This is a genomic window from Actinoplanes sp. NPDC051343 (assembly GCF_044455125.1).
Taxonomy (GTDB): Bacteria; Actinomycetota; Actinomycetes; order Mycobacteriales; family Micromonosporaceae; genus Actinoplanes.
This window is the reverse complement of sequence record NZ_JBITEL010000008.1, coordinates 169,963-276,515: the sequence shown is the minus strand read 5'-3', so window position 1 is coordinate 276,515 and position 106,553 is coordinate 169,963. Positions and strand designations below refer to the sequence as shown.

114 protein-coding genes and 4 pseudogenes (1 of these 118 running past the window's edge) are annotated in these 106,553 nt (G+C 69.8%); 42 read left to right on the top strand and 76 right to left on the bottom strand.

From position 1 onward, the window contains the following. Positions 1-355: pseudogene (locus tag ACIA5C_RS26950) on the bottom strand (hypothetical protein); the annotation flags it as partial. Between the two features lie 346 nt (positions 356-701). On the opposite strand from ACIA5C_RS26950, the gene ACIA5C_RS26945 reads away from it, so the two are divergent. Together ACIA5C_RS26945 and ACIA5C_RS26940 are read left to right on the top strand one after the other, a co-directional pair. Continuing rightward, positions 702-1,535: a lytic transglycosylase domain-containing protein gene (locus ACIA5C_RS26945; RefSeq protein ID WP_396059294.1), complete on the top strand. Its 834-nt coding sequence runs from the start codon at positions 702-704 to the stop codon at positions 1,533-1,535. A gap of 88 nt (positions 1,536-1,623) precedes the next feature. Further along, positions 1,624-2,640 carry a GNAT family N-acetyltransferase gene (locus ACIA5C_RS26940; protein WP_396059292.1) on the top strand — a complete coding sequence of 339 codons (1,017 nt, stop codon included), beginning with the start codon at positions 1,624-1,626 and terminating at the stop codon, positions 2,638-2,640. Here the strand turns inward: ACIA5C_RS26940 and hemB are convergent. The 8 genes from hemB to ACIA5C_RS26900 form a co-directional block, all read right to left on the bottom strand. Then, positions 2,637-3,620 carry a porphobilinogen synthase gene (hemB, locus tag ACIA5C_RS26935; protein WP_396059290.1) on the bottom strand — a complete coding sequence of 328 codons (984 nt, stop codon included), beginning with the start codon at positions 3,618-3,620 and terminating at the stop codon, positions 2,637-2,639. The genes ACIA5C_RS26940 and hemB overlap by 4 nt on opposite strands. 10 nt (positions 3,621-3,630) lie before the next feature. Beyond that, entirely contained in the window at positions 3,631-5,217 is a 1,587-nt protein-coding gene (locus ACIA5C_RS26930) for a uroporphyrinogen-III synthase (protein ID WP_396059288.1), read from the bottom strand. Further along, entirely contained in the window at positions 5,214-6,143 is a 930-nt protein-coding gene (hemC, locus tag ACIA5C_RS26925) for a hydroxymethylbilane synthase (protein WP_396059286.1), read from the bottom strand. Before hemC ends, ACIA5C_RS26930 begins: the two co-directional genes overlap by 4 nt. Continuing rightward, positions 6,140-7,429, bottom strand: coding sequence for a glutamyl-tRNA reductase (locus ACIA5C_RS26920; RefSeq protein ID WP_396059284.1), 1,290 nt, complete (start codon positions 7,427-7,429; stop codon positions 6,140-6,142). Before ACIA5C_RS26920 ends, hemC begins: the two co-directional genes overlap by 4 nt. Then, positions 7,426-8,163 carry a redox-sensing transcriptional repressor Rex gene (locus ACIA5C_RS26915; protein ID WP_396059282.1) on the bottom strand — a complete coding sequence of 246 codons (738 nt, stop codon included), beginning with the start codon at positions 8,161-8,163 and terminating at the stop codon, positions 7,426-7,428. The genes ACIA5C_RS26920 and ACIA5C_RS26915 overlap by 4 nt, the downstream gene beginning before the upstream one ends. Positions 8,164-8,364: 201 nt before the next feature. Continuing rightward, positions 8,365-9,006 carry an HAD family hydrolase gene (locus ACIA5C_RS26910; RefSeq protein ID WP_396059280.1) on the bottom strand — a complete coding sequence of 214 codons (642 nt, stop codon included), beginning with the start codon at positions 9,004-9,006 and terminating at the stop codon, positions 8,365-8,367. A gap of 10 nt (positions 9,007-9,016) precedes the next feature. Continuing rightward, a complete protein-coding gene (locus tag ACIA5C_RS26905) occupies positions 9,017-9,268 on the bottom strand; it encodes a glutaredoxin family protein (protein ID WP_396059278.1) in 252 nt (83 codons plus the stop codon). Next, positions 9,265-10,764: an AMP-binding protein gene (locus ACIA5C_RS26900; RefSeq protein WP_396059276.1), complete on the bottom strand. Its 1,500-nt coding sequence runs from the start codon at positions 10,762-10,764 to the stop codon at positions 9,265-9,267. The genes ACIA5C_RS26905 and ACIA5C_RS26900 overlap by 4 nt, the downstream gene beginning before the upstream one ends. Positions 10,765-11,143: 379 nt before the next feature. Between ACIA5C_RS26900 and ACIA5C_RS26895 the strand changes: the two genes are divergently transcribed. Both ACIA5C_RS26895 and ACIA5C_RS26890 read left to right on the top strand, forming a co-directional pair. Then, a complete protein-coding gene (locus ACIA5C_RS26895) occupies positions 11,144-12,073 on the top strand; it encodes an ECF subfamily RNA polymerase sigma factor, BldN family (protein WP_396059274.1) in 930 nt (309 codons plus the stop codon). 181 nt (positions 12,074-12,254) lie between these two features. After that, a complete protein-coding gene (locus ACIA5C_RS26890) occupies positions 12,255-13,532 on the top strand; it encodes a DUF5667 domain-containing protein (protein ID WP_396059273.1) in 1,278 nt (425 codons plus the stop codon). 66 nt (positions 13,533-13,598) lie between these two features. On the opposite strand, the gene ACIA5C_RS26885 is transcribed toward ACIA5C_RS26890, so the two are convergent. The 5 genes from ACIA5C_RS26885 to ACIA5C_RS26865 all read right to left on the bottom strand — a co-directional run bounded on the left by ACIA5C_RS26885 (position 13,599) and on the right by ACIA5C_RS26865 (position 17,437). Then, a complete protein-coding gene (locus tag ACIA5C_RS26885; RefSeq protein ID WP_396059272.1) occupies positions 13,599-14,621 on the bottom strand; it encodes a lysophospholipid acyltransferase family protein in 1,023 nt (340 codons plus the stop codon). Continuing rightward, positions 14,618-15,715, bottom strand: coding sequence for an NAD-dependent epimerase/dehydratase family protein (locus tag ACIA5C_RS26880; RefSeq protein ID WP_396059270.1), 1,098 nt, complete (start codon positions 15,713-15,715; stop codon positions 14,618-14,620). Before ACIA5C_RS26880 ends, ACIA5C_RS26885 begins: the two co-directional genes overlap by 4 nt. Before the next feature lie 96 nt (positions 15,716-15,811). Then, entirely contained in the window at positions 15,812-15,913 is a 102-nt protein-coding gene (locus ACIA5C_RS26875; protein ID WP_007465623.1) for a 30S ribosomal protein bS22, read from the bottom strand. Positions 15,914-16,121: 208 nt separating this feature from the next. Next, a complete protein-coding gene (locus ACIA5C_RS26870) occupies positions 16,122-16,331 on the bottom strand; it encodes a helix-turn-helix domain-containing protein (protein WP_364097062.1) in 210 nt (69 codons plus the stop codon). 185 nt (positions 16,332-16,516) lie between these two features. Then, positions 16,517-17,437 (bottom strand): proline dehydrogenase family protein, encoded by a 921-nt coding sequence (locus tag ACIA5C_RS26865; RefSeq protein ID WP_396059267.1) that lies wholly within the window; start codon positions 17,435-17,437, stop codon positions 16,517-16,519. Positions 17,438-17,549: 112 nt separating this feature from the next. Between ACIA5C_RS26865 and ACIA5C_RS26860 the strand changes: the two genes are divergently transcribed. Further along, positions 17,550-18,080, top strand: a complete 531-nt coding sequence (locus ACIA5C_RS26860; protein ID WP_396059265.1) for a CGNR zinc finger domain-containing protein — start codon at positions 17,550-17,552, stop codon at positions 18,078-18,080. Between the two features lie 222 nt (positions 18,081-18,302). Here the strand turns inward: ACIA5C_RS26860 and ACIA5C_RS26855 are convergent, their stop codons facing one another. After that, positions 18,303-19,124: a sugar phosphate isomerase/epimerase family protein gene (locus ACIA5C_RS26855; RefSeq protein WP_396059263.1), complete on the bottom strand. Its 822-nt coding sequence runs from the start codon at positions 19,122-19,124 to the stop codon at positions 18,303-18,305. A 111-nt stretch (positions 19,125-19,235) separates the two neighbouring features. On the opposite strand from ACIA5C_RS26855, the gene ACIA5C_RS26850 reads away from it, so the two are divergent. Both ACIA5C_RS26850 and ACIA5C_RS26845 read left to right on the top strand, forming a co-directional pair. Then, positions 19,236-20,123, top strand: a complete 888-nt coding sequence (locus ACIA5C_RS26850; protein WP_396059261.1) for a hypothetical protein — start codon at positions 19,236-19,238, stop codon at positions 20,121-20,123. A 47-nt stretch (positions 20,124-20,170) separates the two neighbouring features. Next, on the top strand, positions 20,171-20,449 hold the full coding sequence (locus ACIA5C_RS26845; RefSeq protein WP_396059259.1) for a hypothetical protein: 279 nt from the start codon (positions 20,171-20,173) through the stop codon (positions 20,447-20,449). 8 nt (positions 20,450-20,457) lie between these two features. On the opposite strand, the gene ACIA5C_RS26840 is transcribed toward ACIA5C_RS26845, so the two are convergent. After that, positions 20,458-21,141, bottom strand: coding sequence for a response regulator (locus tag ACIA5C_RS26840; protein WP_396059662.1), 684 nt, complete (start codon positions 21,139-21,141; stop codon positions 20,458-20,460). Between the two features lie 32 nt (positions 21,142-21,173). Beyond that, on the bottom strand, positions 21,174-22,481 hold the full coding sequence (locus ACIA5C_RS26835; RefSeq protein WP_396059257.1) for a sensor histidine kinase: 1,308 nt from the start codon (positions 22,479-22,481) through the stop codon (positions 21,174-21,176). 198 nt (positions 22,482-22,679) lie between these two features. Here ACIA5C_RS26835 and phoU point away from each other — a divergent pair, with 198 nt between their 5' ends. Continuing rightward, positions 22,680-23,333 (top strand): phosphate signaling complex protein PhoU, encoded by a 654-nt coding sequence (gene phoU, locus ACIA5C_RS26830; RefSeq protein WP_396059255.1) that lies wholly within the window; start codon positions 22,680-22,682, stop codon positions 23,331-23,333. An 85-nt stretch (positions 23,334-23,418) separates the two neighbouring features. Here phoU and ACIA5C_RS26825 read toward each other — a convergent pair whose 3' ends face one another. After that, the gene (locus ACIA5C_RS26825) at positions 23,419-24,165 is read right to left on the bottom strand and encodes a phosphoglyceromutase (protein WP_396059253.1); all 747 of its coding nucleotides are present in this window, start codon (positions 24,163-24,165) and stop codon (positions 23,419-23,421) included. A gap of 141 nt (positions 24,166-24,306) precedes the next feature. On the opposite strand from ACIA5C_RS26825, the gene ACIA5C_RS26820 reads away from it, so the two are divergent. Continuing rightward, entirely contained in the window at positions 24,307-25,593 is a 1,287-nt protein-coding gene (locus ACIA5C_RS26820; RefSeq protein WP_396059251.1) for an MDR family MFS transporter, read from the top strand. A 1-nt stretch (position 25,594) separates the two neighbouring features. Continuing rightward, on the top strand, positions 25,595-26,839 hold the full coding sequence (locus ACIA5C_RS26815; RefSeq protein WP_396059249.1) for an MDR family MFS transporter: 1,245 nt from the start codon (positions 25,595-25,597) through the stop codon (positions 26,837-26,839). Between the two features lie 689 nt (positions 26,840-27,528). Here the strand turns inward: ACIA5C_RS26815 and ACIA5C_RS26810 are convergent. Together ACIA5C_RS26810 and mshA are read right to left on the bottom strand one after the other, a co-directional pair. Then, on the bottom strand, positions 27,529-28,014 hold the full coding sequence (locus tag ACIA5C_RS26810; protein ID WP_396059247.1) for a YbjN domain-containing protein: 486 nt from the start codon (positions 28,012-28,014) through the stop codon (positions 27,529-27,531). Beyond that, entirely contained in the window at positions 28,008-29,327 is a 1,320-nt protein-coding gene (gene mshA, locus ACIA5C_RS26805) for a D-inositol-3-phosphate glycosyltransferase (protein WP_396059245.1), read from the bottom strand. The genes ACIA5C_RS26810 and mshA overlap by 7 nt, the downstream gene beginning before the upstream one ends. Positions 29,328-29,422: 95 nt before the next feature. On the opposite strand from mshA, the gene ACIA5C_RS26800 reads away from it, so the two are divergent. Further along, the gene (locus tag ACIA5C_RS26800; RefSeq protein ID WP_396059243.1) at positions 29,423-30,178 is read left to right on the top strand and encodes an SDR family oxidoreductase; all 756 of its coding nucleotides are present in this window, start codon (positions 29,423-29,425) and stop codon (positions 30,176-30,178) included. 14 nt (positions 30,179-30,192) lie between these two features. Then, positions 30,193-30,945 carry a class I SAM-dependent methyltransferase gene (locus tag ACIA5C_RS26795; protein ID WP_396059241.1) on the top strand — a complete coding sequence of 251 codons (753 nt, stop codon included), beginning with the start codon at positions 30,193-30,195 and terminating at the stop codon, positions 30,943-30,945. 59 nt (positions 30,946-31,004) lie between these two features. Here ACIA5C_RS26795 and ACIA5C_RS26790 read toward each other — a convergent pair whose 3' ends face one another. From ACIA5C_RS26790 to ACIA5C_RS26780, 3 genes are all read right to left on the bottom strand, one after another. Then, on the bottom strand, positions 31,005-32,597 hold the full coding sequence (locus tag ACIA5C_RS26790) for a DNRLRE domain-containing protein (protein WP_396059239.1): 1,593 nt from the start codon (positions 32,595-32,597) through the stop codon (positions 31,005-31,007). A 328-nt stretch (positions 32,598-32,925) separates the two neighbouring features. After that, positions 32,926-33,312: a response regulator gene (locus ACIA5C_RS26785; RefSeq protein WP_396059237.1), complete on the bottom strand. Its 387-nt coding sequence runs from the start codon at positions 33,310-33,312 to the stop codon at positions 32,926-32,928. Positions 33,313-33,350: 38 nt separating this feature from the next. Further along, positions 33,351-34,559 carry a S8 family serine peptidase gene (locus ACIA5C_RS26780; RefSeq protein ID WP_396059235.1) on the bottom strand — a complete coding sequence of 403 codons (1,209 nt, stop codon included), beginning with the start codon at positions 34,557-34,559 and terminating at the stop codon, positions 33,351-33,353. 252 nt (positions 34,560-34,811) lie between these two features. Between ACIA5C_RS26780 and ACIA5C_RS26775 the strand changes: the two genes are divergently transcribed. Further along, positions 34,812-35,024 (top strand): hypothetical protein, encoded by a 213-nt coding sequence (locus tag ACIA5C_RS26775; protein ID WP_396059233.1) that lies wholly within the window; start codon positions 34,812-34,814, stop codon positions 35,022-35,024. Between the two features lie 39 nt (positions 35,025-35,063). Further along, positions 35,064-36,221, top strand: a complete 1,158-nt coding sequence (locus tag ACIA5C_RS26770) for an ATP-binding protein (RefSeq protein ID WP_396059231.1) — start codon at positions 35,064-35,066, stop codon at positions 36,219-36,221. A gap of 30 nt (positions 36,222-36,251) precedes the next feature. On the opposite strand, the gene ACIA5C_RS26765 is transcribed toward ACIA5C_RS26770, so the two are convergent. The 7 genes and pseudogenes from ACIA5C_RS26765 to ACIA5C_RS26735 form a co-directional block, all read right to left on the bottom strand. Continuing rightward, entirely contained in the window at positions 36,252-37,046 is a 795-nt protein-coding gene (locus ACIA5C_RS26765) for an SRPBCC family protein (RefSeq protein WP_396059660.1), read from the bottom strand. 96 nt (positions 37,047-37,142) lie between these two features. Next, positions 37,143-37,895 carry a hydrolase gene (locus ACIA5C_RS26760; RefSeq protein WP_396059229.1) on the bottom strand — a complete coding sequence of 251 codons (753 nt, stop codon included), beginning with the start codon at positions 37,893-37,895 and terminating at the stop codon, positions 37,143-37,145. A 243-nt stretch (positions 37,896-38,138) separates the two neighbouring features. Beyond that, positions 38,139-38,318: pseudogene (gene csrA, locus ACIA5C_RS26755) on the bottom strand (carbon storage regulator CsrA); the annotation flags it as partial. A gap of 75 nt (positions 38,319-38,393) precedes the next feature. Further along, positions 38,394-38,831: a flagellar assembly protein FliW gene (gene fliW, locus ACIA5C_RS26750; RefSeq protein WP_396059227.1), complete on the bottom strand. Its 438-nt coding sequence runs from the start codon at positions 38,829-38,831 to the stop codon at positions 38,394-38,396. 2 nt (positions 38,832-38,833) lie between these two features. Continuing rightward, positions 38,834-39,694: a flagellin gene (locus ACIA5C_RS26745; RefSeq protein ID WP_396059658.1), complete on the bottom strand. Its 861-nt coding sequence runs from the start codon at positions 39,692-39,694 to the stop codon at positions 38,834-38,836. Positions 39,695-39,746: 52 nt separating this feature from the next. After that, positions 39,747-41,174 carry a flagellar hook-associated protein FlgK gene (flgK, locus tag ACIA5C_RS26740; RefSeq protein WP_396059225.1) on the bottom strand — a complete coding sequence of 476 codons (1,428 nt, stop codon included), beginning with the start codon at positions 41,172-41,174 and terminating at the stop codon, positions 39,747-39,749. Further along, positions 41,174-41,659: a flagellar protein FlgN gene (locus ACIA5C_RS26735; RefSeq protein WP_396059223.1), complete on the bottom strand. Its 486-nt coding sequence runs from the start codon at positions 41,657-41,659 to the stop codon at positions 41,174-41,176. Before ACIA5C_RS26735 ends, flgK begins: the two co-directional genes overlap by 1 nt. Positions 41,660-41,925: 266 nt before the next feature. Between ACIA5C_RS26735 and ACIA5C_RS26730 the strand changes: the two genes are divergently transcribed. From ACIA5C_RS26730 to ACIA5C_RS26665, 14 genes are all read left to right on the top strand, one after another. Next, a complete protein-coding gene (locus ACIA5C_RS26730) occupies positions 41,926-43,194 on the top strand; it encodes a flagellin (RefSeq protein ID WP_396059221.1) in 1,269 nt (422 codons plus the stop codon). Positions 43,195-43,330: 136 nt separating this feature from the next. After that, positions 43,331-44,764, top strand: coding sequence for a flagellar filament capping protein FliD (fliD, locus tag ACIA5C_RS26725; protein ID WP_396059219.1), 1,434 nt, complete (start codon positions 43,331-43,333; stop codon positions 44,762-44,764). Positions 44,765-44,861: 97 nt separating this feature from the next. Then, on the top strand, positions 44,862-45,245 hold the full coding sequence (fliS, locus tag ACIA5C_RS26720) for a flagellar export chaperone FliS (RefSeq protein WP_396059217.1): 384 nt from the start codon (positions 44,862-44,864) through the stop codon (positions 45,243-45,245). 11 nt (positions 45,246-45,256) lie between these two features. Continuing rightward, positions 45,257-45,577, top strand: coding sequence for a hypothetical protein (locus ACIA5C_RS26715; RefSeq protein WP_396059215.1), 321 nt, complete (start codon positions 45,257-45,259; stop codon positions 45,575-45,577). 187 nt (positions 45,578-45,764) lie between these two features. Then, positions 45,765-46,112: a flagellar basal body rod protein FlgB gene (locus ACIA5C_RS26710; protein WP_396059213.1), complete on the top strand. Its 348-nt coding sequence runs from the start codon at positions 45,765-45,767 to the stop codon at positions 46,110-46,112. A 5-nt stretch (positions 46,113-46,117) separates the two neighbouring features. Next, entirely contained in the window at positions 46,118-46,510 is a 393-nt protein-coding gene (locus tag ACIA5C_RS26705; protein WP_396059211.1) for a flagellar basal body rod protein FlgC, read from the top strand. A gap of 8 nt (positions 46,511-46,518) precedes the next feature. Next, on the top strand, positions 46,519-46,881 hold the full coding sequence (gene fliE, locus ACIA5C_RS26700) for a flagellar hook-basal body complex protein FliE (RefSeq protein ID WP_396059209.1): 363 nt from the start codon (positions 46,519-46,521) through the stop codon (positions 46,879-46,881). A 1-nt stretch (position 46,882) separates the two neighbouring features. Next, positions 46,883-48,505: a flagellar basal-body MS-ring/collar protein FliF gene (gene fliF / locus ACIA5C_RS26695; protein WP_396059207.1), complete on the top strand. Its 1,623-nt coding sequence runs from the start codon at positions 46,883-46,885 to the stop codon at positions 48,503-48,505. Between the two features lie 50 nt (positions 48,506-48,555). Next, positions 48,556-49,584 carry a flagellar motor switch protein FliG gene (gene fliG, locus ACIA5C_RS26690; RefSeq protein WP_396059205.1) on the top strand — a complete coding sequence of 343 codons (1,029 nt, stop codon included), beginning with the start codon at positions 48,556-48,558 and terminating at the stop codon, positions 49,582-49,584. Beyond that, positions 49,568-50,260, top strand: coding sequence for a FliH/SctL family protein (locus ACIA5C_RS26685; RefSeq protein ID WP_396059203.1), 693 nt, complete (start codon positions 49,568-49,570; stop codon positions 50,258-50,260). Before fliG ends, ACIA5C_RS26685 begins: the two co-directional genes overlap by 17 nt. Positions 50,261-50,275: 15 nt before the next feature. Next, a complete protein-coding gene (locus ACIA5C_RS26680; protein WP_396059201.1) occupies positions 50,276-51,583 on the top strand; it encodes a FliI/YscN family ATPase in 1,308 nt (435 codons plus the stop codon). A gap of 145 nt (positions 51,584-51,728) precedes the next feature. Further along, entirely contained in the window at positions 51,729-52,184 is a 456-nt protein-coding gene (locus ACIA5C_RS26675; RefSeq protein ID WP_396059199.1) for a flagellar export protein FliJ, read from the top strand. Beyond that, on the top strand, positions 52,181-53,176 hold the full coding sequence (locus tag ACIA5C_RS26670; protein ID WP_396059197.1) for a transglycosylase SLT domain-containing protein: 996 nt from the start codon (positions 52,181-52,183) through the stop codon (positions 53,174-53,176). Before ACIA5C_RS26675 ends, ACIA5C_RS26670 begins: the two co-directional genes overlap by 4 nt. Before the next feature lie 31 nt (positions 53,177-53,207). Beyond that, positions 53,208-55,688: a flagellar hook-length control protein FliK gene (locus ACIA5C_RS26665; protein WP_396059195.1), complete on the top strand. Its 2,481-nt coding sequence runs from the start codon at positions 53,208-53,210 to the stop codon at positions 55,686-55,688. Here ACIA5C_RS26665 and ACIA5C_RS26660 read toward each other — a convergent pair. The 26 genes from ACIA5C_RS26660 to ACIA5C_RS26535 all read right to left on the bottom strand — a co-directional run bounded on the left by ACIA5C_RS26660 (position 55,679) and on the right by ACIA5C_RS26535 (position 78,922). Then, positions 55,679-56,764, bottom strand: coding sequence for an AI-2E family transporter (locus ACIA5C_RS26660; protein WP_396059193.1), 1,086 nt, complete (start codon positions 56,762-56,764; stop codon positions 55,679-55,681). The genes ACIA5C_RS26665 and ACIA5C_RS26660 overlap by 10 nt on opposite strands. Before the next feature lie 53 nt (positions 56,765-56,817). Continuing rightward, positions 56,818-57,072, bottom strand: a complete 255-nt coding sequence (locus ACIA5C_RS26655) for a hypothetical protein (RefSeq protein WP_396059191.1) — start codon at positions 57,070-57,072, stop codon at positions 56,818-56,820. Then, entirely contained in the window at positions 57,069-58,784 is a 1,716-nt protein-coding gene (locus ACIA5C_RS26650; RefSeq protein ID WP_396059189.1) for a hypothetical protein, read from the bottom strand. The genes ACIA5C_RS26655 and ACIA5C_RS26650 overlap by 4 nt, the downstream gene beginning before the upstream one ends. Next, positions 58,762-60,804 carry a flagellar biosynthesis protein FlhA gene (flhA, locus tag ACIA5C_RS26645; protein ID WP_396059187.1) on the bottom strand — a complete coding sequence of 681 codons (2,043 nt, stop codon included), beginning with the start codon at positions 60,802-60,804 and terminating at the stop codon, positions 58,762-58,764. The genes ACIA5C_RS26650 and flhA overlap by 23 nt, the downstream gene beginning before the upstream one ends. A gap of 99 nt (positions 60,805-60,903) precedes the next feature. Beyond that, complete coding sequence (locus ACIA5C_RS26640; protein WP_396059185.1) at positions 60,904-61,989, bottom strand: flagellar biosynthesis protein FlhB; 1,086 nt, start codon at positions 61,987-61,989, stop codon at positions 60,904-60,906. 1 nt (position 61,990) lies between these two features. Further along, entirely contained in the window at positions 61,991-62,755 is a 765-nt protein-coding gene (locus ACIA5C_RS26635) for a flagellar biosynthetic protein FliR (RefSeq protein ID WP_396059183.1), read from the bottom strand. After that, positions 62,752-63,570 (bottom strand): flagellar type III secretion system pore protein FliP, encoded by an 819-nt coding sequence (fliP, locus tag ACIA5C_RS26630; protein ID WP_396059181.1) that lies wholly within the window; start codon positions 63,568-63,570, stop codon positions 62,752-62,754. Before fliP ends, ACIA5C_RS26635 begins: the two co-directional genes overlap by 4 nt. Before the next feature lie 4 nt (positions 63,571-63,574). Then, the gene (gene fliO, locus ACIA5C_RS26625; protein WP_396059179.1) at positions 63,575-63,997 is read right to left on the bottom strand and encodes a flagellar biosynthetic protein FliO; all 423 of its coding nucleotides are present in this window, start codon (positions 63,995-63,997) and stop codon (positions 63,575-63,577) included. Between the two features lie 3 nt (positions 63,998-64,000). After that, positions 64,001-64,759: a flagellar motor switch protein FliN gene (gene fliN / locus ACIA5C_RS26620; protein WP_396059177.1), complete on the bottom strand. Its 759-nt coding sequence runs from the start codon at positions 64,757-64,759 to the stop codon at positions 64,001-64,003. Beyond that, a complete protein-coding gene (locus tag ACIA5C_RS26615) occupies positions 64,756-65,724 on the bottom strand; it encodes a flagellar motor switch protein FliM (RefSeq protein WP_396059175.1) in 969 nt (322 codons plus the stop codon). The genes fliN and ACIA5C_RS26615 overlap by 4 nt, the downstream gene beginning before the upstream one ends. A 112-nt stretch (positions 65,725-65,836) precedes the next feature. Then, entirely contained in the window at positions 65,837-66,286 is a 450-nt protein-coding gene (locus tag ACIA5C_RS26610) for a flagellar basal body-associated FliL family protein (RefSeq protein ID WP_396059173.1), read from the bottom strand. Between the two features lie 17 nt (positions 66,287-66,303). After that, positions 66,304-67,365 carry a flagellar motor protein MotB gene (locus ACIA5C_RS26605; protein WP_396059171.1) on the bottom strand — a complete coding sequence of 354 codons (1,062 nt, stop codon included), beginning with the start codon at positions 67,363-67,365 and terminating at the stop codon, positions 66,304-66,306. A 2-nt stretch (positions 67,366-67,367) separates the two neighbouring features. After that, positions 67,368-68,156 carry a motility protein A gene (locus tag ACIA5C_RS26600; protein WP_396059169.1) on the bottom strand — a complete coding sequence of 263 codons (789 nt, stop codon included), beginning with the start codon at positions 68,154-68,156 and terminating at the stop codon, positions 67,368-67,370. Then, positions 68,156-68,440 carry a flagellar FlbD family protein gene (locus ACIA5C_RS26595; protein WP_396059167.1) on the bottom strand — a complete coding sequence of 95 codons (285 nt, stop codon included), beginning with the start codon at positions 68,438-68,440 and terminating at the stop codon, positions 68,156-68,158. The genes ACIA5C_RS26600 and ACIA5C_RS26595 overlap by 1 nt, the downstream gene beginning before the upstream one ends. A gap of 202 nt (positions 68,441-68,642) precedes the next feature. Continuing rightward, positions 68,643-69,935, bottom strand: coding sequence for a flagellar hook protein FlgE (locus ACIA5C_RS26590; RefSeq protein ID WP_396059165.1), 1,293 nt, complete (start codon positions 69,933-69,935; stop codon positions 68,643-68,645). 19 nt (positions 69,936-69,954) lie between these two features. After that, positions 69,955-70,485, bottom strand: a complete 531-nt coding sequence (locus ACIA5C_RS26585) for a flagellar hook assembly protein FlgD (RefSeq protein WP_396059163.1) — start codon at positions 70,483-70,485, stop codon at positions 69,955-69,957. 135 nt (positions 70,486-70,620) lie between these two features. Beyond that, the gene (locus tag ACIA5C_RS26580; protein ID WP_364113763.1) at positions 70,621-71,109 is read right to left on the bottom strand and encodes a hypothetical protein; all 489 of its coding nucleotides are present in this window, start codon (positions 71,107-71,109) and stop codon (positions 70,621-70,623) included. Between the two features lie 7 nt (positions 71,110-71,116). Further along, the gene (locus ACIA5C_RS26575; RefSeq protein ID WP_396059161.1) at positions 71,117-71,479 is read right to left on the bottom strand and encodes a response regulator; all 363 of its coding nucleotides are present in this window, start codon (positions 71,477-71,479) and stop codon (positions 71,117-71,119) included. Continuing rightward, positions 71,476-71,961, bottom strand: coding sequence for a chemotaxis protein CheX (locus tag ACIA5C_RS26570; RefSeq protein ID WP_396059159.1), 486 nt, complete (start codon positions 71,959-71,961; stop codon positions 71,476-71,478). The genes ACIA5C_RS26575 and ACIA5C_RS26570 overlap by 4 nt, the downstream gene beginning before the upstream one ends. Next, positions 71,958-72,344, bottom strand: coding sequence for a response regulator (locus ACIA5C_RS26565; protein ID WP_396059157.1), 387 nt, complete (start codon positions 72,342-72,344; stop codon positions 71,958-71,960). The genes ACIA5C_RS26570 and ACIA5C_RS26565 overlap by 4 nt, the downstream gene beginning before the upstream one ends. 7 nt (positions 72,345-72,351) lie before the next feature. Continuing rightward, the gene (locus ACIA5C_RS26560) at positions 72,352-73,197 is read right to left on the bottom strand and encodes a CheR family methyltransferase (protein WP_396059155.1); all 846 of its coding nucleotides are present in this window, start codon (positions 73,195-73,197) and stop codon (positions 72,352-72,354) included. Further along, entirely contained in the window at positions 73,194-74,381 is a 1,188-nt protein-coding gene (locus ACIA5C_RS26555; RefSeq protein ID WP_396059153.1) for a chemotaxis response regulator protein-glutamate methylesterase, read from the bottom strand. The genes ACIA5C_RS26560 and ACIA5C_RS26555 overlap by 4 nt, the downstream gene beginning before the upstream one ends. A 36-nt stretch (positions 74,382-74,417) precedes the next feature. Beyond that, a complete protein-coding gene (locus ACIA5C_RS26550; protein WP_396059151.1) occupies positions 74,418-75,290 on the bottom strand; it encodes a hypothetical protein in 873 nt (290 codons plus the stop codon). Continuing rightward, the gene (locus ACIA5C_RS26545) at positions 75,290-75,727 is read right to left on the bottom strand and encodes a chemotaxis protein CheW (RefSeq protein ID WP_396059149.1); all 438 of its coding nucleotides are present in this window, start codon (positions 75,725-75,727) and stop codon (positions 75,290-75,292) included. Before ACIA5C_RS26545 ends, ACIA5C_RS26550 begins: the two co-directional genes overlap by 1 nt. Position 75,728: 1 nt before the next feature. Then, positions 75,729-78,080, bottom strand: a complete 2,352-nt coding sequence (locus tag ACIA5C_RS26540; RefSeq protein WP_396059147.1) for a chemotaxis protein CheW — start codon at positions 78,078-78,080, stop codon at positions 75,729-75,731. Positions 78,081-78,223: 143 nt separating this feature from the next. Beyond that, a complete protein-coding gene (locus ACIA5C_RS26535; protein ID WP_396059145.1) occupies positions 78,224-78,922 on the bottom strand; it encodes a response regulator transcription factor in 699 nt (232 codons plus the stop codon). A gap of 376 nt (positions 78,923-79,298) precedes the next feature. Between ACIA5C_RS26535 and ACIA5C_RS26530 the strand changes: the two genes are divergently transcribed. Then, the gene (locus tag ACIA5C_RS26530) at positions 79,299-79,826 is read left to right on the top strand and encodes a CAP domain-containing protein (protein WP_396059143.1); all 528 of its coding nucleotides are present in this window, start codon (positions 79,299-79,301) and stop codon (positions 79,824-79,826) included. Positions 79,827-79,903: 77 nt separating this feature from the next. After that, complete coding sequence (locus ACIA5C_RS26525) at positions 79,904-81,235, top strand: carbohydrate-binding protein (protein ID WP_396059141.1); 1,332 nt, start codon at positions 79,904-79,906, stop codon at positions 81,233-81,235. Positions 81,236-81,238: 3 nt separating this feature from the next. Here ACIA5C_RS26525 and ACIA5C_RS26520 read toward each other — a convergent pair whose 3' ends face one another. Then, positions 81,239-82,306: a UDP-N-acetylmuramate dehydrogenase gene (locus ACIA5C_RS26520; RefSeq protein ID WP_396059139.1), complete on the bottom strand. Its 1,068-nt coding sequence runs from the start codon at positions 82,304-82,306 to the stop codon at positions 81,239-81,241. A 59-nt stretch (positions 82,307-82,365) separates the two neighbouring features. Between ACIA5C_RS26520 and ACIA5C_RS26515 the strand changes: the two genes are divergently transcribed. The 3 genes from ACIA5C_RS26515 (at position 82,366) to ACIA5C_RS26505 (ending at position 85,687) form a co-directional block, all read left to right on the top strand. Next, positions 82,366-83,127, top strand: coding sequence for a maleylpyruvate isomerase family mycothiol-dependent enzyme (locus tag ACIA5C_RS26515; RefSeq protein ID WP_396059137.1), 762 nt, complete (start codon positions 82,366-82,368; stop codon positions 83,125-83,127). A gap of 138 nt (positions 83,128-83,265) precedes the next feature. Then, positions 83,266-84,672 (top strand): GH1 family beta-glucosidase, encoded by a 1,407-nt coding sequence (locus ACIA5C_RS26510; protein WP_396059135.1) that lies wholly within the window; start codon positions 83,266-83,268, stop codon positions 84,670-84,672. A 4-nt stretch (positions 84,673-84,676) separates the two neighbouring features. Continuing rightward, positions 84,677-85,687: a LacI family DNA-binding transcriptional regulator gene (locus tag ACIA5C_RS26505; protein WP_396059133.1), complete on the top strand. Its 1,011-nt coding sequence runs from the start codon at positions 84,677-84,679 to the stop codon at positions 85,685-85,687. Between the two features lie 39 nt (positions 85,688-85,726). Here the strand turns inward: ACIA5C_RS26505 and ACIA5C_RS26500 are convergent, their stop codons facing one another. Together ACIA5C_RS26500 and ACIA5C_RS26495 are read right to left on the bottom strand one after the other, a co-directional pair. Beyond that, a complete protein-coding gene (locus tag ACIA5C_RS26500; RefSeq protein WP_396059131.1) occupies positions 85,727-86,056 on the bottom strand; it encodes a hypothetical protein in 330 nt (109 codons plus the stop codon). A 12-nt stretch (positions 86,057-86,068) separates the two neighbouring features. Next, positions 86,069-86,869, bottom strand: a complete 801-nt coding sequence (locus tag ACIA5C_RS26495; RefSeq protein ID WP_396059129.1) for an EI24 domain-containing protein — start codon at positions 86,867-86,869, stop codon at positions 86,069-86,071. Between the two features lie 53 nt (positions 86,870-86,922). Between ACIA5C_RS26495 and ACIA5C_RS26490 the strand changes: the two are divergent. Next, a pseudogene (locus ACIA5C_RS26490) lies at positions 86,923-87,514 on the top strand (inositol monophosphatase family protein). 8 nt (positions 87,515-87,522) lie between these two features. On the opposite strand, the gene ACIA5C_RS26485 reads toward ACIA5C_RS26490, so the two are convergent. The 9 genes and pseudogenes from ACIA5C_RS26485 to ACIA5C_RS26445 all read right to left on the bottom strand — a co-directional run bounded on the left by ACIA5C_RS26485 (position 87,523) and on the right by ACIA5C_RS26445 (position 93,371). Next, positions 87,523-87,945 carry a hypothetical protein gene (locus ACIA5C_RS26485; RefSeq protein ID WP_396059127.1) on the bottom strand — a complete coding sequence of 141 codons (423 nt, stop codon included), beginning with the start codon at positions 87,943-87,945 and terminating at the stop codon, positions 87,523-87,525. 109 nt (positions 87,946-88,054) lie between these two features. Continuing rightward, on the bottom strand, positions 88,055-88,849 hold the full coding sequence (locus ACIA5C_RS26480; RefSeq protein ID WP_396059125.1) for an alpha/beta fold hydrolase: 795 nt from the start codon (positions 88,847-88,849) through the stop codon (positions 88,055-88,057). Continuing rightward, entirely contained in the window at positions 88,846-89,163 is a 318-nt protein-coding gene (locus tag ACIA5C_RS26475; RefSeq protein WP_396059123.1) for a DUF2516 family protein, read from the bottom strand. The genes ACIA5C_RS26480 and ACIA5C_RS26475 overlap by 4 nt, the downstream gene beginning before the upstream one ends. Positions 89,164-89,239: 76 nt before the next feature. Next, on the bottom strand, positions 89,240-89,686 hold the full coding sequence (locus ACIA5C_RS26470; RefSeq protein ID WP_396059121.1) for a hypothetical protein: 447 nt from the start codon (positions 89,684-89,686) through the stop codon (positions 89,240-89,242). Positions 89,687-89,706: 20 nt separating this feature from the next. Beyond that, positions 89,707-90,096: pseudogene (locus tag ACIA5C_RS26465) on the bottom strand (helix-turn-helix domain-containing protein); the annotation flags it as partial. Between the two features lie 90 nt (positions 90,097-90,186). Beyond that, positions 90,187-91,089, bottom strand: coding sequence for an asparaginase (locus tag ACIA5C_RS26460; protein WP_396059119.1), 903 nt, complete (start codon positions 91,087-91,089; stop codon positions 90,187-90,189). Next, on the bottom strand, positions 91,086-91,919 hold the full coding sequence (locus ACIA5C_RS26455) for a 3-keto-5-aminohexanoate cleavage protein (protein WP_396059117.1): 834 nt from the start codon (positions 91,917-91,919) through the stop codon (positions 91,086-91,088). The genes ACIA5C_RS26460 and ACIA5C_RS26455 overlap by 4 nt, the downstream gene beginning before the upstream one ends. A 15-nt stretch (positions 91,920-91,934) precedes the next feature. Further along, positions 91,935-92,975, bottom strand: coding sequence for a YgfZ/GcvT domain-containing protein (locus ACIA5C_RS26450; RefSeq protein WP_396059115.1), 1,041 nt, complete (start codon positions 92,973-92,975; stop codon positions 91,935-91,937). Further along, positions 92,976-93,371 (bottom strand): Fur family transcriptional regulator, encoded by a 396-nt coding sequence (locus ACIA5C_RS26445; RefSeq protein ID WP_396059656.1) that lies wholly within the window; start codon positions 93,369-93,371, stop codon positions 92,976-92,978. Positions 93,372-93,417: 46 nt separating this feature from the next. Here ACIA5C_RS26445 and ACIA5C_RS26440 point away from each other — a divergent pair, with 46 nt between their 5' ends. Continuing rightward, positions 93,418-94,152, top strand: coding sequence for an aminotransferase class IV (locus ACIA5C_RS26440; protein ID WP_396059113.1), 735 nt, complete (start codon positions 93,418-93,420; stop codon positions 94,150-94,152). On the opposite strand, the gene ACIA5C_RS26435 is transcribed toward ACIA5C_RS26440, so the two are convergent. Together ACIA5C_RS26435 and mtfM are read right to left on the bottom strand one after the other, a co-directional pair. Beyond that, positions 94,149-94,748, bottom strand: coding sequence for an FABP family protein (locus ACIA5C_RS26435; protein ID WP_396059111.1), 600 nt, complete (start codon positions 94,746-94,748; stop codon positions 94,149-94,151). The two genes, ACIA5C_RS26440 and ACIA5C_RS26435, sit on opposite strands and share 4 nt — an antisense overlap. Continuing rightward, complete coding sequence (gene mtfM / locus ACIA5C_RS26430; protein WP_396059109.1) at positions 94,745-94,849, bottom strand: small membrane protein MtfM; 105 nt, start codon at positions 94,847-94,849, stop codon at positions 94,745-94,747. Before mtfM ends, ACIA5C_RS26435 begins: the two co-directional genes overlap by 4 nt. 14 nt (positions 94,850-94,863) lie before the next feature. On the opposite strand from mtfM, the gene ACIA5C_RS26425 reads away from it, so the two are divergent. Continuing rightward, complete coding sequence (locus tag ACIA5C_RS26425) at positions 94,864-95,238, top strand: DsrE family protein (RefSeq protein ID WP_396059106.1); 375 nt, start codon at positions 94,864-94,866, stop codon at positions 95,236-95,238. Here the strand turns inward: ACIA5C_RS26425 and ACIA5C_RS26420 are convergent. Then, a complete protein-coding gene (locus ACIA5C_RS26420; RefSeq protein ID WP_396059104.1) occupies positions 95,232-95,927 on the bottom strand; it encodes a fibronectin type III domain-containing protein in 696 nt (231 codons plus the stop codon). The two genes, ACIA5C_RS26425 and ACIA5C_RS26420, sit on opposite strands and share 7 nt — an antisense overlap. A gap of 55 nt (positions 95,928-95,982) precedes the next feature. Between ACIA5C_RS26420 and ACIA5C_RS26415 the strand changes: the two genes are divergently transcribed. After that, positions 95,983-96,486 (top strand): hypothetical protein, encoded by a 504-nt coding sequence (locus tag ACIA5C_RS26415; RefSeq protein ID WP_396059102.1) that lies wholly within the window; start codon positions 95,983-95,985, stop codon positions 96,484-96,486. Positions 96,487-96,741: 255 nt separating this feature from the next. Here the strand turns inward: ACIA5C_RS26415 and ACIA5C_RS26410 are convergent, their stop codons facing one another. Both ACIA5C_RS26410 and ACIA5C_RS26405 read right to left on the bottom strand, forming a co-directional pair. Further along, positions 96,742-99,150, bottom strand: a complete 2,409-nt coding sequence (locus tag ACIA5C_RS26410) for an RICIN domain-containing protein (protein WP_396059100.1) — start codon at positions 99,148-99,150, stop codon at positions 96,742-96,744. Between the two features lie 133 nt (positions 99,151-99,283). Beyond that, positions 99,284-100,123: a hypothetical protein gene (locus tag ACIA5C_RS26405; protein ID WP_396059098.1), complete on the bottom strand. Its 840-nt coding sequence runs from the start codon at positions 100,121-100,123 to the stop codon at positions 99,284-99,286. A gap of 124 nt (positions 100,124-100,247) precedes the next feature. Here ACIA5C_RS26405 and ACIA5C_RS26400 point away from each other — a divergent pair, with 124 nt between their 5' ends. Further along, positions 100,248-100,580 carry a helix-turn-helix domain-containing protein gene (locus ACIA5C_RS26400; RefSeq protein ID WP_396059096.1) on the top strand — a complete coding sequence of 111 codons (333 nt, stop codon included), beginning with the start codon at positions 100,248-100,250 and terminating at the stop codon, positions 100,578-100,580. Here the strand turns inward: ACIA5C_RS26400 and ACIA5C_RS26395 are convergent. Further along, complete coding sequence (locus tag ACIA5C_RS26395) at positions 100,567-100,992, bottom strand: NUDIX domain-containing protein (RefSeq protein ID WP_396059094.1); 426 nt, start codon at positions 100,990-100,992, stop codon at positions 100,567-100,569. The two genes, ACIA5C_RS26400 and ACIA5C_RS26395, sit on opposite strands and share 14 nt — an antisense overlap. Before the next feature lie 7 nt (positions 100,993-100,999). Then, on the bottom strand, positions 101,000-102,958 hold the full coding sequence (locus ACIA5C_RS26390; protein ID WP_396059654.1) for an ATP-dependent DNA helicase: 1,959 nt from the start codon (positions 102,956-102,958) through the stop codon (positions 101,000-101,002). Between the two features lie 154 nt (positions 102,959-103,112). Between ACIA5C_RS26390 and ACIA5C_RS26385 the strand changes: the two genes are divergently transcribed. Beyond that, entirely contained in the window at positions 103,113-103,619 is a 507-nt protein-coding gene (locus tag ACIA5C_RS26385) for a DUF402 domain-containing protein (RefSeq protein WP_396059092.1), read from the top strand. On the opposite strand, the gene sigJ is transcribed toward ACIA5C_RS26385, so the two are convergent. After that, a complete protein-coding gene (sigJ, locus tag ACIA5C_RS26380; protein WP_396059090.1) occupies positions 103,599-104,489 on the bottom strand; it encodes an RNA polymerase sigma factor SigJ in 891 nt (296 codons plus the stop codon). The genes ACIA5C_RS26385 and sigJ overlap by 21 nt on opposite strands. An 88-nt stretch (positions 104,490-104,577) precedes the next feature. Here sigJ and ACIA5C_RS26375 point away from each other — a divergent pair, with 88 nt between their 5' ends. From ACIA5C_RS26375 to ACIA5C_RS26365, 3 genes are all read left to right on the top strand, one after another. Beyond that, on the top strand, positions 104,578-105,531 hold the full coding sequence (locus tag ACIA5C_RS26375) for a hypothetical protein (RefSeq protein ID WP_396059088.1): 954 nt from the start codon (positions 104,578-104,580) through the stop codon (positions 105,529-105,531). 78 nt (positions 105,532-105,609) lie between these two features. Next, entirely contained in the window at positions 105,610-106,236 is a 627-nt protein-coding gene (locus ACIA5C_RS26370; RefSeq protein WP_396059086.1) for a DUF47 domain-containing protein, read from the top strand. 3 nt (positions 106,237-106,239) lie between these two features. Next, positions 106,240-106,553: the beginning of an anion permease gene (locus ACIA5C_RS26365; protein WP_396059084.1), read on the top strand. 691 nt of this gene lie beyond the right edge of the window; the window shows 314 of its 1,005 coding nt (coding positions 1-314); the start codon lies at positions 106,240-106,242; its stop codon lies off the right edge, out of view.

Genomic DNA, 106,553 nt, shown 5'->3' with positions numbered 1-106,553 from the left:
CCAGCACTTCCCAACCGCCCAGCACTTCCCAACCGCCCAGCGCGAGCGAAGCACCCAGCGCGACTGCGGCGCCCACTGCGGGCGGAACACCCACCGCAGTGCCTAGCGCGAGCGGAACACTCGCCGCGGCCACAGCATCCGCCGCGACCGCAGAGTCCACCGCGACCGGAACGCCCACCGCAACCACAGCGCCCACCGCCGGCGGAACAGCCGGCGCAACCACAGCGCCCACCGGGGGCGAAATGCCCAGCGCGGGTGGTGCCATGCCCAGCCCGACTGGAGCCACGGAAATATCGGGTGCACCGAGCCCGACGGCCGTGACGGGAATTGCCAGCGGCTCGGCGAATCCGGCCACAACAGCCACCTCCGCTACCGGCGTAATCGGGGCGGGAGGAACGGCTGCCAGTTCTGCGGGAGGAACGGCCACCGCCGCAGGGGGACCGACTGCTGCCGCGGGAGGAACGACTGCTGCCGCAGCGGGTACGACTCTTGCCGCGGGAGGAACGACTCTTGCCGCAGGGGGAACGGCTGGTGCCGCTGACGGAGCGGCCACTGCTGCTGCCGCTGCGGCTGGCGGCTCGGGGCCGAAGAAGCGGCGGCGGAACCCGGTCGCGGCGACCGGGCGGGGGATCGCGCGCGGTGCGCGGGCGACCGCGGCCTGGACCCGGCGGCCCTCGGGGCGGCTCATCATCCCCGCCGTCGTGGTGCTGGTGCTGGTGGGTGGGGCGATCGCGGCCGGGGCCTACTACGTACCCAAGAAGCTCAAGGTGTCGCCCACCGCGAGCGCCACGCCGACCTTCGGGGCCGGCGCCGCGGCACCGGTGCCGTCGGCGAGCCAGCCCGGCGTTCCTCCGGGCGACCCGCTCGCCACCGGAGGCGGCCAGGTGACCCAGACCCAGACCCAGCCCGCGGCCGGCGGCATCACCACGACGCAACCGCCGCTCGGTGGCGGTGGCACCGGCCGGCCGGCCGACGTGCTGGCCGGCTGGGCGCAGCAGACCGGCACCCGGGTCGGCATCCCGGTGGTGGCGACGCAGGCGTACGGCTATGCCGAACTGGTGCTCGCGCGCACCATGCCCGGCTGTCACCTGAGCTGGACGACGCTGGCGGCGATCGCCTACGTCGAGTCGGACCACGGGCATTTCCAGAACTCGGTGCTCGGTGCTGACGGCACCGTGTCGCCGCCGATCTACGGTCTGCCGCTCAACGGGCAGGGTGGGCGGCAGATGATCGCGGACACCGATCACGGGGCGCTCGACGGTGACCCGACCTATGACCGGGCGGTCGGTCCGCTGCAGTTCATCCCCTCGACGTGGCAGAAATACAAGGTGGACGCCGACAACAGCGGCGCGGCCGATCCGCAGAACATCAACGATGCGTCACTGACGGCCGGGATCTATTTGTGTCAGGGCGGACGCGACCTGTCCAAGCCGGACGCCTGGCACACCGCGATTTTCTCGTACAACGCGGTTCAGCCGTACGCCGACAAGGTGTTCCAGACCGCTAATGAATATGGTCAGAAGAGCCGGGCGTAGATCCGAACCCACCACTGAACGTGACTGCCCCCACACATTTACGTTGGGGGCACTTCCCTGAAAGTAGTTCTACCGGCAAGCTGTACGGGTGAGGGTGCGTGAATGGGATCCCCGGGCAGCGTCGGCGGGGGAGATCCGATCGCTCGTGGAGACCGTTAACACGGTCCTGGCTGCCGACCTCCCCGACGATCCACGATGGCAGGACGTGCAGGTCAGGGAATACCTGGCCGAGACCGTCCCGGGTGAGCGCCGCATCTGCTGGGTGGCCGAGGACGACCGCCTCCCCGAGGGGGAGAGCGAGATCTTCGCCCATGTCAGCGTCCTGCTGCTCGGCGACATCGGTGTGCTCGAGGTGCTGGTGCGCCCCGATCTGCGCCGCCGCGGGCTGGGCCGGCAGCTGGTCGCGGTCGCGGCCCGCCGGGCCTATCTGGAGGGTTTCTCGACGATCGGTGTGGAGGCGATCGGCGGCACCCCGGCGATCGGCTTCTACGAGGCTCTCGGCTTCGAACGGGAGTACGTCGAGACCCGCAGCGTGCTGACGCTGTCCGGGGTGGACTGGAATTCCCTGCAGGAGATGGGCGAGGGCATCGCACCCGGCTACCGCATCGAATACCTTCCGGGCGGGCCGCCCGACGAGATGCTCGAGGCCTACGCCCAGGCCAAGCTCGAGGCCGAAGACGACGAAGATCTCGATCTGGCGCCGCGCTCGTCCGACCCGCAGCGGCTTCGTGACTCGCTCGACACGTTGCACAAGCGCGGCCTCAAGCCGTACATCGTGCTGGCCACGCACGAGTCGACCGGCGTGGTGGCCGGGCTGACCGAGGTGGTCGTGCCGGCTCAGCACCCCGAGCGCGCCGACCAGTACGACACGATCGTCGTGCGGGACCACCGCGGCTACGGCATCGACCGGGCTCTCAAGGCGCGCATGCTGTTCGAGCTGAAGAGGGCCGAGCCGGGTCTGCGCGAGGTGCAGACCTGGAACGCGCACAACAACGAGTCGATGCTCAAGGTCAACGCCGAGCTGGGTTATCTGCCCGACCGGGACTGGTTCGAGTACGGCGCGGACGTGGCCCAGCTCGTGCAGAGTCTGGAAACGATCATCTAGAAGCGCAGCAGGCGGGCGGCCTCGGTCGCCCAGTAGGTCAGGGTGATCTGCGCGCCCGCCCGCTTGATCGAGGTGAGCGTCTCCAGCATGACCCGCTCCCGGTCGATCCAGCCGTTGGCGGCGGCCGCCTCGACCATCGCGTACTCCCCCGACACCTGGTAGGCGGCGACCGGGATGGTGACCCGCTCCCGCACCGCGGCGATGACGTCGAGGTAGGGCAGGGCGGGCTTGACCATGACGATGTCGGCGCCTTCGGCCACGTCGAGGTCGACCTCGCGCAGCGCCTCCCGAATGTTGGGCGGGTCCTGCTGGTATTGCCGGCGGTCGCCCTGCAGGGTCGATTCGACGGCTTCGCGGAACGGGCCGTAGAACGCGCCCGCGAACTTCGCCGCGTAGGCCAGCACCGAGACGTCCTGGTAGCCGGCCTTGTCGAGGGCGTGCCGCACCACGCCGATCTGGCCGTCCATCATGCCCGACGGCCCGACCATGTGGACCCCGGCCGCAGCCTGCGCCACCGCCATCTCGGCATAAATGGCCAATGTCGCGTCGTTGTCCACCGAGCCGTCGTCGGCGAGCACTCCGCAATGGCCGTGGGAGGTGAACTCATCCAGGCACAGATCGCCCATCACCACGGAGCTGTCGCCGACCTCGGAGATCAGGTCTCGAATGCCGACGTTCAGGATGCCGTCCGGGTCGAGCCCGGCCGACCCGGTTTCGTCCTTGTGCTCGTTCGTGGGCACGCCGAAGAGCATCAGCCCGCCCACCCCCGCTGAAACCGCCTCGTGCGCGGCCTTGCGCAGCGACTCGCGCGAGTGCTGCACGACGCCGGGCAGCGAGCTGATCGGCCGGGGCTCGGTCAGCCCTTCCTTGAGGAAGAGCGGCAGCACGAGCTCGGCCGGCGAGACCCGGGTCTCTTCGACGAGCCGCCGAATGGCCGGGGTGCGGCGGAGGCGACGGGGACGGACATCCGGAAACGACATGGAGAGAACCTCAGCGGAAGCGTAGGGCGGTGGGTCCCTGGACCTTGGAACCCCGGCGCTGCTTGGCCGGCATGGCGGCCAGCTTCTCGCGCAGCTCGATCGCGTACGACGCGAGCGCCTCGACGAGGTCCGGCACCGAGGCGTGCTGGGGCTGGACGTCGACCCGGAGACCGAACTCGGTGGCGGTCTCGGCGGTCTTCGGCCCGATCACCGCGACGACCGTGCGGGCGTGCGGCTTGCCGGCGATGCCGACCAGGTTGCGTACGGTCGAGGACGACGTGAAGAGCACCGCGTCGAACCCGCCCGACTTGATGGCGTCGCGGATCTCGGCCGGCGGCGGAGCCGCGCGGACCGTCCGGTACGCCGTGACGTCGTCGACCTCCCAGCCGCGCTCGATGAGCCCGGCCGCCAGGGTCTCGGTCGCGATGTCGGCCCGCGGGAGCAGCACCCGGCCGACCGGGTCGAGGATCTCGTCGTGCGGGGAGAACTCGGCCAGCAGGCCCTCGCTGGACTGGTCGGTGGCCGGGACGAGCTCGGGCTGGATGCCGAAGGAGCGTACGGCGTCGGCGGTGGCCTCGCCGATGCACGCGATCTTGACGCCGCCGAAGTGCCGGGCGTCGAGACCGTGCTCGTCGAACTTCTCCCAGACCGCGCGGACCGCGTTGACCGAGGTGAAGACCACCCAGGCGTACCGGCCGTCGACCAGGCCCTTGACCGCGCGCTCCATCTGGGCCGGGGTGCGGGGCGGCTCGACGGCAATGGTCGGGACCTCGCACGGGATCGCCCCGTACGCCCGCAGGCGCGCGCTCATCGCGCCGGCCTGCTCCTTGGTCCGCGGGACCAGCACCTTCCAGCCGTAGAGCGGCCGGTTTTCCCACCAGCTCATGCTGTCTCGGGAGGCCACGTCGGAGCCGACCGTCAGGACGACCCGGCCGGTGAAGCCGAGCGCGGCCGCGACGAAGCTGTCGACGGTCGAGGTGGTGGTGTATTGGGTCTCGCCGGTGCCGTCGCCGGTCACGCCGACCGCGGTGCCGGGCTCGACGCCCGCCGCCAGCAGGCCGTCACGGACCGCGGCCAGGTCACCCGCGTCGACCGCCACCGCGAAGCTGCCCTTGAGGGCGGCCGCGGCGAGCGCGTCGAAGTCGAGGGCGGCCACGTCGTCGACGTCGGCGGTGATCCGGACGCCGGGCAGCGGGACGCCGGCGTAGGTGGCGACACCTTCGGCCTGGCCTAGGCCGGGTACGACCTCGAAGTGGACGGCGGTGCGGGCGATCGCCTGCACCTCCTTGACCACCGACTCGTGGCCGAACGGGTCGCCGGCCACCAGGTGGACGGCGGTCAGGCCGCTCTTGGCCGCGGACAGCAGCACGTTGGCGACGTCGCCAGGTGCGCCTTCGGCCGGGCTGAACTGCGCGTCGGCCTTTGCCTCGGCCCGGATCGCGGTCAGCAGGGACTCGGGCACGCTGCGGTCGTACACCACCTGGTCGGCGTCGGTGAGCGCGGCGTGCGCGCGGCGGGTCAGCAGCTCGGGGTCGCCGGGTCCGGCGCCGACGAACGCGATGCGTCCGGCCGGCTTGCGAGCGGTGCGGGTGGTCATGGTGTGCTCCCCATCAGGGTATCGGCGCCGGCGTCGAGGAGCTCGGCGGCGAGTGCTTTGCCGATCTCCGCCGCGTCGGCGGGCGTTCCGGTGCGCGAGAGCCGGATGGCCCGGGCCCCATCGGGGCTGATCACCGCACCGCGCAGGTAGATCTCGTCACCTTGCTCACCTTCGGCAAGCTCGGCGTACGCCGCGACCGGGGCGGAACACCCGGCCTCGAGCGTGGCAAGCATCGCCCGTTCCGCCATGACGGCGGCCCGGGACGGTGCATGGTCGAGCATGGCGAGCAGCTCGACCAGGTCTGCGTCGCCGGAGCGGCACTCGACTGCCAGCGCACCCTGGGCCGGGGCGGGCAGCATGAGCATCGGATCCAGCGTTTCCGTGATCTCGGCCTCGCGGCCGAGACGGGCCACACCGGCCCGGGCGACAACGACGGCGTCGAGGTCGGCTCGGGGGCCGTGCACCCGGGCGATGCGACTGTCGACGTTTCCGCGGATCGGCGTGACCTGCAACTGTAGGCCCAAAGCATGCAGTTGCGCGATTCGGCGCACCGCGCCCGTGCCGATCATCGTCCCGGGCGGGAGCTCGGCGAGGCCGAGGTCGTCCTTGGCGATCAGGGCGTCGCGCGGATCCTGGCGGACGGGCACGGCCGCGATGTGCAGCGCCGGGTGCTCACCCGTCGGCAGGTCTTTGTAGGAGTGCACAGCGAAGTCGATCTCGTCGGCCAGCAGCGCGTCGCGCAGCGCCGAGACGAAGACGCCGACGCCGAGCTGGGCGACCGGGGCGGCGGAGCGGTCGCCGGGGGTGACGACGCGGACCAGCTCGACCGGGCGACCGGTGGCCGCGGTCAGCGCGTCGGCGGTCTGCTGGGACTGGGCCAGCGCCAGGGCGCTGCCCCGCGTGCCGAGACGAAGGGGGACGCTCACGCTTTTCCTCCGATCTCCGGTACGGCGTCTGCCTGCGTGGCGTGTGGAACGTCGAGGTCGAACAGTTCCCGCAGCAGGGCTGCGTACTGATCGCCGCCCGGCTCGGCGGCGAGCTGGCGCACCCGCACGGTCGGCGAGTGCAGCAGCTGCTGAACGACCCGGTGCAGCGTACGGGAAACATCGCCGCGCTGCTCATCCGTGAAATCGGGACGACGCGACCACAGCTTGCGCAGCTCGGCGGTGACCACGTCGTCGGCCCGGGCGCGCAGCGCGGCGACGGTCGGGGCAACGTCGGTGCCGCGCAGCCAGGCCATGAAGTGGCCGACCTCGCCGGCCACGATCTGCTCGACGGCCGCGGTCTCGGCGGCGGCCGGCATCGCGCGGCGGTGCGCGGCCAGGCTGTCCATGTCGATCACGGTGATGCCGTCGACGCCTGTCGCGTCGGGGGCCACGTCGCGGGGCACGGCCAGGTCGAGGACGACCAGGGGTGCGGCCGCCTCGAGGCGGGCCCGGGTGAGCACCGGCGCGGTGGCCGCGGTGGCCGAGACCACCAGGTCGACCTCGCGCAGCGCGGCGTCGAGGTTCTCGAAATCGACGGCGGTCGCGCCGTACGCCGCGGCCAGCCGGTCGGCCCGCGCCGCGCTGCGGTTGGTGACCCGCAGCGGGCCGACGCCGGCCCGGGTGAGCGTGGCGATCGACAGCGCCCCCATCGCACCGGCCCCGATGACCAGCACCGATTTGCCGTCGAGGGTGCCCAGGTGGGACTCGGCGACCTCGAGTGCGGCGGTGACCACGCTCTGGCCGGCCTTGTCGATGCCGGTCTCGGCGTGCGCCCGCTTGCCGACCCGCAGGGCCTGCTGCATCAGCTCGTGCATGAGACGGCCGGCGCTGTCGGCCTCGGTCGCCGCGTGGTAGGCGTCGCGGAGCTGCCCGAGGATCTGGGCCTCGCCGACGACCATCGAGTCGAGACCGGCCGACACCCGGAACGAGTGGCGCACAGCCGCCTCGTCGTAGTGCACGTAGAGGTGGGCGGCCAGCTCGGACGCCGGGATCCCGGACTCCGCCGACAGCACGCTGCAGATGTCGCCGAGACCGCCGTGGAAGCCGCTGACCGCGGCGTAGATCTCCACCCGGTTGCAGGAGGACAGCACGACTGCCTCGCCCACGTACGGCTGGGTGATGAGTTTCTGCAGCAGCGCGGGAACCTCGTCGGCGGCGATCGTCAGCCGCTCGAGGGTCCCGACGTCGGCGGTGCGGTAGGACGCACCGACGCTGAGCAAGTTCACGACCCGACCGCCTCCTGGCCTATGTCCTTCGTGCGACCGCCCGGCAGCGCGGTGAGCGACGCCTTGCGGTGCTCGTGGAAGGAGAGAATCTGCAGCTCGATGGCGAGGTCGACCTTGCGCACGTCGACGTTGGCCGGCACCGAGAGCACGCACGGCGCGAAGTTGAGGATGCTGGTGACGCCCGCGGCGACCAGATCGTCGGCGACCGCCTGGGCCGCGCCGGCCGGGGTGGCGATGACTCCGATCGCGATGGATTCCTCGACCGCGGCCGTGGGTAGTTCGTCGATGTGCCGGACGACCAGACCGTGTATGCGCTCGCCGACCTTGGCCGCGTCGGCGTCGAACAACGCCACGATCTTGAAGCCTCGGCTGGCGAACCCGTCGTACCCGGCGAGGGCGTGACCGAGATTACCGACGCCGACCAGGCAGACCGCCCGGCGTTGGTCGAGCCCGAGCACGAACTCGATCTGCTCGATGAGCAGGCCGACGTCGTAGCCGACACCGCGGGTGCCGTACGACCCGAGGTGGGAGAGGTCCTTGCGGAGCTTGGCCGAGTTCACCCCCGCGGCGGCGGACAGGCCTTCGCTGGAGATCGTGTCTGCCCCGGTCTCGCCCAGGTTGTGCAGGGCGCGAAGGTATTCGGGCAGCCGGGCGATCGTGGCTTCCGGCAGATCCGGAAAGGCCGGCTCCGCGCCGGTGTTGCCGGACGTGCTTCCGTGACGCTGCTGACTCATCTGACTCCGTGCCGACGAGGTGTCTGACCTGCGACGAGCCCTGAGACGCGGTGCCTGCACCGGCTGGACCAGCGGGGCTCTCGAAGGCCCAGAGTAGGCGCTTGTGAAGGCGTGCACAAATCGCGATCTTGACAGGAAGATCCATTTCTGGTTCCTCACGTCACTCTGCGAGTATGCCCGGGCAACCGCCGGCTAAGCCAATTACAGAGAGCGCGCGAGCGCTACCGCCTCGACCAGCGTGTCGGCCACCGGCCGGCCGGAGGCGTACAGCCGGGCCGGAGCGGTGAAACCGCCGGTGTAGAGGACCGCCTTGGCGCCGACCGAGTCGGCCGCCGCGGCGTCGTCCAGGGAGTCGCCGATCAACACCACCTGGTCGCCCCGGACGCTCAGTTCGGCCAGATGATTGGCCAGGTGGCCGGCCTTGAGGTCGCCGCCGACCTCGGTGCGCAGCCCGTCGACCCGGGTGAAGACGCCGGTCAGGCCGTAGGTCTCGATGGCCGGCACCAGTTCGTCGTGGAACCACATGGAGAGCAGCGACTGGCTGCCCGGCCACGACTTGATCGCCGACATCGCGTCGGCGGCCAGGCTCATCGTGGTCAGCCCCAGCCGGTAGGCGTCGTGGAAGATCCGGTCGAGCTCGCCGAACTCCTCCTCGTCGACCGCCCGGCCGAGGACCTCGGCGTAGAAGTCGGCCACCGGACGACGGAACCGGGTGCGGTGCTCGTCGGCGTCGACCGCACGGCCGCCGACCGCGGCGAAGGCGTGGTTGGTCGACGACACCACCAGGCTGAGGTCGTCGAGCAGTGTTCCGTTCCAGTCCCAGACAAGGTGCGTGCGCGTCACGAAGGTCAACCTACAGCCGGGGCTCCCCCGGCTGTCGAGCCAGATCCCGGCGCAGACGCTCTTCCTCGATGCGCCAGTAACCGTGCTCCTTCCCGTCCAGGAGCAGCACCGGAACCCGGTCGCCGTAGTCGCGTTCGAGCTCGATCGACGACTCCACGTCGACCCGCTCCCACTGGCCGGGGGCGATCCGATCGAGGGCCGCCTCGGCATCGGTGCAGAGATGACAGCCCGGCCGGCTGATCAAAGTCAGACGCGTGGTCACCGCAACTCCCTCTTCCTGACTTTGCCGATCGCGGAGTGCGGAAGCTCACCCACCAGCTCGATCGTCGGCAGCTTGAACCGGGCCAGCCGCCCGGCACAGAAGACCCGCAGATCGGTCTCGCTGGGCGGTGGGTCCGCCGCCGCGACGACGTACGCATGGGGCCGCTGACCCGAAGCCGGGTCGTCCACCGCGACCACCGCGGCCTCCGCGACCGAAGGGTGATCACCGAGCACCCGTTCGATCTCCGCCGGGTAGACGTTGAAGCCGTTCACCAGGATCAACTCGCCCAGCCGGTCGACCAGGTGCAGATCGCCGTCACCGTCCGCATAGGCGACGTCACCGGTCGGCCACCATCCGTCGGCGTCCGGCCCGTCGCGGCCGTCCGGCCAATAGCCGCGGAACAGGTTGGGCCCGCGCACCACGATCTCGCCCGGGTCGGTGCCGGCCGTATCGGCGACCGAAAGGTCCAGCTCAGCGAGGTCCTCCTCGGGCGAAGCGGTGCCGTCCTCCCACAGCACGACCCCGTCCGCCGACCGCAGGCGCAGCGACACCCCCGGCAGCGGCCGGCCGATCGAGCCGGTCTTGCCGCGGTCGCTGACCGCCGTGGTGGTGAGCACCGGGGCGGTCTCGGTCAGGCCGTACCCGATCAGGACCGTTTTCCCGGTCGCCGAACTGAAGCGCACCGCCTCTTCGGGCCGCAGCGGCGCCGCACCGCACACCGCGGTGCGCACCGGAGCGAACGCCGAGCGCACACCAGGCTGACCGGCCCACCCCGAGTACATCTGTGGCACACCGATCGTCACGGTGACCTGGTGCGAGGCCATGAGCTCGAGGGACGCCGCCGCGTCGAACCGGTCGAGCAGCACCCCGGTCGCCGCGTGATGCGCGACCGCCGCGAGCCCGGTGTTCAACCCGTAAGCATGAAAGAACGGCATCGCCAGCAGCACGACGTCGTCCGACCCGGCCGGCGGGGGCTCGATCGCATCCAGCTGATCATGGTTGGCGGCCAGCGCCCCATGCGTCAGCATGGCGCCCTTCGGCCGCCCGCTGGTACCCGACGTATAGAGCAGAACCGCAAGATCATCGCGGTTTACCTGCGGCAACGACTCTGCCGCGGCTTCAGGATCAAGATGTACGCGACGTGACTCCCACAACGGCAACGTCGACGTATCGGGCTGTTCGGCAACGATCAGGGCCGCACCGGAATCGGTAAAGGCGAAGTCGAGTTCGTCGGCCCTGTAACCCGGATTGAGCGGCACCGCGACCCGTCCCGCCCGCAGCGTCCCGAAGTAGGCGGCCACGAACTCGAGGGTGTTGCCGAGAACGATCGCCACCCGGTCGCCGGGCCGCGTCCGACCGATCACCCCGGCCGCCGCGGCGGACACCCGGGCGTCCACATCGGCCCAGCTCAGAGTGGTTTCGGCGGTGATCAGCGCGGTCCCGTCGGGCCGGCGCGCGGCGGCCGCGGCCACCGGGTCGCGCGCGGGTTCCTCCACGAGGCCCGAGTCTGGCACAGATCGTGCCCGATAGGTGGATCGCACAGTCTGTCCGTCGCGCGGAACCGAATGTCCGGTCATCGTGGCAGAAGTTCGTTGTGTCTCGTCTGAGGCGCTTCGTGCGTATTTCGCGGAGCGCACACGGTGTGCGACTCCGCGTGCCCGGGGACCGTGATACTTCCCGTCTGTGTAACGGACTCCACACCGAAGGGTGAGGTGGGCTCGGTTTTTGCCGTGCCACCCCACCCGTTTTGCTATGAGTTATAACCCCTCGTCCCGAGGAGGCCGCTGTGCCAAAAAAAGCACGGAAATACTGCGTTTCACCGTCTGGCGGGACGGATTCGCAGTCGAACCAGGCCCGCCGGGGTGAGGAGGCGCAGTGAGTCATGTCTACGCCGGGGACCAGTTCCACGGTCGTCTACCCCTCTCCGAGGGTCTGACCGCTATACGTGAGTCCGTCGACGGCATGATCGTCAACGCGATCCGGGGAGACAGCCCGAAGCGGACCCACAACCGTCAGCCGGTCAACGAACGCATGCCGCCGGGCGGCAACGTCAAACCGATCGGCAACGGCGGCCGGGTGTCGCCGTTCCCACCCGCCCAGCCGGGGCCGGGCCAGCGCAGCAACCTGGGGGACAGCCCGCTGCCGGGCGAAGTCACCGTGGTCGTCCCGGCGCAGAGCACGAGCGGCCCGCCGACCGAGTCGGAGCCGCCGAAATACCCGGCCCGCCCCGACCCGACCGACGCCGCGGCCGAGGTCTGGGCCCTGGTCGAACGCGCTCAGGCGGGGGACTCCGAGGCGTTCGGGCTGATCTACGACCGGTACATCGACACCGTCTTCCGCTTCGTCTACTTCCGGGTCGGCAACCGGCAACTGGCCGAGGACCTGACCTCCGACACCTTCCTGCGGGCCCTCAAGCGGATCGGCAGCTTCACCTGGCAGGGCCGCGATCTCGGTGCATGGCTCGTCACCATCGCCCGCAACCTGGTCGCCGACCACTTCAAGTCGGGCCGCTACCGGCTCGAGGTCACCACCGGCGACGTGCTCGACGCCGACCGCGAGGACCGCGGGCCGGAGGGCAGCCCGGAGTCGGCGGTGGTCGACCACATCACCAACGTCGCCCTGCTCACCGCGGTCAAGCAGCTCAACCCGGAGCAGCAGGAATGCATCGTGCTGCGGTTCCTTCAGGGCTTCTCGGTCGCCGAGACGGCACAGACCATGGGCAAGAACGAGGGCGCGATCAAGGCGCTGCAGTACCGGGCGGTCCGAGCTCTCGCCCGCCTGCTGCCCGAAGGGTTCCAGTGGTGACCCGGGCATCGCACCAGTCGATCTCCGTTACCCGATACCGGGCCTACCGTCCCGTAACCGGGCGGGCGTGTCGCGCGTTTGTCCGGGTGCGACCCCGGACGGCCCTGCCGGCCACCGGTTTTGTCGCTCCCGTCGGCAATATTGCCGACGACACCGACACGAGCGAGGGGAGGTGCCCACGGTGAACTTTGATTTCCTGGACCGGCGGAGCGCCGAGCGCTTCGCGGAGCTTCTCGACGAGAGCAGCGGCGGGCGGCACCACAGCACCCGCGGCACAATCACTCGAGGCGCGGGCAATCGAGGTTCGGCCGACGAGCAGCTCGCCGAACTGGTCGCCATCGGCAGCAGCCTGTCCGCGGCCCGGCCCGGAGTCTCGGTCGACCCCGAGTTCCGCGTCGGCCTGCGGGCCATGCTGGTCGCCACCGCCGAGCGGGACGGCATCGGCCGGACCGCCACCGCGGACGACCACGAGACCGCGACGGCCGTACCGTCTGCCGCATCCGCCAAGAGCGGTTCCCGGTTCGCAGCGCTCGGCCTCCGCGGCCGGCGCATCCGGGCTCGGGGCGCGATCGTCATCGGCGTGGCCGCCGGCGCGATGGCCGTCTCCGGGATCTCCGCGGCGAGCGAGAACGCGGCGCCCGGCGACGCCCTGTACGGCGTCAAGCGCTCCGCCGAGCGGGCCCAGCTGGCGATGGCCGGCTCGGACGTAACGCGAGGCCAGCTGTCACTCGACTTCGCCCGCACCCGGCTCGCCGAGGCGACCGCGCTGCCGGGCGACGCCAAGCAGTTCGGCAGCGTCCTGAACGACATGGACAACTCGACCCGCAGGGGGGTCAGCCTGCTGACCACCTCGGCGGTCACCCGGCACGACACCAAGCCACTGACCACGGTCGACGCCTTCGCCGCGAGTCAGCAGCGGACGTTGAGCCCGGTGCTGGGCAAGCTCGACGAGACCAACCGCACCCGGGCGCTGGCCTCGATCAACCTGCTCGAGGCCGTGCAACAGCGGGTCGACGACCTGCGCGGCGGGCTGAGCTGCTCGTCGGTCAGCCCGATCGGCACCGACCTGCTCGGGCCGAAGCTGCACGCCTGCGCGACCCAGCCCAACAACGACTCGACCTCCAGCCGGCCGAGCGGGCACAGCGGCAAGCTGAGCGGACGGTCACCGCGGGAGGGCACTTCGGCGCGCCCGAGGCGTACGGCATCACCCGCCGCAAGCAACGGCACCAGGCCGGCCACCGCCGAGCCGCCGGTTTCCACCAAGGCCGCCACCTCGGGCGCGGACACCATGGACGGCGGCGTCGTGCCGGACGTCCTCGCGCCCGGCATCGCACCGAACGGCATCGCGCCGAACGATCTGGTTCCGAGCGACGCCGCGGTCCCCGCCCCGACGACCACCGTCGACAAGGGCAAGGGCGTTCTCGGTGGGCTGCTGGGCGGGATCCTGGGCAGCAACTGAGACGTGGCGAGGGGCGGTCATCCGGTCTGATACCGGGTCCGCCCCTCACTCGTCACTATAAGCTCGTCAGATGCCGAACGGGTCGGGGCGCTTCTCCAGCAACTCGTGCAACGTGGCCTGGATCGTCTCGCGCACCTGGTCGGCGAGGTTGTAGACAACCATCGGGTCGTCGGCGTACTCCCGCAGATGAGCGGTCGGGATCGGCTCGCAGAACTGGATCATCCACTTGCTGGGCAACGGCACCAGACCCAGCGGCCCCAGCCAGGGAAACGTCGGCGTCACCGGGAAATAGGGGATGCCGAGCAGGCGGGCCAGCGGCTTGACGTCGGCCAGGATCGGATAGATCTCCTCGGCGCCGATGATCGCCACCGGCACGATCGGGGTGCCGGTGCGCAGCGCGGCCGAGACGAACCCGCCCCGCCCGAAACGCTGCAGCTTGTAGCGGTCGGCGAACCGCTTGCCGATGCCCTTGAAACCCTCCGGGAAGACGCCGACCAGGTCGCCCTGGGTCATCAGACGCTCGGCGTCGGGGTTGCAGGCGACGGTCGCGCCCGACTTGCGGGCCAGCTCACTCAGGAACGGCACCCGGAACACCAGGTCGGCGCCGAGCAGACGCAGGTGCCGCTCGCGCGGGTGATGGTCGCGGATCGCCACCGTCAGCATCAGCGCGTCGACGGCCAGCGTGCCGGAGTGATTTCCGACGATCAGCCCGCCGCCGTCGGCCGGCACGTGCTCGATGCCGAAGACCTCGGTGCGGAACCAGTCGCGATAGAGCACCCGCAGCAGCGGCTGGAAGACCGCGTCGGTCAACTCGCGGTCGAAGCCGAAGTCGTCCACCTCGTACGCCCCGGCCAGCCGCCGGCGCAGGAACGCCAGCGCCCCCGCAACCCGCTGATCCCAGACGTCGATCGGGTCGGCGCCGGTCGCCTCTCCCACTGGGTCACCCGGAGAGTTCGCGGCCACTTCGCCGGCACCAACCGGCTTCTCGGGGATCGGACGCCGCCCGTTGACCTTTCGCGGAGCAGCCGGCTCGGGCAGCCTGAAGTCGGCGTGACCGGGCAATGTCTCGTGGTATTCGTCCTGGCTCACGCCCGCTCCCCTCCCCGGGCTGCCCCACCCGCGGCGGCGGGCTCGGTGGCGGCGGCGCGGAGGCGGCGGACGCCGTCGAGGATCGCGTGCTCGGCGGCGGCCAGCCGGTCGGCGGTCAGTGAGGAGCCGTTGGCGTGGCCGCGGATGAAGTCGTCGAACGCCTCCGCCGTGCTGCGCGGCGTGAAGCCGAACTCGCGTACGAGCTTGGTGGTGTCCACGACCCGGCCGTGCACGAAGAGGTCGATCTGATCCAGGCCGATCTGGCCGATGCCGACGTTGCGAGCCACCGCGGCCACCGTCGACAGCGTGCCCTCGGGCAGCGGCAGCGCGAGCCGGCCCGCCCGGCGTACGGCCTGGGAGAGCGCGAGCACCCCGGCCCCGGCCACGTTGAAGGTGCCCGGATGGTCCTCGATCACCGATCGGTGCAGGATCTCGAGGGCATCGTCGACGTGCACGAACTGCAGCCGGGCGTCGCGACCGAACACGGTCGGCACCATCGGCTGGGAGAAGTATCGCGTCAGCGTCGTGTTGGCAGTCGAACTGATGAACGGCGCGAACCGCAGCACGGTCGCACCGACCCGCGGCCGGCGGCGGCGGAACCCGCGGACGTAGCCCTCGACGTCGAGGATGTCGCGCGCGAACGAGCCGCGCGGCACCGCCCGGGGCTCGGTGTCCTCGGTGAACACGGCCGGGTCGCGGAACGAGGCGCCGTACGCCGCGGTGGACGAGCGCACGACGAGCTTGCGCAGGGTCGGAACGCCCTGGGCGGCCGCGAGCATCTGCATCGTGCCGATGACGTTCTGCTCTTTCATCGCCGAGCGCCCGCCGTGCTGCGGATCGGGCGCGCTAGTGACCGCGAGGTGCACGATCGCCTCGGCGCCCAGGTCGGCGAGCGCGCCACTGGCCGCGCGCGCGTCGGCCCGGATCAGCTCGACGTCGCCCAGCAGGCCGGCGAGGGCCGTGGGCGGCTCGTGCGGATCCAGGCCGATGACACGCTCGACCCGAGGGTCGGCGGCAAGACGCGCAGCCACGCTGGCGCCGAGGAACCGGCTGACTCCGGTGACCACGACGACACGGGGCGGTGAGGTCACCACGGGCGAACCTTCCGATGCTTCAGGCACGGTCGCTTCAGGCACGGCAGGTGTAGGCAAGTGAAGGCGGGAACGGCCGGGCGTGCGCCCGGCCGGCCGTCACTTGCCGAGACGGCGACGCTGGACGCGGGTCTTGCGCAGCAGCTTGCGGTGCTTCTTCTTCGCCATACGCTTGCGGCGCTTCTTGACCACGGAGCCCATACGAAAAGCCTCTCGAAACCATGTGGGTCGAACCCGGGCGTGCCAGCCGGCACGGTCCGCATTCGATCTGGACGGCGTCCCGGTCATGGCCGCCGCTCGCGGGGAGCGGGCATCCGACCGGGAACCAACCGCACCAGCGTACCGGCCGTCGGCGTACGGGGCCAAAAGGGCCCCGGCAGTCACACCGACGGCCTTGCTTACTGCGCCGTCACGCCGTCTGGGAGAAGGCGCCGCGGAGGTACTCGTGGACCGCGTGCTCGGGCACGCGGAAGGAACGGCCGACCCGGACGGCGGTCAGGTCGCCGCCGTGCACCAGCCGATAGACGGTCATCTTGGAGACCCGCATCAGAGCGGCCACCTCGGCAACGGTCAGGAACCGCACCTCGGAGAGCCCCTCGGTCTGGGCTGGACCCGTCATGTCGTTCGCACCGATCCTTTCGCGGGCACGTGCCGCCGCGGCATGAGATGACCTGCGGCGGGAGCGAAAACGTGCGTGTCATCCGAACGGTATCGATACGGCTGTGACCAACGCGATGCGTTCCGTGAAATGCCTTCAAAAAGTCAAGCCCGACACACGAGGAATGTCGGGTTATGACCGAAAATTTATTGGCGTTGGGTGAGAGAGCGGACGACCAGAGTGACGTTGGAGGGCCGCTCTGCGAACCGCCGCATCAGGTACGGGTACCACTGGTGGCCGTACGGCAGGTAGATGCGGACGACGTTGCCGCCGGCCGCCAGGCGGGCCTGCTCCTCCGGACGGACACCGTGCAGGAACTGAAACTCGTACTCATCGGCGGCCCGGTCGAACCAGCGCGCCCGGTCCTCCGCGATCGCGATCAGCCGCGGATCGTGAGTGGCGACCATCGGGTAGCCCTCACCCGACATCAGGATGTTGAGGCAGCGCACGAACGACTTGTCGACGTCGAGCGCGTCCTGGAAAGCCACCGACTCAGGCTCCGAATAGGCGCCCTTGCACAGCCGCACCCGGGAGCCGGGAGTCGCCAACTCGCGGCAGTCCCCCTCCGTACGCCGGAGGTAGGCCTGCAGCACCGCACCCGTGTCGGGGAACTCTTTGCGCAGTTCGAAGAGGATCTCGAGGGTCGAGTCGGTGCCGGCGTGGTCCTCGGCGTCGAGCGTCACCGCCGTACCCGCCTCGGAAGCCGCCGCGCAGATCTCCGACGCGTACTCCAAAGCGAGCCGGTCGTCGAGCCGCCGGCCGACCGCCGAGAGTTTGACGCTGACCTCGGCGGCGGGCGTCAGCCCGGCGCCCTTGAGCCGCCGCAGCAGGGCCACATATTGGTCCTTGACCGCCCGGGCCTGCTCCGCGGTGGTGGTCTCGGCGCTCAGGTAGTCGACCGTGATCGTGAGACCGTCGTCGACGAGACCCCGGGCGGTGGCCACGGCCTCCTCGGCGTCGTCCCCGGCAATGAAACGACGGACCAGGGATCGGCTGGCCGGCACGGCGCCGACCAGGCGTTCCAGCCGGGACGAACGCGCGGCGGCGAGAAACACGGAACGGAGCATGGGGCGAGCGTATCGCCAGAAGCTGTCCGGTTCGCGGCACTGTGGGTGCGTCACGGCGCGGCTGTACGACCGACCGGTGTCCGTGCGGGACAGGTGCGGTTACCTTTGTCGAGTGAACTTCGATGCGTACGCCCGCACCGCGGTCGACCTCGTCAACGCGGACATGGACGAGCTCGCCGGGCTGCAGGCCGTCTTCGCCGACGACCAGGCCTGGATGCGCGACGAGGTCGGCGAGAAGGACCTCGCGGTCTTCCGCCGGGCCAAGCGCCGGCTGCGCGAGGTTTTCGAGTACGGCACCTCCGGCCGCGACATCGACGCGGTCAACGAACTCAACTCGCTGCTCGAGGCGTTCCCGGTCCAGCCACGCATCTCCGGGCACGACGCCAGCGACTGGCACATGCACGTGACCAGCCGCGGCTCCTCGGTCAGCGCCGAATACCTGGCCGGCGCGGTCTGGGGCCTGTCGGTGTGGCTGTGCGAGTACGGCAGCGCCCGCTTCGGCATCTGCGCCGACGAGCGCTGCCGCAACGTCTATCTCGACACGTCTTCCAACAACTGCCGGCGGTTCTGCTCGGAGCGCTGCGCCACCCGCTCCCACGTGGCCGCGCACAGAGCCCGCAAACGAGCTGTGCTTACCGGCTGAGTTTGCTGGCTGAGTTTGCTGGCTGAGTTTGCTGGCTGAGTTTGCTGGCTCCGCTTCGCTCCGCGGGTGATTGCCTGGGATCCGGTGTCATCGGAGATGATTTTCTGCCGCCCGCAAAAACCACGGGCGGCAGAAAATCAGCTGCGATAACACCGGCGGCAATCACCGAGCTGTGGTAGCTCAGACCCCTGTGTGGTGACTCAGGCCGTGGGTGGTGAACCCTCAGGCGCTTGTTGTTGCGGGGGCTGCTGACTGGGCTGGGGCCAGGTGGCGGCGGGCGAAGGCCAGGGACTCGCGCAGGTCGGCCTCGCGGGCGGCGCGGCTCGGCGCCTTGCGGGTCGAGACCTCGACCGCGACCGAGCCGGTGAAACCGCGCGCGGCCAGCGTTCGCAGCACCTCGGCGCACGGCTGGCTGCCCCGGCCCGGCACCAGATGCTCGTCGCGGGCCTCGCCGGTGCCGTCACCCAGATGCACGTGCCGCAGACCGGCACCCATCTTGTCGGCCATCGCCAGCGAATCGATGCGCGCGGCCGCGCAGTGCGACAGGTCGAGGGTGTACGCGTCGAAGCCCACCTCGGTCGGATCCCAGCCCGGCGTGTACGGCACGAACCAGCGCCCCGCCATCTTCACCGGGAACATGTTTTCGATCGCGAAGGTGATGTCGGGGTGCTTGGCCTGCATCTTGGCCAGCCCGGGAACGAAGTTTTTGGCATAGTCGCGCTGCCAGCTGAACGGCGGGTGCACGACCACGGTCGGCGCACCGAGCGACTCGGCGAGCTGGGCGGCCCGGTTGAGCCGCTCCCACGGGTCAGGGCTCCAGACACGCTGGGTCACCAACAGGCAGGGGGCGTGGACCGAGAGGACGGGCACGTCGTAGTGCTCGGCCAGGCCCTTCAGGGCGCCGGCGTCCTGGCTGACCCGATCGGTCCAGACCATGACCTCGATCCCGTCGTAACCCACCGTCGCGGCCATCTCGAACGCGGCCGCGGTCGGCTCGGGGAAGACCGACGAGCTGGACAGCAGGACGGGGACACGGGAACTCACAGGGTCAAGGGTAGACCCGTCCGTCCCCCACGCAGCCCCACGAGGAGGGTAAATGCTGTCATACCGGGCGCCAACGGTGTGCACGTCACCTGCACGCGTACGCTGTCGCGAGTGAGTCGCCGTGACCAGATCCGCAGCGCCCGCGCCGCCGCGGCCGCCGCCCGAGCCGACGAGGTCGATCTCGACTTCCCTCGCGAATGGATCGAATTCCTCGACCCCGACGACGAGCAGCACCTCGTCCGGGCCGACCTGACCTGGCTGCTGTCCCGCTGGACGTGCGTGTTCGGCTCCGCCTGCCACGGCATCGTGGCCGGACGGGCCCAGGAGGGCTGCTGCACGCACGGTGCGTTCTTCACCGACCCCGACGACGAAAACCGGGTGAAGGCGGCCGCGGCCAAGCTCGTCCCGGAAAACTGGCAGCACTACCGGCGCGGTTTCAAGAACTACACCGAGATGGACACCATCGACGGTTCGAAACCGGCCCGGCGTACGGCGATCCGCACCGACGACGGCCCGTGCGTCTTCCTTAACGACCCCGACTTCGTGGGCGGGGGCGGCTGCGCCCTGCACGCCCAGGCCCTGCGCGACGGCGTGCACCCGCTGACCTACAAGCCGGACGTCTGCTGGCAGCTGCCGGTCCGCCGCGAACAGGACTGGGTCAGCCGCCCCGACGGCACCAAAATCCTCCAGTCGACGCTGACCGAGTTCGACCGCCGCGGCTGGGGTCCGGGCGGCCACGACCTCGACTGGTGGTGCACCTCGTCCCCCGACGCCCACGTCGGCGCCGACCCGATGTACGTCTCGTACGCGCCGGAGCTGACCGCCCTGATCGGCGAATCGGCGTACCGCAAGCTGGCCGAACTCTGCGACGCCCGCATCAAGTCGGGCCTGATCGCGATCCACCCGGCCACCGCCAAGGCGGCCGAGCGGGCCCTGCCCCGCGAAAGCGGCGGCCGGGAGCCCGCGACGCCCCCTTCTCAGCCTTCTCAGCGCGTTTGACAGCTGGAGCTCTACCGGAAGGCGCCATTCGTAATCGGCGATTCGAGGTGAGCCCGGATCGCAGGGTCTGGACCGAGCATGACTTCGCCGCCGCCCTTCACATGCGCGACTTCGTGCAGACGGCCCTCGGCCGGCTTCCTCCGATGTTGCGCGAGCGGATGCAGCAAGTGGTTGCCGGAACCGATGAGCAGTTCCGGTCCTACACGGTCGACGACCCGCGAGGACGGATGGCTACGGTCGCCGGTGTCGACCTCGCGGGGCGTGGGTGGTGGTGGCGACGAGTGCCCGGGACCGGGCCGATCGCCGAGGACCTGGCCCGGTACTGAGCAGCGGCTTACGGCTCGAACTTGTAGCCGAGGCCACGGACCGTGACGATGTAGCGCGGGGTCGACGGCTCCGGCTCCACCTTGGAGCGCAGCCGCTTGACGTGGACGTCGAGGGTCTTGGTGTCGCCGACGTAGTCGGCTCCCCAGACGCGGTCGATCAGCTGGCCGCGGGTGAGGACCCGGCCGGCGTTGCGCAGCAGCAGCTCGAGCAGTTCGAACTCCTTCAGCGGCAGCTGTACGCCGCTGCCGTCGACGGTCACCACGTGGCGCTCGACGTCCATCCGGACCGGGCCGGCGGCCAGCGTCGGGGTGGCCTCCTCGGGTGCGTCGGTGCCCTGGCGCCGGAGGACGGCGCGGATGCGGGCGACCAGCTCGCGCGGAGAGTATGGCTTGGTCACGTAGTCGTCGGCGCCGATCTCGAGGCCGACGACCTTGTCGATCTCGCTGTCCCGGGCCGTCACCATGATGATCGGGACGGCGGAGCGCTGCCGCAGCTGGCGGCAGACCTCGGTGCCGGACATCTCCGGCAGCATGAGATCGAGCAGCACGATGTCGGCACCGGTCCGGTCGAACTGCGTCAGGGCGGAGGTGCCGGTCGGCGCGACCGAGACCTCGAAGCCTTCCTTGCGCAGCATGTACGACAGGGCGTCGGAGAACGACTCCTCATCCTCGACCACGAGCACGCGGGCCAATGTGGTTCCTTCCATGTTCTCATTTACCGGGGCTAGTGCCCGGCGGCACCGGTTTCGATCTCAATTGCCGTCGGTAACGGCAATGGGGCTTCCGGGGGACGCGCCGGTAGGCGCAAGGTGAACGTCGAGCCGTCGCCCAGCGTGCTGGTCACGTCGACCCGGCCGCCGTGGTTGGTGGCGATGTGCTTGACGATCGCGAGACCGAGGCCGGTCCCGCCGGTCGACCGGGACCGGGCCTGGTCGGCCCGGTAGAACCGTTCGAAGATGCGGTCGATGTCGTGCGCCGCGATGCCGATGCCCTGGTCGGCCACGTCGATCTCGATCCAGTCGTCGTCCTGACGCAGAGTGATCGAGACCTTCGTGTTTTCCCCGGAGTACGCGATGGCGTTCTCCACCAGGTTGGTCACCGCGGTGGCTACCTGACTGTCACTGCCGTAGACGGTCGCGCCCTTGGGGCCGGCGTAGACCACCTCGATGCCCTTGGCCGAGGCGGTGGTGCGGGTGCGGTCGACGACCTCGGCGATCACCCAGTCGAGGGCGACCGGTTCGGGTGTCGGCAGCGGTTCGGCGCCTTGCAGGCGGGTGAGTTCGAGCAGTTCGCTGACCAGGCGGCCCATGCGGGCCGACTCGTGGTGGATGCGTTCGGCGAACCGGCGGGCGGCCAGAAGGTCTTCGTTCTGTTCCTCGTTCGCGTCGGCCGCGGGCAGCTCGGTCGCGTCGAGCAGGGCCTCGGCGAGCAGTTGGAGCGCGCCGATCGGGGTCTTGAGCTCGTGGCTGACGTTGGCCACGAAGTCGCGGCGCACGCGGGCCAGCCGGTGCGACTCGGTGACGTCGGCCGCTTCGACGGCGACGTGCGTCGAGTTCAGCGCGACGGCGCGCAGGTGCAGGCCGAGCGGGGCTTGCGCCCCTCCGGCGCGGCCGCGGGGAAGATCGAGTTCCACCTCCCGGCGTACGCCGGTGCGTCGCACCTGCCCGGCGAGCGTACGCAGGATGGGGTGCGCCGCGATCGTGCCGGGCGCCCCGCCCGAGCGCAGCAGGCCCATGGCCCGCGCGGCCGGGTTGACCAGCACCGGGTGGTCTTCCGCGTCGAGCACCACGACACCGACGCGCAGCGAGTCGAGGCTGCGGCGTCCGAGCCCCTTCATGCCGCTCTTGCCGGTAACCGACTCCTCGTCCGGTTCTATGGTGCGACCCTCCTCGTGTGGCTGGTTCTCGGGCCTGTGCGTCAAAGAGCTGTGCACCGAGTCAGGCGACCTGCGGGCAAGGGTGACGAGCACTCCTGCGACCACACCGATGGTGAGCGCAGCCAGGAGTGCCAAAGCGACCTGCCCCGAGTCCACGCCGCGATCGTAGGGTCATTGTTTACCTGAACCCCAGCTTGATCCGGACATACCGGGCGCGCGTCGAATAATGTTCACCGCTGCGCCCGGCGTCGTTCATCCCCGTTCATGTCGGCGCCGCACTGCACGCTTAGCGTGGACAGCAACCAAGGCCCGACCCTGCCCAGGGGCCGGCCCCGAGACCCCCGGGACGAGACAATGCGCGAGGAGTTCCAGGCCGACCTCAATGAGGTCAGCCGCCTGCTGGTGACCATGGCCGAGGCGGTGCGCGCGGCGATGCGCAAGGCCACGAGCGCGCTGCTCACCGCCGACCTCAAGGCGGCCGAGTCGGTCATCGAACGCGACGCCGAGGTCGATGCGATCTACGCCCAGGTGGAGACGAAGGTGGCCGACACCATCGCCCGCCAGGCGCCGGTCGCCTCCGACCTCCGCATGGTGATCACCGCCCTGCACATCTCCGCCGATCTCGAGCGGATGGGCGACCTGGCCGAGCACGTGGCCAAGACGGCGAAGCGGCGGCACCCGTCGCCGGCCGTCCCGGCCGAGCTGCGCGCCGTCTTCAAGGGCATGGCCGACGTCGCCGACCGCATGGCGGAAAAGATCACGTCGGTGCTGGCCAGCCCGAACGCGAGCCAGGCGGCCGAGTTGGAGACCGACGACGACAAGATGGACCAGCTTGAGCGCGATCTGTTCAAGATCCTGCTGAGCGACGACTGGCCGTACGGTGCCGAGACCGCGATCGACGGCGCCCTGCTCGGCCGTTTCTATGAGCGCTACGCCGACCACGCGGTCAACGCCGGCGAGCAGATGGTCTACCTCATCACCGGCCAGCCGGTGAGCAGCCAGGGCTGAGCCTCCCAGGAGCGCTCGCGCGGCTGCCGAGAGCGAAGGCCGGGACACCACGGGGGTGTCCCGGCCTTCGCCGTGCGTCGGGGGTTCAGCGACCCTGGTTGGCCACGGCCGCGGCGCCTTCGGCGGCCGCCTCGGGGTCGAGGTAGGCCCCGCCGGGGGTGACCGGACGCAGGTCGGCGTCGAGGTCGTAACGCAGCGGGATGCCGGTCGGGATGTTGAGCTTGGCGATCGCCTCGTCCGAGACCTGGTCGATGTGCTTGACGATGGCGCGCAGCGAGTTGCCGTGCGCCGCCACCAGCACCGTCCTGCCGGCGATCAGGTCGGGCACGATCGCGTCGTACCAGTACGGCAGGGTGCGGCCCAGCACGTCCTTGAGGCACTCCGACTTCGGCTTGAGCTCCGGCGGCAGGTTGGCGTACCGCGGGTCGTCGAACTGCGCGAACTCGTTACCGGGCTCGATCGGCGGCGGGGGCACGTCGTACGACCGGCGCCAGAGCATGAACTGCTCCTCGCCGTACTCCTCGAGGGTCTGCTTCTTGTCCTTGCCCTGCAGGGCGCCGTAGTGGCGCTCGTTGAGCCGCCACGAGCGGCTCACCGGGATCCACTCGCGGCCGAGGGCACGCAGCGCGATCTGGCTGGTCTGGATGGCACGGCGTAGCACGCTGGTGTGCAGCACGTCGGGGAGCAGGCCGGCCTCTTTCAGCAGTTCGCCACCGCGGCGGGCCTCGGCCTCGCCCTTGGCGTTCAGGTCCACGTCGACCCAGCCGGTGAAGAGGTTCTTGGCGTTCCATTCGCTTTCGCCGTGCCGAAGCAGCACCAGGGTCCCTGTCATGACCTCCATCGTGCCGCAGCCCGGTTGCGGGCCTGCTGCGGCCCCCACGTGGCGACCAACACATGGAAACCCGGTTGCGCAGAGCCCGCCGATGTAAGGGAATGGAGCGTGGTCACTGCTTACAAATAACGGGGAGGGCGTGTGCGAGGCTGGTTCCGTTCGGCCACCGGAGGGTTGCCCCGGCAGTTCTGGTTCCTCTGGACCGGCACCCTGATCAACCGCCTCGGCTCGTTCGTAGTGATCTTCCTCGCGATTTATCTGACCGGCGCGCGCGGCTTCTCCCAGAGCCAGGCCGGCCTGGTCATCGGCCTCTACGGGGTTGGCGGCGCGATCGGCACCACGGTCGGCGGCGTACTGGCCGACCGCTGGGGGCGCCGGCCGACGATGCTGATCGCCCAGTTCGGCGGGGCCACGCTGATGCTCGCGCTCGGCTTCGCGCACAGCTTCCCGCAGATCATCGCCAACACGTTCCTGCTCGGCCTGCTCACCGAGGCGGCACGCCCGGCGTTCCAGGCGATGATGATCGACGTTGTCGGCACGGCCGACCGGGTCCGGGCCTACTCGCTCAACTACTGGGCGATCAACCTGGGTTTCGCGCTCTCCGCGGTCGGAGCCGGCCTGGCCGCCAAGGCCGACTACTTCCTGCTGTTCGCGATCGACGCCGGCACGACGCTGATCACCGCCGTGATGAGCCTGATCTTCCTGGCCGAGACCAAGCCGAAGGTCCCGCTCGTTTCCAAAGGTCAAAAGGTCAAAGGCGGTTTGGGTACGGTCGTGCGGGATCGCACCTTCATGATGTACGTCGTGATCAGCCTTGGCGGAATCGTCGTGATGATGCAGCACATGTCGACGCTGCCGATCACGATGACCGCGGACGGGTTGTCGGCCGCCACGTACGGCGGGGTCATCGCGGTCAACGGCGTGCTGATCGTGCTCGGCCAGTTGTTCGTGCCCAAGCTGATCGGCAACCACGACCCGGCCCGGGTACTGGCCGTCGCCGCGCTCATCGTCGGCGCCGGCTTCGGCCTGGTCGCGTTCGCCCACGCGGCCTGGTTCTTCGCCCTGACCGTGGTGATCTGGACGCTCGGCGAGATGCTCCAGGCGCCGTCCAACGCGGCCACCGTGGCCGCGCTGTCCCCGCCCCAGCTACGCGGCCGCTACCAGGGGCTCAACTCGCTGAACTGGTCGGCCGGCACCGCGCTCGCCCCGATCCTCGGCGGCCTCACCCAGCAGCACCTCGGCGACGCGGCGCTCTGGCTCGGCTGCTTCGGGGTGTGCGCGCTGGTGTCGGTCGGGCACCTGGTCACCGGACCGGCCCGTGCCCGCCGGGTGGCCCACCTCGAGACGGCACACGCCGAGCCGATCATCGAGCCGCTGCCGCCCGCGGTGACCGAGCCGGCCGCCGACGCTCCCGTGCACGTCAACTGAGGTGAGGTCCTGGCTGCGCTCGACCGCCGGCGGGCTGCCCGCGACGTACTGGTACCTCTGGACCGGCATCCTGATCAACCGGGTCGGCGGGTTCGCGGTCCTGTTCCTGTCGCTCTACCTGACCGCGCGGCGGGGCGCCTCACCCGCGGTGGCGGGGCTCATCGTCGGCACGTACGGGATCGGCGGCGTGGTCGGCACCCTGGCCGGCGGCGTCCTGGCCGATCGATGGGGGCGCCGCCGCACCCTGCTCTGGTCCCACCTGGCTTGCGTTCTGTTTCTGGCCGGGCTGGCGGTGGCGGCCGACCTGCGGGTGATCGCCGCGCTGTGCGCGCTGCTCGGCGTGGTCCAGTCGGCGCCGAGTCCGGCGTTCGTTGCGGCGATCATCGACGTGGTCCCCGCCGGCCGCCGTTCGCGCGCCTTCAACCTGCAGTTCTGGGCCTTCAACCTGGGCACCGCGGGAGCGTCGCTGCTGGCCGGGGTGCTGGCGTCGTGGAGCTACGTCGGCCTCTTCCTGATCGACGCCGCGACCACCCTGACCACCGTGCTCGTGATCGCCTGGAAGGTGCCGGAGACCCTGAAGCGCGGCGTGGTGCACGTCGGGGCCACCGGGCGGGGCCTGCGCACGGTGTTCAATGACCGGATCTTCCTGGCGTTCGTCGGGCTGACCCTGATGCAGGCGCTGATCTACAGCCAGACAAACACGATCGTGCCGCTGGCGATGCGGGCGGACGGTCTCGGACCGTCGGCGTACGGCGTGGTGGTCGCCCTCGGCGGCATCATGATCGTCCTAGGCCAGCTGTTCGTGCCGCGCCTGATCGACGGCCACCGCAAGGACCGCGTCCTGGCCGCCTCGATGGTCGCGATGGCAGCAGGCTTCGCGTCGCTGTCGGTCGCTTCACACGAGTGGGCGTATTTGGGCGCCGCGGCGATCTGGACGGTGGGCAGCATGCTGGCCGCGCCCCCGAACGCCGAGATCAACGCCGAGCTGGCACCGGCCGTGTTGCGCGGCCGCTACCAGGCCGTCTTCTTCCTGACCTTCCCGGCGGCGGCCTTCCTGGCCCCTACGATGGGCGGCGCCAGCCTGCAGTTCTTCGGCAACACCCACTGGCTGCTCGTGGCGGCGCTGGCCCTGGCCGCGGCAGTCTTGCACCTGGTCGCGGGCCCACGCCGGGAGCGGCGGGTCGCCGCTGCAAATGCCGGCCGACCCGCGAACAACGCCGGTAAGGTCCCGGACTCAGCCGCTTGACCCGCCCCGCCCGACGCCGGCGGCGAATGCGTGGTCCATCGAGCGGAGGCGGTTGCTCGCCGCGGATCGAGGGCGCCGGAGCGGCGGATCACCGGCGCACGTGGCCAGGTGCCAGCCTGCGGGGAAGGCGGTGCTGTCGCCGACTTCGAACAGATTCCGCCCGGGGTCCGGACCCCGACCCGGAATGATCGCGGGCGTCGGTCTCGGGGCCGGACAGTTCAGGCGCAAATATGAGATCCGCCCCGGTCCGCGCCTTCTGCGGACAGAAGGGGCCGGAGGATCTCGCCGGCGGCGGCGGACGACGCCCATCCCCATAGGCGTCGCCCGCACTAACCGCCGGTCTCGGGTCGCGCCGTCCCCCAACGGCATATGCCACCCGTCCCCAAACGCCGATCGCGGTGACCATTGCTGATCAACCAGTTCCCCGAACTAACGATCCGACGTCCATTGATTACGCTAGTTGGGCCTGTCAAACCCCACAAGCCAGTTGGCTGTCTGCCATCTGTCTGAACCATCACAGCCATCGAAAAAAAGCCGATCGGTGGATCCACCTGTCCCTCATACGGGCCGCCAACCTGGTAAAAGGCTGTCAGTCCGGCGGCCGAATAGGCGTGGATTCACCTGCTGTTTACGAGACCGTAAGCCAGGTCACTAAGCGCGACAGTCCATGGTGGACATTGTGACGTGCGCTACTCATCCGACGACGGGGCCAGATGCCGGAACGCCTGGAGGTTGGCCACCGATTCGCCTCGTTTGACGCGCCAGTCCCATTCCCGGCGGATCGACGTGCCGAAGCCGATCTCGAGCATCGTGTCGAACGACTCGTCGGCGTAGGTCAGCACCGAACCGAGGATCCGGTCGAGTTCGTCCTCGTCGAGGCCCTTCAACGACATCCGCCCGGTCAGGTAGACGTCGCCGACCGCGTCGATCGAGAACGAGACGCCGTACATGCGGGCGTTGCGGCGCAGCAGCCAGGCCCACAGGTCCTCGCGGCGCTCGTCGGGCTGGCGCATCACGAACGCCTCGATGCGCAGCGCGTGCTCGCCGACGATCAGGTTGCACGCGGTCTTCAGCTTGTGGGTGCCCGGCAGCGTCACCACGTAGGCGCCCGGGCCGGTCGAGTCCCACTCCAGCTCGCGCTCGGCCAGGACCCTTTCGATCAGGTCGGTCACCATATGCACGCCTCGTCGAGACGGGCGGCGATCAGCGTGCGGTGGTCGGTCACGGCCTCACCGTAGACCCGGAGCAGAGCCTCGGCCGTACGGTCCCACGAGAAGTCGGCGGCATGCGCGACCGCACCCGCCGCCAGCACCGCGCGATGCCGCGGAGCGGCGAGCAGGTTGTCGAACACCCGGGCCCAGTCGCGCGGGTCGTGCCCGTCGATCAACACCCCGCTGACGCCGTCCTTCACCGCGGTGACCAGCCCGCCGACCGCGGCCGCCACCACCGGCGTGCCGCAGGCCTGCGCTTCCAGCGCGACCAGCCCGAACGACTCGCTGTGCGATGGCACCGCGACCAGGTCGGCCGTCCGGTACAGGCGGGCCAGGTCGTCACCGGTCTGCGGGGGCAGGAACTTCACCGAGCCGGCGACGCCGAGCGAGGCGGCGAGTTCCATCAGCGCGGTCGGCCGGTCGAGGCCGCTGCCGCTCGGGCCGCCACAGATGACCACGGTGACGTCCTGGTCGGACATCGCCTTGAGGCAGGCCAGGGCGCTGACCAGCACGTCCGGGCCCTTGAGCGGCTGGATGCGGCCGACGAACGCGACGATCTTGCCGGTGGCGGGAAGCCCCAGGGCGGCCCGGTCGGCGCGGCCGGGACGGAACCGGTCCAGGTCGACGCCCGGCTCCACGACGGCAACCCGCGCGGGGTCGGCGTCGTACGAGCCGACCAGGTCGGCAGCCTCGAAGCGGGTGTTGGCGACCAGGCGGTCGGACTCGGCGATCACCTGCTCCTCGCCGATCACCCGGGCCTTGGGCTCGGGCCGGTCGCCGTCGGCGATCAGCCGGTTCTTGACCTTGGCCAGGGTATGTGCGGTGTGCACGTGCGGCACGCCCCAGCGCTCCCGGGCCAGCCAGCCGACCTGCCCGGACAGCCAGTAGTGGGAGTGGATCAGATCGTAGTAGCCGGGCGGGTGGGCCGCCTCGGCGCGCAGCACCCCGTTGGTGAAGGCGCACAGCTGGGAGGGAAGTTCCTCCTTGGACAGGCCCTCGAGCGGTCCGGCATTGACATGCCGGACCTTCACTCCGGGCGCCATTTCGACCACGGGCGGCAATTCGCCTCGGGTGGCGCGGGTGAAGATCTCCACCTCGACGCCGAACTTGGCCAGTCGCTTCGAGACCTCGACGATGTACACGTTCATGCCGCCCGCGTCACCGGTGCCCGGTTGTTCGAGGGGAGATGTGTGCACCGAGAGGGTGGCGATGCGGCGGGGGGCCGGCCACTCAGCCACGATTTTTCCTCCGGGGTAACGGTCAAACGTAACGTGCAACTGTTACGCCGTGGTTCATCTTCCCCATCGGGGCGGCGTGAACCACGCTGCAGGCGGTTGTGGGTGATGCAGGTCATTAGGAGAGGATCGGTGGCATGCAGAAGATCGCGGTCGTCACTGGTGCGTCGAGCGGGATCGGCGAGGCCACGGCCCGCCGGCTCGCCGCCGAGGGTTTCCACGTCGTCGCGGCGGCCCGGCGGGCCGACCGGCTGGCGGCGCTGGTCAAGGAGATCGGCCCGGCGGCGACCGCGGTCGAGTGCGACGTGACCTCGGACGCCTCGGTGGCCGGGCTGGCCGCCGAGGTGGCCGGGCTGGGCGGTCCGGTCACGGTTCTGGTCAACAACGCGGGCGGGGCGAAGGGCCTCGACCAGGTCGCGACCGGCTCGGTCGAGGACTGGCAATGGATGTACGACGTGAACGTGCTCGGCACGCTCCGGGTGACGAAGGCCCTGCTCCCGGCGTTGGAGGCGAGCGGAGCCGGCTCGATCGTGACGGTCGGGTCGACGGCGGCGTTCGTCGTCTACGAGGGCGGCGGCGGATATGCGGCGGCCAAGCACGCGCAGGGCGCCCTGGTCGGCACGCTGCGGTTGGAGATCGTCGGCAGGCCGGTGCGGGTGATCGAGATCGACCCGGGCATGGTGCGGACGGACGAGTTCGCGCTCAAGCGGTTCGGCGGCGATCAGGCGGCGGCCGACAAGGTTTACGAGGGCGTGGCCGAGCCGCTGGTCGCCGACGACATCGCCGACCTGATCACGTTCGCGGTGACCCGGCCCCAGCACGTCAACATCGACCGGCTCGTCGTGCGGCCGATCGCCCAGGCCGCCCAGCACAAAGTGCACCGCGAGAAGTAGAAAACGTAACAGCTGTGAAGCCGGTCGGTGAGATCACGCGCGGCACGACCAACCCCAACCGGTTGCGCCGGGTCGACAACTTCATCGCGTACCGGTGCGGTGAGCTGCTGCGGAACGCAGCGCAACCGATGGTCATCGATCTGGGTTACGGCGCGACGCCGGTCACGGCGGTGGAACTCCGAGGCCGCCTTGCGGCCTCGGTGCGACGAGACGTCGCGGTGGTCGGTTTGGAGATCGATCCCGTACGCGTGGAAGCCGCGCAGCCCTACGCCGATCCGCCCGGTCTCGAGTTCCGCCGCGGCGGCTTCGAACTGGCCGGCCTGAGCCCGGTCGTCGTGCGCGCCTTCAACGTGCTCCGGCAGTACGACGAGTCGGAGGTGACCGCGGCCTGGCAAGCGATGACCGCCACCGGGGCCGTGCTGATCGAGGGCACCTGCGACGAGTTGGGCCGCATCGCCACCTGGGCGGTCGTGTCGGCCGGCCGGCCGTCGACGCTGACCTTCTCGGCCCGGCTGTCCGACCTGGACCATCCGGCGACCTTCGCCGAGCGGCTGCCGAAGGCGCTGATCCACCACAACGTGCCCGGGCATCCGATCCACGATCTGCTGCTCGCGCTCGGCCGGGCGTGGGAGACCGAGGCGACCCCGTTCGGGCCGCGCCAGCGCTGGCTGGCGACCGCACGACGACTTCGCGACGAAGGGCTGCCGGTGCTGGACGGGCCGCATCGCTGGCGCCTCGGCGAGATCAGCCTTCCCTGGCCTGGCTAAAAAGATCGGGCCGGTCCTCCGCAGCGGACCGGCCCGACCCCAGGGGGTGAGTAACGTCTTTAGTTGGCGAGCTTCACGTTGAAGATCGGGTTCGCGGCGACCTGCTTGAACGCGGTCAGGCTGTCCGCGGTCGAGTTGACCGCGATGTTGCGGTCGCCGCTGTCGTCACTCGCGGTGTCGAAGTAGACGACGCCCTTCACCTGCGGGTGCTTGACCAGCTGCGGGACCACCGTGTTGTAGGCGGCCGCCTTGCTGGTCGGATAGGCCAGCCGGTGGTACATGCCCCACTCGGCGACCATGATCGGCTTGCTCGGGTGGTTCTTGACCGACCACTCGTAGAAGCCGAGGCCGCCGCCGGTCGGCTGCCGGTCGAGCAGGCCGCCGAAGTCGCCGTAGTGGTAGTAGCCCTTCTCCACGCTCACGTACGAGTCGAGGCCGACCCAGTCGACGACGTCGTCACCCGGGTAGAGGTCCTTCCACCAGGACTGGGCCATCCACTTCTCGTTGCCCATGTAGGCGAGCACGTTGACCACGTTGGTGACCTTGTCGGCGCGCAGGCGCAGGATCACGTGGCGGTACATGGCGGCATAGTCCTTGGCGGTCATCCCGGAACCGGCCGTGGCGTCCACGTCGTTCTCCGGCTCGTGGTGCAGCACCAGGAAGAACTTCTTGGTCGGGTAGTTCGCCTTGACGAAGTTGGCCCAGGCGTCGATGCGCGCGTCCTGGGCGCCGGCGGCGGTCTTGGCCCAGGTCGAGCCGTACGAGACCTTCCAGTTGAGCATCAGGACCCGCGGGTGGGCGGCATCCTGGGTCATGGCGATCTCGGCCGGGGTCGGGAACTTCTCGTCGCCCTTGTGGTACGTGTGGTAGATCGTCGCGGTGCGGCCGGTCAGGGCCTCCCAGTCCTTGAGGGCCTGGTCCCGCGGGGCGTCGGTGAAGCCACCGGCCGCGGCGCCCCACAGCACGCCGCAGGTCGGCACGAGCAGCGCGCCGGTGGTGCAGGTCGGCGGGGCACTCGTCGTCGGAGCGGTGGTAGGGGCCTTGGTCGTTGGCGCCGTCGTCGGCGCGGTGGTCGGGGCCTTGGTGGTCGGCGCGGTGGTGGGCGCCGTCGTCGGCACGGTGTAGTTGACCTCGAGTTGCGGGCGCTGCTCGGTGGCCACGTACTCCGAGGAACGCAGACGCGTGACCGCGTTGGTCGCCGCCGACTTGAGGACGAACGAGTAGGTGCCCGCCGTCTTGACCGCCGGCGAGACGTCGACGGTGAGGAACGTGTCGCCACCCTTCGGCAGCACCGAGCCGGCCGCGGTCCCACCGGTCGCGGGCAGCTTGCCGCCGGTGATCGTGGTCTCGGTCCAGGCGCCGGTGACCGGGTAGGCGGTCAGCCGCGAAGCGTCGACCGGGCCGTCCACCCGCACGGTGAGCTGGGCCTGGGCCACGGCAGCGCCGGCCGGCAACGCCGGCACGACGAACTTCACGTACGCCGTGCGCGTCTCGCCGTCCGAAGTGCCCACCACCAGCTTGTCGGCAGTGCCGAAGTTGTCGCCGGTGCGCGTGCTCGACACGTACGCGTCCTCGCTCGCGGCGATCGTGTGCGCCTCCGCCGTCACCGCGCCGGCCGCCCCCGCGGTCATCACAGTGAACCCGGCGCTCACGGCCACTCCGGCCGCGGTCGCACCAATCAATGCCTTCCTGGCAAACACGTGTCGTCCTCCCCGTGGATCGATCGTTCGAGTTCCCAAGGTCGGTCGTCGGGGGTGCCGGTGAAGCCTTCGGACGGGTGCAGGTGGGTAGCGGCCATTGTGGACAGTCGCGCCGAAAAGAAGCGCCGCCCGCGGTCGGCGGGCGGCGCTGCTGTGGATAGCGACCGAAAAATGTCGTAGGGCGGCGCTCTGCTCAACCCCACCCAGTGCCGGGGTGGGGTGGATCAGGGCACGGGTGGGCCAGGGCGGGAGCGGCAAAGCGGCCCGAGCGGCCGCAGGGTCAGAGGACGGACCGCAGGGCTTCGATCAGGCCCTCGGTGGTGAACGGCTTCTTGACCAGCAAAGCGTCCTCGGCGATCAGGCCGTCGGCTACCGCGATCTCGCGGGGCAGCCCGGAGATGTAGATGACCTGCATGCTCGGGCGCAGTTCGGACGCCGTCCGCGACAGTTCGCCGCCTGAGACGCCGGGCAGGCCCAGGTCGGTGACGAGCACGTCGATGTCGCCCGGGTGTTCCCGGCAGACCTCGATGGCCTGCCGGGAGTCACCGGCGGTGATCGCGGTGAAGCCGCGGCGTTCGAGCATCCGCCGCATGATGTCGCGCAGGTCCTCCTCGTCGTCGACGACCAGGACGGTGGGGCGCTTCTCGGGCGCCGTCGCCTGCGACATGGGTCCTCCCGGGGTAGCGACGGGCTTCTGCCCCAACGCTATCGGTGCGAGGTTGCCCCGGCCTGCGGGTTGAGAAAGCCCGTGTAGAGCTCCTTGGCCGGGGATCGATTGCCCGCCGATGTCACGGTGCCCGGCGTGGCCTGCGCGACCAGTCCGTCGCGGACCTGGGCCGGGGTCCAGTCGGGGTGGGCGCCGAGCACCAGCGCGGCCGCGCCGGCGACGTGCGGGCTGGCCATCGAGGTGCCGTTCATGATCATGGTGGAGGTGTTGGAACGGTTCGAGGCCGACTCGATCCGGACACCCGGCGCGAAGAGGTCGAGACAGCTGCCGTAGTTGGAGAACGACGCCCGCTTGTCGTGGTCGTCGCTGGCGCCGACCGTGATCGCGGCCTTGTCGTCGGCCGGGGACTGGTGGCAGGCGTCCTTGTTGTCGTTGCCGGCCGCGACGGCGTAGGTGACGCCGGCCGCGATCGAGCGGTCGACCGCGTCGTCGAGGGCCTTGCTGACCGTGCCGCCGAGGCTCATGTTGGCGACCGAGGGGCCGTGGGCGTGCTTGGTCACCCAGTCGATGCCGGCGATGATGTCGGAGTACGACCCGGAGCCGTTGCACCCGAGCACCCGCACCCCGACCAGCCTGACGTCCTTGGCGACGCCCCAGGTCGACCCGCCGATCGTGCCGGCGACGTGGGTGCCGTGGCCGTTGCAGTCCTGGGCCACGTTGTCGCGGTCGACGGCGTCGTAGCCGTTGGTCGCCCGGCCCCCGAACTGCTGGTGGGTGATCCGGATGCCGGTGTCGAGCACGTAGGCGGTGACGCCGGCCGCCGACGGGGCGGTGTAGGTCCTGGACAGCGGCAGTTGCCGCTGGTCGATCCGGTCGAGGCCCCAGGTGGGCGTGTTTCCGGCGACGGCGACCGTGGCGTCCTGCTCGACGTACCGGACGGCCGGGTCGGCGGCCAGCCGGCGGGCCTGCGGGGCGGTCATGGTGATCGAGAACCCGCGTACGGTCGCCTCGTAGTCGTCGGCGATCTCCCCGCCGTACCTCTTCGCAAGCGTGCGGGAGACGGTGCCGACGCCGATGCCACCCGGCTTGAGCACGACGATGTAGCTTCCCCCGATGGTGCCGGCGGAGCCGGCGCCGAGGACCGTCCCGGTGGCCGGCGCGGCCTGGGCGGCAACGGGTGCGCCGCAGATGACGGCGGCGGCAGCCCCCGCCAAAAGTACGGAGATACGCCCGGTGTCGATGCGCAAGGTGTTCCCTCTCGTTATCTGTTTTCGACGGACATCGCCCGGGGGAAGCGGAATGCCGACGGCAGTCGAGGGAAATGGTGAAGGAGTCGGATCGAGGTTGTGGGATCCGTCCGGTTGCACGCCTGGTGCAAGGAATTCGGCCGCGGGCGAACGGCCGGTATGTCACCCGAGAAGAGCTAAGCCCCTCTCACCGAGGGCCGATCTACCCCCTGTCAGGACCGCTGCACACCGCCACCGAGCAAGGAGAGCGATATGACCACGCTGCTGACGCCCGAGATCACCACGGTCGACGAGCTGACTGAGCGGTGCGACCGCTGCAGCGCCGCCGCCAAGCTGGAGGTCAAGCTGGCCAGCGGCGGGGCGCTCACGTTCTGCGGTCACCACGCGAACCGGCACCACGAGGACATCGTCAAGATCGCCGAGCGGATCATCCTCGAGGACGGCTTCGTCTGGACCGGCAAGTAGCCCCGTAAGCCATAAAAGCCGCGTTATCCTCATTTCGTTATGGGCAGAACGCGGCCCCCGAGTTGGGCACAGCCGGTCCTGCACGGTGTCGCCCTGCTGCTCGCTCTCAGCGCGGCTGCCTTGACGGCAGCCGCGCTCGACGTGCATCCGGTGGTCGCCGTCGCCGCACTGGTCACGGCGATCGGTTTGACCGGTTTTCTCGTACGCGGGCGCGCCCGGCCCAACCGCACGGACGACCCGAACGGCCTTTTCCACTCGATGAACGAGGCCGTCATGGTGCTCGACGCCAACTACCGCGTGATCGACGTCAACCGGCGCTGGCGGGAACTGACCGGCCACGCTCCGGACGAGCCCATTCGCCTCGACCCGCCCCCGATGCCCCCGGAGGCCGGCGGCGACTGGCTGCTGCCCCGCATCGACGGCACCGAGGTTCCGGTGCTGGCCACGATCGCCCCGATCGCCGGAGAGAACGGCGAGACCCGGGGCTACGTAGCCACGTACGTCGAGATCGCCGACCGCAAGCGGGCCGAGCAGGCGCTGATCGAGCGGGCCGAGGAGTTGGAGCGCGGCAACGCCCGGCTGGCCGCCGCGCTGACCTTCAAGAACGACCTGACCTCGATGCTGACCCATGACGTGGCCCAGCCGATCAGCTCGATCGCCAGCCTCTCCGAACTGCTCTGCGCGGACTGGACCGACCTGCCGGACGACGTCCGGTTCGAGCTCGCGTCCAAGATCGACAAGAACACGCAGCGGCTGATCAAGATGATGAGCGATCTCCAACTGCTGTTCCGGCTGGATCCGGCGGGGATGAGCGCGCGGCGTTCCCCGGTGCCGCTCGCCGAGGCCCTGCCCTCCTGCGCAGGGGTGACGGTCGACATCGACGAGAACCTGTCGGTGCTGGCCGACCGGGAGCACGTGACGGTGGTGCTGCACAACCTGGTGAGGAACGCGCTCGAGCACGGCGAGCCGCCGGTCGTCGTCAGCGGGACGCGGCAGGGCGACACCGTCGTATTGAACGTGCAGGACAACGGGCCCGGAATCGCCGAGGAGCTGCGGCGCGGCCTGTTCGGGCGATCCGCGCGCGGGCTGTTCATCGTGCGGCACCTGGTCGAGGCGAACGGCGGAACGGTCCGCCACGAGCAGGTGCTTCCGCGAGGCACGCGCATGGTCGTGACATGGGAAGCGGCCCCGATCTGAGACCGGCGCCGCTTCCTCGAGCCGATGTGATCACATGTCGTGGGCGCTCCCGCGCTCCTCTTCGTTGATCATCCCGTCGCCCCAGCCGTCCCGGCGCGGCGTGCGGCCGCCCATCCGGGCCGATCCGGCGGCGCCGCCCGAGATCGGGCCCGCCGTGGCGATCCGCCGGCCGGGCGCCAGCACGTCGTCGAGGTCGTGCGCGCTGCTGATGCCGGGCGCGCTGGTGATGTCGACGTTGGTGCCCATGTCGGCCTCGGTCATCCGGTGGTACGGCAGGTCGGCGTCGCTGCCGTTGCTGCGCTCGGCGGCACCCGTGTCCCAGCCCGCGCCCGGCTTCGGACGGTTGCGGATGCGGGCCGCCACCGAGGCCGGGCTGGCGATCGTCTTGGAGCTGGCGCCGGTCGGGTAGTCACCCAGCGTGCCGCTCTCGACCAGGCTCTTGAACATGGTCAGGTCGCTCTGCAGCCGCTTCGTCAGCGACGCCTGGCCGTGCCGGTCGCTGGGCATGAGAAAGGCGGCGTCCGCCTCGAGCTGGGCCACGATCTGGGTCTTCGTCTCACCCATCGGCCGCAACGTGATGGTCTCGGCGAGCAGTGGCCCCTCGGTCGTCGACCACGACACCCGCTCGTCCAGCGAGCGCTCGGTGATCTGGGCGTCGAACTCGCGGCGCTTGCCGTCGACGTCCATGATCCAGTGGGTCTGGTCGTGCCCGATCGGGGTCACCTCCTGGACCCCGCTCATGAACCGCGGGTAGTTCTCGAACGCGGCGAGCTGCTCGTACACCGTGTGCAGCGGTGCACTTACCTCGATGGCCTGCTGAACCATACTCATCGCATCTCTCCCATGCCTTTTGTTGCTTCCGGCATATCGAGCGTACGGAGGCGACTACTGTCCGCGTTCCCCTTTGGTGATACCCGGCCGTCAGACCCGGCGCAGGTACTGCCAGCGGCCCACCTCGGCCGCATATCGGGCATCACTCGCGGCGACCAGCGCCACCCCGGCCGAACGCAGCATCGCCAGCAGCCGGGCGGACGGGCTGCGCCACGCCTCGCTGACCTCGACCACGGTGCCGGTCTGCCGGCAGGCGTCGGTGAGAGCGGTCAGCATGTCCGGCGTGACCACCGCGTCGTCCAGGCCGACCTGGGCGAGCAGGATCAGCGGGCGGGCCAGCTGGGTGGGCGCGTAGCGGGAGGCGCGCTCCAGGCCGCGTACGGTCGCTTCGATCAGCGTCTCGGCGACCTGCTCGGGGGTGAGTTCGGCGGTGCTGAGCAGCGCGCGGACGTCGCGGGCGCCGACCGGGCCACCGGCCAGCGGCAGACGGGAGACGGCCACCGAGACCGCCTCGATCGGCGCCAGGTCGGCCGGCCAGGCCAGCCACCCGTCCGGCTGGACGACCTCGACCTCGGCCGCGACGCGCAGCGTCATCTCGGTGCGGCGCCGGGCCCGGCCCACGGCGTCGGCGTACGCGCCGAGCCAGGTGGTGTCCGGCCCGACCTGGTCGGCGAAGGTGACCGCGGTGAGCCCGGCCTGGTCGGCGGCCGAGACGACCACGCCGACGCTGTCGCGCCCGGCGGAGAAGCCGGTGTGCACGTGGGCGTCGACGGTCAGGTCGAGGCCGTCGTCGACGGCGCTCATCAGACCGCCAGCGATGCCCGTGTCCCGCTCTGCGCTCAAGTTCGCTCCCCAGCTCTTCTCCGTGGTGTGCGAGAAGAATGCGGGAACGGTGTTGTCAGGCCTGGTCTGAGGCCGGTGCAGTTCGGTTCGTGGTTCCGCCCGACAGCACCAGCCGCCCGACAGCACCAGCCGCCCGACAGCACGATGCCCCGGCGCATTACGCGCCGGGGCGGTCGTCGCTCAGTCGGATTCCTCCGGAGATCGCAGCATCTTGGCAACGGCCTGGACGGCGTCCTCGGTCGGCGAGGCGGCCTCGCGGTTGGCGGCCTGCAGCTCGCGGTAGACCTCCTCGCGGTGCACCTGCACGTCGCGGGGGGCCTGAATGCCCAGCCGGATCACGTCACCTCGCGCCTCGAGGACCGTGATGGTGACGTTGTCGCCGATCATCACGCTCTCACCGGCCCGGCGGGTCAGCACAAGCATCGGCGTACCCTCCTGCATCCCTGTTATGGCAGAGGCGCGGTCGCGCGGAGCCGCGACCGCGCCTGCGACGGGGCTTCAGTAGGTCCGATTCATGATCGCCCGGACCGGCAGGCCGGAACCGCTGAGCACAACCTGCTGTGCCCGCATGCTATCCCGGTCGACGACGATGGGGGCGAGCAGATTGGCCGTGGTCTCGTTGACGCCGGCCGTGATGACCACCATGAGCAGCAGACGGTCCGGGTCCTTCGTGTTCAGCGCCGCGAAGACGGACTCGTCGATTTCCGGTGCGTACTCCGGGAAGAACGGCTCCGGCGGAGCGACCAGGAAGCGGAGCTCCGGGTCCTCGACGGACGTGAAGGCGTAGAGCAGTCCGTCTTCGTGCAGTCGCACCAGGACGAACTCCCGGTGCGCCGGGAAACCGGGCATGGGCACCGCCATCGAGATGGTCGGCAGACCCAGCGACGGGTCGATCATGGTGTCCTCAATCGGTCGGGACGCGGTGCGAGTAGTCATGGTCACCTCAGGAAATCGATGAGCGAGGGCTGGATCACCTTGGCCGTGGCGGCCAGGGCGGCCTGATACGAGGTCTGCTGGATTTGCAAATCCATGATCGCCTTGGGCAGGTCGACATCCTCGATATCCGACAACTGCGACGACACGGACAACAGATGATCCTCCGCGGACTGCTTCATCTGCGTAACCCGATTATATCGGGCGCCTACGTCCGAAAGAGTGGATTTCAGCAAATCGTGGGCGGTATCGAGATTGGTCAGGTCGTCACCGAGGGTGTTGGTATCCCCGGACTGAATGTCCCGCGAGATGTCACTCAGGACCTGGAAAAGCTGGGTCGGGCCGTCCCCGAACGCTTCGGGGCCGGTGGTCTCGATCCGCACTTTCGAGTTCGGACCGACGGTTCGGGTGGTCTGGCCGGCGTCACCCTTGTAGTTGCCGCTCTCGTCATAGGCGACCCCGCCGGCCGTGGTGCCACCGAACACCGGGCGGCCCATGTATTGGGTATTGGCCTGCCCGATCAGCGACTGCTTGATGTTGTCGATCTCGGTCGTCAACGCGTCGCGGGCGCCCTGATCGGAGCCGGACGCATTGAGCGCCTGAAGGGTCAGATCGCGGACGCGCAGGATCTGGGTCGACGAATCGCCGAGCTTGTCCTGGATGGTGCCGAGCCAGCCGAGCCCGTCGTCGGCGTTGCGCGAGTACTGCTGGGTCGCGCGCACCTCGCCCCGGAGCTGCAGCGACGTGACCGTGCCGGTCGGCGAGTCCGACGGCCGGTTGATCATCTTGCCGCTGGAGATCTGCTGCTGGATCTTCTGGCCCCGAGCCGCCGTCCGCTGAAGGTCGCTCAGGGCCTTCGTGGTCATGCTCGATTCGGTGACCCTCGACGGGATCGTCATGGCTTAACTCCTCGAACCGTCACCGGCCGACCAGGCCGGTCCGGTTGATCAGCTGGTCGAGCATGGAGTCGACCGTGGTCAGCACCCGCGACGCGGCCTCGTAACCGCGCTGGTAGGTGAGCAGGTTGGTCATCTCCTCGTCGAGGTTGACCCCCGACTCGGAGCCGCGGTCGGTGTCGACCTGGTCCCGCACCGCGTTCTGGATGTCGCTGCGCCGGGAGCTGGCCTGGGCCGCCACCCCGAGCTGCCCGATCATCTGCTGGTAGACCGCGTCCGGTCCGCCGCCCGAGGTGCCGAGGTCGGTGAGCTGGTCGGCGACCTCGTGATTGAGGGTGCCCGCGGTCGACGGATCGGCCGAGATCGGGTTGTCCGAGGAGAACGCCACCTTGGCCGGATCGTCGATCGCTACCTTGATCGACTTGGCGTCGGTGTGACCGTTCGCGTCGACCTCGAAGAACGGCTCGCCGGTCGTGCCGTCGATGCTGAAGCCCTGCTCGTGCGCGGCGTTGACGGTGTCGGCGAGCTGCTGCGCGACCGCGTCGATCTGCGACGAGATGCCGGGGATGACGGTGTTCATCGAGTCGACCATCGAGCCCATGGTGCCGCCGGCGGCCACGGACGTCCCGGTGTCCGCCCACTGCAGGCCGGCCTGGGTCGTCGGCGTGATCCCGTCGAGGGTGGTGGGACCGACCGCCTTGACCGCCCGCGCGCTGAACTCGGCAACGACCGGGCCGTTGCCGATGTAGACGTTGATCGCGCCGTTCGGCTGGGCCACCGTCGTCGCCCCGGCCAGCTCGGAGAGCTGCATGATCGCCTGGTCGCGCTGGTCCATCAGCTCGTTGGGCTGCAGTCCGGCCTGCTGCGCCACCACGATCTTGTTGTTCATCGTGGCCACCGTGCCGGCCAGGGTGTTGACCTGGTCGGCGTAGGTGGACAGCTCGTTCGAGCTGGCCTTGAACTGGTTGGACAGCGAGGCGTGCGCGTCGTTCAGCGTTGTCGCGACCGTTACCGAGCGCTCGATCAGGGAGCTGCGGGTCGACGGGTCCTGCCAGTTGTTGGAGACGTCGTTCCAGGCGTCCCACATGTCGTGGAGCCGGGCCTGCAGCGCGGTGTCGCTCGGCTCGGCGAAGACGTCCTCGACCGAGTTGTAGGTCGCGGTCTGGTTGGTCAGGTAGGCCGCGTTGCCGTGCTCGGTGCGCCCGCGCTCCTCGAGGTATTCGCTGCGGCTGCGGTCGAGGCCGGCGATGCGTACGCCGTTGCCCACCGAATCGGGCGTCGAATAGACACCGGGGTTGATGCCGCCCGCGTTGGCCGCCAGGCGCAGCCGTTGCCGCGTGTATCCCTCGGTGCTGGAGTTCGCGATGTTCTGCCCGGTCACGTCGAGGCCGCGCTTCTGCGCGTAGAGCGACGTGAGGGCCGTGTTCAAACCGCCGAAGGTGCTGCCCATCAGATCGCCTCATCCACCAGATTGGAGCGGCGGATGCCGCCGGAAACGGTCTGGCCCTGCGGTCCGTACGTTTCCACAGTTTCGGCGAACGCGAGCATGGTTTCGCGGGCCGCGCGCTGGCCGGCGGTGAGCAGGTCGCGGTTGACGTCGGCCAGCGCACCGATCTCGGAGGTGAGCATCAGGAACGCCTTGCGGTGCTGGTGCAGGAGGTCGGCCCAGGGCGCGGGGGCGGCGTCGGCCAGTTCGCCGAGCGAGGCGTCCGGCGGAAGCCCGAGCTCGACCGCGGCGTCCTGGGAGTAGGCGGCCCGGATCACCTCGGTCTGCCGGATCTGGTCGAGCACCACCTCGACCTCGCGGGTGGCGTGGCTGAGCCAGCGGGAGCGGTTCGCCGCGAGAAGCAGCTGCTCCTCCTCCAGCTTGAAGAGCAACATCTCCAGTAGCTCGCGCGATCGCCACAGGACGCTGGCCAGGTCGGTCAGGCTCACCCGGACCTCCGTTGGGGCTCGTGGTCGGGCGCGCCCCTGCCGACGAACCCGCTCATTCGGACAGGTCGGCACGTCTGCCGCTCCGCTGAGGGATTTCCCCCGATCGGGCCCTTCGGGGAGTCTCGCCCCTTTATCCGGGTTCGCCGGAAAAGGGCGAAGAAATCTCAGAGACTGCTCATGGTCCTCGGCGCAGGCGCCGATCGGACCTGGCGTAAGCCACGGCTCACGGATGGGCCGGCCGGACCCTGATCAAGGAGGAAAGACTCATGGGTCTCCGCATCAACCAGAACATCGCGGCACAGAACGCCTACCGGAACCTGTCGGTCACCGACGGCCAGATGCAGAAGTCCCTGGAGAAGTTGTCCAGCGGTTACCGCATCAACCGGGCGGCCGACGACGCGGCCGGCCTCTCGATCTCCGAGGGCCTGCGTTCGCAGATCGGCGGCATGAAGGTCGCTGTGCGCAACACCCAGGACGGCGTCTCGGTCGCGCAGACCGCTGAAGGCTCGATGAACGAGGTCACCTCGATTCTCCAGCGCATGCGTGACCTGGCCGTCCAGGCCTCGAACAGCGGCGCCACCGACTCCGACGCCGCGGGTGCCGCGAACAAGGAAATGACCCAGCTCAACGCCGAGCTGGACCGGATCGGCAGCACCGCCTCGTTCGGCAAGTCGAAGCTGCTCGACGGCTCCTTCGGCACCACGGTGACCAGCAAGGCCACCGCCATCCCCGCCGACGTCACCACCGGCGCTGTCGCGGCGCTCCCGGCGACCGTCGCCGACGACGCGGGCGGCACCTTCACCTTCACGCTGGACAAGGTCGCCGGCGGGACGAAGTCGCCGACCGGCGTCGACATCTCGACCGGCGGAACTCCGGGCCCGATCACGGTCACGGTCAGCAAGGTCGCGGCCGACGCGTCGCCGCAGGACCTCGCCAAGGCGGTCAACGCCGGCCTGCAGACGGCGCTGAAGGCCGCGGGCTACCAGGGCTCCGAGGTCACCATGTCGGCGTCGGTCGACGCCAGCAACAACACGACCTTCCAGATGGGCGGCACCGGCGACTTCGAGGTCGCCGCGGACACCGACGGCGGGCTGGGCGGTATGAGCGTCGACATCACCGCCGCCAACAACGTCACCAACGCGAACGCCAGCCGGGGCGAGTTCCAGGTCGGCGCGAACGCCAAGCAGAAGATCAACATCCAGATCGGCGCGGTGAACGCCGAAGCGCTCGGCACCGCCTCGCTCGACCTGACCAAGGACCCGGACAGCGCCATCACCACGCTGGACAAGGCCCTGCAGTCGGTCTCGGACAGCCGGGCCTCGCTCGGTGCGTACCAGAACCGGTTCGACCACACCATCAACAACCTCAACGTCGCGGTGGAGAACCTGTCCGCGTCGGAGTCGCGTATCCGTGACACCGACATGGCCCAGGAGATGGTGTCGTACACCCGTAACCAGATTCTGACCCAGGCCGGCACCTCGATGCTGTCCCAGGCCAACCAGTCGGCTCAGAACGTGCTCTCGCTGCTGCGCTGAGCGAAGGCGCTAACCGAACTGAGACCGCTCAGCACTGAATAACTCGGCTTCCGGGCCGAACAGGTGGGGGTAACCGGCAGACAGCGCCGGTTGCCCCCGCTTCGTTTGGGGTTGCTCTACAGAAAGGCAGGCGCCCGTGACCAGCACGGTTGACGGTCTTGTCAGTGGCATGGACACCACCAACATGATCAAGCAGTTGATGCAGGTCGAGGCCGCGCCTCAGACCCGCCTCAAGACCAAGGTGGCGACCGCACAGACGGCCGTGTCCTCCTATCAGTCGGTCAACTCCAAGGTCTCCGCCCTCAAGGGCGCGGCCGACACGCTGAGCCAGCTCGGCACCTGGCGGAGCGTCAAGGCGTCGTCCAGCTCCTCGACGGTCACCGCCACCGCTTCCACCAACCTCAACGCCACCTCCGGGAGCCTCACCTTCAACGTCACCTCGACGGCGTCGAAGCAGATGACGACCATGCCGGTGCCGACCTTCACCGACGGCGACGGCGACGGGGTGCTCGACAAGACCCCGATGCCGATCACCGGCGCCACCAGCATCACGGTCACCCCCGGCAGCTACGACTCCGGCGGCGTTTTCACCGCCTCGGGCGACCCGAAGACCATCGACATCAGCGCCGACCAGTCCGCGTCCGGCATCGCCAAGGCCATCAACGCGGCCGGCGCCGGCGCGACGGCGTTCGTCATGCCGACCTCGAAGACCGACGGCGTCCTGCAGATCACCGGCAGCAAGACCGGCGCGAGCAACGGCTTCAAGATCGACGGTCTGGACGGACTCGGCACCGGCGGCGCCTCGCCGTCGACCACCGCCGGCGCCAGCGCGACCCTGGAGATGACCGGCGGCGACGGCTCCACCTACTCGGTCAACAGCGAAACCAACACCTTCAGCGGGCTGATGGCCGGCGTGACGATCACGGTCTCCAAGAAGGAGGACGGCGTCACGATCGACGCCAGCAACGACACGAGCGCGATCGCGAACGCGTTCCAGTCGCTGGTCAACTCGGCCAACGCCGCGCTGACCGAGATCAGCAACCAGACGGCGTACGACGCGAGCACCAAGCAGGGTTCGCCGCTGACCGGTGACTTCTCGGTCCGCAACATGCAGCAGCAGATCCTCGGCGCGGTCAGCCAGGGCCTGTCGTACCCGGACCCGACCTGGACCAAGCCGGACAACGACCCGACCGCCACCGCACCGAAGATCGCCTTCGGCTCGCTGAAGCAGTTCGGCATCCAGCTCGACTCGACCGGTCAGCTGACCTTCGACTCGGCCGCCTTCACGGCCGCGTACAACGCCGACCCGGCCAAGATCCAGCAGGCCGGCATCGCGCTGGGCGACCAGTTCGAGAAGTTGTCCGGCGACATGAGCACCAACGTGAGTTCGGTGATCACCGGACGCAACAACGAGATCGACAGCCTCACCACCCAGATCAGCGACTGGGACGTACGGCTTTCCGCCAAGCAGCAGGCGCTCCAGAAGCAGTACTCCGACCTGGAAGTCGCCCTGGGCAAGCTGAAGAACCAGTCCAGCTGGCTCTCCGGCCAGCTCGCCGGCCTCTCCTGAGCCGTCTGAAGCCTGACCGCCGGACACCGGCCCCGCCCGGCCGGCCCGGTGACCATCCGACCGACGACCACCAGACCGACGACAGACAGGAAAAACGATGACTTCCGCTCCGCAGCTGCGTGACCGCTACCTCCGCGACTCGGTCAACACCGCCTCGCCCGCCAAGCTCCTGATCATGCTGTACGACCGCCTGATCCTGGACCTGGCCAAGGGCGAAGAGGCGCTGCGCTCGGGCGAGCGCGAAGCGGCCAACGACCGGATCACCCACGCTCAGGAAATCATCCTGGAACTGCGCACCAGCCTCGACGTCGAGGCGTGGTCGGGCGCTCCCGGCCTGGCCAACCTGTACGGCTGGCTGCTGACCGAGCTGATCGGCGCCAACATCGGCCGCGACGCCGACCGGGTTGCGGCCTGCCGGGCACTGGTCGAGCCGATCCGGGAAGCCTGGAACGAGGCGGCCACCGCGGCCGTCGCGGGCTGAGCGGCGGCTCCGTGAGCGACGACTGGCACGGCGCCTGGAGCGCCGCGCTCGACGAACTGGAGCTCGACGTGGCCGAGGTCGAGGCGATGCTGGCCGACGAACGCCGGAACGCCGAGACTCCGCCCGCCGACCTGTGGCGGTCGCCGACCGAGCTGGGTGCGCTGCCGCTCGAGCTCCTGCCGCGGGCCGACGAGATCCTCACCCGTCAGCTCAAGGCGGCCCAGGAGCTCGCGAAACGGCTGACCAGCAACCGCCGGCAGTTCGCGGCGACCGCCCGGATCGAGACCGGGGAAGCGGTCAAACGGCCCGTCTACGTCGATCGCGCCATGTAGCACCGGACCAAAGGAAGCGCCCTGGAATCCCACTTGAGGATTCCGGGGCGCTTTTTGCGTGTGCAACCTCCCAGCAACCCGTTGGCTCTAAGCGGATCGGCGGGTGGGCCGAACTGCATGGTACGAGCGACGGATTGCTCATGAATTGCCACGGATCGGCGCCTTGACCTACATCCAAGGAGCTGTTGTGTTCGACGACCTCTCTTCGTCCGCCCTACGTGTCTCGGTCGCCGGCCTCGCCGCCCGTCAGAACGCCATCGCCGACAACATCGCGAACATCGAGACCCCCGGCTACAAGGCACGTAAGGTCAATTTCGAGGACGCCCTGCGCGGCGCCGTCGAGCGCGGCGATTCGCCCTCGTCGGTCGCACCGTCCACGGACACGTCGCTGGAGCCCACCCGGCTCAACGGCAGCAACGTCAACCTCGACGAGGAGACCCTGTCGCACATCGACACCACGATGCGCTACCAGCTGACCCTCCGGGCTCTGGACAGCAAGTACGGCATGCTGCGCGACGCGATCAAGGGGGCCTGAGCCGGATGAGCACTTTCAACGCGATCGGCGTCGCCGGAAGTGGCGTCACCGTCTACCGCAAGTGGCTGGACGCGGTGTCCGACAACATCGCCAACATGGACAACGTCAGCCGGACCTCCGACAAGGCCTTCCAGGCGCGCTACGTGGTGGCGCAGGAGGCGGCGGACGGCAACGGCGCCCAGGTCGGCGGCGTGGCGTTCGGCAGCGCCGAAGGCATCGTCGTCCAGGACCCCGACAACCCGCTGGCCGACAACGAGGGCAACGTGCGTCGCCCGGACATCGACCTGAGCAGCCAGATGGCCCAGATGATGATGGCGCAGCGCGCCTACCAGGCCAACCTCTCGGTCGTCGACCGGGCCAAGGAGTGCTACTCCGCCGCTATCAACCTCGGGAAGTGAGCTGAGCCATGACCTCTCCGATCAGCGCGATCAGCGGTTTCTCCGGCATCTCCGGCGTCTCCGGGCTCTCCGGGGTCTCCGACGCCGACTCGACGAACGGACTCGACGCTCTCACCGACGGGTCCGGCACCAGCGCGGTGCAGGGACCGAACGAGGACTTCGCCGGGATGCTCTCCAAGGGCCTCGAAAACGTGCAGTCCACCCAGAAGAAGGCCGATGACCTGGCCGTACAGGTCGCCGACGGCACCCTGCAGGACCCGGCCCAGTACACGATGGCGGCCAACGAGGCCTCCCTCGGACTTCAGCTCACCCTTGCCGTACGCAACAAGGCCCTGGACGCCTTCCAGGAGATCATGAGGATGCAGGCCTGAAATGACGGACCGCCTTCCCGCCCCGGTACGCCGTATTACCGACGCCTTCAGATCCTTCACCCCCGGACAGAAGGCCGTCACGATCACGGCGGTGGTCGCACTCGTCATCGGCGGTTACTTCTTCGCCACCTGGGCGTCGAAGCCGTCGTACTCGATCCTGTTCAACAACCTGTCGGCCAAGGACGCGAGCGCGATCACCGAGTCGCTGCAGAAGGGCGGCACGAAGTACGAGCTGGCGAACGACGGCCAGACCATTCTCGTGCCGCAGGACCAGGTCAATCAGCTGCGCCTGACGCTCAGCGGCCAGGGGCTGCCCGGCGACGCCGGCACCGGCTACTCGCTGCTCGACCAGCAGGGCATCACGACCAGCGACTTCATGCAGCACACGAACTATCAGCGGGCCCTGGAAGGCGAGCTCGCCAAGACGATCGGTTCGATCGACGGCGTCGAGGCGGCCACCGTGCACCTCGTGCTGCCGCAGAAGGACGTGTTCGCCGACAACCAGGACCAGCCGACCGCCTCAGTGCTGGTCGCGTCCAGCCCGAGCCAGCCGCTGAGCAGTCAGCAGGTGCAGGCGATCGTGCATCTGGTCGCGTCCAGTGTGGAGGGACTCGACCCGACGCAGGTCACGGTGGCCGGCGCGGACGGCAAGATTCTCTCCACCGGTGGCGGGGCCGACGTGGGTACCGGCGGGGACAACACCGAGACCGATCAGACCGTCGCCTTCCAGAACCGGATGAACACCTCGCTGCAGAGCATGCTGGACAGCGTCGTCGGTGCCGGTCACTCGGTGGTCACGACGACCGCCGACCTCGACTACGACCGCACCCAGACCACCAGCAAGACCTACCAGCAGGACCCGTCGCTGCCGGCCACCTCGGAGCAGAACAGCCGCGAGGCGTACAACGGGACCGACAACTGCAACGGCGGCGTGCTCGGCCCGGACAACATCGCCGGTCCCGGCTGCAGCGGCGGCGGAAGCAGCAGCTCCGGGCCCGGCCAGTACGAGAACAGCACCTCGACCCGGAACAACGCGCTGAACGAGGTCACCAAGCAGATCCAGAGCGCGCCCGGCGGCATCAAGAACCTGCACATCGCGGTCCTGCTGGACAGCACGACCGCGGGCTCGGTCGACCCCACCCAGATCCAGCAGGTGCTCAGCTCGGCCGCCGGCATCGACCCGACCCGCGGTGACACCATCGCGGTCAGCGCGATGCCGTTCGACACCAGCGCGGCCAAGCAGGCGCAGAGCGCGCTGAGTGCGTCGGCCACCGCGGCCCAGCAGGCCAAGCAGACGTCATTGATCAAGACCGGCGTGCTCGCCGCGGTCGTGCTGATGCTGATGTTCGTGGCCTGGCGGGCCACCAAGCGCTCCAAGAAGCGCAAGGGCCTGACCGCCGAGGAGCGCCGGCACCTGGAGGACATGCAGGCGGCGCTGGAGGCCCAGCGGCTGGTCGAGCTCAACGCCGCGATCCCGGCCCAGATGATCGAGGCCGGACCGGACATGTCGGCCGAGCTGGAGGCCCGCGAGGAACGGGTCCGGGAGATCGAACAGATGGTGAAGGACCAACCCGAGGAGATGGCAACCCTGCTGCGCGGCTGGCTGGCCGCGGACTCGCGCTGAGCCGTACCGCGCGAACTGGTCACGGAAGACAGGTTTGAGGAGAGTACGCGTTGACGACCACCCCGGCGCTCACCACGATGTCGATGACGGGCGTACGTAAGGCCGCCATCATGTTGGTCCAGTTCGGCAAGGAGCACTCGGCACAGATCCTGGCCAACATGTCGGAGAAAGAGGTCGAGCTGATCTCGGCCGAGGTGGCCCGGCTCGGCAAGCTCGAACCGACCTCCGTCGACGACGTGATGGACGAGTTCTATGCCATGGCGACCACCCGCTATGCGGGTTCGGGCGGCATGGACTACGCCCGGGAGCTGCTGGAGGCGTCGCTCGGCAAGGAGCGGGCGGCGCTGATCCTCGACCGGCTCGAAGCGTCGATGAACGACATCCCGTTCAACTTCCTCAGCCACGCCGACCCGCGGCAGCTGCTCTCGTACGTGCAGTACGAGCACCCGCAGACGATCGCGCTGATCCTCGCCCACATCCCGTCCGCGCTGGCGTCCTCGATCCTGGCCGGGCTGTCGCTCGAGGTGCAGACCGAGGTCGCGCACCGGATCGCGGTGATGGACCGCACCTCGCCGGAGATCATCCGGCAGGTCGAGGCGGCCCTGCAGCGCAAGCTGTCGACCGTGCTCCAGCCGGACGAGCTCTCCACGATCGGCGGCCTGCAGCCGCTGGTCGACATCATCAACCGCGCCGACCGTACGACCGAGCGGCTCATCCTGGAGGCTCTGGAGGCCCGCAGCCCGGAGATCGCCGAGGAGATCCGCCGGCGGATGTTCATGTTCGAGGACATCATCAACCTGGAGGACCGCGCGGTGCAGCTGGTGCTGCGCCAGGTGGAGCCGGCCGACCTCGCCACCGCCCTCAAGGGTGTCGGCGACAACGTCCGCGACAAGGTCACCCGGAACCTGTCCGAGCGCGGCCGGGAGAACCTGCTCGAGGAGATCGACCTGCTCGGCCCGGTCAAGGTCAAGATGGTCGAGGAGGCCCAGGCGAAGATCGTCTCGGTGATCCGCTCGCTCGAGGACTCCGGCCAGATCGAGGTCCAGCGAGGCAACGAGGCCGATGAGCTCATCGCCTGACACCAACCCGGTGCTGCGCGGCACGGTGGCCGACTCGGCGACCGCGGCGCGGTTCGCGGTCGACCTGCGCCACGGCGTACCGGACGACAGCGCGGCGGTCGAGAGGGCCAAGGAGGCCGGCCGCACCGCCGGCTACGCGGCCGGGTGGGCCCAGGGGCAACGGGAGGCCGGTCTGGTGGCCGAGGCCGCCGCCGAGCGCGCCCGCGCCGCCGAGGCGGCACACGACCAGCGCCGGGCGGCCGCGCTGGCCCAGGCCGTGAACGCCCTCGGCCGCGCCGTCACCGAACTCGAAACCCAGCTCATGCCCACCTTCGCCGAGCTGCAGGAGGTGCTGATCGCGCACGCCTTCGAGCTCGCCGAGGCGATCGTCGGCCGCTCGCTCGACGATCCCCAGGGCCGCGGCATCGACGCGATCCGCCGGGCCATGAGCGCCTCCCCCGACACCGGCGACCTGACCGTCAACCTGCACCCCGACGACTACGCCACGCTGGTCGGCACCACCGGCGAGACGAAGTTCGAGTACGAGGGGCGGCGGGTCGGCCTGCGCCCCGACTCCTCGCTGCGGCCGGGCGACGCGACAGCCGAGACCGGGATGGCGACCGTGGACGCGACGATCGCCGCGGCGGTCGCCCGGGCCCGCGAAGCCCTGCGGATCCAGCGGCTGCCCGAGCAATAGCCAGGGGGTTCACCTATGACCGACATCTTCCGCCACCGGATGGAGGCGGCACTGCTCGCGGCGCGCCCGCTCGCCCGCGGCAAGGTGGTCGGCGCGGTCGGACTCCGGGTCACGGTCAGCGGGCTCGAGGCCCGGGTGGGCGATCTGCTGCGGTTGGGTGACGGTCCGTCCGCCGTACTCGCCGAGGTCGCCGCCCTCGACGGCGACCGTCTCTCCTGCCTGCCGCTCGGTCCGATCGCCGGCCTCTCGGCCGGCACCCCGGCCGTCAGCACCGGTGGCCCCCTGCGCGTCGCGGTCGGGCCCGACCTGCGAGGACGGATCCTCGACGGCCTCGGCCGGCCGTTGGACGACGGGCCGCCGCTGCGAGGCGAACTCGTCGGCATCGACTCGGCGCCACCTCCGGCGATGGACCGCCAGCTCGTCGACAAGCCGATGCCCCTGGGCGTACGGGTGCTGGACACGCTCGTGCCGTGCGGCCGTGGCCAGCGCATCGGCATCTTCGCCGGCTCCGGCGTCGGCAAGTCCACCCTGATGAGCATGATCACCCGCGGTACCTCGGCCGAGCTGAACGTGGTTGCCCTGGTCGGCGAGCGCGGCCGGGAGGTACGCGAGTTCATCGAGCACGACCTCGGACCGGAGGGCCTGGCCCGCTCGATCGTCGTCGTCGCCACCTCGGACACGCCGCCGCTGGTCCGGCTGCGGGCCGGCGCGGTGGCCACCCGGATCGCCGAGTACTACCGCGACGAGGGCAAAGACGTGCTGCTGATGATGGACAGCGTGACCCGTGCGGCGATGGCGCAGCGCGAGGTCGGCCTGTCGGTCGGCGAGCCACCGGCCACCCGCGGCTACCCACCCTCGGTCTTCGCGATGCTGGCCTCCCTGCTCGAACGGGCCGGGCCGGGCGCGCGGGGCAGCATCACCGGCCTGTACACGGTGCTGGTCGAGGGCGACGACCACAACGAGCCGATCGCCGACGCGGCCCGCTCGATCCTCGACGGGCACATCGTGCTCGACCGCAAACTGGCCACCGCCGGTCACTTCCCGAGCATCCAGGCCCTCGACTCGATCTCCCGGGTGGCCAACAAGATCACAACCCGCGAGCAGAGGTCCGATGCCGCCGAACTGCGCCGCCTGATGGCGGCGCACCGGGAGGTACGCGAACTGGTCGAGATCGGCGCGTACGTACCCGGCACCAACCCGGAGGCCGACCGCGCCAACGCCATCTGGCCCCAGATCACCGCTTTCCTACGCCAGGACATCGACGAGCGAGTCGACGCCGAGACGGCCTGGTACCAGCTCCAGCAGCTCATCGCCATCGCGTGAACCAAGCCTGACAACTCGCGATTGCCGCCGGAGCGAAGCGGAGCCAGCAAGCGCAGTTGCAGGTCGGGTGCAGGGGCTCAGCGAAATGGGCTCCGGGCCGAACCGGTGAGTGAGGGTTCCCCGACTCTCACGAGGAGGCAGAACGTTGAACCGGCTGTTCAAGCTCGCACCCGTACTTCGCGCCCGCAAAGCCCAGGAGGACGCGGCGCAGGGCGCCCTGAACCACTCCCGGGCCGAGATCCGGCACGCCAAGGCCCTGGTCAAGCGCAAGCGGCTCGACCTGGTCGGTGCGGACGCGCCCTCCGAGGGTTCGGCGCGGGCGATCGTGGCCTCGCTGGTGGCGCGGCAGTCGCTGGCCGCGAGCCTGTCCGGGGCCCAGCGGATGGTCACCGACGCCGAGGGGGTCGAGCGCGAGCGCCTGGCCGAACTGGCCGACGCCGCCAAGCGTCGCCGCGCGGTGGAGATGCTGGCCGAACGCCACGCCGAGGCGGTACGCACACACGATCTGAAGGCCGACCAGGCCAACCTGGACGACATCGCGGTCACCAGCAAGGCCCGGAACGCGGCCCGCGGCGTCGACGAGGGCCGGAGCCTGGCATGACGATGGGCGTCAGCGGGGTTCTCGCCCGCATCCAGGAGCTGCAGACCCAGCTCGGGATCGCCCCCACCAACGGTTCCACCACCGCACTGAACGGCAACGACCCGTCGGGCGGTGGCGGCGGTTTCGCCTCGGCGCTGGCCGGTGCGACGGGCGACGACGGCTCGCAGATTCTGTCGACCTCGGGCGGGGTCTCCGGCGACGACATCGTCGCCTCGGCCAAGAAATACCTGGGTACGCCGTACGTCTTCGGCAGCACCGACCCGGGCAAGGGGCTGGACTGCTCGGCGCTGGTGCAGCGGGCGTACAAGGATCTCGGCATCACGCTGCCGCGGCTGTCGTACCAGCAGGCCGACGTCGGCCAACCGGTGTCGAGCCTGGCCGAGGCGAGGCCCGGCGACATCGTGGCGTTCGACTCGCCGGTCGACCACGTCGGTATCTACCTCGGCGACAACAAGATGATCGCAGCACCGAAGCCGGGCGACCACGTCAAGATCGAGTCGGTGTACGAGAAGCCGACCCACATCCGCCGGATCGTCTCGTCGACCGCGGCGGCCCAGGCGGCGGCGACCCCGCGACCGGCCGCGCTTTCCGGCAGCGGCTCGCTACCCGGCGTTCCCTACGGCGATCTGTTCGTGAAGGCCGGCGCCAAGTACGGCGTCTCGCCCCGCCTGCTCGCCGCGGTGGCCAAGGTCGAGTCCGGCTACAACCCGCAGGCGGTCAGCAAGGTCGGCGCCCGGGGCCTGATGCAGCTGATGCCGGGCACCGCCCGCGGCCTCGGCGTGGACAACTCGTTCGACCCGGCGCAGGCGATCGACGGCGGCGCCAAGCTGCTGGCCCGCAACCTGCGCGAGTTCAAGTCGGTGCCGCTGGCCCTGGCCGCGTACAACGCGGGCGGCGGCGCGGTGCACCGCTACGGCGGCATCCCGCCGTTCGCCGAGACCCAGGCGTACGTGCCGAAGGTCCAGCGAGCAATGGCCGCGCTCGGCAGCTGACCCCCTTTCCGCTCGACGTTGGAGTAGCCGCATGAATGTCCCGAGTTCCGTCACCGGTCCCGACCGCCTCGCCTCGACCGACCCGGCTCGCCGGGCCGGCGGCGGCCGCGGCACGGACAGCGCGGACGAGTTCGGCTCGGCGCTGTCGGCCGAGCTGAGCCGCCCGGGACGCGACGACGACCAGGACGCGGATCGCGCCGACGCGGAACGGGCCGACGCGGAACGGGCGGCCGCCCAGCGGACCTCGGATCGGACCGATGCCGACCGGACTTCGGCCAACCGGGCCACGCTCGATCGGGCCGCCGCGAGCCGCGCGGCAGCGGACAGGGCCGCCCAGCGTTCCACCGGCGGCAACCTGGCGGCCGACCGGGCCGCTCGACGTTCGGCCGACGACCAGGCGGCGAACCGGGCCGCGGCCGGCCGCGACGCCGCCGACCGGGCCGACGCGAGCCAGGACGCGGCGCAGCGGGCCACCGCCGACCGGGCGCGCGACCGCGTCAGCGCCAACCGCGATGCCGCCGGACGCGCGGCCACAGACCGAGCAGCTTCAGACCGGGCAGCTTCAGACCGGGCCGCCACAGACCGGGCCGCCACAGACCGGGCGGCTACAGACCGCGCCGCCACAGACCGCGGAGCCACAAACCGGGCCGCCATAGATCGGGCGGCCACAGATCGCGCAGCCGCGGACAAGGCCGCCGACTGCGCGGCCGCGGATAAAGCAGCCGACCGGGCCGACGACCGGGCGATGGGAACCGACGACGCCGACCGGGCCGATGCCATCGACGAGACCGCTGCGACGGCTGGCAGGGCCGCGGGCGACGATGCTCCCGCCAAGCCCACCGACGGTCCGGCCGCGACCGGCGAGGCGGGTGACGGTCCGGCCGCGACCGGCGAGGCGGGTGACGGCCCGGCGAAGGCCGGCGACGACGCGAACCCAGCCGGCGGCGCCAAGGCCGGGCGCGTCCGGGCCGGGCGCGGGGCGGGTCAGTCCGCCGACGCCGGCGAAGCGGTCGCGACGCAAGCGAAGGCCGAGACGGTCACCGGGCCGGCCACGGCGAGCCAGGCGCAGGCCGCGGCCGTCGCGCAGGCGGCCGCCGCGCAGGCGGCTGCCCAAGCCGGAACCGCCGCCGGCACAGGCGCAGCGGACGGCGGCAAGACTGCGGTCGGCGCCGCCGCCAAACCGGCCGCCGCCGGGCAGGGACCGGCCGCAACCGGACAGTGGACGGCCGCTCGCGCGAACCTCACCGCGACCCAGGCCGCTCAGCTCGCGCAGGCCGCCCAGGCCGAGGGCAACCAGGCGGCGAGTAGCCAGGCGGCGGGTAATCAGGCGGCGGGTATTCAGGTCCAAGGCAACCAGGTCCAAGGCAACCAGGCGCCGGGTAACCAAGCGCAGAGTAGCCCGGCCCAGAACAACCTGGCCCAGAACAATCCGGCGCAGAACAACCCGGCGCAAAATAATCCGACCCAAGGTAACCAGTCCCTGAGCAACCCGGCCCTGAGCAACCCGGCCCAGGGCAACCCGGCCCAGGGCAACCCGGCCCAGGGCAACCCGGCCCAGGGCAACCCGGCCCAGGGCAACCCGGCCCTGAGCAACTCGGCGCCCGGCGCCCCGGCCGGCCCGGCTCAAGGCGCCGGGCAGGCCGCCCAGCTCGGCCCGGCCGGCGCCGCCCTTGCGGGCCTCGGTAAGGACAGGATCGGCGGGCCGGGCGAGGCCGGTAAGGCGGCCGACGCGCCGGGCACCGGCGTGCCCGCGGCCACCGCGGCCGGACCGAACGCCGCCACCGGACCGGCGGCCGGTCACCGGCCGAGCGGGCAGCAGGCGGGCGGCCAGCAGGCGGGCGGGCATGCCGCGGGCGGCGACCGGCCCGGCGCCGACGGGGCGGCCACCGGTGCGTCCTCGACCGCAGCCGCCGGCCCGGCCCCGGATGCGGCGGCCGGAAGCAACGGCGTACCGCAGAGCCCGGCCGCGGCGACCGCAACCGATGCGGGTGTGGCGGCTGCGGGCGTACTCAATGGGCCGCAAGCGGCGGCACCGGCCGCGCCCACCGCTCCGGCCGCTGCGGCGGCCCCGCCGGCTCCGGTCCCGACGCCGCCGCCGGCCGCCCAGCTTGCCATGCGGATCGCTCCGCTGCGGCTGGACGCCGACGGCATCCACCGCCTGACCGTCCAACTGCACCCGGTCGACCTCGGTCCGGTGCAGGTGGTCGCGGAGATCCGCAACGGCGACATCAACGTGCAGCTGACCAGTGCCACCGACGCGGCGACCGACGCGATCCGGAACGCCATCAACGACCTGCGGCGCGACCTGCAGGACGCCGGCTTCGGCAACACCACGCTCGACCTGCGGCAGGGCAACGCTCAGCAGGAGCAGGGCCGGCAGCAGTTCAACGCGCCCGGCGGGTCCGGCAACGGTGGTCGCGAGACCGGCTCAGGGCCGCAGCCTCAGAACGAGCCCGCTCCGGCGGTCCGCCGGCCGGCGCCGGGAAGCGGACGGCTCGACATTCAGGCCTGATCCTGGACCAGCGGCCCGGTCGACGGCACCGGCTCCTTGTCGGCGCCGGTCGTCGGCACCGGCTTGAGCCGACCGGTGCGGGCGTCCCAGATGTCGCGCGCGATGATCTGGATGATGCCGCCGATCGGGATGGCGAGCAGCGCGCCGAGGATGCCGGCCAGCTCCGTCATGATCAGGATGGCAAGCAGTACGGCCAGCGGGTTGAGCTGCACCGTGCGGGCAAAGATCATCGGCTGCAGCAGGTGGTTTTCGAGCTGCTGGTAGACGACGAAGAAGATGATCACGACGATGCCGGCGGTCACCGAGTGGGTGAAGCCGGCCAGCACCGCGACCACCGCCCCGAGCGTGGCGCCGACCAGCGGGATCAGGTCGGCCAGGCCGACGAACAGGGCGATCAGGCCGGCGTATTTGACATGCAGGATGGCCAGCACCCCAAAGGTCAGCAGGCCGCAGATCAGGCTGATCAGCAGGTTGCCGCTGATATAACCGGTGATCGTCTTGGCACAGTCGTGGCTGACCCGGCGGATCCGCTCGGCCCGCCTCTCGCTGAAGAGCGCCAGGAAGCCGCTCACCACCTTCGGCGCCTCGAGCACCATGAGGTAGGAGAGCACGAAGATGGTGACAAGGCCGGCGATCCCGGTGGCCGCCCCGCGCAGCACGCTCAGGGTCGGCGCGCCCAGCTGGGAGGCGTAGCCCCGGATCTGGGTCTCGTGGCTCTGGATGTAGTCGAGCACGTGGAACCGCACGGCCAGATGGCCGACCGGCCCGCGGCCCGCTTTGATGTCGGCGATCAGCTGGGGCGTGTTGTTGGCCAGCTGGGTGCCCTCGTGCACCAGCGGGATCACGAAGACGGCGACCAGACCACCGATGACCGCGACCGCGAGCAGGTAGACGATCAGCGTGGCGAGCCAGCGCTTGAGCCACCGCCCGCGGTTCTCCACCCACGTGACCACGGGGTGGAGAGCGACCGCGAAGAAGCCGGCGATGACGATCCAGGTGAGAACCTGGCGCGCCTCCCAGGCCAGCGTCAGAACGAGCAGGGTGGCCAGCAAAAGGCCGATGACCACAAGGGTCACACGCGAGACCGTACGGTTGTCCACACTCGTCACCAGGGCAAGTTACCCGACAATCAGCTGGACAAACCCGAACCGGCCTCGCGCGCTTCCATAGGCGACGGTGTGACGACCCTCGCCGCCGGCTCCTCCTCGGTCTTGCCGTACCCGGCCGTCACGAACTTCAGCGCGGCCAAGAGGATGGCCGCCACCGGCACCGCGATCAGGAACCGGATCAGTACCGCCGTGATGTCGAGCTGGTCGACCACGTAGCGGTACAGAGCCGGCGCACTGATCAGCAAGGCGAAGAGGAGGACCGCCGGCCGGATCATTGCCGGACCGTGCGGCTGACCCGGCGAGGAGCGGCCGCGACCGGCATGACGTCGGCGGCGATGCGCGCGCAGAGCATGGCGGCCCAGGCGTGCGGAGTAGCCGGCTTGCCGTCCAGCGAGTAGATCGGCAGGTCGAGCCCGAGCACCGAGGCCGGGTCGGAGGTCAGTTCGACCCCGTGCACGACCAGTGCCTCGACCTCGCCGAGCGTACGCAGGTGCCGCGCCGTGTCGGCCGTCTTGCGGGTGGCGTCCACGATCGACCAGACCGCGGTCGCCCCGATGGCATCGCACATGTCGTTGACCCACAGCGGGTCGGTGCCGCCGACCGGCGCGTCCATCACCACGACCCACGGGTGGTCGGCGCTGTGCAGCTTCTCGACCCGGCTCTCGGCCGCCTCCGGGGTGGAGATCAGCCGCGACGAGTGGAGCCCGGTCCCGGCGGTCGACGGCGCGGCCAGCAGCAGGTGGTTCTCGCCCGCCCCGATCTGGTCGAGCAGCTGCTTGGCGATCGGCACCCCGAGGTTGACGTCGCCGGCCAGCACCAGGATCTCGCCCGGCCCGTCCGGGATGGCGGGAGCCGACGGGCGGGCGGCGAGCACGCTGAGCACCCCGGCGTACGTGTCCCCGCCGCTGATCTTGCGGGCCATCGCCTCGGGCATGCCGACCGACATCAGGTTGTGGATCACCGGCTCGTTGTCGGCCATCCGCGGCGGGGCCGGGGGCGCCACCGCGTGCGGCACCGCCGAGGTGGGCGAGACCGGAGTCGCGGCGTGCTCCATGCCGAAGTCCTCGTCGTCGGCCGACGATTCCGGCTCGTCGATCTCGATCTCGCTCAGCGAGAGCCCGCCGATCCGCTCGGCCAGGTTGGGCAGTGCACCCAATGGCTTGGCCGGCGGCCCCGCCGGGCTGGTCGGCGCGGCGACCGCCGCGGCCGCGGCCTTGGCGGCAGCCGCCTGAGCGGCCGCGACCTTCGCCGCGGCGGCCTGGGCGGCGGCGATGGCCGGCGCGGCCGGGCTCACCGGCCGGGCGGCCGGGCTGAGCGGCTTGAGCGCGGGGCTGATCGGCTTGGCGGCCGGGCTCACCGGTTTGGCCGCCGGGAAGGTCGCCGGCTTGGCCACCGCGAATCCTCCGGCGGCCGGGCTGCTCGGCGCGTTGACCGGCGTCTCCGCCGCGGTGGCGGGCCGGAACGGGCGTACGGTCGGCGTCTCCTCCCGTGAGGTGGCCGGTGCCGGCGCCTTGGCCCGGGGCGACGGACGGGTCGCGGTCGCACCGGCCGATCCGGCCGGCCCGGTGTCGTGCCCGCCGACGTCGAGCCCCGCCATCAGCTCGGCGAACGCCGCGCCGGTGTCGCCGAAGGCGGCCTGCCGGCTCTCGTCGCTGCCGAGGCCGTGCGGCCGGCCCGGGCGGCCCACCGTACGCGCCGGCTCGTCCATCCGGTCCTGGGCCTCCGCCCGCTCGACCAGTTGTTCCAGCGTGGGCCGGCCGTTCTCGGTCGGCGTCCGTGTTTGTCGCGCCATGTCAGTCCTGTCCTCGGCAGACTCGTCCGGCACCTCGACGGAAAGCTCGTAATGCTGCTTCGCGAAGAAGCCTCCGACGCCGCCACTGCGGACCTTGTCGGCTGAGATGATCCGAACCTTGGAGCCGTATTCATCGCGTACTTGAGCCAGCAGTGGCTCGATGGCCGGTCCCTCAAGCAGCACCCGCGTAGGCACCGTTCACCACCCCTATCGTCTCGATCTGTGCGGTGGAACCAGAGATTTCGCTGTACGACAGCACCTGGATCCGGCGGGAGCCGGCCCGGAGCAGTCGCATCAGTGGCAGCCGCAGCTGTGGCGAGCAGGCCAGCACGGCTGTCAGGCCCTGCTGTTCCGCGGTCTCGGCCAGCCGAGCCGCCTCGGTGACGATCGACTCGGCACGCATGCCGTCGATCGCCATGAAGGCGCCCGTCTCACTGGGACGAAGCGATTCGAGCAGTTGTTGCTCGAGCATGGGTTCGAGCGTGAGCACTGTGAGCCGCCCGTCGGTCACGTAGTTGGCCGCGATGGCCGGGCCGAGCGCGGAACGGGCCGCCTCGACCAGGCCGTCGGGGTCGACGGAGACCTTGGCGCGCAGGGACAACGACTCGAAGATGCGGACCAGGTCGCGAATCGGCACGCCCTCGTCGAGGAGTGCCTGCAGCACCTTCTGGATCTGGCCGAGGCTGAGCTGCCCCGGCGTCAGTTCCTCGACCACCACGGGGTGCGTGCGCTTGACCGTCTCGGTCAGCGCCCGCACGTCCTCCCGGCCCAGCAGCCGGGACGCATTGCTGCGAACCACCTCGGCGAGGTGGGTGATGATCACCGACGCCCGGTCCACGACCGTCGCGCCGGAAAGTTCGGCCTGGTAGTGCAATTCGGCCGGCACCCACTTGCCGGGCAGGCCGAAGACTGGTTCGACGCCTGCCCGGCCGGGCAGGCCCTGCAGGCCGTCGCCGATCGCGAGGACGGTGCCGGGCGGGGCCTCGCCGGTGCCGGCGTCGACGCCGGAGATCCGGATGGCGTACGAGGAGAGCGGAAGGTCGAGGTCGTCGCGGGTGCGCACCGGCGGCATGATCACGCCGAGTTCCATGGCCATCTTGCGGCGCAGGGCGCGCACCCGGTCGAGCAGGTCGCCGCTGCTGGCGTCGACCAGGTCGACCAGGTCCGGGGAGAGGGCGAGCTCGAGCGGGTCGACCCGCATCTCGCCGAGCAGTTGTTCGGGCGAGTCCGGCGAGGGCATCTCGACCGCCTCGGCGGCGGCCAGTTCGGCCTCCGGCACCGGGTCCTTGATCCGCTGGGCGGCGACCAGTACTGCGACTCCGACCAGCAGGAACGGAACCTTGGGCAGGCCCGGGATCACGCAGAGCGCGAGCGCCGCGCCGCCCGCGATGCGCAGCGCGAGCTTGTTCTGACTGAGCTGGGCGGTGACGCTGGTGCCCATGTCGCCGGTGGTGGCCGAGCGGGTGACGATGAGACCGGTGGCGACCGACAGCAGCAGCGCGGGCACCTGGGAGACCAGGCCGTCGCCGACGCTGAGCAGGCTGTACTGGTTCATCGCGTCGGAGGCCGACAGGTGCTGCTGGAGGAGGCCGACCGCGAACCCGCCGACCAGATTGATCATCGTGATGATGATGGCCGCGATCGCGTCGCCCTTGACGAACTTGGAGCCACCGTCCATAGCGCCGTAGAAGTCGGCCTCGGCGGCCACCTCGGCGCGGCGCTTCTTGGCCTCGGCCTCTTCGATCAGGCCGGCGTTGAGGTCGGCGTCGATCGCCATCTGCTTGCCGGGCATGGCGTCGAGGGTGAACCGGGCCCCGACCTCGGCGACCCGCTCGGCGCCCTTGGTCACCACGACCATCTGGACGATGACCAGGATCAGGAAGATCACCAGGCCGATGACCAGGTTGCCGCCGACGACGAAGCTGCCGAACGCGTGGATCACCTTGCCGGCGTCGCCGTCGCGCAGCACCAGCCGGGTCGCGCTGATGTTGAGCGCGAGGCGGAACAGGGTGGCGACCAGCAGCAGCGCCGGGAAGACCGAGAAGTCGAGCGGGCGCTCGACGAACATGCTGGTCAGCAGGATGAGCAGGGCCGCGGTGATGTTGAGCGCGATCAGCGTGTCCAGCAGGAAGGTCGGCAGAGGTACGACCATCATGATGATGATGCCGATGACCCCGATGGGGACGGCAAGTTTGCTGATGTTGCGGTTCTTCACGGCGCCTTCCTGTAACCATCTCTGAGCAGGGTGTGACCACCCACGAGCAGATCCTCCCCCGTTAGAGCACGCTATGTGAGTAAATCTCCCAAATAGGGGCTATGCCGCAGCCGCGTCGGGGTTGCGGTGCAGGCCGGCCGCTGAGCCGCGCGCCTTCAGGCTCATCACGAACGCCAGCACCTTGGCCACCGCGCCGTAGAACTCGGCCGAGATCTCGACGCCCACCTCGCAGCTCGCGTGCAGCGCCCGGGCCAGCGGCACGTCCTGCACCATGGGGACCCGGTGCTCGAGCGCCAGTTCGCGGATCTTGGTCGCGATCTCGCCCTGCCCCTTGGCGATCACCCGCGGCGCGCCCTTGGTCGGCTCGTAGCGCAGGGCGACCGCCACGTGGGTCGGGTTGACCAGCACCACGTCGGCCGTCGGAACGTCGGCCATCTGCCGGTTGCGGGCCATCTGCATCTGCCGTTGCCGGATCTGGCCCTTGACGTGCGGGTCACCCTCGGAGTTCTTGTACTCCTGCTTGACCTCTTCCTTGGTCATCCGGAGCTGCTTGTTGGTGCGCCGCCGCACGACGAAGTAATCGGCCGCCGCCATCACGATGCCGGCCACCGCAGCCGCCCGCACCAGCCCGAGCACCGCGTCCTTGACCACCGCGAGCAGCGAGCCGAGCGGCAACTGGCCGGCCGTCATCAGGGTCGGGATCCGGTTCTTGGTCGTCGTGTAGAGCACCGCGGCCAGCACCGTGGTCTTGACCAGCGCCTTGATCAGTTCCCAGAGCGCCTGTGGCCCGAACATGCGTTTGATCCCGGGCAGCGGGTTGAGCCGGCTGAACTTCGGCACGAACAGCTTGGTGGCGACCCGGATGCCGCCCTGGGCCCCGGCCGACGCGACGCCCACCACCATCAGGGTGGCCGCGAGCGGCAACACCGCCCAGGCGATGCCCATCGCCGCCTGCCGGAGCATCACCAGCGCCTCGCGCGGCTCGGGATCGGCGATCACCTGCGGGACCTGCACCATCAGCTCGCGGGAGTGGTCGATCGCGGCGCTGAGCGTCTTGGGCAGCATGATGCTGGCCGCCAGCATGCCGAACCAGGCGCCGACGTCCTGGCTCCGGCCGATCTGACCCTCGCGCTTGGCCTTCTTGAGCTTCTGCGGTGTCGGTTGTTCGGTCTTCTCCCCGGACATCTCACCCCCCGGTGATCTGGATGACCGCGTTGACCGCCTTGTCGACCACCGTCTCGACCACCTGCGGCAGCGCCGCCAGCGCCAGCCCGGAGAGCAACAGCAGTAGGAAGATCTTGGCCGGGAAGCCGAGCTGGAACGCGTTGAGCGCCGGCGCGACCCGGTTGAGCAGGCCGAACGCGACGTCGGTGAGGAACAGGACGGCAATCAGCGGACCGGCGATCTGCAACGCCGACAGGAACAGTTCGGCGATGCCCTTGAGCAGCAGGCGGCTGAAGGTGTCGAGGCCGAACGACACGTTCAGCGGCATCGTGCGGAACGACTGCAGGAAGCCACGCAGGATCAGCAGATGGCCCTGGGTGGCGAACAGGATCGTGATCGCGACCAGGTTGTAGAACCGCCCGAAGACCGAGCTCTGGTTGAACGACAGCGGGTCGTACGCAGTGGCCAGCGTGAAGCCGCCGAACAGGTCGAGCATGTCGCCCGCCGCCTGGAGCGCGGAAAACAGCATCAGCACCAGAAAGCCCAGCGCTCCCCCCACGAAGATCTGCAGAGCGGCGCTGAAGATGATGTCCGACGTCTCGAGCGACGGCATGGTCCCGCGCAGGTAGGGGAAGAGCGGAAGCGTCAGGCCGACCGACAGCAACGCCTTGACCTGCGTCGGGATGAGCCGCGAGTTGAACGGCGGGGCGAGCGCCATGAACGCGCCCGTCCGGGCCGCCCCGAGCATGAGCGTCAACAGGTCCGCGATCGGGACGTTGAAGTTCATCGGTACGACGCCACGAGCGCGGTAAGAATCAGCCCCCACCCGTTGACCAGCACGAACAGCAGGAGCTTGAACGGCAGCGACACCGTCACCGGGGGCAGCATCATCATGCCCAGCGACATCAGGGACGCCGAGACGACCATGTCGATGAGCAGGAACGGGATGAAGATGACGAAGCCGATGATGAAGGCCGCCCGCAGTTCGGACAGGACGAACGCCGGGATCAGAGTGGTCAGCTGCACGTCGTCCTTGTTCTTCGGCTGCTTCTGACCGGCCAGCTTGACCATCAGCCCGACCTCGTCCGGCCGGGTCGTCTTCCACATGAAGGTCCGCAGCGGCTTGACGCCGGCGTCGAACGCCTGGCTCTGGCTGATCTTCCCCTTGAGGTAGGGCTGCACGCCCTGCTGGTTGACCGCCGACACGGTCGGGCCCATCACGAACATGGTCAGGAACAGGGCGAGGCCGGCGAGCACCTGGTTGGGCGGCATCGAGGTCAGGCCGAGCGCGTTCCGGGTGATGCCGAGGACCATGAAGATCTTGGTGAACGCCGTGCAGAGCAGCAGTAGCGCGGGCGCGACCGACAGGATGGTCAGGCCGAGCACGATAACCAGCGAGGAAGACGGCTTGCTGCCGTCCGGGTTGGTGCCGTTGATGTTGAGGTTGATGCTGGGCTTGGTCGGCGGGGTCGGCGGTCTGGGTGCCTGCGGCACCTCCTGATGTACGGCCGTTACCGCGGCCGGTTCCGCCGACGCTGCCGTGGGGAGCACTACCATCCCCAGACACAGGGCGGCGAACAGGAGCAGGAACAGGCGTCGCATCTGATCATCGCCTTGTCGTCCGGTCGCGAAGGAAGTCGATCGTCGAGGTCCAGGTGCGCGGCGAGAGGATCGACCCGTCGAGGCGCGCCTTGGCCGGCATCGGATGGGCGCCGGGCAGCTCGAGGTCGCTCTCGGCGATCGCCAGGTGGTCCCGGTGGGGTGCCTGGTGCAGCTCGAAGTCCTCCAGGTCGGCCTCACCGAGCAGGTTCACCTGCTGGTCGGTGACGCCGAGGATGATCGCCCGATCGGCGACCCGGACCACGGTCACCGCCGCACCCCGGCTCAGCTGCTGACGGTTGAGCACCGACAGCAGCGGGCCGTGATGCCGGCCGCTGCCCATCGGCCGGCGCACCAGGCGGGCCAGTCCCCACATCAGGCCGAAGATGACCAGCAGCGAGAAGCCGATCCGCAGCGCGAGCTCGTACAACGGTTACTCCCGTTCGGTGCCGGGGGCGACGATCTGGGTGATCCGGATGCCGAAGTTCTCGTCCACCACCACCACCTCGCCCCGCGCGATCAGCCGCCCGTTGACCAGCAGGTCGGCCGGGCTGCCGGCGGCCCGGTCGAGCTCGACGATGGCGCCCGGGCTCAGCGACAGCAGTTCGCGCACGCTCATCCGGGTGCGGCCGAGTTCGGCCGAGACCTCCATCTCGACGTCGTGCAGCATGTCGAGGCCGCCGCGCACGGGCAGCCGGTCGGCCTCGCGCGGGGCCAGGTTGCCGGGGCCGGGCAGCGCGTCGTCGCTCGGCCACGGCGTGAGCGCCAGCGCCAGTACGGCGTGCACCTGCTCGCCCTCCACCAGCGGCACCGCGACCGCGTCGTCCTTGGCCGCGATCGCGCTCAGCGCCACCCCCGGCTCCATGACGACGCCCGGGTCGAGCACCACCGGCCCGAACGCGCGGGCGGCCGCCTCGAGGGCCGGGCGCACCGCCGCGGTCAGGTCGAGCTCGCCGAGCGGGCTCTCCTTGAGCGCGTCCGCCAGGTCCTGGCCGACCACCACCACGACCTCGCCGGTCGCCGCGCCGCTGAACTTCGCGGTGACCGCCTGCCCCTCGGTGAGGAGGTCCGCGCCGGCCCTGACGGGGTCGGCGGTGGCGAGCGTGCGGCTGGTGGGCAGGACCGCGAGCGCGGCCTCGGCGGCGGTCCGGGCGAGCGCGAGCTGCGGCGCGGTGATGGTGGGCGCGGTCATCGGCGGCCAGACTCCTTGGGCGATGTCTCCTTGGGCGACGGCACCACGAGGCACGCGAGGCGGGCCCCTTGATTGCCGGGTACTGCATGAGCGAAAACGGTCTCGTTGACCGTCACCTCAAGCGGCCGGCTGGTCGCGTGCCCGAGCGGGACGACGTCGCCGGGACGCAGGTCCACGATGTCATCGGTACGCATCCGAATGGGCTGGAATCGGACCGCAACGTCGATCGGAGCCGCGGAAAGACCGTCGGTGAGGTTGCGCAGCGCCTGGTCCCGGCTCGCCCGCTCGGCCGCGCTGAGCACCACCGCCTCGGTGCGTGAGAGCACCGGCAGGATCGTGTTGAACGGCAGGCAGATGCTGGCCACGCACTCCTCGACGCCGATCTTCATGTCGAAGGTGGCGACCACGCAGGCGTCGCCCGGCTGGTGCGCGCGCAGGAACTGCGCGTTGTACTCGATCTCTTTGAGCTGCGGCTGGATGTCGACCAGGGTCTCGAAGCCGTAGCGCAGCTCGCCCAGCATCCGCTCGAGCAGGCCGCGCAGCAGCGGCATCTCGACCTCGGTCAGCGGCCGCTCCGGCTGGGGGCCGCCGGGACCGCCGAGCATATGGTCGATAGCGGTCATGACGGCGCTGGACGCCATCTCCATGAGCACCGAACCGGGCAACGGCTCGAGCGACACCACCGCGATCACCGTGGGGTTGGCCAGGGACGCGACGTACTCGTCGTAGTTGAGTTGCTCGATCGAGGCCAGCGTGACGCTGGAGACCACCCGTAGCCGGGTGGTCAGCAGGGTGCCGCAGCTGCGCGCGTACGTCTCGAAGGCGATCTGCAGCGTGCGGACGTGCTCCCGGGAGAGCTTGATCGGCCGGCGGAAGTCGTACGTCGTCGGCCCCTCGCCCCGGCCGCGACGTGACATCTTCCCGGGGGAGCGTGCGGGCGAGACCGCGGAGGACGAACTGGTCACGTCGTCCTCATCGGCTCACTTCCGCAACCGCTGAGCGGGAGAGCCGGTTTTGTCCATCTTTAATGACGAGAGGGCGGGCTCACCGAGTGAGCCCGCCCTTTTTCGGTACGCCTTACTGAGTCACGAACGAGGTGAAGTAGATGTCCATGACCTCTTTCTTCTTGTCGACCGTGTAGGCCTTGATGACCTTGGCGAGGAAGTCCGCCTTGGCCTCCTCGCGACCCTTGTCGGTCGTCAGCTCGGCCACCGTCTTACCGGTGTACTCGTCGATGGCCAGGTTGAGCGCCTCGCTGGTGTCGACCGCCTCGGTGCCCGAGTCGGCGGTCTGCTGGAGCGAGAAGCCCAGCTTCAGGTAGTGCCCGCCGTCCAGGTTGATGGTGATCGCGCTGTCGATCGCGGTGACGATGCCCTTCTTCGGCGCCGCTTCCGCCTTGCTGCCGCCCTTCAGCATGAAGAACGCCCCACCACCGCCGCCGAGCAGGACAACTGCGGCAATGATGATGATCAGCATCTTGTTGGACTTCTTCGGCGCCTCGGCCGCGGCTTCCTTCTCGTCTGCCATTTTGAGTCTCCCCTCGCTCAGTTCGTGGTGGTGGTTGAAGAAGTGGTCGTCGCGGTCGTGTCCGGGGCGTCGGTGCCGTCGGTGGTCGTAGTCGTATCGGCAGCGCTGTCGGCCTGCTGAGTCGCCTTGGCGATCGCGGCGGCCTGGGCCGTGGTCTGGCCGGTGTGCAGCTTGGCGTCGGCGCCGGCCGCAGCCGGCAGCAGTGCCGCCTGGTCGGCCGGGAGCGTGGTCAGGACGACGACGTCCACCCGGCGGTTCATGGTGATCGAGCGCGGGTCGCTCGGGCTGATGAGCGGCTTGGTGTCGGAGAAACCAACCGCGCTCATCCGGTTCTTGGCCATGCCGTGCCCGACCAGGTAGCGGACCGTGGTCGAGGCGCGGGCCGCGGACAGCTCCCAGCCGCTCGGGTAGTACGTGGTCTGGGCCTTGAGCTGGTTGGTGTTGCCGTCCACCTCGACGTTGTTGGGCAGCTTCGCCAGCGTCGGAGCGATCGCGTCCAGGATCTTCATGCCGCCGGGCTGAAGGTCGGCCCGGTTGCCGTCGAAGACCACCTCGTTGGTCACGATGGTGACCACGAGGCCGCGCCGGTCGACCGTGAACTTGACCGAACCGAGCAGCTTCTCCTTCGCCAGGGCGTCGGCGATCTTGTTCTCGACCTTCTTCAGGTTCTCGGCTTCCTTCGCCGCCGCCGACGCGTTCTTCGACGCCTGCGAGCGGCCCTCCGCCTTCATCGCCGCCTGCACGGCCTCTTGCTGCTGCTGGTTCAGGCCCTGCGTGCCGGTGGTGCCGTCGCCCGGGTTGGCGCCCGGGTCGATTTGCATGATCGCGGTGTTGTTGCCGGAACCGTCCAGGGCACCACCCCGGCTGGTAAAGGCCGCGCTCTGCGAACCGAAGCCCTCCTGAAGGCCGGCCGCGAGCTCTGCGAACTTCTTCTTGTTGATGTCACTCATCGAGAACAGCACCACGAAGAGGACGAACAGCAGGGTGAGCATGTCGGCGTAGGAGACGAGCCAGCGCTCGTGATTGACGTGCTCCTCGTGCTCCTCGTGGCCGCCGCGCTTCTTCTTACCGGAACTCATCGTTACGCCGCCTTCTTGGTGCTCGCGGCCTCGGCCTTCTTGGCCGCGTCCGGCGGGAGCAGACTGCGGAGCTTCTGGGCGACCAGACGCGGGTTCGAGCCGGCCTGGATCGCAAGCACGCCGTCGATGACGAGCTCCATCTCCTCGGCCTCGATCGCGCTGAGGCGGGTCAGCCGGGCGCCGATCGGCAGCCAGATGACGTTGGCGCTCAGCACGCCCCACAGGGTCGCGACGAACGCGGCCGAGATGGCCTCACCGAGACCGGCCGGCTTGTCGAGGTTCGCCAGCACGTGCACGAGACCCATGACCGTACCGATGATGCCGATCGTCGGGGCGTAACCGCCCATGTTCTCGAAGATCTTCGAGCCGGCCTTGTCGGCCTTCTTCTTGGCCGCGACCTCGGCGTGCAGGATGTCGGCCAGCTCTTCCGGGTCGGTGCCGTCGATGGCCAGCTGCAGCCCGCGCTTGAGGAACGTGTGCTCGACCGTCTTGACCGCGTCCTCGAGGGCCAGCAGGCCCTCGCGGCGGGCCCGCTCAGCCAGCTTGACGATGGAGTCGACCAGCTCGTGCGGCGGCGTGACCTTGGCCAGGAACGCCTTGCCGAGCATGGCGCCGACGCCGGTCGCGTCCTTCAGGACCCCGCCGGCCATACCGGCGGCGAAGGCGCCACCGAACACCAGCAGGATCGACGGGATGAGCAGGATGGAGGAGGGCGAGCCGCCCTCCAGGATCTGAACGGTGAAGATGATCGCCAGGGCGGCGACTACACCGACGATGGTTGAGATGTCCATCAGCGTTCCTTCCGGTGCAGCGGGAGCACCTTGGCGTCGTGATCGGCGTCGAGGTCGTTCTCAGCGGAGGAGGCCGAGGGCTCGGACTCCATCCGGCTTGCTTGCGAAATCAGTGATGCGCGGTAGAGGCGCACGGTGTCGATGAACTCGGGCACGGACTCGGCAATGACGTACTTGGTGCCGTCAACCAGCGTGATGACCGTGTCGGGCGTGCAGTCCGCGCGCTCGACCAGGTCGGGATTCAGGGCGAACACGGCACCGTTGATTCGGGTTACGAGGATCACTTACATCCGTCCTTGGGTGGTGTTGTGGTCCTGGCTGGTGGGCCGTCCGTGGCCCGCTTTCACTAGGTATTTCGGCGACCTGACGGTTGCTGATGAGATCCAACCGGTCGCACTACGGGTGCAGCCTTTCCGGCAAAGAGCGACGGCCGGGACGGGCACAGTGATGTGCCTGTCCCGGCCGCCGGCCGGACTGGTCCTACTACTAACGCTTCATGCTGACGAGGTCCTGGAGGATCTCGTCCGAGGTCGTGATCACCTTGGAGTTGGCCTGAAAGCCCCGCTGGGCGACGATCAGGTTGGTGAACTCCTGGGCCAGGTCGACGTTCGACATCTCGAGCGCGCCGCTGACCACCGAGCCCATGCCGGCGCTGCCCGGGGTGCCCACCTGGGCATAGCCGGAGTTGACGGTGGAACGGAACTCGGAGTCGCCGACCTTCTCCAGGCCGTTGACGTTCTTGAAGGTGGCCATGGCGACCTGGCCGAGCGTTTCCTTCAAGCCGTTGCTGTAGACGCCGATGATCTGGCCAGAGTCGGAGACGCTGTACGACACCGAGGTCAGCGCACCCGGTGCCTGGCCGTCGGTGTCGAACACCCGGGCATCGGAGAGGCCGGAGTACGACGTGATGTCTTTGACGTCGACGGTGTAGACGTCGCCGGGAGCGGTGCCGATCGACAACGAGGTGACCGGGGTGCCGCTACCGTCGGTTGAAATGCCCTTCTCGAAGTTCATTTTTGCCTGACCGATGCTGGTCGTGCCGTCCTCGGCGAGGATGTCCACGTTCCAGATCGACGTGTCGGCCGCGTTGTCGTTGGCCTCGCGGTGGAACTTCGCGGTGACCGTGTGGGTGGCGCCCTGCGCGTCGTACACCTTGATCGGAATCGTGGTCTCGTAGCCATTGGGCGCCGGGTCGGTGTAGAGGCCGGAGCCCTTGTTCGTCGGGTTGTTCACGTCCGGGAGGTCGTCGCTGCTCAGGTTGCCCTTGAGCGTGACCTTCCCGGTCTTCTCGGGCGGGATGGTGCTGCCCAGCGGCATCCGGATGTCGTCCGGCTTGCCGGCCGCGTTGACCACGCCGTCCTTGGCCGTCCAGCCCTGCACCGGCTGGCCGCTCGCGTTGACCAGCAGGCCGTTCGCGTCGAACGTGAACTGGCCGGCCCGGGTGTACATCATCTCGGCGCCCTGGCGGGCGATGAAGAAGCCGTCGCCCTGGATCATCATGTCGCCGGATCGGCCGGTGGTCTCCTGCGAGCCCTGAGCGAAGTTGGCCGTGATGCCGGCCCCCTTCACACCGAGGCCGACCTGGGCCGGGTTGGTGCCGCCCTGGCCGTTCTGGGGCGCGCCGGCCGCGCCGAGCATCTGGCTCAGCGTGTCCTGGAACTCCACCACGCTGGCCTTGTAACCAACGGTGTTGACGTTGGCGATGTTGTTACCCGTCACGTCCATCATCTGCTGGTGAGCGTGCAGGCCGCTGATTCCCGAGTAGAGAGAGCGCAGCATTGAGGCTTTTCCTTTGCTGTCAGGCGGTCGTGGGACCGGTCGTCGGAGCGACCGCCGGTTTTGCCGGGGCGCTCTCGGTAGGCGCCGTCGAACCGGTGGAAGAACCGGACTCTCCGGCGATCGGCAGGACTTCCATGACCTTGGACAGCAGCACGTCCGTGTTCCCGATCCGAAGCATCGGTTCGCTGTCTCCGTTGAGCTTCGCCGAGCTGATGGTGCCGCTCAGCTGTGCTCCGTTCGCATCCATGTAGGTGACGGGATGCCCGACCAGCGCGCTGGCGTTGACCAGGCGCTGGGACTTCATCAGGTCAGCGATGTCGCCGAGCTTCTCGACCTGGGTGAACTGGGCGGTCTGCGCCAGGAACTGGGTCGAGTCGGCGGGGTTGCTGGGGTCCTGATATTTCAGCTGAGCGACCAGGAGCTTCAGGAAGGTGTCCTTATCGCCGATGCTCTTGGACTTGTCAGCGGCCGACTTGTCAGTGGACGGTGTGGTGCCCGCGGCCGGAGTCGTCGATGGCAGTCCGAAAATGCCCGAGGTAGGCGAGGTCATCGCTTTCTCCATCCTTTAGGTGCTCGACCTAAGGTTCGGCCGCACCCGGATTTTGCTTAGCGACACAAAAGCAACGGGCCCGCCGGATCGGCGGGCCCGTGCGGGAGAACTGCGGCGATTTTCAGGCGCTCAAGCTCAAGGTGCGAGCGAGAGGCTGAACTTCCCCTTGCCGTACCGGTTGACCTCGACCATCAGGTCGACCCGGCGGCCGAGCGCCATGAGGTGGGCCCGGGCGTCGGCCGGCAGCGGATCGCCGGGATAGATCACCTGGTAGAGCTTGACGTGCGGGCCGCCCTCCTTGTTGAGCAGGCTGGTCAGCACGTTGCAGAGCTCGAAGACGTTCTCGGCGAGATTGGGGAACAACTTCTTCTCGTCGATGCTGTCCTCGGCCGCGCCGGCCGGCAGCAGGCCGAGCGCCGCTCCCGCGTTGGCGGCCAGGGACAGCTGCATCCCGAGTACGCCGTAGATCTGCTGTGCGGTGTCGGTGAAGATGGCGACCGTGGCCGTGGCGATGTCGTCCGCGGAGAGCGGGTCACCGGGGCTGACGGTCACCTCGCGGCCGAGCAGATCCTCGAAAAGGTTGCGGACGGCCAGAGTGCCAGGAAGAACCGAGACGTCGGACATGTCGTAATCATCCCAAAATAGGAGCGAAGACCTCATCGAATCGCTCAGCCGAGAACGGCTTAACGATGAAAAACATCGAGCCGGCCGCATCGGCCTGCTCCATCATTTCCGGCGTGCACTCCGAGGTGACGAAACCGAACTTCACGTCGTTGCCGGCCGCCCGGAGGGCACGCAGCACCTCGATGCCCGTCATCTCCGGCATGTTCCAGTCCGAGAGCACCAGGTCGGGCTTCTCGGCGGTGGTCATGTCGAACGCTTCTTTGCCGTTCGCGGCCTCGATCAGGTCGTGGTCGCCGAAACCGGCCTGACGCAACGTACGGACGACGATCTGCCGCATGACCCGGCTGTCGTCGGCGATGAGGATCTTCATGCGTCCTCCTCCTTAATGTCACTGCGGCTCTGCCACATGGAGACGTTGACCGGCTCGCCTTCCCAGAGGCCGTAGACCCCGCTGATGCGCTCCGTGTTCGGGTACTTGGTCGTCGTCTCGGGCGCCAGCATCACCTGGGGCAACGACAGGAAACAGCCGGGCGGCAGCATCGCCTTGACGTTGCCACCCACGATGTTGGCCAGTTCGCCGAGGACGTCGGAGAGGTCCTCCGGGCTGACCTCGTCCACCTCCATGGCGAGGAAGGCGGCCGCCGCGCGCCGGGCGGCGGCGTTCGAACAGCCATAAACCACGTGTCCGGTCCAGGATCCGGTGATGGAGACCGACGAGTGCACCTCGGACGGCTGGTTCTGGTCGTACGTCGGAATCAGCGGGCTGATGCCCTCCGGATCCAGATACGACATCCAGACCTGCTCCACCATCTCGGCGAGGTCGTTCTCATTGACCTCGACTTCGACGCTCATGAGTTCGCTCCGGTCGGGACAAGGCCCAGGAGGGCCAGTTTTTCGATCATGGCGCCCTCGGTGAAGGGCTTGATGACGTACTCGTGGGCGCCCGCGGCGAGCGCCCGTACGATCTGGCTCTGTTCGCTCTCGGTGGTGACCATGACCAGCGTCATCTCACGCAGCCGAGGATCGGCCCGGACATGGGTGACGAACTCGAGCCCGTTCATGTTGGGCATGTTCCAGTCGATGAGGGCCAGCTCGGGCACCTCGTCCATGCCGGCGAGAAGGTCGAGCGCCTCCTTGCCGTCGCCCGCCTCCAACGCCTCGAAGTTCAGCTTGGTCACGATGCGCTTGAGGATCATTCGCATCGCGCGGGAATCGTCGATCACCATGGCCCGCATCGCGGCCTCATCCCCTTCGTGCGACGCCCGCGGGCACCGCGTTACGGACTCGGTAAGCGGAGGTACGGCCGGCGGCCACCCGCTCATAGTTGTCGTCGATCCCGATGGTGGTCTCGGCCGCACCGAGGAAGAGCCATCCGTCCGGGCGCAGTAGCCGGGCCACGTTCTGCAACACGGTCCGCTTCACGGCGACGTCGAAATAGATCAGGACATTGCGCAGGAAGATCACGTCGAACGGCTGCATCGCCGGCAGCGGCGTGGTGAGGTTCATCAGGCGGAACGAGACGTTGCGGCGCAGCTGCGGCGTGATCCGCCAGTGCGCGCCCGCCCGCTCGAAGTACTGCACCAGCTGAGAGGCCGGCAGCCCGCGGTTGACCTCGACCTGGCTGTATTGCGCGGCCTCGGCCCGCTTGACCATCTCGGTCGAGATGTCGGTGCCCATGATCTCGTAGTTCCAGCCCGGCGGCAGGTGCTCCTGCAGGGTGATGGCCAGGCTGTACGCCTCCTGGCCGCTCGAGCTGGCGGCCGACCAGAGCCGCACCTTACGGGACGAGGCCCGCGACTTGACCAGCTCGGGAAGCACCACGTCGGTCAACGCGGCGAACGGCTCGCGGTCGCGGAACCAGGACGTCTCGTTGGTGGTCAGCGCGTCGATGATCTTGCGCTGATTGGTCGGGTTGGGACGGCGCTGGAGATCGGCCAGGAACTCGGTCACGCTGGGCGAGCCGAGCGCCCGGGCGACCGGGATCAGCCGGGCCTCGACCAGGTACTCCTTGCCGGGCGCCAGCACGATCGCCGCCTCCTTGCGCACCAACTGGGAGACGAACGTGAACTCGGCCTGGGTCAGGGTCATCGGGCCACCGCCGCGGAACGTCCGGCCTTCACCCGGTTGGTCAGGAACGCGGCGATCCGGTCGAGTGGCAACACCTCGTCGGCCAGTCCCGCCCCGACCACCGCTCCGGGCATGCCCCAGACCACCGAGGTGGCCTCGTCCTGCGCCAGGATCTCCGCGCCCGCATCCCTCAGCACCTTTGCACCACTCCGTCCGTCATGTCCCATTCCGGTGAGCACGGTCGCGTACGCGGACGCGCCATAGAGGGCCGCCACCGACCGGAACATCACGTCCACGGCCGGGCGGCAGGAGTTCTCCTGCGGGGCGCTGCTCAGCTGGATCAGCGTTGCGGTGCCCCGGCGCTGCAGAATCAGGTGGAAATCCCCCGGCGCCACGTAGGCCGAACCGGGTGCCAGCTCCATCCCGTCGGCCGCCTCGAACACCCGCAGCGGCGTGCTGCGGTCCAGGCGCTCGGCGAACATCCGGGTGAAGACCGGCGGCATGTGCTGCGTGATCACGATCGGCACCGGCAAGTCGGACGGCAATCCGGTCAGCACCTTGGTCAGGGCGTCCGGGCCGCCGGTGGACGAGCCGATGGCGAGAAGGTCGATGCGGCCGCCGGGCGTGCGCCGGGCCGCCGGGCGGCCCGGGACGGCACCGCTCGGCGGTGGTGCGCCGGGGCGTGAAGGCGGACCGGAGGCCGGCAGGCCGGCGCGCGGCGGGGCGGCGGCCGGGTACGGCCGGGCCGGCGCGGCTCCCGGGCCGGGCCGGGTGGGCGCCGCCGGCGCGCCACCGGCGCGGCGACGACCGGCGAGGGCATGGATCTTCGGCACGAGTTGCTCGCGTACGGCCGCGATGGACTCGGTCACCGAGCCGACGTTGCTCGGCTTGGTGACGTAGTCGGTGGCGCCGGCCGAGAGCGCCTCCAGGGTCGCGCTCGCGCCCGAGGCGGACAGCGTGCTGAACATGATGACCGGCACCGTCTTGTTGCGCTTGCGCAGTTCGCGCACCGCCTCGATGCCGTCCATCTGCGGCATCTCGATGTCCATCGTGATGACGTCCGGCTTGAGTTGGTCGATCTTGGCCTGGGCGAGCAGGCCGTTCGAGGCGGTGCCGACGACCTCGATGTTTTCCGCTCCACCGAGCGCGTCGACGATCAGGCGGCGTACCACCACCGAGTCGTCGACGACGAGGACCGAAATCATCCGACCAGTCCCTCCTCTTTCATCCCGGGCTCTTCCTCAGCCCAGCCAGGCCGGGCCGAGTGCCGCGACGACCGGGGCGAGGAGCCGGTGAGCCGTCGAGGTGTCCAGCAGGTCGCGTACCACCAGGGCCTGAACCGCGCCGCTGAGCATGTTCCAGACCCCACCGGCCCGATCGGCCAGCGGAATCGAGGCCGTGTCGACGGCCTGTACCAACAGCATCTGCGCCGCGGCGGCCGTGCGGACCCGATCGGAGAGATACGCCGCCCAGGACGCCGAATGAACCGCCGGCGACCAACCACCGGTGTTGCGCCGGGCGTCCTCGGCCGAGGCGTTGAGCCGGGTCAGATCGCTGGAACGCAACGAGCGCAGCCGTTCGAGCAGGGCTGACACCGCGTAGTGGTGGGGGCCCAGGTCGATCGGCGCACCGACCGGAAGCTTGCGCATCGCGGCCACCCAGCCCGCACCGAGCCGGCGCCGGCTGTCCGCGTCGAGCACCTCGCGCAGGTAGCTGGCCACCGCCGCGTCGCAGAGCAGGGCGGTGGCCGCGGCCGCGGCCTCGCTCTGCTGGGCGTCCCGGCCGGTGCCCTGCCACGTCCACGACATCACGTCGTAGCGCAGACAGGTCAGCAGCGCGTCGACCGAACCGATCGGCGCCCGCTCGACCAGGGCCAGGCTGCCGGCCGGGTCGTCCTTGCTCACGTTCTTCAGCGACGGCATCCGGCGGGCCGCGCTCTCGACCTCGACCCAGAGCGGCCCGCGTACGCTCTCGTCCGGCAGCCGCTCGGCCAGCAGCGAGAGGTCGCCGGTCTGCAGGCGCAGCGCGCGCAGCATGACGTCGGCGGTGGCCGAGCCACCGCTGAGCCGGGTGAGGTCGAAGCCGAGAACCGGCGCGCTGACGAGGCTGTACATCAGATGGTGGCGCGGTACGTGTCGACGGCCTGGTTGACATCGAGAGCCAGCATCAGCCGCCCGTCGAGCTTGAAGGTGCCGACCACCAGTTCGCGGGTCGGGCCGCTGAGGGTGTCCGGGGGCGGCTCGAAGGTTTCGTCGTCGAGGTCTACCACCTCGCCGATCTTGTCGACCACCAGGCTGACCGGCTCGCCGTCGCCTCGGAGGATGACGTTCATGACCGGGCCCTGCAGTGCCTTGCGGGCCAGGCCGAGCTGGACCCGCAGGTCGACCGCGGCGATCACCTGACCGCGGAGGTTGAACAGCCCGCCGACGGCCGGCGGGGCGAGCGGCACCGGGGTGTACTCGTTGTACGAGAGCACCTCCTGCACCGTGTGCACCTCGACTCCGAACAACTGCTCGGCCACCTCGAAGGTGGCGAATTGGCGGCTCGCCATCTCAGACCTCCACCAGCATGTCGTCGTCGGCCATATCGGCGTAGAAGTTGGGGTCGGCGGCGAGGATGGCCCGGCGCACGTCCAGCAGTTCGGTCACCCGTTGCTGGATCACCGCGGTGCCGACCAGCCCGTCTTCCTCGGCGTCCCGGCGGGCCGTCGTCGAGTTCTCGGCGATGTCGACGATCCGGTCGACGACCAGGGCCACGCTGCGGCCGCCCTCGCTGTAGACGACCACCGAGATGGTTTCTCCCTCGGTCTCCTCGCCGTACGCCCCGAGCAGGTGCGACAACCGCACCAGCGGCAGGATCTGGCCGCGGTACTGGACCACCTCGCGCGAGCCGGCGTGCTCGATCCGGTCGCGCGGGAACTCCTCCAGCCGGGTGACCGTGTCGAGCGGGATCGCCACCCGTCGCTCGCCGACCGCGGTGACCAGCAATCGTTCACCGGTGCCGCCTCCACCCGAGGCGCGGGAGGAGTCGATCATGTTCTTTCGGTCGGCGTCGGCGGTCAGGTGGCTGCGCCGGGCGAGCGAGGAGACGTCGAGGATCAGGCCGACCTTGCCGTCGCCCAGGATCGTCGCGCCGGCGTACAGGCCGATGTCCTTGAACCGGCTGTTGAGCGCCTTGACCACGACCTCTTCGGTGTTCAGCACCCGGTCGACGACCAGGCCGAACCGCCGGCCGTCGGCCTGCAGCACCATGATGTAGACGCCCTGGTCGCCGCCGACTTCGAGCCCGAGGGCCCGGTCGAGGCGGACGAGCGGGAGAAGTTTGCCGCGCAGGCGATAGACCGGGGCGCCCGAGGCGTACTCGATCTTGGTGCTCTGGCCGTCGATGAAGACCAGCTCGAGCACGGCCACCTGCGGTACGACGTACCGCTGATCGCCGCAGTCCACGGTCAGGGCCTGGATGATGGCGAGCGTCAGTGGAATGGTCAGGCGCCAGACCGTACCCTCGCCGGGCGTCGAATCGACGCTGACCGCACCGCCGATGTTCTCGATGTTGGTCTTGACCACGTCCATGCCGACGCCGCGACCGGAGACGTTGGTGACCTTGGCGGCCGTCGAGAAGCCGGGCTGGAACACCATCGCCATGATGTCGCGCCGGTCCATCGACGCGATCTGCTCGGCTCGCAGGAGCCCTTTCTCGACCGCCTTCTGGGCGATCCGGTCGACGTCGAGGCCGGCACCGTCGTCGGCCACCTCGACCGCGACGTGACCACCCTCGTGATAGGCGCGAAGCGTGAGCGTGCCCTCCGGGCCCTTGCCCGCCGCGGCCCGGCGGTCGGGCTCCTCGATGCCGTGGTCGACCGCGTTGCGCACCAGGTGGGTCAGCGGGTCCTTGACCGCCTCGAGCAGGCTCCGGTCGAGCTCGGTCTCCTTGCCCTCCATCACCAGCTGGACCTGTTTGCCGAGCCCGTTGCTCAGGTCCCGGATGACCCGGGGCAGCTTCGACCAGATGTGCTCGATCGGCTGCATCCGGGTCTTCATGATGCCCTCTTGCAGCTCACTGGTGATCATGCCGAGCCGCTGCGCGCTGCGCACCAGGGTCGCGTCGCCGGTCTCCATTACGCCGCGGACCAGCTGGTTGCGGGCCAGGACCAGCTCGCCGACCATGTTCAGCAGGGTGTCGAGCAGGTCGACGTCGACCCGGATCGCACTGTCGGCGATGCTGCGCTTGGGCGCCTGGTTCTGCAGCGCCTCACTGACCGCGGCCGGCTGGGCCTTGCCCTCGTCGAGCAGGATCGTGCCCAACTTGCGCTCGTCGCCCTCGATCTGCGACTGGAGCGCCGAGCCGACGTCGGACGGGCTCGCCGCACCGGCTTCCACCAACATCTGGCCAAGCGGACGGCGCTGGTCCTCGACCGGGTCGGGGACCGGGCGGGCCGCCTTGACCAGCGTCTCCTCGACCGACACCGGCGTCTCGGCCGTTGCCGCCGGCGCTCCGGCGGCCGCCGGGGCGGCCTCGTCGGCATTCATCTGCGCATGGACCTGCACGATGATGCTTTCGATGTCGACGTCGTTCTCGGTGCCGTTCTCCTCGATCGAGGCGAGCAGCGACCGTACGCCGTCGATCATCACCAGCAGCACCGTGATCGTCGCCGGGGTGACCGGCTGAACGCCGTCACGCAGCCGGGACAGCAACGACTCACCGGCGTGTGCGAGTTTCTCGAGCCGGCTGAAGGCGAGGAACCCGCTGGTGCCCTTGATCGTGTGAATGGCCCGGAAGATTCGGGAGATCAGGTCACGGGAGTTCGGCTCCTGCTCCAGATCGACCAGGTCACGGTCGATCTGGTCCAGGTTCTCGTGGCTTTCCAGAAGGAATTCGCCGACGATTTCACCAAGATCTTCCACGCTTACCTACCTCTCGCTCGCAGTGAGGATCGTTCGCCGACGTCGCTGCCTTCGGCAACCCGCCGATCACCGCAGCCTCGGACAACCCTCATTCCAAAGCCCTGATCGACGAGCCCGAACGTGATCTGAGAAGACCCGGGAACTCAGCCTTCGCCGCCGGGCCGGCGGTACCGATATCCGAAGCCGCGGACCGACTCGATCGGCGACTCGTCCGGGTCCGACCAGCCGAGCTTGCGGCGCAGGCGGAGGACGGCGAACTTGACCCGCTCCTGACCGATGCCGGTGGGGTCGTCCCAGGCCTGGGTCAGGAGCTGGTTGGGGCTGAGCACCGCTCCGGCGTGCCGGACCAGCGCGTTGAGCAGCCGGAACTCGGTCGGTGTCAGGCGTTTCTCGTCGCCCTTGACGTAGACCCGGCGCTTGGTCGGGTCGAGGTGCACGAGACCGTCGTCGTAGACCTGGCTGGCCCAGCTGTTCTGCCCGGTCGAGGAGCGCCGCAGCAACGCCTCCACCCGGGCGAGCAGTTCGTTGTTGGCGAACGGCTTGGTCAGATAGTCGTCGGCGCCGCCCCGGAGACCGCGTACCTTCTCGGCCTCCTGACCGTGTGCCGTGAGCACCAGCACCGGGACGTCGGAGACGTCCCGCAGTCGCTCGAGCACCTGCCAGCCGTCCATCTCCGGCAGGCCGACGTCGAGGACGACCAGGTCCGGGTGCTCGGCGTAGGCCTCCTTGAGACCGGTACGCCCGTCACCGGCGTGTGCCACCTCGTAGCCCGCGCGGCTGAACAGCAGCCGCAGGGCGAGAGCGATGTCCGGGTCGTCCTCGACGACGAGAAGGCGACTCATCGTGTGCTCACCGTGCCCACCCCTTGCTCACGCCTCGGCCGCCGTCCGTCGAATACCGACGGACGGCCGAAATCCCGCTCCGGCGGGTCAGCTTGTGTGCCGCGTCTTCGGCGGCTCGCCGCCCGCGAGAGTCGCGGGCAACGGGATCAACCGCGCAAACACACGATAGCGTGATGTGACGGTCTAAATACGGATAGCGAAAGTTTAGCGGGCAATCGGCAGCCAGGAGCCTTCCCGGCGGATCTTGCCATCCGAATAGCGTGACACTTTTCCCTGGGTTTATGCCCGGTTTCTGGCAATTAAGGACGTACGGCCGAGAAACGGATGCGATATCCGTGGTGGGCGACTCGGCCCACCTCTGACTCGGGAGGCCCCCGTGCTCGCCCAGGTGTTACGCCGCCTCGCTCTGCTCGGTGCGGCACCCCTGCTGCTCGTTCTCACCACGCCCGCCCAGGCGGTCACGTCACTCCCACCGGTGACCCCGGTTCCGGCCCGGCTGGTCTCGCCGATCGTGCTCTCGCAGGTCCGGCTGATGTCGCAGGTCGTGACCATGACCAATCAGCAGCGGCATGCCAACGGGTGCGGCCTGCTGACCGTCTCCCACGACCTGACCATCGCGTCGGTGCGACAGAGCCTCTACATGGCCCGGACCGGACTGTTCACCCACGTCTGGCGGGACGGGTCTACGTTCGTGACGCGGGCGCACGCGGCCGGCTACCGGCAGCCCTCGGGCGAGAACATCGCCTGGGGGTACCAGACCGCGGCCGACGTGATGGCGGCCTGGATGGCCAGCCCGCACCACCGGGAGAACATCCTGAACTGCGGCGCCCGTTCGATCGGGACGGGCGTTATCTATGCAGCCAACGGAATCCCCTACTACACCGAAGTTTTCGGCTGGGACTGACAATGACGTATTGACATATGTGCGCTGCGCCTCTTCTATTAGTTAGGTTTACTAACTGCCACCCCGAAGAGGTCACCATGCGCCGAACCCGCATCGCCACACTGGCGACGGCCGCCGCGGTCGCCGCCGGTGTGGGCGGCTTCCTCGCCGTCTCATCCCCCGACGCCCAGGCCGCCACCACCTCTCGCATCCCCACCCACGTCTTCGCCCCCTACTTCGAGGCCTACAACGGCGACAGCCTGAACGGCCTCTCCCAGCAGTCCGGCAACAACTTCCTAACCATCGCCTTCGCGCAGACCGCCTCGGTCGGCTCGTGCACCGCGCTGTGGGACGGCGACACCGCGATCTCGTCCGCCAACTACGGTTCCGACATCGCGGCGATCCGCGCCCGGGGCGGCGACGTGATCCCGTCGTACGGCGGCTACGCGGCCGACAACTCGGGAACCGAACTGGCCGACTCGTGCAGCAACGTCAACTCGATCGCCGCCGACTTCGAGAAGATGATCACCACCTACGACGTCACCCGGATCGACCTCGACGTCGAGGACAACTCGCTCGGCCGCAGCGACGGCATCGACCGCCGCAACAAGGCGATCGCGCAGGTCGAGTCGTGGGCGGCCGCCAACGGCCGGCTCATCCAGTTCAGTTACACGCTGCCGACCAGCCCGAACGGCCTCGAGTCGAACGCGCTGGCGATCCTTTCCAACGCGAAGCAGAACAACGCCCGCATCGACATCGTCAACATCATGACGTTCGACTACTACGACGGCGCCACCCACGACATGGCGGCCGCCACCCAGACCGCCGCGACCGGTCTGTTCAACCAGCTCAAGCAGGTCTGGCCGGGCAAGACCGACGCGCAGTACTGGAACATGGTCGGCGTCATCGAGATGAACGGCGAGGACGACTACGCCAACGACTCGGGCAACCTCAACGCGGAAAACTTCACGCTGGCCAACGCCACCACGGTGACCAACTGGGCGAAGTCGAAGGGCATCGGGGCGCTCTCGTTCTGGGCGCTGCAGCGCGACAACGGCGGCTGCGCCGGGCAGGCGCCGGGCGACCGCAACTGCTCCGGCGTCTCGCAGTCGACGTGGCAGTTCAGCCACCTGATGCAGGGCTTCACCAGCGGCTCTTCGTCGACCACCCCGCCCACGACCCCGCCTACGACCCAGCCCACGACGCCGCCGACCACGAAGCCGACGACGCCACCGACCACCAAGCCGACGACGCCACCGACCACCAAGCCGACCACCCCGCCGGCCGGCACCACGTGGGCGCCCAACACGGCGTACAAGGCCGGTCAGGTCGTCACCTACGCCGGCCGGAGCTACAAGTGCCTGCAGTCGCACACGTCGCTGGTCGGCTGGGAGCCGCCGAACGTGCCCGCGCTGTGGCAGGCCCTGTAGGTCTCACAGCGAACAGTTGATGAGGACCGGTTCGGGATGCAGTTCGATGCCGAACCGGTCCCGCACGCCGTCGCGGATCGTGCGGGCCAGGCCGAGCAGTCCGGTCGTGGTGCCCTCGCCCCGGTTGGTCAGCGCCAGCGTGTGCTTGCTGGAGATCGCGACGCCGTCGCCCGCGAAACCCTTGGGGAAGCCGGCGTGCTCGATCAGCCAGGCCGCCGGGATCTTGACCGAGCCGTCGTCACCCGGCCAGTGCGGGGCGTCCAGCCCGAGCGTCGCCCAGGCCTCGGCCGACACCACCGGGTTGGTGAAGAACGAACCCACCGACCAGGTGTCCCTGTCCTCCGGGTCGAGCACCATGCCCTTGCCGGCGCGGAGCTTGAGCACGGTGTCGCGCGCCCGGGCCAGCGGCACCCGGTCGCCCACCTCGACGCCGAGGCTGCGCGCCAGTTCGGCGTACCGGATCGGAGCGGACTCGCCCGAGAGGGCGAGCCGGAAATCTACCGCAAGCACGACGAACCGCTCATTGCCCTTAAAAACACTTTTCCGGTACGCGAACGCGCACTCCAACGGCGACATCACGCGCACGCTGTCCTGCTCGCGGTCGTAGGCGTGCACGGCCGCGATCGTGTGCGCGACCTCCTGCCCGTAGGCCCCCACGTTCTGGATGGGGGTGGCCCCGGCCGAACCGGGGATGCCGGAAAGACACTCGACACCGGAGTAACCATTGGTGACGGCGTAGGACACGAAGTCGTCCCACGGCTCGCCGGCCGCGACCCGCACCACCACGCTGTCATCGGCTTTCTCCACGACGCGGATGCCGGTCGTGCGCAGAAGAAGCACGGTGCCGGGGAAGCCCTCGTCGCCGATCACGACGTTGCTGCCGCCGGCCAGCACGAGCACCGGTCGCCCGTCGGCCGCCGCTTTACGCATCGTAGTGACCGCTTCATCCGGATCGGAGACGACCGTCAACGTGCCGGCCGGCCCGCCGAGGCGTAGCGTCGTATATGCCGCCAAGGAACCGTCATTCGTGTCAGTTTGCTGATCGGCGCTAACGTCAGGCACGCCGACCACCCTAGGCTCAACGGTTCGGAGCACCTCATCGACTCCTGGGTCAACTGGAGAGAGACGCGATGAACAGGCTGCACGCGAGCAAGGACTTCTGGCTCGCCGCTCTGCGGGCCGACAGCCCCGCGCTGCAGGACGCCCTCGAGCAGGCCGGTCCGGACGCACCCATACCCGCCTGCGAGGGCTGGACCGGGCTCGACCTGGCCGACCACGTGACCCGCACGCTGCACTGGGTCCGCGAGACGGTGGCGCGCGGTGTCGCCACCCACCCGGAGAAGGCCCCGGACGCCCCGGCACCCCAGGCTTGGGACGCCGCCCTCGACGGGCTGCGGCGCGAACTGACCGGCACGATCGAGACGCTGGAGGCGCTCGAGGCCGACTTCCCGGCGTGGAACTGGGCGCCCCAGGCCAAGACGGCCGGCTTCTGGCAGCGCCGCATGGCCCACGAGATCTCGGTGCACCGGTGGGACGCCGAGGCGGCGGCCGGGCGCCCGACCCCGATCGAGACCAAGCTGGCCGCCGACGGCATCGGCGAGGTGCTCGACAGCTGGCTGCCGGCCGGCAAGCGCAAGGGCCCCACCGACCTGCACGGCGTCGCCCACCTGATCGCCTCCGACGCGGGCTACGAGTGGTTCGTGCGGCTGCGCGGCCCGGGTGTCGCGCTGCTCGACACCGGCACGATCCTCGATACCGACAACCACCACCCGCGAGCCGAGGCCACCGGCACCGCAAGCGACATCCTGCTCACCCTGATGGGCCGCCAGCGCACGGATCGCCTGGTCATCAGCGGTGATCCCCGGTTGATCGCCGCCCTCCGCACCGGTTGACCGGCGATACTGGGGATGTGCCCGGTCCGCGGAGCGGGCCCGCTTAAATTCGTCTTACCCGCGGGTTCCCCGGGACCTGCGGGCCCCTATGATTAACCGGTTAAGTAAACCGGGTAACACGCAGGAAGCGGTGAACGCATGACGGCAACCGTCACGTCCACGTCGGCGCAGCCGGCCCTTTCCGGGATCACCTTTCCCGACGGCTTCATCTGGGGCGCGGCGACGGCGTCTTATCAGATCGAGGGTGCCGTCCAGGAAGACGGTCGCGGCCCGTCCATCTGGGACACCTTCAGCCGTACGCCGGGGAGGGTCCACGCCGGGCACACCGGCGATGTGGCCTGCGACCACTACCACCGGTACGTCGAAGACGTCGCACTGATGGCCGACCTCGGCCTCGCGTCGTACCGCTACTCGATCGCCTGGCCGCGGATCCAGCCCGACGGCGGCGGCCCCGTCAACTCGCGCGGGCTCGACTTCTACGACCGGCTGACCGACGAACTGCTCGGCAAGGGCATCGACCCCGTCGTCACGCTCTACCACTGGGACCTGCCGCAGGTCCTGGAAGACCGCGGAGGCTGGCCCAACCGCGAGACCGCGCTCGCCTTCGCGGAGTACGCACAGATCGTCCACGGCCGCCTCGGCGACCGGGTCAAGACCTGGACCACGCTGAACGAGCCCTGGTGCTCGGCCTACCTCGGCTACGGCAGCGGCCGGCACGCGCCCGGCCGGCAGGACCCGGCGGCGACCTTCGCCGCCGTGCACCACCTGCTGCTCGGCCACGGCCTGGCCGCCCAGGCGCTGCGGGCCGCCGGGGCCAACACGATAAGCATCACGCTCAACCCGTCGGTGGTCTTCCCGGTCGACCCGGAGAACGTGGCCGACCGCGAGGCGGTACGCATCCTCGACGGGCTGTCCAACCGGATGTTCCTCGACCCGCTGCTCAAGGGGCAATATCCGGCCGACATGCTCGAGCACATGGCCCGGTTCACCGACCTGTCGTACATCCAGGACGGCGACCTCGCGACCATCAGCGAGCCGATCGACGTGCTGGGCATCAACTTCTACCAGCCGTCGTACGTCGCGGCGAAGCCCGGCGCCCCGGCCGCGCTCGACCAGCCCGGCAGCGAAGGCATCGCGACCCGCGCGCCGCAGGGCCCGGTCACCGACATGAACTGGCTGATCGAGCCGTCCGGCCTGACCCACCTGCTCAAGCGCATCCACGCCGACTACCCCGGCACCCCGCTGATGATCACCGAGAACGGCGCGGCGTACCCCGAGGTGCCCGCCGCCGACGGCGAGGTGCACGACGCCAAGCGGATCGAGTACCTCGACGGGCATCTCCGCGCCTGCCATGATGCCCTGGCGGCCGGAGTGGACCTGCGGGGCTACTTCGTGTGGTCGCTCATGGACAATTTCGAATGGGCCGAGGGGTACGCGAAGCGTTTCGGCATCGTGCACGTCGACTACCGCACGCAGGAACGCGTGCTGAAGGACAGCGCGAAGTGGTACCGGGAGGTGATCCGGCGCAACGGGATCGAGGGGTGACTTCATGACAACGCGGGAGCGGCCGACTCTGGAGGCCGTGGCGCGTCGCGCCGGAGTGTCCAGGGCGACCGTCTCCCGCGTCGTCAACGGCTCGACCTCGGTCGCCCCGGCGATCCGGGAAGCGGTCACGCGGGCGGTCGACGAACTGGGCTACGTGCCCAACCAGGCCGCCCGCAGCCTCGTCACCCAGCGGACCGAGTCGATCGCGCTGATCCTCCCCGAGACGGCCAGCCGGGTCTTCTCCGACGACCTGTTCTTCCCGGCGATCATCCGGGGCGTCAGCGTCGAACTGGAGGCCGCCGACAAGCAACTGGTGCTGATGATGGCCGGGTCGGCGGCCAGCCACGACCGCGTCGAACGCTACGCGGTCTCCGGCCACGTCGACGGCGTCATGTTCGCCTCCATGCACGGCGCCGACCCGCTGCCCGGCACCCTGACCCGGCTCGGCATCCCGGTGATCTGCAGCGGCCGCCCGATCGGCGCCTCGACGGTGCCCTATGTGGACGTCGACCACTTCGGCGGCGTCTGCCGGGCCGTGCAACACCTGGTCGACAGCGGCCGCCGCCGCATCGCCACGATCGCCGGCCCGCAGGACATGGTGGCCGGCATCGACCGCCTGGCCGGCTACCGCACAACCCTGCAATCGGCCGGCCTGACCCCGCTCGAGGCGATCGGCGACTTCACCCGCGACTCGGGCATCCAAGCGATGCGCGCACTGCTCGCGGTCGACCCCGACTTGGACGCGGTCTTCGTGGCCTCGGACATGATGGCCCACGGTGCCCTGCTCGCCCTCAAGGAAGCCGGCCGCCGAGTCCCGTCCGACGTGGCGGTCATCGGCTTCGACGACTTCGACATCTCGCTCTACAGCGAGCCCCCACTGACCACGGTCCGCCAGCCGATCACCGACATGGGCCGCACCATGGCTCGCCAGCTGCTCGGCTTCATCAACGGCGCCGCCGACCTACCCACCTCGGTGGTCCTACCCACCGAACTGGTCGTCCGCGAATCCGCTTAGACGAGGTTCGTTCCGAAGGTCGACGGCTGCCCTGCCCGGTCAGTCCGGCGACAACAAGCCCGTGCGGGTTGGCGTTATCCCTGTTGAAGCGCGGTGGGTCACCGACTCCATCCAGGTCGGATGCGGCCGGTCGCGCTGCCGGCGCATCACCTGCCACGCCGCGGTGATCGAGGCCGCCGACTTCGTCGACAGCCGCAGCAGCCCGGTGACCTCGACCGCTGACCTGCCTTGCGCGAACGGCTGCGCAGCCCGCCGCCGTACCTGCCGACGCCGGGCATGTTCTACCTGGTCAACCTGACCGCCATGGCCGTATCGCATGAGACCGGCAGAACCGAGACGACCAACCTGGGACATCAGCCAGATCTCCACGCCAAGAGGTGTTCAGAGCGGCTGCACGGTCACGATGTCGGTGGGATGGCCGAGGACGCGGCGGGAGAGCAGTGTGGCGCCGGCGACCGCGGCCGGCATCAGCAGGATGGCGCCGAGCGGGATCAGGAAGCAGAGGAAGACCGCTACGCCGAAGCCGAGGGTGGCCGGCCGGTTGGCGCGCAGCACCCGACGCCGGTCGCGCAGCCGCTGGCCGCGCCGCTGGAAGGGTGCGCCGGTCAGCTCGACCGCGAGCAGCCAGCCGCCGACCAGGGCTCCCAGCACCGGCGAGACGATCTGGCCGGCCACCGGCACCAGGCCGAGCAGGAACAGCGGGATGCCGAACACGATCGACAGGGTGATCAGCCGAATCGAGTCGATCACGCTGCGGCCCAGGGACGGCCAGAAGCCGACCTCGACCGCGTCGGGCACGCCGCCGTAGCGGCGCTCGACCAGCTCCGAGATGCGCTCGTAGAACGGGTCGCCGATGGCCAGCGTGACCGCGGTGAAGGCGAGCATGCCGAGCAGCACGGCCACGCCGACGATCGCGATGCCGGCCAGCACCTCGAGGAGGTCGCGCAGGCCGCTGGCCCAGCCGTCGGCGAAGCCGGTCGCGAAGCGGGCCAGGTCGGGCACGAACCGGATCAGGAAGATCAGGGCGACGATGTAGAGGATGCCCGCGATCAGCGCCGGCAGCAGGCCCAGCGCGAGCAGGCGGGGGCTGCGCAGCACCAGCTCGAGGCCGCGGCCGAGCAGGCTCGCCCCGGAGAAGAACTGGCGCACGGCACCGAGCGGCTTGGCCGCGTTCTGGTCCACGATCCGCGAGCTTAGAGCCCCCGGCGGAACTCGGCACGTCTATGGTCCTGTCCATGTCGATCACGGACCAGGATCTGGCCATCGAGGCGGCGGCCGCCGGCGCCGCAGTCGTCCGCTCCCACTACGGATCCGCTCTGGCGCGCTTCGACAAGGACGGGGCGACTTCGCCACCGGCGCCGACATCGACGCCGAGAAGGCCATCCTCGACGTCCTGCGCGCGGCGCGCCCGGACGACGTCGTGCTCGGTGAGGAGAGCGGACGTACGGGCCGGGCGGGAAACGGGCGACTGTGGCTGGTCGACCCGCTGTGCGGGACGCTGAACTACGCCGTACGAAACCTGCTGGTCTCGGTCAACGTGGCCCTTCGGACCGGTACGCAGGTGGCCGTCGCCGCGTGGTCTCCACGACCTTGGCCGTGGCGTGGGTCGCCGCGGGCCGCCGCGCCGCGTACGTCACCGACGGCCGCCTGCGGGACAGCGTTCATTTCGCGGCTGGGATCGCCCTGTGCCAGGCGGTCGGTTGCCTGGTCACCGGGATCGACGGCCAGCCGCTTCACACCGGCGCCGAAGGTCTGGTCGTGGCGGCCGACGAGGAGACGCATGTCGCGCTGCTGGCCGTTGTCCGCAGGCAGCGCGCCGGCGCGTGATCAGCAGGTCAGTGACCGGCCCAGCGGAAGCGCTGGTCGAAGCCAACCGAGTCGGTCGGGGACGGGGAGGCGCCGGCCGACGCCGACGCGCTGGGGTCGGTCGGGTCGGTGGGTGTGGGGACGGGTGGCATCGTCAGTGGTGGCAGCGGGTCCTGTGACGCTTCGGTCGGTGGTGCCGTCGCGGTGCCGGTCGGACCGCTCGTGACGTGGGTCGACACGAGGGGACCGGCCGGGGTGGAGACGGCCGGCGACAGCGAGATCGACGGCATGACCGAGGGCAGCGGGGCAACCGAGGAGGACGAGGCAGCCGCCGGGGCCGGTCGGGCGTGCCGGGCCGGCGCGTCGCCCATGCCGCCTGCGCCTCCGGGCACCTCGACGGCGGCCGAACGGGTGGCCGGGGTCGCCAGTTGCCAGCCGATGGTGACGGCCACCGGCAGCCCTAGGGCAACAAGTCCGAAAAAAATGGATTTGGGGGATAACCGCACGTAGAGGAAACGGGGTCAGGGGCGGCTCAGGTTACGGCCAAAGGGGACAAAGACCTCAGTCGTTGAGGAAGGTCGAGATGCGTTCGCGCAGGTCACGACGGTTATGCCAGAGAACGGCCGGGTCGTCGTACACAAAAAGCTCGGCCCTCGGCAGCAGCCCGGCCCACCGTTCGGCCCAGGCCACCGGGTGAACCTCGTCGCCGAGGCAACCCAGCACGAGGGCCCGCCCGGTGAAGCCGGTCAATGCCGCCACGTCGGGCACCGCCGGCTCCCGCCAGAGCGTGCCGATCTGCGGCGCCAGTGGATGCGCGCGAACTTGCGCGGTCCGCTGGCGTACATAGGCATCACCCGGCGGCGTGCCGCGCACATCGGCCGGCAACTCGGTTTCGATCGCGGCGGCGATCGCCGCCGCGTCGCCCGCCTCGGACGCGGCCAGCATTCTTGCGGTCCGCGACACCGCGGCTTGCGGGCGTACGCCGTCCAGAAGCGCCGGGAGGTAGCAGACGATCCGCTCGAACCGGTCGGGTGTCTCGCTCAGCAGCCGGCCGAGCGCCCCCGACCCCATGCTGACCCCGACCGCCCGGCTCGCCCCGGCCCGGTCGGCGACGGCGCGCAGGTCGGCGGCGAGATCGCCGAAGGTCCACGGCCCGGGTGGCGCCTCCGAGCGCCCGTGCCCACGGAAATGGAAGAACACCCGGCGGCCGGTGACCCCGCTGCCGAGCGGGCGGGTGCCCGCGATGTCGCCCGCGAAGCCGTGCGCAAAGACAGTGACCGGCTCGCCGGAGCCGGTCACCAGTTGTTCCAGCCCGTCGACCACGTTGGTCGGCGGCTGCCCGAACGCCGCACTCACCAGGAGCCGCGGCCGTCCGACGCGTCCTTGAGGCCGGGCCGGACATCGAGCAGATAAATCAGAGCCGCGGCGATGCCGATCAGACCGAACAGGCCGATCGCGCTCCGGCTGATGAGCAGCGTGAAGATCAGGCAGATGGCGAGGACCGCCGCCCACGCGCCCTTGGGCAGGGTGCCGATGGCCTGGAAGCCGTCACCCCGCTGAGTGAGGCAGTGCACGAAGGCGACCGCCTGCACGATCAAGGAGACCAGCAGGAGCAGCAGGTTGAGGTAGTTGACGACGTCCACGTAGAAGATCGGCGCGGAATAGGCCATGAGGGAAAGTCTATGCTGCGGGCCCCGGCGTTCGCCGGGGCCCGCGGGTTGTGCGTCTTTTCCAGCTGGGCCGGAATTACTCCGCAGCCGGCTTGGTGACCTTCTTGCGGGGCTTCGGGGTGGCCTGGGCCGCCTCGACGGCCTTCGGCGCCTCGGTGGTGGTGAGGTCGGCGTTGACCACGTCGGCCGCCTCCACCACGCCGGTGCCGACCACGCGCTCGCCGCGCTCGACCAGGGCGGTGTAAAGCGAGACCGCGCGGTCCTGGGCGATCTGCGCGAACGTGGTTGCCACGCTGGCCGCGTTGCCCCGCAGCGCGTCGAAGTCGGTGGTGGCGGCGCGCTCACGGAGCTGGGTCGCCTTGGTGCCGGCCTGCTCGTTGGCGGTGCGCAGGGAGGCGGCGGCGCGCTCGCTGAGCTGGTTGACCACGGCCGGCAGCTTGCGCAGCTGCTGGTAGGCCAGATCGCCGGCGCCGGCTGCGGCGTAGAGCGGGGCGGGGAAACGGGTGTTGGTCTGCTCGGTCATTTCGACTCCTCGGGATTGTCAGTGGTCTCGGGCGCCCCGTTCTCAGGGGCACTGTCATCGGCCGTGCGCCGGTTCTCGTTGCGGAACGTCTCGTAGATCTGCGACAGCGACTGCTTCTGCGCGATCGTGAGGTCGGGGTCGACGGCGATCGCGGCCAGCACCCCCTGCTGACCCTCGCTGTCGAGCAGACCGGCCCGCAGGTACATCGCGGGCGTCGACACCCGCAGCGCACTGGCGATCTGCTGCAGCACCTCAGCGCTCGGCTTGCGCAGGCCACGCTCGATCTGGCTGAGGTACGGATTGCTCACGCCCGCTCGATCGGCGAGCTGCCGGAGCGAGATCTTCGCGGTCTGCCGCAGGTCTTTGATGAAACCGCCGATGTCCTGTGGCAGGTCTTTGGACGTGGCCATACGACGAAGTTAACGCGGTGCGCTAACTCCTGCAAGCAAAATGCTAACTCTAGCTAGCGTGAAGCCGGTCACCCGGAGGGACCTCAGGGATCACCGTACGGGCCGGACCTCGCCGACGACCTCGTCACCGCCGGTGATCTCGGCACTGATGGCCGGCGGCTCGGCCCCGAACTCGCGCAGGGCGTCGAGCAGGACCGGCGTACGCGCCCGGGCCGCCCCGTCGTCGATCTTGATGGCGATCGCACCCACGCCGGGCAACGCGGCCGCCACCACGCCCTCGGCGCCCGCCTTGACCAGCAGACCGGGCACCGTGCCCATCAGCACCGTGTCGTCGCCGCCGGTGCCCGCCACCAGCTCCGGGTGCGCCCGCATCTGGTCGGCGACCAGCCGCTCCGGGGTGCCCGGTGCCGCGTCGACCAGCCGCTGGAACGAGCGGGCCAGCGCGGTCAGCGAGAACCCGAAGACCGGCGCCCCGCAGCCGTCCAGCCCGACCGCCGCGATCGGCTCGCCGACCAGGTCGGTCACCGTCTCGGCGATCGCCACCTGCAGCGGGTGCTTCGGATCGCGGTAGGAGTCGAGCGGCCAGTCGTTGGCCACGCAGGTGGCGAGCATGCCGGCATGCTTGCCCGAGCAGTTCATCAGGATGCGCTCGGGGCCGCCGCCGGAACGCAGCCACCCGGTGCGGGCCTCCTCGGACAGCGGCAGGCCTTTCACACACCGGAGCGCGCTCTCGTCGAGGCCGGCCGCGGCCAGGATCTCGCGGACGCGCCGGATGTGCATCGGCTCGCCGAAGTGGCTGCCGCTGATCAGGGCCAGGTCGGCGGGCTCGCGCGGCACCAGACCGGCCCGCAGCATGCCGACGGTCTGGAGCGGCTTGTTGGACGAACGCGGAAAGACCGGGCTGGTCACGTCGCCCCGGCTGTGCTTCCCGAAGACCGCTCCGTGGTGCACGCTCTCCACGAAACCCGACCGGACCACCTCGGCGACGATCATCGGGCGGGGACTCCCAGCAGCGCACGGGCCGCGGTGGTGGTCAGCGGTGGGCGCTGGGCCAGCTGGGCGAAACCGACCGCCCGGGCCACCAGCTGCATGTTGGACTCCACCGGGCGCCCCTTCGCGTACGTGATCGTGTCTTCCATCCCGACCCGCAGGTGACCGCCGGCCGACAGCGAAGCGAGCATGACCGGGATCGTGGTGCGGCCGATGCCGGTCGCCGAGAACGTGGTGCCCTCCGGCAGGTCGCGGATCGCCTGCTCGCACGCGACCAGGGCGGCCGCGGTGCCCGGCATCCCGCCCGGCACCCCCATCACCAGGTCGACGTGCACGTGACCGCCGGCCGGCAGGCCGTACTTGCCGAGCAGCCGCTGCAGGGTGGCGAGCTGGCCGAGGTCGAAGATCTCGTATTCCGGCACTATGCCGCGCTCCTGCATGCGGGTGTGCAGGTCGACGATGAACTCCCAGCGGTTCATGAACACGCCGTCGCCGAAGTTGACCGTGCCCATCGTGCAGGACGCCATCTCGGGACCGCAGTCGAGCACGGCCAGCCGGTCGGACTCCGGGTCGGTGACCGCACCGCCCGAGGAGAGCTGCACGATCAGGTCGGTGCTCTCGCGCAGCGCCGACACGGTGGCCCGCAGCCGGCCCTGATCGAGGGTCGGCTCGGCGTCCGCACCCCGGATGTGCACGTGGATGATGGCCGCGCCGAGCGCCTCGCACTCCTTGGCGGTCGAGACGAGCTCGTCCAAGGTCACGGGCAGGACGGGTACGTCCGCCTTACTGCTCTCGGCGCCGGTCGGAGCAACGGTGATCACGGTCCCGGTCATGCCGTGAACGTTAGTTCAGGCGGGGTCGATGGCGACGGCCGAGTCCCCGACCTTGAGTGCGGCATCGTCGGGCACGTTGCGCTTGAGGACGGCCAGGGCGACCAGGCCCAGCTCGTGATGGCGTACGGCGGTGCCGATGAAGCCGATCTCGCGCTCGCCCGACACCACCGGGGTGCCCTGGGCGGGCGGCTGGTCGGTGGCGATGCCGTCGAAGTGCAGCAGCACCAGGCGCCGAGGCGGCCGGCCCAGGTGGTGCACCCGGGCGACCGTCTCCTGGCCGCGGTAGCAGCCCTTGTCGAGGTGCACGGCGGCGGCGACCAGGTCGGCCTCGGCCGGGATCGTGCGGTGGTCGGTCTCCCAGCCCAGCCGGGGGACGCGGTGCTCGACGCGGATCGCCTCGTACGCCAGGAGACCCGCGAGCGGCACGCCCAACTCCTCGATCACCTCGCGTTTGGCCGCCCGGGGGACGAGCAGATCGACCCCCAGAGGCACCCGGCGGGCCAGGCCGCCGTGGAACGGCTCCACCGCGTACAGGGAAGTGGGCTCGGGAGACACCTCGCCGGAAGCGAATTTCGGGCCGGGAACCGCGCCGAGCCGCGGCGCGGCGAGGCCCGGGAAAAGATCGGCCGCGCCGGGGCCGACCAGCGAGAGCACCGCGATCTCACTCGTCGCGTCGCGCGGCTCGACCCGGGTGAAGAAGCGCATCATCTCGAGGTATTTGAGCAGGCCCGCGCCGGCTCCGGGCTCGGTGTCGAGCCAGGCCGTGGTGCCGTCCTCGGTGACGAACGCGTGCTGCTCGACGTGGCCGTTCGGCGAGAGGACCAGGAGCTCGGTGCCCTGATTTTCTGACAAACCCGACAAATGCTGGCTGGTCAGCGTGTGCAGCCAGCTTGCGCGCTCGTCGCCCGGGACCGCGATCACATCCCGGTTGGAGCGGTCGACCAGGCCGACCGCGGTGGCGAGGGTGCGTTGCTCGCGCATCGGGTCGCCGTAGTGCGCCGGGACGCCGGCGTCGGCCGACGTGGGATCGAGATCCTCGACCATCACCGTGGTCATCTACTGCTCCTTGCACTCTCCGCAGACGCCGAAGAGGGAGACGTGGCCGACATCGACCCGGAAGCCCCGCTCGGTCAGCAGCCGGTCGGTCACCGGCCCCATCACACTCGGGTCTACCTCACTGATCGACCCACATCCACGGCAGACGAGGTGAACGTGCTGATCCTCACCCACGGTGTGGTAGGTCGGCGAGCCGTGCGACAGGTGGGTGTGATTGACCAGGCCGAGCTCTTCGAGCAGCTCAAGGGTGCGATAGACGGTGGTGATGTTGACGCCCGCGACCCGTTCGCGCACCGCCGTGTGCACCTGCTCGGGCGTGGCATGGCCCAGCCCGTGCACCGCCTCGAGGATCAGCTGGCGCTGCGGGGTCAGCCGCAGGCCACGCTCCCGGAGCATGGCGGCAAGTGAAGTGGCGGACACACTGAAAGGTTACGCTGCGCCCGTGCCCGAGCGCTTCCTCGTGTCGGCCGCCGAGCTGTTCGGGGACGGCGTGTTCGAGACGGTGCACCTGCGGCCGTCCGGGCCGTGGCTGCTCCCCGCCCACCTGGACCGCCTGGCACGGTCGGCGGCCCTTCTCGATCTGCCCTTCAGCGGAGTGGAGCTCGGTTCACCGTCGGCCGATCCCGAGGGCGCGCTCCGGATCATGGTGACCCGCGAGTCGGTGCACGTGGCGGTCTCACCGCTCAGCCCGGCGGTGCTACGCGAGCGGCGGGAAGGGATCCGGTTGCTGAGCGCCGACCTCGGCTTCGCCGTCGATCGGCAACCGCCGTGGTCACTCGCGGCGGCCAAGTCACTCTCCTACGCGAGCAATCTCGCGGCGCGGCGCTGGGCGGCGCGACATCACGCCGACGACGTGGTCTGGCTCAGTTCCGACGGGTACGTCCTGGAAGCCCCGACCGCATCGATCGTCTGGCTGACCGGCGACACGTTGTGCACGGTGCCGCCGTCGGAAGCGCCGATCCTGCCCGGCATCACCGCGGCCCACCTGCTCGCGACCGCCTCGTCGGCGGGGTTGCGGGCCGCCGAGCGCATGGTCACGCTGCCCGAACTCATCGCCGCCGACGCGATCTGGCTGGCGTCATCGTTGCGCGGGCTGGCCGAGGCGGTGTCGCTCGACGGGGCAGCGCGCCCTCGCTCCCCGTGGACCGGTCGTCTCCAGGCGCTGCTCGGCTTCTAGCCGCCGATGCGGAGCAGGCGGGCCGACATGTGCGGGCGCAGGCCGCTGTCCTCGATCGCCTGCTCGTACGCGTAGAGCAGCGCCCCCTCGACGATGCCGAAGAGCCGGTGCCCACCCGTCACGTGCAGACCGCCCGGCGTGTAGGCGATGGCGTCCGCCTCGATCTCCAGCCGCGTCGTGCCGATGGTCTTGCCGATGTAGATCTCGGCCACCCCCTCGGGGCTGATCATCGTGGCTTCCATCTCGTCGGTCGCATGGCCGGCCTCGCTCAGCACCGGGCGCCAGTAGCCCTGCTCGCTCTGCCAGTTGCCGATCGCCTTGGAGTCGCCGTCGAGCAGCCACGACCGCGACTCGAACCGCAGGAACGGCCGGCCGTCGTGGCTGATCCGGATCTCCTGGGCGAAGTCGTAGTCTTCGTCGGCCGGGAACCCGCCCTGCCCGCGGCCGCGCCACAACCCGACGAACGGGAGCAGTCCGAGCAGCGCCGGATGCAGGTCAGGACCGCTGCGCAGGTCGTGAGTGTCTTCGTAGGGGTAACGCTCGACCGGCGGTGCGTTGAGCCAGGGCGGCGGGCCCAGCGGATTTTCGTCGGTCACCAACGCCCCCTTGAAATGCGCATCGCCAGGTAGCCCAAACCGCCCGCCATGCCGCCCAAACCGGCGACCAGCAGACTCACGAACCCGATCTCCGTAACCATGACCGGCCCATCTTATGCTGACCCCCATGGCACGTTTGCTGGTCGTCAAGGCAACCGCCGGCGCCGACGCCCCGGAGCGCTGCTCACAGGCGTTCACGGTGGCGAGCACGGCCGCCGCGTCCGGGGTGGACGTCTCGTTCTGGCTGACCGGCGAGTCGACCTGGTTCGCGCTCCCGGGCCGGGCGGCCTCGTTCGAGCTGCCGCACGCGGCACCGCTCCCCGACCTGCTCGATCTGCTGCTCGAGAACGGCCGGGTCACCGCCTGCACGCAGTGCGCGGCCCGCCGCGGCATCGGCCCCGACGACGTCCTGGAAGGCATCCGCATCGCGGGGGCCGCCGTCTTCGTCGAGGAGATCATGGGCGACGGCGCCCAGGCGATCGTCTACTGACGCCGGACCAGCCGCATCGCGACACCGGCCAGGGTCAGCGCGAAACCGCCGACGATCAACCAGAGCACGGCCGGTCCGGTGATCGGCAGCGAGCCACCGCCGCTCGACCGCGCCACGGTGAGGTCCAGTCGCAGCGCCCGCAGCCGGCCGTTCCGGTCGACGCCGGCGGCCACGAACGAGTGGGTCCCCGGCCGCAGCCCGTTGGGCACGGTCACCGGCTGCTCGAAGTCGCCTCGCCGGTCGGCTTGCACGCTGGCGAGCACCTGAGGCGACGAATACACCGCGATCGTCACCGAGGAGTACGGCGCGTAGCCGGTACCCGTCACCAGCAGCGACTCGCCCGGCGCGGCCGATGAGATCGGTCCGTTGCCGGTGCCCAGCGGCAGCTTCGTGTCGGGCGGGGTCGGGCTGACGACCGGCGCCGACGGCACCACGCTCGGAGAGGGACCCGAGGCCGGCGACGAGCCGCCGGCCGAGAGGGCGACCACGCTTACGGTGTACGCCGTCCCGGCCTCCGCCCCGATCACGCAGCCGGTGGCCGAGGGCCCGGCGGTGCAGGTGGCCGGTCCGGGCGACGCACTGCCCCGATAGCCGGTGATGGTCACGCCGTTCGGGGCGGGCGCCGACCACGACACCGCGATCGACGAGTAGCCGCCGGTCGCGGCCACGTCGGTCGGCGCGCGGGGCACGCCGACGCTCTCGCTGGTCGAGGTCGACGGCAGCGGGGTCGCGCTCGGGGCCGAGGTGGTCTCGCTCGGGCTGGTCGACGCAGAAGGCGTCGACGCAGATGGCATCGACCCGGACGGCATCGACCCGGACGGCATCGACCCGGACGGCATCGACTCGGGGGGAGAGGGCGAGGCGCTCACGCCGGCCGAGCCCGAGGGACAGGCACCCGCGGACAGGACCGCCGACGCGCTTGACGCCACCACGCTGGGGACCGCCGTGGTCACCTCGGCCGACGAAGGAGCGGCACTCGGGGACGACGGCGAAGAGCCGGGTGACGCGCTCTCCGACGAAGGCGCGGCACTCGCGGACGACGGCGAAGAGTTGGGCGACGCGCTCTCCGACGAAGGCGCGGCACTCGCGGACGTAGGCGCGGAGGTCGTCGGCGGCGAGGTACTCGCGGGCGAAGAGGGCGAAGAGGCGGGTCCGGCGCTCGAGGCCGACACCGACGGGCTCGGCGTCAGCGACGGCACCGCACTGGACGGCATCGTCGACGGGCAGACGTCGGCGGCCGGCACGTAGGCGTTCAGGCTGCCGCCCGCCACCAGACCGATCCCGCCGAGCAGCACCAGCAGCAGGCCGACCACGATCGCCGACAACGACAGCTCCGGCCGCATCAAGTTTCTGTGCATCCCGCGGTACATCAGCGCAGCGTCCCCACCGTGTGTCGGATCAGACCGCGACCACTGGCTGGGCCGCCCGGGGTTTCACGCTATTGCGGCCGGTTTTCTCCCACTCCGCTTTCGCCGAAGACGGCACATCCCATTGGCACCACCATCAACTGTCGGCAGTCAGACGCCAGTTGTGATCGGCGGTCCCGTTGTCGCTGAACTGCACCACGTTCGCCGAATCGGCGGTCGACATCCCGTCGACACCGAGCAGTTTGCCGGAGTTCTTGTTGCGGATGCGGACCCATCCGTCGCCGTTGTCGACCAACTGCCACAGATGGTCGGCCGTGCCGTTGTCCTCGAACTGCACCACCTGCGCCGAATCGGCGGTCGACATCTGGTCGACGCCCAGCAGTTTGCCCGAATTGACGTTCTGGATCTTCAGCCAGCCGTCGCCGTTGTCGAGCAGGCGCCACAGATGGTCGGCCGTCCCGTTGTCGGAGAACTGCACGACCCGGGCGCTGTTGGCCAGAGACATACCATCGACGCCTAGCAGTTTGCTGCTGTTCTGGTTCTGGATCCGGTAGGCCAGGCTGGTGTCCAGCCACGCGGTGCCGGCGCCGATCGTCGGGAATGCCGTGATACGCAGGCGGGCGGCGCCCATCGGAATCAGCGTGACCGTCTCGGCCGGCGACGAGGACGGCGTCGGACTGTTCTGCAGCGTCGTCACGACCTGGTCGACGTCGGCTTTCCAGTTCGGAATCTTCCGCGCCGGCGTCGTGATGCGAATGGGCGCGTTGGCCGGCGTGAACGGGTCGTTGGCGTTCCCCAGACCGGTCGTCACCGAGAATGCGGATGCACCGTCCAGGCCGTAGTTCCAGGCCGATCCGGGCCGCACCTCGCGGGTCGGCCAGGTCGCGTTGCCGCCGGTCTGCGTCCAGTTCTCGGTGATCGCCAGAGAGAACGTCAGCGCACCGAAATTGACCGAGACCGCATTGTGGTCGGCGGTCCAGGTCCGGGCTTTCGCCTGCATCGGGAGGCGGAGAACGATACGGTCACCGGTGGTCCAGGTCCGTGCGATTTTTCCGTACGCGGGTCCGCCGCCCACAGAAACATTGGCCCCGTTCACGGCCAGACTCGGATTTGCACACCACCCGGGAATGCGGAAGTACAACGGGAACGACAGTGCCTTCGGCGTCGTGACCGTGTAGGTGATGGTGTCGGAGAACGGGTAGTTCGTATCCGCCTTGATCGTCACCGTGGTCCCGTCCCCGACGCGGGCGGTCACCGTCGCCGGCCCGTGCAGGGTCGCCGCCAGCCCACCGTCCGGTGTGGCCACCCACATCTCCTCGACGTAGTAGGGCCAGCCCATCCCGTAGTTGTGCGGGCAGCACCGGTAGTTGTCGATGCCCAGCATGTAGGCCTGCATCGCGAACCCGTTCTGGAACTGCGCCTGGCTGCCCGCCCGGTCGAGCAGCGCAATGCTGTTGGCACTGGTGATGTAGTGGATGCCCCGCTGGTGGGGGTCGAGTGCGGCGGGCAGCGAGTTGAACGCGAGTTCCTCGACCCGGTCCGACCAGATCGGATCGCCGGTGATCCGGGTGAGGATCTCGTGGCTCGCCATGAACTCGACGATCCCGCAGGTCTCGAAGCCTTGGCGGGGGTCGCCGAACCCGGGCCGGGCGTTCTCGTCACCGGCGAAGCCGCCGCCCGGGAACTGCCCATAGGCACTCATGATCGAGTTGTAGTCGTTGTAGCTCGCCTGCCGGTGACTCGCGTCGCCACTCAGGATCGAGTAGACGGCCGGCTCCCGGAACCCTTGCGCGAGGTTGACGTTGTGCAGCGACGGCAGGTTGTTCATATAGTTCGCCGAGTTCGCGTGGATCTTGCGCGCGAGGTCCAGCAGGAAGCTCTCGCCCGTACGGTTATAGGTCCAGAAGACGACCTCGAGCGTGTCCGCCCAGCGCAAGCTTCCCCAGCTTTGATTGAAGGCGCTTGCGCCTTGCTGGTTGACGAATTGGAAGAAGCGCGAAAAGGCCGGGACGATGCGCGTGTCGCCGGTGTATTCGGCGTAGGAACGCAGGGCGTGCAGCATCGGCATGTGCGGCCAGAAATCGGGGCCGCCGTTGAGGCTCGTGCGCAGCCCGGTGGGCCCGAAATAGCCGTCCGGGGCCTGGGTGGCGAGCACGCCGTTGACCCATTTCGTGGTCTCGGTCCGCACCCGGGAGTCGCCGGTCACGAAGCCGAGGCTGCTGAAGCCTTTGAGCCAGTACGGCAGTTCCTCCCACCCGACTAGGCCGGGGTGGATCCAGCCGGTGTTGTCGTACTGCAGGAAGTGGGAGACCTCGGTCATCCGGCCGTTGAGGCCGTCGAGCTGGTAGCCGAGCTGGGTCGCCAGCCAGCCGCCGGCCTTGGTCGAGCCGGGCGGGAGCCGCAGAAAGGCGTCCGGGTGCAGGGGCGCCCGGTTGACCACGTAGCCCGGCGCCGCCGCCTCCGCGGCTGTGCCTCCGACCAGGCCTCCGACCAGCGGCGAGGCCGCGACGGCCGCCGCTCCGACCAGCAGGTTACGACGTTCCACGGCGGCCTCCCGCGTGCGCTTCTGAGCGATTATGTGCGAGCCTTTGCGTAACAGGATGTTAATGCTCTAATTCATCTCTGTAAATGCGTAAGGCTGTTCGCCCGCGCCCCTTGGTGAGTTAGGGCAACCGGGGTCAGCAGGACGTCGAAACGCTGACCCGCAGCCCGGTGCCGTCGCTGACGACCACCACCGAGTCGCCCCCGGCCCGGTAGGCCCACCGCGTCGGATCGGACCGCACCACCGCCGACCCGGACGCCACCGCCCCGAGCCGCTTGCGCCAGTCCCCCGGCGCCTTGACCCCACCGACCGACCAGGTGCCGGCCGTCCCGCCCCGGGGGCAATCGACCGCCTGCGTAGTCACCTTGGGCGCGTCGGCCGCCCCGAGCAGCGTCAGGACGGTCTCGAGGGCAGCCGGCGTCGGCGCCGCACCCGGGTCAGCCTGATCGACCCCGCCGCCACCGACCGGCCGGCACCCGCTCGACACCTCGATGGTCAGCGCCGAATCCCCGACGTCCGCGTCGAGGTCGACGGCGATGAAGCTCCCCGCGTCGGCGTGCAGCGCGAACTGCGTGCCGCCCCGGCCAGCCGTCACCTGCGCCTGGTAGCCCGCCGGCAGCGCCGCCGCGATCGCCTCGATGTCGGCCCGCTGCTCCCCCGCCCGCACATAGACGGTCACCTCCCGCGTGAGGGCGACCCCGTGCCGCACCGGCGTGACCCGGCACCCCGACCGCACCTGAAGGTCGCCGAGCACCAGCGCCCGCCCCGGTCCCCCGGCCGCCGCGAAGAGGCTCCCGACCGCCGCCCGGAACGCCGGCAACGCCTGCCCGACGGTCCGCTGCTCGGGCACGGTCGCCGGCTCGTGCCAGACCCCCCACGCCGCCAGCCCGGCCACCACCACACCCCAGACCACAGCCACCCACAGCAGCCCCCACCGCCGCAACCGCTTCCTCGGCGGTGAATCAGGCTGCGTCACGGCAGCCATGGTGGCATGCCCACCCACCCCCACCACACCCACGCCGCTGGGAACTTGGCACGGGATGAGTTGTCGAGCGCCAAGACTTCTGGGTATGAACTTTGCTTATATCCGAGGACGGAGCATGAACGACTTCGTTGACTGGCATGAGGTCAAGGAAGAACTCCGCGCCACGGATCCGAGCTGGGACAGCCCGGCCCGGGTCGAACGGCGGCAGGAAATGCGTACCGAGATGCTCGCGGCGGTCAGCGGTGCACGGCTCGCCGAGATTCGTAGGCAGCTCGGGCTCACTCAGGTCCAGCTGGCCGAAGCGACCGGCCTCAGCCAGGCCCGCATCAGCCAGATCGAGAGGGGCCGGAACGTGAGCCTGAGGGTGCTACGCACCTATGTGGGCGGCCTCGGTGGCCAGGTCGACATCGTCGCCCGGATCGGCGACATTCAGCTCAACGTGGCGTGACCCGGCACAGGGCGGAGTAGGACGGCGAGACGAGGAACTGCTCGATGACCTCGGCCGAGCCCGGGGTGAAGGGCCGGGCCAGCACCTCGTCGGCCGGAACGAAGAGCATGGCGGCGCCCTCGCCCAGGACCACGTCGGACTGGCCGGCCGTCGTCCGGCCGAAGAAGTAGTTTTTGACCCGGCTCTGTGCCGGCAACTCCTGGCGGGTGAACAGGGTCAGCGGGGCCGACGGGCGCAGCGACGTCTCCTCCAACAGCTCACGCTCGGCCGCCTCGAGCGGGGTCTCGCCCGGCTCGACCGCGCCGCCCGGCAGGCCCCACACGTTGGGGTAGTAGGGGGCACGGTCGTCGCGCAGCTGCAGGAGCAGCGCGCCCGAGCGGTCGACCAGGAAGATGCAGGCGATCTCGAGCAACGCGGCCTCAGCTCTTGGCGAGGCGCTGGAGGGCGCCGATCGCCACGTCGGGACGGGTGGTGTACCAGAACGGCGGCAGCGACTTGCGCAGGAAGGCGCCGTAGCCGCGGGCCGTCTCGAGGCGGGAGTCGAGGACCGCGACCACGCCCTTGTCTCCCGTCGAGCGGATCAGGCGGCCCACCCCCTGGGCCAGGCGTACGGCCGCGATGGGCACGCTGACCGAGGCGAAGCCGGAGCCGCCGGCCGAGTCGACCGCCGCCGAGCGGGCCGCGGCCAGCGGCTCGTCGGGGCGGGGGAACGGCAGCCGGTCGATCACGACCAGCTGGCAGGCGTCACCCGGCACGTCGACGCCCTGCCAGAGCGACATCACGCCGAACAGACAGCTCGCTTTGTCGTCACGGAACTTGCGGACCAGCAGCGGCAGCGACTCTTCGCCCTGGAGCAGGATCGGCAGATCGGTCTTGGCCCGCAGCAGCTCGGCGGCCTGGGTGGCGGCCTTGCGGGACGAGAAAAGCCCGAGCGTGCGGCCGCCGAGCGCCTCGACCAGCTTGACCAGTTCCTCACCGGCGGCGTCCGGCAGGCCGGACATCTGGGGCCGGGGCAGGTGGGCGGCGACGTAGAGGATGCCCTGCTTGGCGTAGTCGAACGGGGAGCCGACGTCGAGCGACGTCCAGCCGTCGCCGGAGACCGCGGGCGCGTCGGGAGTCAGGGAACCGGGTGCGGCCGCCTCGGCGACCTCGCTGCGCGGCGACGGGACGCCGGGGGCCGCCGCGGGCAGACCGAGCGAGCGGGCGACGGTGTCGAAGCGGCCGCCCAGGGTCAGCGTGGCCGAGGTCGCCACCACCGTACGGTCGGTGTAGAGGCCCTGGGCCAGGGTGCCGGCGACCGAGAGCGGCGCGACCACGAGGGCCCGGCGGCCACTGCCCATGTCGGACTTCTCGACCCACGCGACGTCGAACGGCGACTCTTCCAGCAGTCGCTGGGCGGTGTCGCTCAGTTCACCGAGGGCGGCCTTGGACTGCTGCTTGCGTACGGGATCGGGGTCATCGGCCTTGACGTCGCCGATGGCCGTGAGCCCCGCCCGGGTGGCCGCCTCCAGGAGCGTGACCGCCTGCTGAAGCGGCTCCGGCAGGCCGGCGGTCAGCCGGCCGGCCGGGATGTCGGCCAGGCCGACCGTGAGCGCGTCGGCCGCCTCGGACAGCGCCTCATGCGCCGCCGGTGGCAGCAGGGTGCGGGACCGGCGGGCGCAACGCTCGATCGCGTCGGGGGTGAGCTCGGCCTGGGACGCCGAGGAGACCCGGTCGGCCAGCTCGTGTGCCTCATCGATGATCAGCAGCTTGTGGGGTGGCACGATGTGGCGGTCGGCGAGCATGTCGACCGCGAGCAGGCTGTGGTTGGTGACCACGATGTCGGCCTCGCGGGCCCGGACCCGGGACGCCTCGGCGAAGCACTCCGCACCGTACGGGCATTTGACCGCCCCGACGCAGTCGCGGGCCGGCATCGAGACCTGCCGCCAGGCCGTGTCGTCGACGCCCGGGTCGAGCTCGTCGCGGTCGCCGGTCTCGGTCTTTTCCGCCCAGGCCTGCAGCCGCTGGATCTGCTTGCCGAGCCGGCCCGCCTCGCCGAGCCACAGGGTGGCCCGCGGCGGCGCGTCGTCGAAGAGCGTGTCGGTCGACCCCTCCTCGTCGGCGTGCTCCATCTTGGCCATGCACAGATAGTGATGGCGGCCCTTGAGCACCGCGAACGTCGGCTGGCGACCGAGCACCGGCTCGACGGCCGCGGACAGCCGGGGCAGGTCGTGCTCGACCAGCTGGTTTTGCAGGGCCAGGGTAGCCGTCGACACCACGACCGGGCCGTCGACCAGCAGCGAGGGCGTCAGGTAGGCCAGGCTCTTGCCGGTGCCCGTGCCGGCCTGGACGAGAAGGTGTTCCTTTTCACGTATCGCCCGTTCGATGGCGGCCACCATGGCCTGCTGACCGGGCCGGGCCGCACCACCGGGCACCGCGCCGACCGCGGCGGTGAGGAGTTGCTCGGCGGTGGCGTTCTTCGGCTTGGCTGCGGGCACGCAGAGAAGGTACCCGCCACCACCGACAGAAGCCGACCACCGTTAGGGTTCTCGCATGCCGAACGAGACGGTCCGGGTCGTCTACACCAAGTACGACGGTTCGGCGCACCGGGACTATCCCGCCCGTCGTTTCGACACCGATGAGCTGGGTGTGTGGGTCGGTGTCACCCGCGGCACCCGGTCGGTCTACCACGGCCGGCCGTCGGTCGAGCAGATCCCGTTCGTCCTGCTCATCCCGCATCACGCCTGGTGGACGGCCATGTTCAACCCGCCGCCGCGCACCAGCGAGGTCTACTGCGACATCACCACGCCGGCCCGCTGGGAGGGCGACACGGTGCACATCATCGACCTCGACCTCGACGTGGTGCGGCGGCGCGAGTCCGGGCTGGTCGAGCTACGCGACGAGGACGAGTTCGACGAGCACCGGGAGCAGTTCGGCTACCCCGGCGACCTGGTCGTGGAGGCCCGCGCGGCGGCCGAAAAGCTGCTGGTGGCGCTGGGCGACGGCAGCGAACCGTTCGCCTCGCACCATCGCAAGTTCCTACAAGAGGTCACTCAATAGGATCTTGTCGGGGTTCATCTGGTTGAAGATCCCGGTTAGCACTCCTTCGGCGACCGACACGCCGACGACCGAGAGCAGCGGCCGCCCGTCCGCCCACTTGCCACGCACCAGCAGGCCGGCCTCGCCGTTGACCAGCACCGGCACCAAGTCCAGCGAGTCCATCTCGATCTGCCGGGCCGAGAAGATGCCGAGCCAGAAGCGGGCCACGCGGTCGGCGCCCTCGATGATCCGGGGCGCGGTCGAGACGTAGCCGCCGCCGTCACCGATGGTGACGACGTCGGGCGCCAGCACGGCGGCCAGGGCCTGCACGTCGCCGCTTCCCGCGGCATCCAGGAAGGCGGTCAGGACGCGGCGCTGCTCGGCGAGACCTGCGTTATGGCGTACGCCGCCTGCCGCGATCGCCCGGCGGCCGCGTGACGCGTGCTGGCGGGCCGCGTCCTCGGTCGTGTTGAGCACGGTCGCGACGTCGGCGAACGGCATGCCGAACGCGTCGTGCAGCACCACCGCGACCCGCTGCTCGGGGGTGAGTCGTTCGAGGACGACCAGCAGGGCGAGGCCGACCTGGTCGCTCACCTCGGCCCGGCGGGCGGGGTCGCCGTCCACGTCCACGAAGATCGACGGCAGCCACTGGCCGGGGTAGGCCTCGCGCCGCACCCGGGCCGACTTCAGCACGTCGAGGCAGATCCGCCCGGTCACCGTGGTGAGCCAGCCCCGCAGATCGTGGATCTCTCCACCGGCGCGCACCTTGGCGTAGCGCAGCCAGGCCTCCTGCACGGCGTCCTCCGCCTCGGCCCGGCTGCCGAGCATCCGGTAGGCGACGGCCAGCAGGTGGGGGCGCTCGGCCACGAATTCCTCGTCGGATGACGGCATGGAGGAATTCTGCGCGAGATTCCGGATCGGAAGTAGCGTGTATGCCACAGTAGGAACCGGGCATTCCGTACTAATCGGGTGGTGGGGTATGAACAACTCGGCGACCTATGCGGGCGGTCTCGCCGGCCTGGCCGGCGCGGCCTACGCCGGCGCCGCCCTACTGCGCCGGCCCCGCACGTTCCAGCCGTCCGGGCACGCACTCGCCGGACGCGACCAGGCCGACCCGCTCCCCCGGGTGCTACGGCTCGGGCTGGGCGGGATGACCGTACCGGTGATGCCGGGCCCGCACGGTGAGCTGTTCCTCGGCCCCGGTGCGCCCGAGCCCGGCCGGACGCTGCGCCGCCTCGTCCTCTCCCCGCTGTTCACCCGGGCCAAAACCCACGGCGGCCGGGTACGGCGCGACCAGCGGGTCCCGTTCCGGCTGGTCGTCGAATTCGCCGGGACCAACCGGGACGCCGAAACGCTGCTCGGGGCCTACCGCATGCTCGACCAGCAGCTGCGCGACCACGCCAGCCTGCTCAGCCGCTGCGACGGCGGCGAACTGGTGCCGGGCGCGGTGACGGTCACGGTCGCCGGCATCGTGAACGTACGCGAGCTGCTCGCGGCCCAGCCCCTGCGGTACGCGTTCGCCGACGGCACCTTCGACGACCTGGGCTCGCACACCGCGCCGCCCTCGCTCGTGCCGACGATCAGCGAGCCGTGGACCCGCCGGTTCGGCTGGGACGGGCGGGAACCGATCCCGGCCGAGGAACGGCACCAGCTGCACGCCATGGTCCACGCGGCCCACGAGGAGGGGCGGACCGTACGCCTCGCCGGCCTGCCCAGAGGCTCCCACCGGGCCCGGCGCGCGGTCTGGTCCGAGCTCGGCGCGGCCGGGGTCGACGTGATCGCCGATGCCGACCTGCCCGGCCTCGTACGCCACCTGCGCCGCCACCCGGTCACCGACCACGCGCCGCAGGCGCCACTGCCGACCCGGGCGGTACGCCGCTCGTCGCCCCGCCCGACCGCCCCCAAACCGAATCGTCGCCGGGAGCCCGTTTAACAGGCGAACGCGGGGTAAACGAAGGCGGACCGCTAGAGTGCCTGGAGATCCAATCGCCCCGCCGAACGAGGTCCCGCAGTGAAGTTCTCCTTCCGCCCCGTCGAGGGCGCCTTCTATGAGCTCTTCAGCCGGGCTGCGCACAACCTCGTGAAAGGCACCGAACTGCTCAACGAACTGGCCCTGCCGGGCGTCGACGTGCAGTCGGTCAGCGACCGGCTGACCGATGTGGAGCACGACAGCGACCAGATCACGCACGACCTCTACAAAAAGATCAACTCGACCTTCATCACCCCGTTCGACCGGGCCGACATCTATTCGCTCGGCTCCCAGCTCGACGACGTGATGGACCACCTCGAGGCGGTCGGCAACCTCCTCTATCTGTACGGCCTGACCGAGCTGCCGTCGCTGCCCCGCGAGATGCACGAGCTGATCAACGTGCTCGACCAGCAGAGCAAGGTCACCGCCGACGCGATGCCGCGGCTCCGCTCGATGAAAAACCTCGAGGAGTACTGGATCGAGATCAACCGTCTCGAGAACGACGGCGACCGGTCCTACCGGATGCTGCTCGTGCGGCTCTTCTCCGGCGAGTACGACGCGCTGACGGTGTTGAAGATGAAGGAGGTCGCCGACGAGCTGGAGGCGGCCTGCGACGCGTTCGAGCACGTCGCGAACACGGTCGAAACCATAGCGGTCAAGGAGTCGTAGACCTTGTCCGCCCAGTTGATCGCCGTCCTCGCGGTGATCGTGGTCGCGATGGTGTTCGACTACACCAACGGCTTCCACGACGCGGCGAACGCGATCGCCACCAGCGTCAGCACCCGCGCCCTCACCCCACGGGCGGCGCTGCTGATGGCGGCGATCGGCAACTTCATCGGCACCCACTTCGGTGCCCGGGTCGCCACCACCGTCGGCTCCGGCCTGGTGACCCTGCCCCACCAGATGGACGCGCTCGCCGTGGTGCTCGCCGGCGTTGTCGGCGCGGTCTGCTGGAACCTCATCACGTGGTACTTCGGCTTGCCCTC

What these genes read in the sequence shown, in the direction of transcription:
- ACIA5C_RS26375 (WP_396059088.1), top strand. Translation starts at nt 104,578, where the DNA reads ATGAACAACTCGGCGACCTATGCGGGCGGTCTCGCCGGCCTGGCCGGC.
- ACIA5C_RS26585 (WP_396059163.1), bottom strand. Translation starts at nt 70,485, where the DNA reads ATGACCTCGCCTACCTCGGGCATTTTCGGACTGCCATCGACGACTCCG.
- ACIA5C_RS26570 (WP_396059159.1), bottom strand. Translation starts at nt 71,961, where the DNA reads ATGAGCGTCGAAGTCGAGGTCAATGAGAACGACCTCGCCGAGATGGTG.
- ACIA5C_RS26875 (WP_007465623.1), bottom strand. Translation starts at nt 15,913, where the DNA reads ATGGGCTCCGTGGTCAAGAAGCGCCGCAAGCGTATGGCGAAGAAGAAG.
- ACIA5C_RS26600 (WP_396059169.1), bottom strand. Translation starts at nt 68,156, where the DNA reads ATGGACATCTCAACCATCGTCGGTGTAGTCGCCGCCCTGGCGATCATC.
- ACIA5C_RS26685 (WP_396059203.1), top strand. Translation starts at nt 49,568, where the DNA reads ATGAGCTCATCGCCTGACACCAACCCGGTGCTGCGCGGCACGGTGGCC.
- ACIA5C_RS26865 (WP_396059267.1), bottom strand. Translation starts at nt 17,437, where the DNA reads ATGCTCCGTTCCGTGTTTCTCGCCGCCGCGCGTTCGTCCCGGCTGGAA.
- ACIA5C_RS26775 (WP_396059233.1), top strand. Translation starts at nt 34,812, where the DNA reads ATGACCACGCTGCTGACGCCCGAGATCACCACGGTCGACGAGCTGACT.
- ACIA5C_RS26930 (WP_396059288.1), bottom strand. Translation starts at nt 5,217, where the DNA reads ATGACCACCCGCACCGCTCGCAAGCCGGCCGGACGCATCGCGTTCGTC.
- ACIA5C_RS26825 (WP_396059253.1), bottom strand. Translation starts at nt 24,165, where the DNA reads ATGACAGGGACCCTGGTGCTGCTTCGGCACGGCGAAAGCGAATGGAAC.
- ACIA5C_RS26665 (WP_396059195.1), top strand. Translation starts at nt 53,208, where the DNA reads ATGAATGTCCCGAGTTCCGTCACCGGTCCCGACCGCCTCGCCTCGACC.
- ACIA5C_RS26765 (WP_396059660.1), bottom strand. Translation starts at nt 37,046, where the DNA reads ATGGTTCAGCAGGCCATCGAGGTAAGTGCACCGCTGCACACGGTGTAC.
- ACIA5C_RS26680 (WP_396059201.1), top strand. Translation starts at nt 50,276, where the DNA reads ATGACCGACATCTTCCGCCACCGGATGGAGGCGGCACTGCTCGCGGCG.
- ACIA5C_RS26610 (WP_396059173.1), bottom strand. Translation starts at nt 66,286, where the DNA reads ATGGCAGACGAGAAGGAAGCCGCGGCCGAGGCGCCGAAGAAGTCCAAC.
- ACIA5C_RS26460 (WP_396059119.1), bottom strand. Translation starts at nt 91,089, where the DNA reads ATGATCGTCGCCGAGGTGGTCCGGTCGGGTTTCGTGGAGAGCGTGCAC.
- ACIA5C_RS26515 (WP_396059137.1), top strand. Translation starts at nt 82,366, where the DNA reads ATGAACAGGCTGCACGCGAGCAAGGACTTCTGGCTCGCCGCTCTGCGG.
- ACIA5C_RS26445 (WP_396059656.1), bottom strand. Translation starts at nt 93,371, where the DNA reads ATGCTCCGGGAGCGTGGCCTGCGGCTGACCCCGCAGCGCCAGCTGATC.
- ACIA5C_RS26510 (WP_396059135.1), top strand. Translation starts at nt 83,266, where the DNA reads ATGACGGCAACCGTCACGTCCACGTCGGCGCAGCCGGCCCTTTCCGGG.
- ACIA5C_RS26785 (WP_396059237.1), bottom strand. Translation starts at nt 33,312, where the DNA reads ATGTCGCAGGCGACGGCGCCCGAGAAGCGCCCCACCGTCCTGGTCGTC.
- ACIA5C_RS26385 (WP_396059092.1), top strand. Translation starts at nt 103,113, where the DNA reads ATGCCGAACGAGACGGTCCGGGTCGTCTACACCAAGTACGACGGTTCG.
- ACIA5C_RS26770 (WP_396059231.1), top strand. Translation starts at nt 35,064, where the DNA reads ATGGGCAGAACGCGGCCCCCGAGTTGGGCACAGCCGGTCCTGCACGGT.
- ACIA5C_RS26810 (WP_396059247.1), bottom strand. Translation starts at nt 28,014, where the DNA reads ATGGTGACCGACCTGATCGAAAGGGTCCTGGCCGAGCGCGAGCTGGAG.
- ACIA5C_RS26565 (WP_396059157.1), bottom strand. Translation starts at nt 72,344, where the DNA reads ATGCGGGCCATGGTGATCGACGATTCCCGCGCGATGCGAATGATCCTC.
- sigJ (WP_396059090.1), bottom strand. Translation starts at nt 104,489, where the DNA reads ATGCCGTCATCCGACGAGGAATTCGTGGCCGAGCGCCCCCACCTGCTG.
- fliF (WP_396059207.1), top strand. Translation starts at nt 46,883, where the DNA reads ATGACGGACCGCCTTCCCGCCCCGGTACGCCGTATTACCGACGCCTTC.
- ACIA5C_RS26800 (WP_396059243.1), top strand. Translation starts at nt 29,423, where the DNA reads ATGCAGAAGATCGCGGTCGTCACTGGTGCGTCGAGCGGGATCGGCGAG.
- hemB (WP_396059290.1), bottom strand. Translation starts at nt 3,620, where the DNA reads ATGTCGTTTCCGGATGTCCGTCCCCGTCGCCTCCGCCGCACCCCGGCC.
- ACIA5C_RS26525 (WP_396059141.1), top strand. Translation starts at nt 79,904, where the DNA reads ATGCGCCGAACCCGCATCGCCACACTGGCGACGGCCGCCGCGGTCGCC.
- ACIA5C_RS26745 (WP_396059658.1), bottom strand. Translation starts at nt 39,694, where the DNA reads ATGACCACGAAGGCCCTGAGCGACCTTCAGCGGACGGCGGCTCGGGGC.
- fliP (WP_396059181.1), bottom strand. Translation starts at nt 63,570, where the DNA reads ATGCGACGCCTGTTCCTGCTCCTGTTCGCCGCCCTGTGTCTGGGGATG.
- ACIA5C_RS26605 (WP_396059171.1), bottom strand. Translation starts at nt 67,365, where the DNA reads ATGAGTTCCGGTAAGAAGAAGCGCGGCGGCCACGAGGAGCACGAGGAG.
- ACIA5C_RS26545 (WP_396059149.1), bottom strand. Translation starts at nt 75,727, where the DNA reads ATGGCGAGCCGCCAATTCGCCACCTTCGAGGTGGCCGAGCAGTTGTTC.
- ACIA5C_RS26655 (WP_396059191.1), bottom strand. Translation starts at nt 57,072, where the DNA reads ATGATCCGGCCGGCGGTCCTCCTCTTCGCCTTGCTGATCAGTGCGCCG.
- fliE (WP_396059209.1), top strand. Translation starts at nt 46,519, where the DNA reads ATGACCTCTCCGATCAGCGCGATCAGCGGTTTCTCCGGCATCTCCGGC.
- ACIA5C_RS26580 (WP_364113763.1), bottom strand. Translation starts at nt 71,109, where the DNA reads ATGTCCGACGTCTCGGTTCTTCCTGGCACTCTGGCCGTCCGCAACCTT.
- ACIA5C_RS26730 (WP_396059221.1), top strand. Translation starts at nt 41,926, where the DNA reads ATGGGTCTCCGCATCAACCAGAACATCGCGGCACAGAACGCCTACCGG.
- ACIA5C_RS26670 (WP_396059197.1), top strand. Translation starts at nt 52,181, where the DNA reads ATGACGATGGGCGTCAGCGGGGTTCTCGCCCGCATCCAGGAGCTGCAG.
- ACIA5C_RS26590 (WP_396059165.1), bottom strand. Translation starts at nt 69,935, where the DNA reads ATGCTGCGCTCTCTCTACTCGGGAATCAGCGGCCTGCACGCTCACCAG.
- ACIA5C_RS26455 (WP_396059117.1), bottom strand. Translation starts at nt 91,919, where the DNA reads ATGACCGGGACCGTGATCACCGTTGCTCCGACCGGCGCCGAGAGCAGT.
- phoU (WP_396059255.1), top strand. Translation starts at nt 22,680, where the DNA reads ATGCGCGAGGAGTTCCAGGCCGACCTCAATGAGGTCAGCCGCCTGCTG.
- ACIA5C_RS26425 (WP_396059106.1), top strand. Translation starts at nt 94,864, where the DNA reads ATGCTGACCCCCATGGCACGTTTGCTGGTCGTCAAGGCAACCGCCGGC.
- flgK (WP_396059225.1), bottom strand. Translation starts at nt 41,174, where the DNA reads ATGGGCAGCACCTTCGGCGGTTTGAACACGGCCCTCACGTCGCTCTAC.
- ACIA5C_RS26635 (WP_396059183.1), bottom strand. Translation starts at nt 62,755, where the DNA reads ATGAACTTCAACGTCCCGATCGCGGACCTGTTGACGCTCATGCTCGGG.
- ACIA5C_RS26915 (WP_396059282.1), bottom strand. Translation starts at nt 8,163, where the DNA reads ATGAGTCAGCAGCGTCACGGAAGCACGTCCGGCAACACCGGCGCGGAG.
- ACIA5C_RS26560 (WP_396059155.1), bottom strand. Translation starts at nt 73,197, where the DNA reads ATGACCCTGACCCAGGCCGAGTTCACGTTCGTCTCCCAGTTGGTGCGC.
- ACIA5C_RS26390 (WP_396059654.1), bottom strand. Translation starts at nt 102,958, where the DNA reads ATGGTGGCCGCCATCGAACGGGCGATACGTGAAAAGGAACACCTTCTC.
- ACIA5C_RS26575 (WP_396059161.1), bottom strand. Translation starts at nt 71,479, where the DNA reads ATGAAGATCCTCATCGCCGACGACAGCCGGGTCATGCGGCAGATCGTC.
- ACIA5C_RS26705 (WP_396059211.1), top strand. Translation starts at nt 46,118, where the DNA reads ATGAGCACTTTCAACGCGATCGGCGTCGCCGGAAGTGGCGTCACCGTC.
- ACIA5C_RS26400 (WP_396059096.1), top strand. Translation starts at nt 100,248, where the DNA reads ATGAACGACTTCGTTGACTGGCATGAGGTCAAGGAAGAACTCCGCGCC.
- ACIA5C_RS26505 (WP_396059133.1), top strand. Translation starts at nt 84,677, where the DNA reads ATGACAACGCGGGAGCGGCCGACTCTGGAGGCCGTGGCGCGTCGCGCC.
- fliN (WP_396059177.1), bottom strand. Translation starts at nt 64,759, where the DNA reads ATGACCGCGCCCACCATCACCGCGCCGCAGCTCGCGCTCGCCCGGACC.
- ACIA5C_RS26640 (WP_396059185.1), bottom strand. Translation starts at nt 61,989, where the DNA reads ATGTCCGGGGAGAAGACCGAACAACCGACACCGCAGAAGCTCAAGAAG.
- ACIA5C_RS26450 (WP_396059115.1), bottom strand. Translation starts at nt 92,975, where the DNA reads ATGACCACGGTGATGGTCGAGGATCTCGATCCCACGTCGGCCGACGCC.
- ACIA5C_RS26555 (WP_396059153.1), bottom strand. Translation starts at nt 74,381, where the DNA reads ATGATTTCGGTCCTCGTCGTCGACGACTCGGTGGTGGTACGCCGCCTG.
- ACIA5C_RS26550 (WP_396059151.1), bottom strand. Translation starts at nt 75,290, where the DNA reads ATGTACAGCCTCGTCAGCGCGCCGGTTCTCGGCTTCGACCTCACCCGG.
- fliS (WP_396059217.1), top strand. Translation starts at nt 44,862, where the DNA reads ATGACTTCCGCTCCGCAGCTGCGTGACCGCTACCTCCGCGACTCGGTC.
- ACIA5C_RS26470 (WP_396059121.1), bottom strand. Translation starts at nt 89,686, where the DNA reads ATGACCGAGCAGACCAACACCCGTTTCCCCGCCCCGCTCTACGCCGCA.
- ACIA5C_RS26475 (WP_396059123.1), bottom strand. Translation starts at nt 89,163, where the DNA reads ATGGCCTATTCCGCGCCGATCTTCTACGTGGACGTCGTCAACTACCTC.
- mtfM (WP_396059109.1), bottom strand. Translation starts at nt 94,849, where the DNA reads ATGGTTACGGAGATCGGGTTCGTGAGTCTGCTGGTCGCCGGTTTGGGC.
- fliW (WP_396059227.1), bottom strand. Translation starts at nt 38,831, where the DNA reads ATGACTACTCGCACCGCGTCCCGACCGATTGAGGACACCATGATCGAC.
- ACIA5C_RS26870 (WP_364097062.1), bottom strand. Translation starts at nt 16,331, where the DNA reads ATGACGGGTCCAGCCCAGACCGAGGGGCTCTCCGAGGTGCGGTTCCTG.
- ACIA5C_RS26535 (WP_396059145.1), bottom strand. Translation starts at nt 78,922, where the DNA reads ATGAGTCGCCTTCTCGTCGTCGAGGACGACCCGGACATCGCTCTCGCC.